At 49.0% G+C, this 115,343-nt stretch carries 93 protein-coding genes (1 of these 93 cut by a window edge); 55 read left to right on the top strand and 38 right to left on the bottom strand.

Features of this window, described 5'->3' with window-relative positions; translation table 11 throughout:
* Window positions 1–345 precede the first annotated feature (345 nt).
* From AC27N8_RS12620 to AC27N8_RS12605, 4 genes are all read left to right on the top strand, one after another.
* Window positions 346–2,034, top strand: a complete 1,689-nt coding sequence (locus AC27N8_RS12620) for an ATP-binding protein (RefSeq protein ID WP_487067488.1) — start codon at window positions 346–348, stop codon at window positions 2,032–2,034.
* A complete protein-coding gene (locus tag AC27N8_RS12615) occupies window positions 2,027–2,749 on the top strand; it encodes a response regulator (RefSeq protein WP_487067486.1) in 723 nt (240 codons plus the stop codon). Before AC27N8_RS12620 ends, AC27N8_RS12615 begins: the two co-directional genes overlap by 8 nt.
* A 300-nt stretch (window positions 2,750–3,049) precedes the next feature.
* Window positions 3,050–4,270, top strand: coding sequence for a cytochrome P450 (locus AC27N8_RS12610; RefSeq protein WP_487067484.1), 1,221 nt, complete (start codon window positions 3,050–3,052; stop codon window positions 4,268–4,270).
* Window positions 4,271–4,524: 254 nt separating this feature from the next.
* The gene (locus AC27N8_RS12605) at window positions 4,525–6,045 is read left to right on the top strand and encodes a glycosyltransferase 87 family protein (protein ID WP_487067482.1); all 1,521 of its coding nucleotides are present in this window, start codon (window positions 4,525–4,527) and stop codon (window positions 6,043–6,045) included.
* Between the two features lie 67 nt (window positions 6,046–6,112).
* On the opposite strand, the gene AC27N8_RS12600 is transcribed toward AC27N8_RS12605, so the two are convergent.
* Window positions 6,113–7,945 (bottom strand): serine/threonine protein kinase, encoded by a 1,833-nt coding sequence (locus tag AC27N8_RS12600; RefSeq protein ID WP_487067480.1) that lies wholly within the window; start codon window positions 7,943–7,945, stop codon window positions 6,113–6,115.
* 392 nt (window positions 7,946–8,337) lie between these two features.
* On the opposite strand from AC27N8_RS12600, the gene AC27N8_RS12595 reads away from it, so the two are divergent.
* From AC27N8_RS12595 to AC27N8_RS12570, 6 genes are all read left to right on the top strand, one after another.
* Window positions 8,338–9,027, top strand: a complete 690-nt coding sequence (locus AC27N8_RS12595) for an STM3941 family protein (RefSeq protein WP_487067478.1) — start codon at window positions 8,338–8,340, stop codon at window positions 9,025–9,027.
* Between the two features lie 125 nt (window positions 9,028–9,152).
* Window positions 9,153–9,743 (top strand): hypothetical protein, encoded by a 591-nt coding sequence (locus AC27N8_RS12590; RefSeq protein ID WP_487067476.1) that lies wholly within the window; start codon window positions 9,153–9,155, stop codon window positions 9,741–9,743.
* Window positions 9,744–10,034: 291 nt separating this feature from the next.
* Window positions 10,035–11,006, top strand: a complete 972-nt coding sequence (locus tag AC27N8_RS12585; protein WP_487067474.1) for a DUF4097 family beta strand repeat-containing protein — start codon at window positions 10,035–10,037, stop codon at window positions 11,004–11,006.
* A gap of 8 nt (window positions 11,007–11,014) precedes the next feature.
* Window positions 11,015–11,638 carry a hypothetical protein gene (locus tag AC27N8_RS12580; protein ID WP_487067472.1) on the top strand — a complete coding sequence of 208 codons (624 nt, stop codon included), beginning with the start codon at window positions 11,015–11,017 and terminating at the stop codon, window positions 11,636–11,638.
* Window positions 11,639–12,093: 455 nt separating this feature from the next.
* Window positions 12,094–12,954, top strand: a complete 861-nt coding sequence (locus AC27N8_RS12575) for a glycosyltransferase family 2 protein (RefSeq protein WP_487067470.1) — start codon at window positions 12,094–12,096, stop codon at window positions 12,952–12,954.
* Between the two features lie 105 nt (window positions 12,955–13,059).
* On the top strand, window positions 13,060–15,393 hold the full coding sequence (locus AC27N8_RS12570; protein ID WP_487067468.1) for an ArnT family glycosyltransferase: 2,334 nt from the start codon (window positions 13,060–13,062) through the stop codon (window positions 15,391–15,393).
* Window positions 15,394–15,616: 223 nt separating this feature from the next.
* Here AC27N8_RS12570 and AC27N8_RS12565 read toward each other — a convergent pair whose 3' ends face one another.
* Both AC27N8_RS12565 and AC27N8_RS12560 read right to left on the bottom strand, forming a co-directional pair.
* A complete protein-coding gene (locus tag AC27N8_RS12565) occupies window positions 15,617–16,261 on the bottom strand; it encodes an RNA polymerase sigma factor (RefSeq protein ID WP_487067466.1) in 645 nt (214 codons plus the stop codon).
* Between the two features lie 302 nt (window positions 16,262–16,563).
* Window positions 16,564–18,075, bottom strand: coding sequence for a carbohydrate binding domain-containing protein (locus AC27N8_RS12560; protein WP_487067464.1), 1,512 nt, complete (start codon window positions 18,073–18,075; stop codon window positions 16,564–16,566).
* Between the two features lie 323 nt (window positions 18,076–18,398).
* Between AC27N8_RS12560 and AC27N8_RS12555 the strand changes: the two genes are divergently transcribed.
* Complete coding sequence (locus AC27N8_RS12555; protein WP_487067462.1) at window positions 18,399–19,406, top strand: aldo/keto reductase; 1,008 nt, start codon at window positions 18,399–18,401, stop codon at window positions 19,404–19,406.
* A 130-nt stretch (window positions 19,407–19,536) separates the two neighbouring features.
* A complete protein-coding gene (locus AC27N8_RS12550) occupies window positions 19,537–20,547 on the top strand; it encodes a hypothetical protein (RefSeq protein WP_487067460.1) in 1,011 nt (336 codons plus the stop codon).
* Window positions 20,548–20,636: 89 nt separating this feature from the next.
* Here the strand turns inward: AC27N8_RS12550 and AC27N8_RS12545 are convergent, their stop codons facing one another.
* The 4 genes from AC27N8_RS12545 to AC27N8_RS12530 all read right to left on the bottom strand — a co-directional run bounded on the left by AC27N8_RS12545 (window position 20,637) and on the right by AC27N8_RS12530 (window position 25,909).
* Window positions 20,637–21,248, bottom strand: coding sequence for a class F sortase (locus AC27N8_RS12545; RefSeq protein WP_487067458.1), 612 nt, complete (start codon window positions 21,246–21,248; stop codon window positions 20,637–20,639).
* A gap of 60 nt (window positions 21,249–21,308) precedes the next feature.
* Window positions 21,309–22,778 (bottom strand): serine/threonine protein kinase, encoded by a 1,470-nt coding sequence (locus AC27N8_RS12540; RefSeq protein ID WP_487067456.1) that lies wholly within the window; start codon window positions 22,776–22,778, stop codon window positions 21,309–21,311.
* Window positions 22,779–22,789: 11 nt separating this feature from the next.
* Window positions 22,790–24,757, bottom strand: a complete 1,968-nt coding sequence (locus tag AC27N8_RS12535) for a L,D-transpeptidase (protein WP_487067454.1) — start codon at window positions 24,755–24,757, stop codon at window positions 22,790–22,792.
* 183 nt (window positions 24,758–24,940) lie between these two features.
* Entirely contained in the window at window positions 24,941–25,909 is a 969-nt protein-coding gene (locus AC27N8_RS12530) for a ferritin-like domain-containing protein (protein WP_487067453.1), read from the bottom strand.
* 432 nt (window positions 25,910–26,341) lie between these two features.
* Here AC27N8_RS12530 and AC27N8_RS12525 point away from each other — a divergent pair, with 432 nt between their 5' ends.
* The 7 genes from AC27N8_RS12525 (at window position 26,342) to AC27N8_RS12495 (ending at window position 33,206) form a co-directional block, all read left to right on the top strand.
* Window positions 26,342–27,238, top strand: a complete 897-nt coding sequence (locus AC27N8_RS12525) for a DUF4397 domain-containing protein (protein WP_487067451.1) — start codon at window positions 26,342–26,344, stop codon at window positions 27,236–27,238.
* Between the two features lie 2 nt (window positions 27,239–27,240).
* Window positions 27,241–27,876 (top strand): RNA polymerase sigma factor, encoded by a 636-nt coding sequence (locus tag AC27N8_RS12520; RefSeq protein ID WP_487067449.1) that lies wholly within the window; start codon window positions 27,241–27,243, stop codon window positions 27,874–27,876.
* Window positions 27,877–27,966: 90 nt separating this feature from the next.
* The gene (locus AC27N8_RS12515; RefSeq protein WP_487067447.1) at window positions 27,967–28,725 is read left to right on the top strand and encodes an anti-sigma factor; all 759 of its coding nucleotides are present in this window, start codon (window positions 27,967–27,969) and stop codon (window positions 28,723–28,725) included.
* An 820-nt stretch (window positions 28,726–29,545) separates the two neighbouring features.
* Complete coding sequence (locus AC27N8_RS12510; protein WP_487067445.1) at window positions 29,546–30,469, top strand: hypothetical protein; 924 nt, start codon at window positions 29,546–29,548, stop codon at window positions 30,467–30,469.
* Between the two features lie 68 nt (window positions 30,470–30,537).
* A complete protein-coding gene (locus AC27N8_RS12505) occupies window positions 30,538–31,176 on the top strand; it encodes a hypothetical protein (RefSeq protein ID WP_487067443.1) in 639 nt (212 codons plus the stop codon).
* A gap of 285 nt (window positions 31,177–31,461) precedes the next feature.
* Entirely contained in the window at window positions 31,462–32,106 is a 645-nt protein-coding gene (locus tag AC27N8_RS12500) for a hypothetical protein (protein ID WP_487067441.1), read from the top strand.
* 35 nt (window positions 32,107–32,141) lie between these two features.
* Window positions 32,142–33,206 carry a dipeptidase gene (locus AC27N8_RS12495; protein WP_487067439.1) on the top strand — a complete coding sequence of 355 codons (1,065 nt, stop codon included), beginning with the start codon at window positions 32,142–32,144 and terminating at the stop codon, window positions 33,204–33,206.
* A gap of 9 nt (window positions 33,207–33,215) precedes the next feature.
* Here the strand turns inward: AC27N8_RS12495 and AC27N8_RS12490 are convergent, their stop codons facing one another.
* Window positions 33,216–34,091, bottom strand: a complete 876-nt coding sequence (locus tag AC27N8_RS12490; protein ID WP_487067437.1) for a GNAT family N-acetyltransferase — start codon at window positions 34,089–34,091, stop codon at window positions 33,216–33,218.
* A gap of 155 nt (window positions 34,092–34,246) precedes the next feature.
* On the opposite strand from AC27N8_RS12490, the gene AC27N8_RS12485 reads away from it, so the two are divergent.
* The gene (locus AC27N8_RS12485) at window positions 34,247–35,125 is read left to right on the top strand and encodes a metallophosphoesterase (protein WP_487067436.1); all 879 of its coding nucleotides are present in this window, start codon (window positions 34,247–34,249) and stop codon (window positions 35,123–35,125) included.
* A 150-nt stretch (window positions 35,126–35,275) separates the two neighbouring features.
* Here AC27N8_RS12485 and AC27N8_RS12480 read toward each other — a convergent pair whose 3' ends face one another.
* Both AC27N8_RS12480 and AC27N8_RS12475 read right to left on the bottom strand, forming a co-directional pair.
* Window positions 35,276–36,142 carry a VOC family protein gene (locus AC27N8_RS12480; protein WP_487067434.1) on the bottom strand — a complete coding sequence of 289 codons (867 nt, stop codon included), beginning with the start codon at window positions 36,140–36,142 and terminating at the stop codon, window positions 35,276–35,278.
* 132 nt (window positions 36,143–36,274) lie between these two features.
* On the bottom strand, window positions 36,275–36,751 hold the full coding sequence (locus AC27N8_RS12475; RefSeq protein WP_487067432.1) for a hypothetical protein: 477 nt from the start codon (window positions 36,749–36,751) through the stop codon (window positions 36,275–36,277).
* Between the two features lie 95 nt (window positions 36,752–36,846).
* Here AC27N8_RS12475 and AC27N8_RS12470 point away from each other — a divergent pair, with 95 nt between their 5' ends.
* Complete coding sequence (locus AC27N8_RS12470) at window positions 36,847–37,611, top strand: acyl-[acyl-carrier-protein] thioesterase (RefSeq protein WP_487067430.1); 765 nt, start codon at window positions 36,847–36,849, stop codon at window positions 37,609–37,611.
* A gap of 179 nt (window positions 37,612–37,790) precedes the next feature.
* Window positions 37,791–38,657, top strand: coding sequence for a class I SAM-dependent methyltransferase (locus AC27N8_RS12465; RefSeq protein WP_487067428.1), 867 nt, complete (start codon window positions 37,791–37,793; stop codon window positions 38,655–38,657).
* Between the two features lie 84 nt (window positions 38,658–38,741).
* Here AC27N8_RS12465 and AC27N8_RS12460 read toward each other — a convergent pair whose 3' ends face one another.
* From AC27N8_RS12460 to AC27N8_RS12435, 6 genes are all read right to left on the bottom strand, one after another.
* Window positions 38,742–40,031, bottom strand: a complete 1,290-nt coding sequence (locus tag AC27N8_RS12460; RefSeq protein WP_487067426.1) for an alpha/beta fold hydrolase — start codon at window positions 40,029–40,031, stop codon at window positions 38,742–38,744.
* Window positions 40,032–40,083: 52 nt separating this feature from the next.
* Entirely contained in the window at window positions 40,084–40,683 is a 600-nt protein-coding gene (locus AC27N8_RS12455) for a TetR/AcrR family transcriptional regulator (RefSeq protein WP_487067424.1), read from the bottom strand.
* A 53-nt stretch (window positions 40,684–40,736) separates the two neighbouring features.
* A complete protein-coding gene (locus AC27N8_RS12450; RefSeq protein ID WP_487067422.1) occupies window positions 40,737–41,210 on the bottom strand; it encodes an SRPBCC family protein in 474 nt (157 codons plus the stop codon).
* A 189-nt stretch (window positions 41,211–41,399) separates the two neighbouring features.
* Entirely contained in the window at window positions 41,400–41,858 is a 459-nt protein-coding gene (locus tag AC27N8_RS12445; RefSeq protein WP_487067420.1) for an NUDIX hydrolase, read from the bottom strand.
* A 64-nt stretch (window positions 41,859–41,922) separates the two neighbouring features.
* On the bottom strand, window positions 41,923–43,395 hold the full coding sequence (locus tag AC27N8_RS12440) for a rhamnulokinase (RefSeq protein ID WP_487067418.1): 1,473 nt from the start codon (window positions 43,393–43,395) through the stop codon (window positions 41,923–41,925).
* 14 nt (window positions 43,396–43,409) lie between these two features.
* Window positions 43,410–45,491, bottom strand: coding sequence for a bifunctional aldolase/short-chain dehydrogenase (locus AC27N8_RS12435; protein WP_487067416.1), 2,082 nt, complete (start codon window positions 45,489–45,491; stop codon window positions 43,410–43,412).
* A gap of 232 nt (window positions 45,492–45,723) precedes the next feature.
* Between AC27N8_RS12435 and AC27N8_RS12430 the strand changes: the two genes are divergently transcribed.
* The gene (locus AC27N8_RS12430) at window positions 45,724–46,551 is read left to right on the top strand and encodes a DeoR/GlpR family DNA-binding transcription regulator (RefSeq protein ID WP_487067414.1); all 828 of its coding nucleotides are present in this window, start codon (window positions 45,724–45,726) and stop codon (window positions 46,549–46,551) included.
* 50 nt (window positions 46,552–46,601) lie between these two features.
* Here the strand turns inward: AC27N8_RS12430 and AC27N8_RS12425 are convergent, their stop codons facing one another.
* Complete coding sequence (locus tag AC27N8_RS12425) at window positions 46,602–47,492, bottom strand: RNA polymerase sigma-70 factor (protein WP_487067412.1); 891 nt, start codon at window positions 47,490–47,492, stop codon at window positions 46,602–46,604.
* A gap of 16 nt (window positions 47,493–47,508) precedes the next feature.
* Window positions 47,509–48,822 carry a phytoene desaturase family protein gene (locus tag AC27N8_RS12420; protein ID WP_487067410.1) on the bottom strand — a complete coding sequence of 438 codons (1,314 nt, stop codon included), beginning with the start codon at window positions 48,820–48,822 and terminating at the stop codon, window positions 47,509–47,511.
* Between the two features lie 141 nt (window positions 48,823–48,963).
* Here AC27N8_RS12420 and AC27N8_RS12415 point away from each other — a divergent pair, with 141 nt between their 5' ends.
* Window positions 48,964–49,086, top strand: coding sequence for a hypothetical protein (locus tag AC27N8_RS12415; RefSeq protein WP_487067408.1), 123 nt, complete (start codon window positions 48,964–48,966; stop codon window positions 49,084–49,086).
* A 146-nt stretch (window positions 49,087–49,232) separates the two neighbouring features.
* On the opposite strand, the gene AC27N8_RS12410 is transcribed toward AC27N8_RS12415, so the two are convergent.
* Both AC27N8_RS12410 and AC27N8_RS12405 read right to left on the bottom strand, forming a co-directional pair.
* The gene (locus AC27N8_RS12410) at window positions 49,233–49,979 is read right to left on the bottom strand and encodes a TMEM175 family protein (RefSeq protein WP_487067406.1); all 747 of its coding nucleotides are present in this window, start codon (window positions 49,977–49,979) and stop codon (window positions 49,233–49,235) included.
* A 72-nt stretch (window positions 49,980–50,051) separates the two neighbouring features.
* Window positions 50,052–51,068, bottom strand: a complete 1,017-nt coding sequence (locus AC27N8_RS12405; protein WP_487067404.1) for a LacI family DNA-binding transcriptional regulator — start codon at window positions 51,066–51,068, stop codon at window positions 50,052–50,054.
* Between the two features lie 290 nt (window positions 51,069–51,358).
* On the opposite strand from AC27N8_RS12405, the gene AC27N8_RS12400 reads away from it, so the two are divergent.
* From AC27N8_RS12400 to AC27N8_RS12360, 9 genes are all read left to right on the top strand, one after another.
* Complete coding sequence (locus AC27N8_RS12400) at window positions 51,359–52,858, top strand: sugar ABC transporter ATP-binding protein (protein WP_487067402.1); 1,500 nt, start codon at window positions 51,359–51,361, stop codon at window positions 52,856–52,858.
* Between the two features lie 3 nt (window positions 52,859–52,861).
* Window positions 52,862–53,911: an ABC transporter permease gene (locus tag AC27N8_RS12395; protein WP_487067400.1), complete on the top strand. Its 1,050-nt coding sequence runs from the start codon at window positions 52,862–52,864 to the stop codon at window positions 53,909–53,911.
* On the top strand, window positions 53,908–54,903 hold the full coding sequence (locus AC27N8_RS12390; RefSeq protein ID WP_487067398.1) for an ABC transporter permease: 996 nt from the start codon (window positions 53,908–53,910) through the stop codon (window positions 54,901–54,903). The genes AC27N8_RS12395 and AC27N8_RS12390 overlap by 4 nt, the downstream gene beginning before the upstream one ends.
* 11 nt (window positions 54,904–54,914) lie before the next feature.
* A complete protein-coding gene (rhaS, locus tag AC27N8_RS12385; protein ID WP_487067396.1) occupies window positions 54,915–55,952 on the top strand; it encodes a rhamnose ABC transporter substrate-binding protein in 1,038 nt (345 codons plus the stop codon).
* Window positions 55,953–56,107: 155 nt separating this feature from the next.
* Window positions 56,108–57,316 carry an L-rhamnose isomerase gene (rhaI, locus tag AC27N8_RS12380; protein WP_487067394.1) on the top strand — a complete coding sequence of 403 codons (1,209 nt, stop codon included), beginning with the start codon at window positions 56,108–56,110 and terminating at the stop codon, window positions 57,314–57,316.
* Between the two features lie 210 nt (window positions 57,317–57,526).
* Window positions 57,527–57,922 carry a hypothetical protein gene (locus tag AC27N8_RS12375; RefSeq protein WP_487067392.1) on the top strand — a complete coding sequence of 132 codons (396 nt, stop codon included), beginning with the start codon at window positions 57,527–57,529 and terminating at the stop codon, window positions 57,920–57,922.
* Between the two features lie 35 nt (window positions 57,923–57,957).
* Complete coding sequence (locus tag AC27N8_RS12370; protein WP_487067390.1) at window positions 57,958–58,938, top strand: heavy metal-binding domain-containing protein; 981 nt, start codon at window positions 57,958–57,960, stop codon at window positions 58,936–58,938.
* A 69-nt stretch (window positions 58,939–59,007) separates the two neighbouring features.
* Entirely contained in the window at window positions 59,008–59,832 is an 825-nt protein-coding gene (locus AC27N8_RS12365) for a heavy metal-binding domain-containing protein (RefSeq protein WP_487067388.1), read from the top strand.
* Window positions 59,833–59,952: 120 nt separating this feature from the next.
* Window positions 59,953–60,492, top strand: a complete 540-nt coding sequence (locus tag AC27N8_RS12360) for a GNAT family N-acetyltransferase (protein WP_487067386.1) — start codon at window positions 59,953–59,955, stop codon at window positions 60,490–60,492.
* Between the two features lie 61 nt (window positions 60,493–60,553).
* On the opposite strand, the gene AC27N8_RS12355 is transcribed toward AC27N8_RS12360, so the two are convergent.
* Window positions 60,554–65,572, bottom strand: coding sequence for an ATP-binding protein (locus AC27N8_RS12355; RefSeq protein ID WP_487067384.1), 5,019 nt, complete (start codon window positions 65,570–65,572; stop codon window positions 60,554–60,556).
* 253 nt (window positions 65,573–65,825) lie between these two features.
* Between AC27N8_RS12355 and AC27N8_RS12350 the strand changes: the two genes are divergently transcribed.
* The 3 genes from AC27N8_RS12350 (at window position 65,826) to AC27N8_RS12340 (ending at window position 68,970) form a co-directional block, all read left to right on the top strand.
* On the top strand, window positions 65,826–66,617 hold the full coding sequence (locus AC27N8_RS12350; RefSeq protein WP_487067382.1) for a class I SAM-dependent methyltransferase: 792 nt from the start codon (window positions 65,826–65,828) through the stop codon (window positions 66,615–66,617).
* 135 nt (window positions 66,618–66,752) lie between these two features.
* The gene (locus AC27N8_RS12345; protein ID WP_487067380.1) at window positions 66,753–67,985 is read left to right on the top strand and encodes a cytochrome P450 family protein; all 1,233 of its coding nucleotides are present in this window, start codon (window positions 66,753–66,755) and stop codon (window positions 67,983–67,985) included.
* A gap of 223 nt (window positions 67,986–68,208) precedes the next feature.
* Window positions 68,209–68,970, top strand: coding sequence for a thioredoxin-like domain-containing protein (locus AC27N8_RS12340; protein WP_487067378.1), 762 nt, complete (start codon window positions 68,209–68,211; stop codon window positions 68,968–68,970).
* Window positions 68,971–69,011: 41 nt separating this feature from the next.
* Here AC27N8_RS12340 and AC27N8_RS12335 read toward each other — a convergent pair whose 3' ends face one another.
* Together AC27N8_RS12335 and AC27N8_RS12330 are read right to left on the bottom strand one after the other, a co-directional pair.
* Complete coding sequence (locus tag AC27N8_RS12335) at window positions 69,012–70,727, bottom strand: hypothetical protein (RefSeq protein ID WP_487067376.1); 1,716 nt, start codon at window positions 70,725–70,727, stop codon at window positions 69,012–69,014.
* 116 nt (window positions 70,728–70,843) lie between these two features.
* On the bottom strand, window positions 70,844–72,439 hold the full coding sequence (locus AC27N8_RS12330) for a hypothetical protein (protein ID WP_487067374.1): 1,596 nt from the start codon (window positions 72,437–72,439) through the stop codon (window positions 70,844–70,846).
* A gap of 461 nt (window positions 72,440–72,900) precedes the next feature.
* Here AC27N8_RS12330 and pgi point away from each other — a divergent pair, with 461 nt between their 5' ends.
* The gene (gene pgi, locus AC27N8_RS12325; protein WP_487067372.1) at window positions 72,901–74,532 is read left to right on the top strand and encodes a glucose-6-phosphate isomerase; all 1,632 of its coding nucleotides are present in this window, start codon (window positions 72,901–72,903) and stop codon (window positions 74,530–74,532) included.
* Window positions 74,533–74,641: 109 nt separating this feature from the next.
* Here pgi and AC27N8_RS12320 read toward each other — a convergent pair whose 3' ends face one another.
* The gene (locus tag AC27N8_RS12320) at window positions 74,642–75,538 is read right to left on the bottom strand and encodes an aldo/keto reductase (protein ID WP_487067370.1); all 897 of its coding nucleotides are present in this window, start codon (window positions 75,536–75,538) and stop codon (window positions 74,642–74,644) included.
* A 611-nt stretch (window positions 75,539–76,149) separates the two neighbouring features.
* Between AC27N8_RS12320 and AC27N8_RS12315 the strand changes: the two genes are divergently transcribed.
* From AC27N8_RS12315 to AC27N8_RS12290, 6 genes are all read left to right on the top strand, one after another.
* The gene (locus AC27N8_RS12315; protein WP_487067368.1) at window positions 76,150–76,953 is read left to right on the top strand and encodes a sugar phosphate isomerase/epimerase family protein; all 804 of its coding nucleotides are present in this window, start codon (window positions 76,150–76,152) and stop codon (window positions 76,951–76,953) included.
* Between the two features lie 68 nt (window positions 76,954–77,021).
* Window positions 77,022–78,077, top strand: a complete 1,056-nt coding sequence (locus AC27N8_RS12310) for a Gfo/Idh/MocA family protein (RefSeq protein ID WP_487067366.1) — start codon at window positions 77,022–77,024, stop codon at window positions 78,075–78,077.
* A complete protein-coding gene (locus AC27N8_RS12305) occupies window positions 78,074–78,913 on the top strand; it encodes a sugar phosphate isomerase/epimerase family protein (RefSeq protein WP_487067364.1) in 840 nt (279 codons plus the stop codon). The genes AC27N8_RS12310 and AC27N8_RS12305 overlap by 4 nt, the downstream gene beginning before the upstream one ends.
* 127 nt (window positions 78,914–79,040) lie before the next feature.
* Window positions 79,041–79,910, top strand: a complete 870-nt coding sequence (locus AC27N8_RS12300) for an aldo/keto reductase (RefSeq protein WP_487067362.1) — start codon at window positions 79,041–79,043, stop codon at window positions 79,908–79,910.
* Between the two features lie 200 nt (window positions 79,911–80,110).
* Complete coding sequence (locus AC27N8_RS12295; protein WP_487067360.1) at window positions 80,111–81,223, top strand: Gfo/Idh/MocA family protein; 1,113 nt, start codon at window positions 80,111–80,113, stop codon at window positions 81,221–81,223.
* An 88-nt stretch (window positions 81,224–81,311) separates the two neighbouring features.
* Window positions 81,312–82,463, top strand: a complete 1,152-nt coding sequence (locus AC27N8_RS12290) for a Gfo/Idh/MocA family protein (protein ID WP_487067358.1) — start codon at window positions 81,312–81,314, stop codon at window positions 82,461–82,463.
* A gap of 79 nt (window positions 82,464–82,542) precedes the next feature.
* Here the strand turns inward: AC27N8_RS12290 and AC27N8_RS12285 are convergent, their stop codons facing one another.
* Both AC27N8_RS12285 and AC27N8_RS12280 read right to left on the bottom strand, forming a co-directional pair.
* Window positions 82,543–83,103: a GNAT family N-acetyltransferase gene (locus tag AC27N8_RS12285; protein ID WP_487067356.1), complete on the bottom strand. Its 561-nt coding sequence runs from the start codon at window positions 83,101–83,103 to the stop codon at window positions 82,543–82,545.
* A gap of 220 nt (window positions 83,104–83,323) precedes the next feature.
* Window positions 83,324–83,692 carry a SaoD/DsrE family protein gene (locus AC27N8_RS12280; RefSeq protein WP_487067354.1) on the bottom strand — a complete coding sequence of 123 codons (369 nt, stop codon included), beginning with the start codon at window positions 83,690–83,692 and terminating at the stop codon, window positions 83,324–83,326.
* A gap of 468 nt (window positions 83,693–84,160) precedes the next feature.
* Between AC27N8_RS12280 and AC27N8_RS12275 the strand changes: the two genes are divergently transcribed.
* Entirely contained in the window at window positions 84,161–84,523 is a 363-nt protein-coding gene (locus tag AC27N8_RS12275) for an HU family DNA-binding protein (RefSeq protein WP_487067352.1), read from the top strand.
* Between the two features lie 135 nt (window positions 84,524–84,658).
* On the opposite strand, the gene AC27N8_RS12270 is transcribed toward AC27N8_RS12275, so the two are convergent.
* The 6 genes from AC27N8_RS12270 to AC27N8_RS12245 form a co-directional block, all read right to left on the bottom strand.
* Window positions 84,659–85,489, bottom strand: a complete 831-nt coding sequence (locus AC27N8_RS12270) for a hypothetical protein (RefSeq protein WP_487067350.1) — start codon at window positions 85,487–85,489, stop codon at window positions 84,659–84,661.
* Window positions 85,490–85,856: 367 nt separating this feature from the next.
* Entirely contained in the window at window positions 85,857–86,813 is a 957-nt protein-coding gene (locus AC27N8_RS12265) for an RluA family pseudouridine synthase (RefSeq protein WP_487067348.1), read from the bottom strand.
* Complete coding sequence (gene lspA, locus AC27N8_RS12260; protein ID WP_487067346.1) at window positions 86,806–87,417, bottom strand: signal peptidase II; 612 nt, start codon at window positions 87,415–87,417, stop codon at window positions 86,806–86,808. Before lspA ends, AC27N8_RS12265 begins: the two co-directional genes overlap by 8 nt.
* A gap of 92 nt (window positions 87,418–87,509) precedes the next feature.
* The gene (locus AC27N8_RS12255) at window positions 87,510–87,887 is read right to left on the bottom strand and encodes a hypothetical protein (RefSeq protein WP_487067344.1); all 378 of its coding nucleotides are present in this window, start codon (window positions 87,885–87,887) and stop codon (window positions 87,510–87,512) included.
* A 43-nt stretch (window positions 87,888–87,930) separates the two neighbouring features.
* Window positions 87,931–89,856 carry a hypothetical protein gene (locus tag AC27N8_RS12250; protein ID WP_487067342.1) on the bottom strand — a complete coding sequence of 642 codons (1,926 nt, stop codon included), beginning with the start codon at window positions 89,854–89,856 and terminating at the stop codon, window positions 87,931–87,933.
* Between the two features lie 240 nt (window positions 89,857–90,096).
* A complete protein-coding gene (locus tag AC27N8_RS12245) occupies window positions 90,097–90,528 on the bottom strand; it encodes a TraR/DksA family transcriptional regulator (protein ID WP_487067340.1) in 432 nt (143 codons plus the stop codon).
* Window positions 90,529–90,896: 368 nt separating this feature from the next.
* Between AC27N8_RS12245 and glgB the strand changes: the two genes are divergently transcribed.
* Window positions 90,897–92,951, top strand: coding sequence for a 1,4-alpha-glucan branching protein GlgB (gene glgB, locus AC27N8_RS12240; protein WP_487067338.1), 2,055 nt, complete (start codon window positions 90,897–90,899; stop codon window positions 92,949–92,951).
* A 52-nt stretch (window positions 92,952–93,003) separates the two neighbouring features.
* Here the strand turns inward: glgB and AC27N8_RS12235 are convergent, their stop codons facing one another.
* A complete protein-coding gene (locus AC27N8_RS12235) occupies window positions 93,004–93,945 on the bottom strand; it encodes an LOG family protein (protein WP_487067336.1) in 942 nt (313 codons plus the stop codon).
* Window positions 93,946–94,308: 363 nt separating this feature from the next.
* Window positions 94,309–94,488 carry a hypothetical protein gene (locus AC27N8_RS12230; protein ID WP_487067334.1) on the bottom strand — a complete coding sequence of 60 codons (180 nt, stop codon included), beginning with the start codon at window positions 94,486–94,488 and terminating at the stop codon, window positions 94,309–94,311.
* Between the two features lie 72 nt (window positions 94,489–94,560).
* Here AC27N8_RS12230 and AC27N8_RS12225 point away from each other — a divergent pair, with 72 nt between their 5' ends.
* Window positions 94,561–95,043: a heme-degrading domain-containing protein gene (locus AC27N8_RS12225; RefSeq protein ID WP_487067332.1), complete on the top strand. Its 483-nt coding sequence runs from the start codon at window positions 94,561–94,563 to the stop codon at window positions 95,041–95,043.
* A gap of 120 nt (window positions 95,044–95,163) precedes the next feature.
* Here AC27N8_RS12225 and AC27N8_RS12220 read toward each other — a convergent pair whose 3' ends face one another.
* Window positions 95,164–95,487, bottom strand: a complete 324-nt coding sequence (locus AC27N8_RS12220) for a hypothetical protein (RefSeq protein ID WP_487067330.1) — start codon at window positions 95,485–95,487, stop codon at window positions 95,164–95,166.
* Window positions 95,488–95,808: 321 nt separating this feature from the next.
* Here AC27N8_RS12220 and AC27N8_RS12215 point away from each other — a divergent pair, with 321 nt between their 5' ends.
* Window positions 95,809–96,783 carry a threonine ammonia-lyase gene (locus tag AC27N8_RS12215; RefSeq protein WP_487067328.1) on the top strand — a complete coding sequence of 325 codons (975 nt, stop codon included), beginning with the start codon at window positions 95,809–95,811 and terminating at the stop codon, window positions 96,781–96,783.
* 30 nt (window positions 96,784–96,813) lie between these two features.
* Here the strand turns inward: AC27N8_RS12215 and AC27N8_RS12210 are convergent, their stop codons facing one another.
* On the bottom strand, window positions 96,814–98,049 hold the full coding sequence (locus tag AC27N8_RS12210; protein ID WP_487067326.1) for an ATP-grasp domain-containing protein: 1,236 nt from the start codon (window positions 98,047–98,049) through the stop codon (window positions 96,814–96,816).
* 409 nt (window positions 98,050–98,458) lie between these two features.
* Between AC27N8_RS12210 and AC27N8_RS12205 the strand changes: the two genes are divergently transcribed.
* The 6 genes from AC27N8_RS12205 (at window position 98,459) to AC27N8_RS12180 (ending at window position 109,640) form a co-directional block, all read left to right on the top strand.
* Window positions 98,459–99,640, top strand: a complete 1,182-nt coding sequence (locus AC27N8_RS12205; protein ID WP_487067324.1) for a S53 family peptidase — start codon at window positions 98,459–98,461, stop codon at window positions 99,638–99,640.
* Window positions 99,641–100,434: 794 nt separating this feature from the next.
* Window positions 100,435–103,065: a hypothetical protein gene (locus AC27N8_RS12200; RefSeq protein ID WP_487067322.1), complete on the top strand. Its 2,631-nt coding sequence runs from the start codon at window positions 100,435–100,437 to the stop codon at window positions 103,063–103,065.
* A gap of 9 nt (window positions 103,066–103,074) precedes the next feature.
* The gene (locus tag AC27N8_RS12195; RefSeq protein ID WP_487067320.1) at window positions 103,075–105,474 is read left to right on the top strand and encodes a protein kinase domain-containing protein; all 2,400 of its coding nucleotides are present in this window, start codon (window positions 103,075–103,077) and stop codon (window positions 105,472–105,474) included.
* A gap of 160 nt (window positions 105,475–105,634) precedes the next feature.
* Window positions 105,635–106,801: a saccharopine dehydrogenase family protein gene (locus tag AC27N8_RS12190; protein WP_487067318.1), complete on the top strand. Its 1,167-nt coding sequence runs from the start codon at window positions 105,635–105,637 to the stop codon at window positions 106,799–106,801.
* A 42-nt stretch (window positions 106,802–106,843) separates the two neighbouring features.
* Window positions 106,844–108,073, top strand: coding sequence for an ROK family transcriptional regulator (locus tag AC27N8_RS12185; RefSeq protein WP_487067316.1), 1,230 nt, complete (start codon window positions 106,844–106,846; stop codon window positions 108,071–108,073).
* A 178-nt stretch (window positions 108,074–108,251) separates the two neighbouring features.
* A complete protein-coding gene (locus tag AC27N8_RS12180) occupies window positions 108,252–109,640 on the top strand; it encodes an FAD-dependent oxidoreductase (protein WP_487067314.1) in 1,389 nt (462 codons plus the stop codon).
* A 133-nt stretch (window positions 109,641–109,773) separates the two neighbouring features.
* Here the strand turns inward: AC27N8_RS12180 and AC27N8_RS12175 are convergent, their stop codons facing one another.
* Together AC27N8_RS12175 and AC27N8_RS12170 are read right to left on the bottom strand one after the other, a co-directional pair.
* Complete coding sequence (locus AC27N8_RS12175; RefSeq protein WP_487067312.1) at window positions 109,774–111,033, bottom strand: acyltransferase family protein; 1,260 nt, start codon at window positions 111,031–111,033, stop codon at window positions 109,774–109,776.
* 208 nt (window positions 111,034–111,241) lie between these two features.
* Complete coding sequence (locus tag AC27N8_RS12170) at window positions 111,242–113,227, bottom strand: glycoside hydrolase family 31 protein (RefSeq protein WP_487067310.1); 1,986 nt, start codon at window positions 113,225–113,227, stop codon at window positions 111,242–111,244.
* A gap of 254 nt (window positions 113,228–113,481) precedes the next feature.
* On the opposite strand from AC27N8_RS12170, the gene AC27N8_RS12165 reads away from it, so the two are divergent.
* Together AC27N8_RS12165 and AC27N8_RS12160 are read left to right on the top strand one after the other, a co-directional pair.
* Window positions 113,482–114,123: a TetR/AcrR family transcriptional regulator gene (locus AC27N8_RS12165; protein ID WP_487067308.1), complete on the top strand. Its 642-nt coding sequence runs from the start codon at window positions 113,482–113,484 to the stop codon at window positions 114,121–114,123.
* Window positions 114,107–115,343, top strand: the 5' portion of a protein-coding gene (locus AC27N8_RS12160; protein WP_487067306.1) for an amino acid deaminase/aldolase. The gene runs 2 nt beyond the window's last position; the window shows 1,237 of its 1,239 coding nt (coding positions 1–1,237); it begins with the start codon at window positions 114,107–114,109; the stop codon is cut by the window's right edge — 1 of its three bases falls inside, at window position 115,343. Before AC27N8_RS12165 ends, AC27N8_RS12160 begins: the two co-directional genes overlap by 17 nt.

Genomic DNA, 115,343 nt, shown 5'->3' with positions numbered 1-115,343 from the left:
CACGTATGTGCATATTATACAGTATTTTCTACGGCCGCTTGCTTCAAATACCGTATTTATAACTATTGATCAGCCAGTATAATTCTTCTATGCACCGATAGGCATGAATAGAGGTATATGCAACCAAAAGGCTCTCGCTCTAGAGCGAAAATAATGGAGTGCACGCTGCATGCTGAATTTTCTACATCACTCAGCTGTACTTACATAATGATGAGTCATAGATACTCTATCTACATAGATCGATGACATTAACAACGTGATATTGACGAAAGTAGCTACACTTCCTATACTTCACCATAGAAATATGATCTTACGACACGCATGCATCAGGTTTAAGGAGAAGATATGAGTCAACAATTGCCACTACCATGGTTCCTGATCAAAAAGGAGCTTGATGGAAAGTGGTATATTCAAGAGAGCCTACTCGTCTGTGCCAGCATCTTTATCCTGACCTTTATCATAGCGATCCTACACATCTCCACGCATATCTCTGATAGTTTGCTGCTTTATCTCGTCCTTATTCTCACATACGCCACCCTGAGAGGTATCTATGATGCCTTGCTGGCATCATTCCTCGCCTTCTTTCTCTTCGACTTCTTATTCATTCCGCCAGCGCGTAGTTTTCAAGCATCCAAATTTGAAGATATTCTGGGACTCTTAATCTTTCTCTTCAGTGCGATTCTTACCAGTTATCTTGCCACAGCGCTACGTCATCAGATCAGAGAAGGGATACAAAAAGAGCGCAATGCGCAATTGCTCTACCAGCTAGCGCAGGCACTCAATCGGCAAGAGACATTAGAAAAACAGTTAGCCCTCTTTGCAGGCTATTTTGAAGAGGTCTTTTCCGCATTCGGGCTTCAAGAATGCCTCTTTTTACTGCCCGACGCTACCGACAACTTTATCGCCATTGCCTCGCGAGCAAGCACCAGCCAAAAAGCTTATTTACCGTTGAGTGAAGAAGGTGCCCTGCTCTGGGTCAATCAACATCATCGTAGTATCACATTATACGAACCCGGCATGGTTCGATTGCACAAACATGCAGCCCCACGCAAACTTCACGATCTGCTGACGTTCAAGAAACAACAGATCTACACATCATTCTGCACGCGCCTGATCCCATTGCAAGTTGATAACGACGTGAAAGGAATCTTGCGCCTGCGACTCTATGTAAACTCGCCAGACACCTATGAACAATTCTGGTCCGAGACGCACAATCCATCATCGGCCTCACAAGTCTTCTTCTCCACCCTGCTGGAGCACGCTATCACCGTTATTCAACAGGAACAGCTACGCCAGGAGCGGGTCCAACTTCAGATCTTCCAGCAGACCGAAAAGCTCCGCTCCGCCCTGCTCACCTCGGTCTCGCACGATCTACGGCGGCCACTCACAACGATCAAGGCTGCCACCGAGAGCCTGCTGCGCCAGACAACTACACGTAGCGAGACCGAGCAGAGCTTCCTGGATACTATCGAGCGCGAGAGCGATTGGCTGGACAGCTTGATCGAAAATCTGCTTGATATGTCGCGCATTGAAGCAGGAGCACTCCAGCCACAAACTGTCTGGTACGAGTTCGATGTGCTTGTGTATGACGTCCTATTGCGCATGCAGCCACATTTACAGCCACGCGAGATCAAAGTCGAGATGCCCGCAGAGATCCCGCTGGTCGCCATCGACGTCGTTCTGATTGATCAGGTGATCACAAACTTAATCACTAACGCCGTAAGTTACACTCCACCCGAGACCACTATCACAATTCAGGTTTTAGTTGAGGAATTTCAGCTCCTCGTACGTATAGTAGATAGAGGTTCTGGAATCCAGGAAGCGGAACACGAGCATATTTTTGAAAAGTTCTATCGTCTCAATCCAACCGTGAACGAAAACATCTCGGGGCTGGGATTAGGATTAGCAATCTGTCGTGCTATTGTAGAAGCCCATCAGGGACGTATCTGGGTTGAAACCAATCCTGACGGTGGCGCAATTTTTGCCTTCACACTTCCATATGCACCATTAGAAGGAATTTTAATCGATGAGTAAACGGAATGCCCGTATTCTAATTGTTGATGACGAACATGAAATCGTTCGTATCCTCCAAAAGAGCCTGGTTGCACAGAAATACGAGGTCCTGACAGCGTTCGATGGCAAGGAAGCCTTGCAAATCGCGGAAGAGCAGCATCCTGATCTGCTCCTCTTAGATATCAACCTCCCCAGCCTCAGCGGCATCGACGTCTGCAAACAACTGCGCGCCCGCTCTCAACTGCCATCGATCATCATCATCTCGGTACGCAACAAAGAGCGCGAAAAGGTCAAAGTGCTCGACGCCGGAGCAGATGATTATATTGCCAAACCCTTCGGCATCGATGAGGTACTGGCACGTGTGCGCGTCGCGCTACGTCATGCCGAACACCTCACCCCGGCGGAAAGTGCCGTCACATTTGCGCTCGGACCCCTCCTCGTCGACACTGCCCAACATCGTGTCCAGCTCCACGACAAAGAGATCAAACTTACACCCATCGAATACAACCTGCTGCTGATATTTTTGCGCAACCAGGGAAAAGTACTCACACAACGTATGCTCTTAAAACAGGTCTGGGGAGAAGAAGAAAGCGCCCAGGCCAACTACTTACACGTCTACATCGCCCATCTGCGCCGGAAGCTTGAGCTGGATCCCGCCCACCCACGCTTCTTCCGTACCATTTCAGGAGTAGGCTATTGCTTCGCAGACAGCCTTGAAGTTGAAGAAAACGAATAAATACATCCATACGTAATGATATATTCTCGTAGCACCTCTAGTGCAGATCCAACACGTCATGGAATAACATAGCATAGCTTGACACCATCAAGATGCTTATGCTACCATGAAAAATAAGTAGTACGCATTAAAAGTAAATACCCTCTTTTCTTACATCTCGTCTCAGCATCTCTAATTGAGAGACGAGAGAGATAAAGTAGTAAGAAAGAATAATGCTACTTCTGTAAAAACACGCTACTACAGGATCATTTAACGCTTGCACTCCACGGAGTACACTTCCACATCCACCGAGGAATAGCCATGTTAAGAAATTCACGCGCACCCGAACAGCTCTCCACGCTAGAAGATGTCCAGGAACTTTATCAATGGTTTGACCATATGCGTGCCCATCAGCCAGCCTGGTTCGATGAAAGCAGCGGCTGCTGGCACGTGTTTCGCTATAGTGATGCCTCTCGCGTCTTAACGGACTCGACAACCTTCTCGTCTGAACGTCGTCAAAATCGTATTCTCCGTCCCGAGGACTCCGGTCGCAGCCTGATTGCGATGGATCCACCCGATCACCGTCAATATCGCAACCTGGTCTCGCCATCCTTCACACCGCACGCGCTTGCGCGGCTCTCTGGACGTATCAAAGAGATTGTGCAGGACCTCCTTGATCAGGTGCGCGACAACGGCTCGATGGATATCGTAGCCGATTTCGCCTATCCACTGCCAACGATAGTGATTGCAGAGATGCTCGGTGTTCCAACCACAGATCGAGCACTTTTCAAAAAGTGGGCGGACTCGCTTCTCTCCAGACAACTCAGCGACGCAGATATCTTCAAGCCTACCGCAGACATTGAAGCCAACGTAGATGTACAGCGCACACGCCAATCTTTCCAGGAGATGAGCAGCTACTTTAAAGAGATGCTGAAAGATCGTCAATTGCATCCTCGCGAGGATATGATGACCGAGCTCCAGGCTGCGGAGATCGATGGCAAGCGCTTAGAGGTCAATGATGTCATCAGCTTCTGCGTCTTACTACTCCTGGCCGGACATATCACCACCACGAATCTGTTGCAACAGGCACTCTTTAACTTTGATCAACATCCAGAAGCCAGAGCACAGCTCCAGGCACAACCAGAACTGATGCCGAAAGCCATAGAAGAGGTCCTGCGCTATTCCTCACCGGTCTGGCGTGTCGTCCGAACCACCAAAGTAGATGTAAACATCGCTGGTACCACAATTCCAGCCGATTCAATCATCTTCTCATGGTTAGCTTCCGGCAACCGTGATAAAGAACAATTCCCCAATCCAGAACAGTTCGATATCACGCGCACCCCCAACCGGCACATCGCCTTTGGGCACGGTATCCACTTCTGCATTGGAGCTCCACTCTCACGTCTGGAAGCTGCGGTCGCTCTTCCCATGATCCTCGAACAGTTCCCTGACATGCACATCGACCACAAAGAGCCGCTTGAACTCCAGGATAGCCGTATCTTGTTCGGTTTCAAACGCTTACCCGCTATATTTACAGCGTAATATTCTGATAGATCGTTATTATTGGCAGTCAGAGAGCCAGCATCAATTAGGTCATCGCCTAATTGATGCTGGCTCTCTGCTCTTTTGCCCCCTGCTATCTCGCTCCTCATTTAAAATCTTAGATCTTTTTTACATTTCATTGATAGGTTTTTGATATTAGCACATTATAATCAATAGCTGTAGCAATAGAATGGAAAGGGATACTTTTGCTCCTGAGCTGCGCTTACTAACAACCAATATACATGGAGGTAACTATGCTTTCAAGAGAGAAAAGCATTGGCTTCAATTTACATACACTTATATATGCTGTGCTTGGTCTTTTGCTGCTAGGAGCCCTGGCATTACGGATCACATTTTATCATGTGACGACCAGCGACTATACATTTTTCATCAGCCAGTGGTATGACTACATCAAAAGTAACGGCGGCTTTGCCGCACTCAAAGACAATTTTTACAACTACAATCCACCGTATCTCTATTTCATTACGCTGATGACCTACACCCCGATACCGAAACTGATCGCCCTCAAGAGTATTTCAGTTGTCTTTGATTTCGTCTTAGCCATCTTTACCTATCTGATTATCAGCTTGAAGTATAAACGCTCCTATGCAGCATTTATAGGAGCACTCGTACTCCTCTTTGCACCAACTATTTTCATCAATAGTTCTGCCTGGGGACAGTGCGATGCCATTTATACTTCATTTTGTCTGGGCAGTCTTTACTTCCTGCTCAAAGATCGCAATGGATGGGCCTGTGCTTTCTTTGGGTTAGCCATTTCATTCAAGCTCCAGGCCATCTTCTTTTTGCCAGTCCTGCTCATTGTGCTAATCAAAAGAAAGGTCGCTTTGAAAGATCTCGCGCAATATCTTGTGCTGATACCAGCGATCTTTTTCATCCTCCTCGTCCCCACCCTGATAGCCGGACGAAGCGTCGGCAGCGTCCTCAGCGTCTACGCCGAGCAGATCTCCACAGGAGGAGGTGGCGCTGGCACAGCTACACAATTCACGACCGGCCGCACTGGTGTGACTGGAGCAGGAGAGAATAGGCAGTTCAATGGACAAGGAGGCCCTGGCGGCATTGAACTCCCCGAAGGCGCTGGACAGTTCAATGGGCAGGGAGGCCCTGGCGCGTTCGAGCGTCCCGAAGGTGTTGGACAGTTCAACGGACAGGGAGGCCCTGGTGGAGGTGGGTTCACTGGCAATGGTGGAGGTGGAGGCAACGGCTTTTCATCCTCAAAATTGACCTACAATGCGCCTAGTTTCTATCAATGGATAACAGCAGACTCAACTGGTTACTGGAAATATGCCGGTATCCTACTTGCTGGTCTGGTAGTACTGGCAGTCGGAATTCTCGTCTGGACCAGTAAAATACCACTCACATCAGAGATTATCATAAAAATCACGCTGACCCTGGCCCTGGCGATTCCATTTTTGCTGCCCGAGATGCATGATCGCTACTTCTATCTGGCCGACGTGGTCTCGATCATCTACGCGTTTTACTTTCCGCGTTCTTTCTACATCGCTATCATTGTACAACTATGCTCATTGCTCAGCTACGCGCCCTACTTCTATAATAGCGCCATCGTGGGCCTGGGACTGGTCGCCTTTGCCGTCCTCGTTGTCACAATCATTACGTTCACAAATTTAATTTTTACACTCTTCCCTGACTTTAAAGAGAAAGTGTTAAAACCAGAAGGTGATTTCGATAACGAAACCACATCCACAGCCATCAACGCCACATCATCTCAAAAACTATCCTCTGATGGAACTGTATAAATGGAAGGACACTTCTCGTTTTCAGTCTGAGTCATAACGATCAGAGTACACGCAGATATGGCAGCGGCTATTGGGGAGCCAGCTGCCATGTGCCATATCCCCCACTTGAATAATCACAACTATTATTGCGCTCACTGCAATAGGTGCCCGACATAGAGCCGTCGGCATGCACATTTCCCTGGAAGAGAAGGGGTGGATACTGGGTATAAGGAGTAACAATGAAGCGCAGTTCTCTAGCGGCATTGATCGTGCCATCGAAATCCGCCTGTCCCGACAAGCCATTGCTAAAGGTTACCGTTCCTTTGAGTGTTGTCCCTTGCTGCTGAACATTGGTGAATGTGAGATCTCCCGGAATATTCGCTGATTGGTTATAGACCGATCCAGCATACTTACTTCCCGTAACGATCGTTGGTACTGTACTGGTAGCTTTTTGACCTACCGTGGGTGATGGCCTGGCCATCTGAGTCGGCGTCACCACGACCGTCACAAGAGGAGTAGGAGTGGCTACCTGCGCGGTCTGAGTCGGATTATTCTTTTGGCTTATACCTGGATCAGGAGAGGTCGAGCCATTCATCGGCAGCATGCCAGCCAGATAGAAGATGCCCGCCGCTAAGACAAGTAATGCCATGATTGCCACCAGCAAGAGTAGCAAGCTCCGTGGACGAGAACGCTGGACACGCGCAAATGCTTTTGGGCTCTGCAAGATATCCATTTCCGCTGGCGCGACGCCCGCCGAGGAAGCAGCGTGCGACGTCTCTGACCCAACAGCAGGAGTATTAAGGATAGCGGTTGTTTCTGGAACCGTCTCTTGTACAGCGATATCTTCCGCTGATATAGAAGTTAATGGCTCTTCTGATGTCTCTGGAACTGTCTCTTGCGCAGCAATATCCCCCACTGGCACAGGAGTTAATGGTTCTTTTGATGTTTCTGGAATTGTCTCTTGCGTAGCAATATCATCTACCGGCACAGAGGCTAAGGACTCTTCTGATACTTGTTGATCAAGCATGGGCACCAGAGATGCAATCGGAGTGACCGGAAGTGCTGTCATCCGACCTGAAGCGGCATCCTGAAGAGCCTGCCAGAACTCTGGCACAGAATCGAAACGATCCTCAGCATGCATAGCCATAGCACGCTCGATCACAGCCGAGACATCAGGCGCCAACTGGGGCACCTGTTGCCTCAGGGGCTCGAGTGGATCAATGCCCTTGGTACGCAACTGGATCACACGCTGGAAAGCATCGACTGGCATCACACCGGAAAGCATCACATAGAGCGTTGCCGCCAACCCATAGATATCAGTTCCCAGATTGGTGCCAAATGTATACTGCTCTGGAGCACTGTAGTGCGGAGAGAGTCTGCGCACAGCGGTCGTGGTAGCATCCTGATTATATTCCTTCGCAATGCCAAAATCGACCAGGACCGTATCATCCTTAGAAGAGGAGACAATAATGTTGGCCGGCTTGATATCACGATGAATAATTGGTGGCTCACACTGATGAATATAAGAAACAGCGTCGACAACGGGTTCCATCAAGCGCAAAGCGTAGGCAAACGAGAAGCGTTTCTTGTGCTGATGTTGGCGCAATACGTCAAGATTCTGACCAGCCACATAATCCATGAGTAGATAGAGGCGCGAATGCTGATCCTCTTCAAAGATACTATAAAAACGTGGCAGCGCTGGATGATCCAATCGCCGCAGGAGCTCACACTCCACGATAAAATTTTTCCGCGTACGAACATCAGGATCAATAATTTCTTTCAGAGCAAAGCGATTATTCGCGACACGTTGATCGCGCACAAGATAGACCGCTCCAAATCCTCCCCTGCCCAGCAGATCCTCGATAATAAAGCGACCATGGATGATAGTTCCATTGGACAGATTTTTCTGTGTCTCTTGCACAATAACACCTCAAGTAATATGAATTCCATTTCTAATTCATCGAGCAAAAGAGCACGGAACGCCAACACGTCGACATATGACCAATCTTTGTACTCTCCTATAACACGCACAAGCCATGCTCATGGTTGAGCCACAGACACAGGCAAAGATAACCCTTTTCTTTCCCATTTCTGAATACCACTTGTTTTTCTATTTTTCTAAACGACAATTTCTTATCAAACCAAACATCATAAATGCTATCCACGCCGCTAATTTATAAAATTTTCTAACTATCATAGCTATTGACAAAATTTTCACTTTTCAAGTAAAATCCAATATATACTTTAGATGCATTTTTATGAACGCACAATATATGATCATCAGACTAAATCACAATTGATTGGAGACAAAACATGCAGGACCCTCCCTCACAACAACCACCAACGCACGCGCCAGCAGAGATCTCTCTTTTTGAGCCATCACAGAAGCATTCACTGCAAGCACAGACTTACACTCCACCAGACCCATGGACTATATCGCGCCCAGAAATCATTATTTACCCCAATCGGATACAGGCCATCGCACGCACAACTATCGCTGGAATAGTAATATTCTTCGGAACCATATTACTTATTAGTATGACATTCTTATTAATTATCTTCGGACACATTTTTCCCATCAATTATCTGATACTAATAATACTGGATCTTGTATTGATCCTCGCTATGCTTGTTTTTGGTGGCTGGGGCACCTGGAGGATAGCACATCTCTTTCTCAAGGGTGCTCCACTCCTGATCATCAATCATCAAGGGATCACCATTGGCAAAACATTCATGCTCAGCGGCTTTTTTATAGCATGGGACGAAATCGAAGCGATTTATACTGACACATTCATAAATAAATATCTTTGTATTCGCCCAAAGGATTCTAAACAGTTTTTGCAACGATTTACTCTCTTAGAGCGTATTAACAGACGTAGTAACGTCATAGTGGGAATGCCGCCGTTATTTGTCCCGCAGATCTGGCTGGAAAGACCTGTCGAAGAGATACTACAATACATACAATTTTTTTACGCATACGAATTAAATCTGAATCGTATTTGATTTTATCACCATAAGTATATTTCAGGGGCAAAAGGGTCAAAAATTCATCAACCAATTTGGTAAGAAAAAGTATTCTATATGATATTGCTACATTAGAAGAAAATATATATAAGCGGAGATGACAGATGAATACACCAAACATGCAAAATCATGAGATTGTTATCTATTCAGACAGAAAACGGCTAGCCGGATTTACAAGTATTATAGCGTTTATCTTTGTTTATCTAGTGGGTAGAGACATTTTTGATAGTTGGGCGTTTTGGAACCACGATGAAATTATTACTGGTACGTGGATTTTAGCTCTCCTATTGCCAATTGTCATACTATGGATCCTATTAGCTTGTCTCTCCAGATTGTGCCAGTATGGACCAGAACTTACGATCAACTCTCAGGGCTTTTCCTCCCCTTTTCCCTTACGCTTTCCTTTTTTTCTGCCGTTCAGGCCGAGTTTTATCCCTTGGGAAGAGATCGAGTGGATCGCTGTAGTTCAAACCGGGACGAGTACCTTGCTTTCTCTTAGTTTGAAAGATCCAGCGCATTACTGGTCTCTCTATGGAAAAGGTCCATACCGCAAATGGCGCAGAGCTTCCAGTACTGGGGCACATATCCACATCAGCTCATACTTCCTCTCTTTATCTGCTGAGGAAATTCTTCAACAAATCGAAGAACGCTACAGTTCAGAGCTCCTCAGCGATGAAATACAAATAAAAGATTGAAGGCATGATTCTAGGAATCTATAAATTTGGCCAGGATCAAGATCAAAAAAACTACCCACATACCGATCCACACAAACGTCCAAAAGTTGCGTTAGTAGTAAATGTTTTACTTTGTCTGATCTTCATAATAAGCATAATATTTTACACATATAATTATCAATATTATAATTAATCTAACAAGTTAAATCGACATGCAATCGCTTATTGAATAGCATAATACACATTTATTATCTTTATGGTTGAAATAATTAAAGTAGCCACAAAGGCAGTCTTACATGGAGGAAAGTAGACATGCAGCAGCAACCTGAGTTTGAAGACCAGGGTCGCATAACACAGAGCACACAACAACAAAATATCTATCCGCAAGAACGATCCTATTATCAGGACCCCAGACGACCAAACGAAACGTATCAAGCGTACCAGGCAGGCTATGCAGCAGCTATGCAGCAGCATCTGGAAGGTGTACAAGGACAAAAAATTTATCCTCCAGTGCGTCGGAGCAAATCGCGTAGACCACTACTCATAGTTGTAGCGATTCTATGTATCCTGATGGTTATGTACTGTGGATTTAGCTCCTTGATGTCTCATCTCAGTATGGGCAATTTTCAGACAGTTCCGTTGCAAGCACATACATTTAACGTCAGGACCATGCCAAAGATCATTCTTACCACATCAGCTAGCACCGTAATATTCCAGACAGGTACTGGGAATACGGTAAATATCACAGGATCAGTTACAGGAACATCTTCGGAAAATGATAACGGAAGGAGACCATCCGACCTCATCGGAATAGACACGCAACAGGATAGCACTACCAATACTATTACCATCAATGAGCAGGCATCCGCCGCATCGATGGATGATCAAAACATGACACTAAACATCACCCTCCCGGCCAATAGCAATATCGACGCCACGCTCAGTGCCGGCACTATTAGCATCAATGGGATCAGTGGAAGCATGAATATCAAAGCAAACTATGGAGATATCACCTTTCAAGACGGCACTCTGACAGGTACATCCTCATTCTACGAGAATAGCGGAACCATTACCTTTAATGGCTCATTAGCAAACAAGGGGGATTATACATTTGAGAATGACGGCGGTCCTATCGATCTCACAGTACCAGCCAATTCCGCCTTTATATTGGATACAAAAAACAATGTGAACAATGATTTTGGCTCTCCCAGAGTTGGAGTTAACCCCACCAGCCATTTACATCTCAGAGATGGTGCAGCAGATATCAATATCCATCACAAATAGGAATGAAGATGAAATTTACATCTCAAATCGTCATTAAATGTCCGCTTGAAAAAGTCTTTCTTTGGATGTTTCAACCACAGCCTATTGTTCAATTAGTCACATGGGATTTAGCCAAAGGTGCCAGAATAAATGGCCCTACCCCTCCACCGCCGAAATATCGCGGCGATCCGGAATTTCTGGAACGCTTCGCCAGGCACCAACGATTGATGGAGCACTCTGAAACAAAAATTGAGATAGAAAATCTTACAACCCAGACACTACAAGTTGGAACAACATTTGAGTATCGTATGAGCACGAGAAATCTTTCTCCAGAATTTTCAGAGCTTTCAGCCTGGAAACTTATGTATCCAGGCTCCATTACCATCGAAAAATCCAATCCTTTCACCTTTTTCTCATTCATGGCAAGAAGACCTTTCGTATTGGAAAAGTATTCCCGCAATGATGAGCATCGTATAACATTCCAGGCACCGCAAGAAAAGACCATTATGACTCACATCCGGTTGACCAGCACGAGGTTAATACCATCATTCATCGTATCTACACTCTTTCCTCCAGTAGCCGCTTTCAGAAAGGAAGCGGCACAACAACAACTCCTCGATCTCAAAGTGCAGATGGAAGCCAAAATTGACTAATACACAGGGTAGATAAGTAAGTATGAAATAGAGGATAAAACGTTGGATGGTTTGCATCATCCAACTTCATCTCCCTTTTAGAGGAATCTGGCAAACAGAATTGACATATTTGACGCTCACTTCTTTGATACTAATTAATCTCCTCCTCCAGAACAGCCACCACACAAAGAATTTATTATGTTTTGACACATTCTTCATAGGATCTTCATAACATGCTGCTATAGTTAGCACTAACGAGAGAGGATGGAGCGACGCGCCGCCCATCTTAATAACACTTTCGTTGCCCAAAGAAGATACAGAGCTTGAATAGAAGATATATAGCCGCATGCAAGCACCGGAGTGTACCGAATGTTGCATGAGACATCACACAATGCACGTGTTTGGGCTTTGCTCAAAGCTCGCACTGAATGATACATCTTTGGGTCTTTGTTACTTCGTCAGGAAGGCATATGGATATGCAAAACTTCATATCGCAATCACAGACCGAGCAATCGGCCCACTCTGCTGAAGAGGGAACTTCACTTGAGCATAGTCAGGGATCGTCACAGCAGCTCCCAATATTTCATACTGCCCATAGCTTATCGGTCGTCCTGCCGGCGCACAACGAAGAGCATATCATCGTGAATACCGTACAGGATGTCGTCAGTATCTTAGCAGCATGGATGGATGACTTTGAGGTAATTGTCGTCAACGATGGCAGCACAGACCAGACTGAGACTCTTGTTCATAACCTGGCAATTTCTGATCCACGCATACGCCTGATAACGCATCCAATCAATAGAGGCTATGGAGCGGCACTGGTCAGCGGTTTCGCGACCGCAAGCAAAGAGCTGACTTTCTTTATGGATGCCGATGGGCAATTTACGCTTCGGGATTTACAGGGCTTCTTTCCTTTTATCGATACCTATGATGCCGTGATTGGTTATCGCTTGCATCGTCAGGACACCTGGATTCGCAAGTTAAATGCAGCAGGATGGAAATTCGTCGTCAGGCTTATGCTAGGAGTTAATGTCCGCGATCTTGATTGCGCCTTCAAACTCTTGCACACGCAGTTTTTGCATGAGTATCCTCTGGAGACGCAGAGCGCTATGATTAACGCTGAATTGTTATATAAGTTGACACAATCAAAGCGCACCTATAAGCAAATCGGGGTGCATCACCTGCCTCGTCAGGGCGGAAAAGCCACTGGAGCTAACATCAGAGTAATTCTGCGAGCATTTCGTGACCTCTTTACCTATTCTTCGCGCTGGAAGCAAGAAATCCAGCGCAGTCCACAAACGCTCCAGACGGAAGAGCGCATCAAAGAAAGTGTCTGATATGTATCTGCATCCAGAACTGCCAGGAGTGGTGGCAAAAACAGTTCGCACTACGCGTTTCCTCTGGATGAAAACAAACAAAAGCAGAAAGTAAAAAAACGCATTATGAATATAGAAGACGCATCCGTAACAGGAAATGCCCCCCTTACGCCGCCTGTTGCGACCGTTACTGCGGATACACCAGGTAAAACTATGCTCTGGCACCGCATCGCCCTGGGCATCGTTGCCATCATTGCAGGATTTTTAAATTTTTACGAACTCAATAAAGTAGGCTACGGCAACACCTATTATGCGGCTGCCGTAAAAAGTATGCTCACCAGCTGGCATAACTTCTTCTTCGTCTCGTTCGATGCAGGAGGTTTTGTCACAGTCGACAAACCCCCATTGGCTCTATGGATTCAGGCCGCCAGTGCCAAACTCTTCGGCTTCAGCGGATTTAGTCTCCTCCTGCCCGAAGCACTGGCCGGTGTGCTCTCAGTCCTACTCATCTATTATCTCCTACGACGTGTCTTTGGTCCTGTCACAGGATTAATTGCCGCATTGATCATGGCCCTTACACCGGTCAGTGTTGCAACCAATCGAGATAATATCATCGATAGCCTGCTTGTCTTTACGGTCTTGCTAGCAGCGTGGGCGATCACAAGAGCTGTCGAAACGGGTCAGTTACGTAAATTACTCCTCTGTGCCGTCATCCTTGGATTGGCATTCAACATGAAGACACTGGAAGCCTATTTAGTTCTACCGGGATTCGGCCTGGTCTATCTTTTGGGAGCTCCTATAAGCTGGCGCAAACGCATTCTACATCTGGTGCTCGCGCTGCTAGTTCTGCTCGTCGTTTCCTTCTCATGGATCATTGTGGTCGACCTCACTCCAGCCTCCCAACGTCCTTATGTAGGCTCAAGCTCAGACAATTCTGAGCTAGGACTCACGTTCGGCTACAATGGTCTGGAGCGAGTCCTGGGTACCGCAATTGGTGGTAATCGTGGTGGAAACAACGCCGCGAGAGAAGCAAACGCCACCACGAACCCATCTTCATCTACGGAAGCCCCCACAACGCCCGGATCGTCACCCGAACAAGGAAGCAGTAACACCAACGGAGGTGGCTTCGGCGGAGGTGGCTTCGGTGGCCCTGGCGGTGGCGAAAGAGGTAGCTTCGGTGGCCCTGGCGGTGGTGGCCCTGGCGGCGGCGGATTTGCATCAAATGGAACGTCAAACGCCAGTCCATTTCGCCTCTTCTCAGTGGATATGGCGGGACAGATAAGCTGGTTGATCCCCCTGGCTTTGATCGGAATATTCGTAGCCGGTTGGCAAGCCTGGCGCCTGAGCAAATCACGCCTCCCAGGGACTCCACGCCAGCACGCAATTATCCTGTGGGGTGGATGGTTGCTGATCGTCTTTGCCTACTTTAGCATCTCAGGAGCGGAGCATTCATACTATCTCACAATGCTGGCTCCAGGAGTGGCAACGACTGCCGGCATCGGGATCGTCGCGCTCTGGAATCAGTTTCGCAGACCCGGCTGGCTTGGATGGTTATTACCAATTACGTTGATCATCACAGCATTAGCCCAGGTATATATACTCTCATCGTATCCGACCTACAGTAGTTGGATGACACCTTTGATTCTTGTTCTCAGCCTGATAGCGGTGATAGCTCTGGTAATAGCACACCTGAGGCCACGCATCAACACGCGTTTTCTGGCACATCCAGCGATTATCATTGGCGTGCTGGCGCTCCTGATCGGCCCCACAGTCTGGTCAGCCGTCACCACTCAGACGGGAGGTGGACTCGTCCCCGCCGCAGGACCATCATCGATAGGCGGCTTTGCAGCCTTCACTAATAGAGGTGCGCAACCAGCGGCTATCGCAGATCTGATAACGGATAAAAGTGGTAGTACGCAACTGCCCGGAGGCACAGCAGGGCCTGTGGGAAATGTAGGAGGCTTTGAGAGTGGAGATAAAGGGCTCGAAAAGTATCTCCTCGCCCATCAAGGCAATGCAGAGTACCTGGTCGGAATGCAAACTGCGAGCGCGGCCGCACCCTATATCCTGGACACCAACAAAGCTGTCATGGCATGGGGAGGATTCCTGGGTAGCGATCCTATTCTGACAACCAGTCAGCTCGCAACAATGGTGAAAGAGGGAAAAATACGTTACTTCATGACTTCAACTGCCACTGGTGGTAGCACGGGCGCAGGTGCGACGAATGGTATCAATACAGCCGATCTCCCAGCAGACATCCTTGAGATGTTGGAAAGTGGCGGATTCGGTCCCGGCGGCGGCGGTGGATTTGGTGGTAACAGTGAGATCTCTCAATGGATCACAACCAATTGTAGCGCTGTGCCGTCCTCGGCATATGAGACATCATCAATAAGCGGAAGCGGTTCGGCCGGAGGCTTTGGTGGAGCACAACAATTATACGATTGTGCTACGAAAAACTAAATAGCGACAACACGCGTATCCATAAGTTCGTCACTGAGCACAAACTTTTCCAAAACAGTGCTCTGCATGAAAAGCCTCCCAGGAAAGGCGTGATGCCTTTCCTGGGAGGCTTTTCATGCAAGGATCTTATTATTATACATCCATTGGAAATATTCCATGGACTTTTCTCATCTTCCTGACATCAATCTCCTTTTATAACTGCATGTAACATTTCAGCATAATCTCAATCATAACAACTATAGCTGCTCATAATATTTTCTTTTTCTAACTCTTTGCGCAAACGCATTTTAGCCCGGTTGAAATAAGTTTTCACCGTCGATTCGGGCATATCAAGCATCTGGCCTACCTCGGCAAAACGCAGATTCGTTGTATAACGTAGCACAGCGATAACTTTAAATTTCAGGGGAAGGGCCTCGATAGCCCTTTGTAAAACAGCCTCGAGTTGACTTTGTGCCACGATTTGATCCAGTGCTGGCCCTGTATCCAGTATATCGAAGATCGATTCCTCACCGCTGCCACCATTTTCAAACATCTTGCACTGTGAAAATGGTAAAGTTGTTTGATTACGCTTACTGCGTAATTCGTCAATGCATAGATTATGCGCCACACGAAATAGCCAGGGCTTTAACGTCTTATCAGTATCAATATAAGGAAGCATCCTATAGAGGCGAATAAAAACTTCCTGAGAAGTATCGCAAGCAAAGTCATAATCGTTGACGATGTGTGAAATAAAAGCCAAAAGCATCGGATTATAACGCTGCACCAACAGCTCAAATGCCCTCTGGTCTCCCGCTATTGCCCGTTGAGCTAAAACACTATCATATAACGGCAGATCCTGCGCCTGCAAAAATTTCATGTGGGAATTCATCAAATGCACTCCTTCTACTACCTACAAACAGCACCTCTTATAAATTTACCACTTTTTCCACAAGAATTCCATACTTTTCCATGGAAAATTCTGCATTTACAAAAATATAATATAATTTTAATGAAAACATGATAACTATGAGAAAGCTCTTAACATTTCCTACTACATATATCCTTCCCTGATCGCTTGTCAGAAAAAAAGAGCTCCCCATAATAATATGGGGAGCTCTTTTAGCATCAATAAAGCATCACTTCACGTTAACGCTATACTCATCAATCAACAATGGCAATGAATATCAGATGCTAGCTTAAAGAGAGATCATCGACATAAACATTGCCTTGAGCGTACCAGCCATGCACATAAATTGTGATACTGGTCTGTGAAGCACTCGTGGTAAAGGAGACGCTTAGTTTGTTATAACTACTACTGCTTGTCCAGGTACTCTGACCATTCAGGACACCAATGTATGCATACGAACCATCAACATAGGCACTCAACGTGTAAGTATGACTCGCCTTTACAGAGATTACCTGATCGCATTCGCCAGTTGCGGAACTGGTAGGTGTCACCTGTAGAGCATGTGAGCCGCTGTGAACTGGTGTTGATACTACCGCATCGCCAGAGGCACAGGTCCAGCCAGAGAGGCTTCCGGTCTCAAAACCAGGATTGCTCACCAGATTGCTCCCCGTAGGAGTTGGTGTGGTAACAGGTGTTGACGTTGGAACAGGTGTTTGCGTTGGTGTCGTCGTCTTTATAGGAGTTGGCGTTGGCGTTGGGCTAGTGGTCGTCCCACTCGTAAACGCCTTTAAAGCATTAACAAAAGCATAGGTGCTTTGAGAAAGGCCGCTACATTTATCCGTAGCGGTGGTCGAACCGGCACAACTACCATTGTCGCGTGAAACTTCCCAGAACGCAACCTCGCCAATCTTGTTCTGTTGAGCAAAGGTCAGGACCTGCTGAGCATTACTCAAGCTAAAGATCTCCCCAGCGCTATCATTCTGACCAATCATCGGCGTGATACCGACCATTGCCCACAATTGGCTGGAAGTTTTCGAAGGGAAGATTGTCTTTAATTCGGAATAGAGGCCATTGGCCGCATTAATCGATTCCTGGCCCATATTACTGTCAGCAGAACCATAATCCATAGTCATCAGATTGACGACATTAAACTTAACTCCGTGAGAGACCGCATTATTAAGCAATCCCAGACTATCGCTGAGCAATCCAGTCGTAGCCGACGGAAGAGTAAAGGAAATGGTCAATCCAGGATTAGCCGCCTGTAAGGCTGCCAACGCGGTAGCACGACGATCATAGCTCGTCGCATCGCCCTGTGCGCCACCCTCGATATCAAAATCCAGATGGAGCGCACTATACTTTGTCACGACAGCCTGATATTGAGCCTGTAAAGCGCTGGCACTGCTACACGTTTGTGCCAATTCCTGGCCCGCTTCTCCACCAAACGAAATAATTACGTCTCCACCTTGAGCACGTACATAGCTGATATCGCTATCCAGATTGGGTAAATAGATACCGGTCTGACTGAGTGGAATCGTGCCAGCCCAATCAGCATTACATCCATTGCCAGTGATGAATGCCAGCGTATAGAATTTCTGGCCTGTGCTTTGTGTCACCGCTTGCAAAGTCGGGCTGCTTAAAGTGACATCCGTATAAGGGGCAAAATACTGAGCAGGAAGAGCTGACGCCGCATGGGCATTAGATACCCTTTGCAGTAGCACTCCACCTGCCATTGCAATGAGAGCAAGGACAAGAAATCCTGCTGCGAGGAGAATGGGGAGCCGCCGAGACTTTTTCATCTAACTTCCTCCTTGAAATGCTTCGGCAAGGTTCAAATAGAGTGACATTTCTCATATAAAGCATACGCCTACATCATGAGGCCCATATCCATATACACTGATACTATTTGCTTTAGCGTGAGATCTCTGCTGAAAATGTAACATAGGCTCATATTAAAATCAAGACATCTAGACCACTATACAGGACCATTGCACTATTTTGTACCGGAACAAAAGATAGTCAAAGCAAGGACCGATGCCGATAGCGCTTCATCACTGATCAGTTACAATGCTTTTGCAAGATATCTCATTAAGGCTATAGGAAACCATTAAAAGGGGGAATTATGATTGAACATTATGAGGGACAATGGGATCGTAAGCGCTATGATATGATGCCGTATCGCGGGTGTGGACAGTCTGGACTCCTTCTCCCGGCACTCTCGTTAGGAGCACATGAAACCTACGGCAGTACGCTGGGAGAGGAGAACACACGTATCTGCCTCCATCGTGCATTTGACCTGGGCATCACCCATTTCGATCTGGCAAACAACTATGGGCATCCACCTGGCAACGCCGAGCAAGTCGTAGGAAAAATCCTTTGCGGAATGCCACGTGATGAACTCATCATCTCCACCAAAGCGGGATACCGCATGTGGCCCGGCCCTTATGGAGAATGGCTCTCCAAGAAATCACTGCTGGCCAGCCTGGACCAATCCCTCCGACGCCTGAAACTGGACTACGTAGATATCTTCTACGCGCACCGTCCTGATCCACTGACTCCTTTAGAAGAGACAATGACAGCACTTGATCAGCTTGTGCGCCAGGGCAAAGCCCTTTATATAGGAGTGAGTAACTTCTCTGGAGAACATCTTGAGCGAGCCATCCAGACCACCAAAGACCTGTCCCTGACGCCTATCACCGTCCATCAGCCACGCTATAACCTGCTTGAGAGACGATGCGAGCAGGATCTCTTTCCCTCTATCGCCGGCAATGGACTCGGCATGATCGCCTTCAGCCCACTCTCAAAAGGACTCCTATCCGACAAATATCTGGGGGAAGAGCTTCCCAGCGACTCCCGAGCCGCCGCGGCATGGGGCAAAAGACGACTCGAAGATGTGCTCAACGGAGAAAAACTCAACCAGATCCGGTATCTCAACGCGCTCGCCCTGGCACGCGGACAAACACTCGCGCAGATGGCTCTCGTCTGGAACCTGCGCCTGCCGATCGTCACAAGCATCCTGATCGGCGCATCAACCAGCCAGCAGATCGAAGAAAACGTCGCCGCCCTCAATAATCCGACCTTCACCCAGGAAGAGCTCACAGCCATCGACAGTATCACCCAATCATGCTGAAGCACCATGGTACAAAAGTCGCGTTACGATATTCATATCGAACTTCTTCGTCTCAATCATTGAAAAGACTATTCATGTTCATAGAACAGGTAAGTGCGTAGAAAGGGATAACGACTGGTAACTTCTCTTTATGGAAGAAACTACTGTCGTTTTTTCAGATATGAAAAACAAAAAGCTCATTATCTCTGGCGGTATCGCAGGCCTGTTAATCATAGGCATCCTGATATCCAGCCTGATCATTAACCAGCAACAGACACATGCCAACAATCATAGTAACAAAGTGCAGGAAGATAAGGGAACGATGCCCATCGCGACCAGAACGCCAATACCAGCCACGCCAACGGCGAAGCCTACCAGAGTGGCAACCCCAACAGCGAAACCTACCAAAGCGACAACCCCAACTCCTGACCCAACAGTAGCCCCAGCAGCTGTAGTGCCGCCTCCTACACCTACAGCCATCCCCATCACCGTTCCCACCACATCGCCCGGCCAGGCAGGTAGCACACCTTATCGTTACTTCCCGGCGGGAACAGCCATTGCCAGCATGCAAGCGCAAGCCACAGCGCTGTCCAAGGATCAGGTGAAAGCCCTGATCGTGAAGGAGATCAATGGAAGTTGGAGCATTATCCAGACAAAATTAGGCTTCAGCACCAAAGAAAAAGCCTATACCTTCTTCCTGGGGATGGCCACACGTGAGTCAACCTTAAATGCCGGCCTGGAAACCGGAGGTGGAGCATCCCACTCATATGGTCCAATCCAGGCCGCTGAGACAGCCTACGCCAATGCCAATCCGAGCTACACGCCTGAAACGGATGTCCCCGAAATGGCACAGTTTGATTTCACCGGCCAGAATTTTTACGATCCTGGCATTGCTACCTATATGGGGATTCGTCACCTGATCCACTTCTCCAACCAGGCCAAAGCAGCAGGCTTCAGCGGCTCAACCATGCTCGAACATGCCTTGATCGGATATAACACGGGTTATGTCACCACGACCGATCAAAGCCTGATCACATCCTATGCTGATGAGATCGGCTCGTTAGCCGGTTGGTATCTGAACAACGGTCATCTCTATGACGCCGTATTTACCTGGACCAGCGATCCACGCGTCAATCGTAGTGCTCCCTGGAGTTGGTATTAGCCAAAGGCTGATCCAATGATTTTCTCGCACAATCATTGGATCAGCCTTTGGTCTCCATCAATGCGTATATGCACAATAAAGCCTTCTGGCTAGCTCCGGCCCAGATCCGCAAAGACAACCATTCTGGCGGCAGTTTGTCCTTCGCTGGGAATCCAATCGCCCGCGCAAGTGATCAGATTAAGATGAGTCCCGTTTGTATTGCCAAAAATTGTCTGTAAGGGAGCTTCGCTGGCTGGATAAGCTACTCTCTTTGTCACATAAAAATGCAGTATCTGCCCCGAACCAGTTGTGATACGAATTTCTTCTCCAGTTTTCATATACTGCAAGTTCCAAAATACTGCTGGACCTCCTCCCGGTCGATCCACATGTCCGTCGATCACCGCGCTCCCAATGTCGCCTGGTCGGACACCATGATCATACCAGCCAGTACTATCCCAGGGATTTGTATGTGGTGTATCAAGATTTCCCCCTGCCAGGATACCTACTGGCTCAACGACCGCATTCACTCCGATGGCCGGGATACTAATATGAATAGGAGTTTCGATGATCGGTGCCAACGTTGGAGTGGCTTTCGCCATTGGAATAGGTTTTGGCTTCGTGCGCTGCGGCTGTATACGCGTTGATGCTGCTTGCCCACAGCCATTCAGACATAAGAGTATACATATGCCCATCAAGCAGATTGCGGCATACTGCTTTAACATAACTATCTGCACTTCCTCTCATAACAATGTATGGACGTAAAGATATATATAAAAAGCTTTTTATCGGTCAGGAGACAGGCTCCAAAGTCCATAGTTAGACACACATTGACCATCCTGATCCTGATTACAATAGTTCCCAACCAGAACGCCATCCGAACGCACAGTACCATCAAAGAAAAGGGGCGAATTCTGGCCAGAGCGCAGCACGGTCAGCAGAATATGGTTAGAAGAGTCGAGCACACCCGTAAAATTAGTCGTCATCTGCATGCCGATAAAGCGTCCACTCAAACTTTGCTGATTTTGCTCAATATCTGTCAGAGTAATGGTGTTTTTCGCCTGAGTTAACAGATTCTGCTGCGTTCCTTTATACTCTTTCGCCAGATGGGGATAATGAATTGCAGAGGTTACGGTTACGGTTAATTGCAGATGCTTTGTCGCAGTCATTACCCCCGTTTTCTTCTCAATCGTTGAACGCGGCAGCGACGTCTGCGTCATAGACCACACCACGCCGCCACCTGCAAGCAACGAAAGGATCAGCACTGCCAGTAACGAGAGCACCAGGGTCCGCCATTTCGCCTTTGGCACACGTTGACTATCCACGACAGCCGGGCGAGAAAGCTCCCCTGAATCAGGTGGTACATTTGAGAATGGTAAGACAGGTAAAGGGATAGAAGTTCCATTGAGCGCGGCCCAAAAATCCTCGATGCTTGAGAAGCGCTGCTCGTACCCAATCGCCATAGCACGCTCGATTGCTCGTGCCACATGGGGAGGAACATCTGAGGCAAGTTGATGCAGCGGCTTGAGTGCATCATCTTCCTTCGTGACAATCGAAGCGGTACGTTGCAGAGCATCAACGGGAACTGTCCCGGTCAAGAGGCAGTAGCACGTTGCGCCTAAAGAATACACATCGGTACGTGGATCAGTTCCTATATTAGCATATTGTTCAGGAGCTCCGTAGCCGGGAGTACACAGGCGTACAGCGGTTGTCGTCGCATCGACTTCATATTCTTTAGCGATACCAAAATCGATCAGGAAAGTTTGTTGGCTCTCATCTAAAACAATAATATTTGCAGGTTTGATGTCACGATGTACGACTGGAGGAGACTGATGATGCAGATAAATCGTTGCATTAACTATCGGCCTCATCAATGTGATCACCTCAGCCAGGCTGAAACGCTGTTCGGGCTGTCGCTTACGGAGAATGTCCAGGCTGACCCCTGGGATATATTCGAGTATCAAAAATCCCGGCGATTGTGGACTCTCTTCAAACACATCATAGATGCGCGGTAGCGATGGATGATCCAGTCTCTTGAGCACCGCTGCCTCGAAAGCGAAACGGATGCGTTCATGCTTATCCGTTCCACGCAACTCTTTTAGAGCAAAGCGCATCGACTGTTCGCCGGCGGCCAAACGTTGCCTATCTCGTACCAGATAAACATTGCTGGAACCTCCAACTCCCAATACCTCTTCTACCACGTAGCGATCGTGGATAACTTCGCCAGGGGCGAAGGTCGTCGCAGGCAATTGCATTCCAACACCTCTTAATAAATAACAATGACCGTCTGCCAGTTTGTATGGGTATAGACCCAGGCCATATCGCTTTGCGTCATATTAATGCACCCATGGCTACCGTCATAATTGTAGGGGGTATTCCCTGTAGTATCCTGATGAGGATACTGTGAACCAGCTCCAAAAGTTCCACGCCAGCTCGCATCGTGGAGATAATCCCCACCATAATGGTATAGAATAGCATAGCTAATCGGCGTGGGAGCAAACCAGAATGGTGATCCTTTAGGATCTTTTGAGACGAAGACTGTCGGCGACTTGCGATCCAATACCGACCAGACACCGGGAAGTGATGGTCGTAGCGGACTCCCTGTCACGACCTGAAAAGAGCGTTGCAGCTGTCCATTCTGATACAGGCGCATCGACTGTCCTGCCAGTGAGATTATGAGGACCTGCCTCCCATGTAAAGCGTAATGATCGAGTGCTTGTTTATCAGTCGCATGAGGTTGATTATAGGCAGTTTTATCCTGACTATCCGCTTCAAGTAAATGAAGATTAAACAAGGCATTTTGAGCTTCTGTCGTCACGCCATGGAAGTCCTCAAGCGAGGAGGAACCAGCCAGATCTGCATCCAGAATAGAGCCGATCCCCTGTGACATATATTCGGAGTCGGGAGCATAGGTATTTCCGTCATAAGTATCGTAATAGGGATGGGCTTTGGCCCAGGATGTCACTTCCTGATGGAAGAGCTCAACCGTATGATGAGCATCTCCATTTGCCAGATCTCCCTGCATCGAGGCTATATCGTTATCAATGCGCTGCAATATCTGTTTTCTAGACTGGGGAGTATGCGCCTTCGCCGCATCTATCCGATCTGTCTGCAAGCGCGTAAGATACGCAGTCGCATCTTTCCCATAACTTTTTAAAGTAGTAATCTGCTGTGAAAAATTTTGCAACTTTGCCTGACTGATCACTGGATAATCCTGGATAGCAACATTCATAATCTGCTGATAATGGGTTGTTAATTGACCCTGAAGCTGCTGGACTGCATTGGGAGTCGCAGCATTGGCAAAGGCATGCTGATCAACTTGATACTGTTTTTGCAATGCAATCACATTGAGATGCGCTTGATTCATGGTCATGAGCATACTTTGCATGGTCGTCAATTGCGTTGACATTGTCTCCAGAGCGTTTAATGCTGTAACAGAACGATCAGCGTCTACAGTAATAGCATGGTAATCTTTTGGATACTTCGCTGATTCTAACAGTAGTTGATCAACACTAAAGCGCTGCGTAAATGCATTACTATCTCCAAGCGGTTGCATATTCACACGGCTCACAACAACCTGGAAGCTTTGCAGAGCCTGTTGCGCCTGAGACTGCGCTTGCTGCGTCGAGGCGCTGATAACATTTGGTATAAGCTCTCGCAGTTGGGAATATTGTGCCGCCTGCACTTGATAGATGGGATCAGGTCGCAGGTAGAAACCAGGGGAGAACCATGGCAATGAGTTATCAATCTGCTGCTCCATAGCAATGACCGGCGCAAGCTCCTTATCCGCTACACCTAGCGATCGAGCATGCGCAATAAGTCCATCGACCTGTGCTTTCCTTTGCTGCGATGCTGCGATGCTACCAGGATTGTGGGTATTGGAAAACGCTTGATATCCCAATAGGAGTGCGATTAAGATCAGGCAGATAATACTGCTGACACTCAGCCAGCTTTGGGCATGGCCGTGTTGCAGTCGACGACCTTTCGTAAGCAAGATACGCTTCTGCGGTGCTGTGATCTGTGCTTTAACCTGCTCAGATTGCACATTATCAAGAGAGGGTGTAGGAACTGTCAGAGCATTAGCCTGACGCGATTTCTCTTCGGTAATGGCGACAGCACGTGTATAAAGATCATGAGCCATACGCTTATCACGCCTGACAGTAGCTCCTAAATCAGCAACGCGAATAGTAGCATCAGAGGCTTGCTCATTCGCGCTAGCAGTCTGTTTCGGCATATTCATCTTCGTCCCTTTATCGCATATCTCTTTGAGAGATCGTCTCGTTCCATGTATAATTGTGATCCACTAAACATAGTATGTGCATGCTTAAACGCAACTACCCGCATACATTTCTACAAACCTAAAAACCCTGGTTGCTCTCTTTCACGAGAGCAACCAGAAACGACTCAACAAAGGCGATCAGCCATTACCAATCACTGATGAACTGACTGAATAAGGTTTCGTCTGTTCAACGCCTGACACATTGGTACTTACGGCTTTATAGGTATAGCTATTGCCATTCTTGGGACTTAGATAGCCGGCTTTGGTGACCAATGCTGGAGCATCCGCCACCGCACCAATATTGACAGGTGTAAATGCCCAGTTGTCTGCTGGCGATAAACCAGCCAGCGAACGTCCGAGCGCACGATGCTCGGCTTCAATACAGGCGATCTGTGCAGAGATCTGTGCCAGATCTGGACGTCCCAACTGTGCAAATTCTTTGACCGCCGCCAGATAAGCAGAGTCAAAAACACCTTCAAGCTGCTGCTGTGTGGCGAAGAATGTTTTCATGTCAGTAAAAGTAGCAGCCCCGTTGGGAAAGCTAAAGGTATCGGCCAGTGACTGTCCACCATTGGCCTGCAAGAATTGCTGGTGGATCTGCTCTTCGGCCAGAGCAGCTTGAAGATAGGTCAGTGCATCCCCTTTGAGCCCCAGTTTGTCAGCATTCATCAGCCCCTGGCTATAAAAAGTAACAGCCAACTGTTCAGCTGTGCGTGCCACAGTTAAAATGGAGACAATCGGGTCCGCCGAACTTTTATAGCTACTCAGCGTGGTATTTTGCTTCTGAGTACCACTCTTCAAGTTTGCATTAGCCTGACTCCTGACCGTTCTGGCGGCGGCATTCGAAATCTCAGGCAAAAAAGCTGCCCCCAATGCTGTCGCCGCCACACCTGAAGCTGTAATAATAGCGCCTTTTTTGAAGAAGTTACGCCGTGAGGCTGGTCGAGCAAATGAAGCCATCAAATTGTCTGTTGCATCTTTCACTTTCGCATTATTGACAAACATAAATCTATCATCGATAGAAGCGTGGCAGGACCCGCAGCGCTGCGCTGGTAACACAAGTGCCTCCCCACATTGAGGACAGAAGCGTGGAAAATTCAGTGCCATGATATTTCTCCTTACATGAAACAGTGACAATTGAACGAGTTCCATCATTCATAGACAGATTAACTAATCGGGTCAACCTGACGACATGACGAATGGACACTGTCTTTTAATTAATAATTCTTATTTACAATCACAAAAGGTAACCAATACACTTGTTGAGGTCACACATCAACCAGAGATTTTTTTGTCGCGTAGTAAAAACCGGGCTTAACGTGGTTATTGAAGCTTCATTATTTCGTATCAATCACCCGTTCAAACACTACTACGTCAGCTATTTTTTTTTGGATCACATGCTGTAAAAAGTGAAAGGGACCCAGACACTTCCAAAAAAAGTCAGCATGAGATCCAATATGCATACATTCAACGTATTGGCTTATAGTAAGCAACTGCATCCCCTAAATTATTTTTTATTGCATATAGAGGAGAGAAAAAATGAGGCTCTTATTAAAGCCTATCTATCACTGCCATCAGTGCCTTCTACTAGCTATCACTCTATGTATGCTACTACTCACAGCCACTTTTGCGCAGCAGCATCCCGTACTAGCAGCGGCGGTCGATGATACCGCATATATACGTGTCATCCACGCATCTCCAGATATTGGTACCGTTGATGTGTTCGTGGATGGCAAGAAATTTCTGAGTAATTTCAAGTTCGCTACGGTCACTGATTATGTTCCGCTCCCAGCTGGTACCCACAAAGTACAATTAGCATTGATCGGCAAAGGGATTAACGCAGCGGTTCTCTCACAAGATCTGACAATCCAGGATGGCACTCCCTATACGGTTGCTGCTCTGGGAACAAAAGCAAGCGGTTTTTCGTTTTCCATCTTTGCTGATAATAATACGATTAGTGATAATGGGACAAAAGTGCGTATCTATCATCTCTCTCCAGGCACAGGAAAGGCCAGCATTAACACCCCGGATGCCACTATTGTCAATAATATCGTCTATGATAACGCCAGCTCATATGTTCCCATATCCAGTGGTACCTATACATTTACGCTCACGGCGGCAACAGGAAATATCACACTTTCATCCGATATTACGCTAAAACCCTGGACGGTTATGAGCATTTTTGCTGTCGGCATGCCACAGGGAAGTCCAAAATTTCGACTCGTCACAACGACACAGCAAGGAATACCAGGCTTGCCACAGACTGGCAGTGATCCCAACGCCTCCGCAGCAACGGCAACATCCTCTCATTGGTTGCTTGTCCTGAGCGTTTTTGGTATGCTTGCGCTTGGAATTGGTGCCACGTATACGCTCACAAGCGGAGGCACTACAAAAAGACGCATACATAATCGTGTCCCATCCACTGAAGAAGGGTAGTTATGTGGTTTTCAAAGCAGGCACATGCTGCACAACTGCCTGGATCAGATTTCGTAACGTTGCATAGGGATGAAATCACAGATGAAACAATCCTACAGGCCATCACACACGGGGCTGTATGGGCGATGGACATTCTATATGACCGTTATTCTCGTGCGCTCTATTCCTTTGCCTATCGTATCGTCATGGATCATCATATAGCAGAAGACCTGCTCCAGGAAGCATTCATGGCAGTATGGAAACGATCGACAACCTATTCAGGTCAAGCGGGAAGTGTGCGTAGCTGGCTCTTCTCAATCATGCATCATCGTGCCATTGATTACTTACGTTCCGTCAAGCGTCGCTCAGCCTTCAACGAGGTGATGCTGGAAGAGGCTGACCAGGATGAACATGTGGCCATCCCAGACATCTGGGAAGACGTCTGGCGCAACGTACAGAGCCATCAGGTAAGGGAAGCACTCATGTCACTTTCAACAGAGCAGCGTATGGTGATTGAGCTTGCTTACTTTCAAGGTTGGACACATGTAGAGATCGCCGAGGGCTGTCATATTCCTCTCGGCACAGTAAAAGCGAGGATGCGTCTAGGCTTAATGCATTTAAAGCGTTCCCTGGAAAAAATGGGTGTACATGAATCCTGAATCTATCATATACACGGAAGCAAAAAGTGGCTGGTTGACCATTTCTCACGCGGTGGATGGTATAAAAGTCGATAAGAACGGAGTAAATATATGACTTGCCAGGATTGTGAAGAGCTTCTGGGCGCCTATGCCCTTGAGGCACTCACACCGGAAGAGCGTAAAGAGGTGAAGGAACATCTTGCGCACTGTCCTCAATGCCCTCAAAAACTCCAAGAGCTGCAAGAGATTGCCAATCTGCTTCCTCTAACAGTCCCAGATGTCGAGCCTGCAGCAGATCTAAAAGCACGCTTCTTCTCACAGCTTGAGAGCGGCGACAACGCTAAAAGACAGCCTCACAAGATTCCCCTCTCTATAGAGAGACATACACAAAGTCCCCCCCCTGCTCAGCACAATCTCCGTCACACATTGGCTATCCTGGCGAGCGCCGCAGTGCTCTTATTGGCTTTATCCGGCGGCTTAATTGTCTGGAATTTATCTTTGCAACGCCAGGTGGCTGATCTTTCACAAAATGTCGTGTACACAACGTCTTATCAGATAGAGGGTACATCCGAAGCAAGCTCAGCCAGGGGTGAACTGACCTGCTATATGAAACAAGATATGTGTACATTGGTTGTTCATGGCTTACCCCAGCCAGACAACAACCATATCTATCAAGGTTGGTTATTGCGAGGAAAACAACCAACCAGCATTGGTCTACTTAATGTCCAAAATGGGATAGCAATATTAACCTTTCAAGGCTCAACGCACGGCTTTGACACCGCTGCGGTTAGTCTAGAGCCTGGACCAGGCGCAAGCAAAGATATCCCCAAAGGGCAGGTAGTTGCTGCTGGCAGTCTGGCATCTTCCTGACATGTTACTGAGTACTCAGGAAGCATATAAAGAGAGATTCTTTTTATCTACCGATAGATTATAAGGCAGATGGTGGGGAAATCTATCACACGTGTGAGTAAATGGGAAGAGTTAATATATATATAAGAAGAATTTATCATGGGACACAAAAGAAAATTTTAACATCGTTTTTAACATCAGCTTCTACTTATTTATCAATTCATTCAACATTTGTTTTATTTGTTATCACTTCATGTTATAATTTTAGGATATCAACGTCTTTATAGTTGGCACTGGATATGCTTCGTTACCAGGCAATGATTCAGGAATCCTCATCCTGACATGCAAACGCCTGAAAGGCGTCTGCGAGTTACAGCAGGTGAAAAGGATTCTTAAGTAGTTACATTGTTCCTTAACGGTGAAAACAAAAGCATTATAGACTTGTACAGTTGCCAACACGCTACTACGACGTTTTATAGATAACCAGCATTTTTACATCAGTATTCACAATAAGAAGCTTTTCGTCAATGGGGAATGAGCAATTCTTGAAGGCAAGATCATCTATCATCAGACACGTTAGTCTGAAAGAGGGAAATGTTTATTTCTGCTCCTCTATTCTTGGTAGATCTGGTCGTTTAGTGCTATAAAGGGTACATAGCAATTTCTCCATACATAGGAGAGACACTGCTAGCGTGAGAACATCATAGATCGCACATCGAGATAGGCAGGCACAATAAATATTATGCCTGCACCGACAGATCGAGTATCATTATAAGTTTATTTCTCAATGTATTCTGTCTCGATAGGCTTTTCGCGTATGCACCAACATGAAGAGGCTTTTATGGAAGACAACAGAAATTTATCTACCTCCCCAGGCTCATCAGGGGAACGTATCCAACCAATTGCACTTATCACTCAACTCATGCAAAACATGACGACCATGCATCATGTAGATGAGATATTTCTTTGGCTGGCAAACACGATGGTACGGCAACTGGACATACCTGTAGTTCAATTCTGGGCAGCCCAGAATGACTCAGCAGGCAAGTCACATAGCGTCATACGTGCTGCCGCTTGCCAAAATCCTACCTTACCACGACAAGTTCATTTAAATGCGCCAGTCGCCACAGTAATTGAGCGTCTTTTCTATGAGCGCCGAAACACTATCTCACTACCGATCGAAGGTGTCTTCTCTCCCTCGCAAACAGCACTCTTTTCCCAGTATGACCTACGTTGCTGGGCGGGTTTTCTGCTCCGAGATGAGGCATTACTTCCACCGGCCAAAAATGAACAGGGTACCGGCATCAGTTCGACACCGCTACTCCTGGTTGTGACATTTTTTACGCAAAATCCGCTCTCGGTTGATCAAGCAAGAGCCACACGTTTTACCTTAGATCAGATGTTACGTATGATTAAAAGTCGAGGATTCCTTAACAGGCCTGATTCTCCCGCCGTCGCTGCTGAAAAGATGATTTCTGATAAGAGTAGTTCCGCTACACTTGCCAAAATTATCCCTCAGCGCTCTCAAAACATCGAGAACTTTCAGGCCAGTAATCCATTTACGCAGGCCTCACCGATCACTGACAAAAATGCCCGTCGCCTTTATGCAGCGATCGGAGGCAACAAAAATGTGGCTGAACTCACAAAAATCACGCGCTTCAGTCAAAAAGAGTTGATCGATGCATTGAGTTATTTATTTGAGCAAGAAAAAATTCAATTCTACACTCCCGAGGGTGAGTCGATCAAAAGTTTTCCTTTCAGTTAAGCCACACCTAGAATTGCCTACCGAGAATCGTCATCAACACGGGCATTTCGACAGGAGGATTTCATTTTATGTCAATCAGCTCGATCAATGCGCTTGCCAACCTGACAGCCGTACCAATTGGCATTATTTGTTTGCTTATATCGATACGCGCCTATTATATTTATCACGTCTCGCAAAGCGACATGCTTCTGGTACTCTCTCTCTCCATGGCCAGTATTTCTATCGGCACATTCCTTGGTTTCGCAACAACAGTGCATGTTTGGAATACCTCATATAATGGAGAATTTGCCCGCGCTTTTGGCGCATGCAGCGGTGGACTCTTTATATTTTTAAGTTCCCTGGTCAAAACACACGAAGAAATGCAACAGCTGAAACGATGGCAGATTGTAGCTGCCATCCTATTTGTGGTTATAGCCCTCTTCACACCGCTTTATCCTGCGATCACGAACCCATGGGAGACCTTTGCCCTCAACGGCTTACGTGTCATCATCTATAGTTGTGCCTTCGTGCGTTATGCATTACTCTACACCTCCAAATCCACGCGCTTTAGCCTGCTCATGTGGATAAGTTTTCTCGTACTGGTCACCGGCTATCTCCTCAATATACCAGGAGAGTTCGAAAAAAGTCTGGCAGCCGTAACCATTGTAGCGGCGACCATACGTATCATCGCCTATATCTCTTTACTGATAGCTTATTCCATCGGTTAAGCTAGCAAACACTTTTTTATTTTGTGGTAGTGTTTTCGCCTGGAACAAAAACACTACCATGCACACGAATACACATTTTATCCCGGTAACGAGTTCCAAACAGCCTTTACCGAGTACTGGATATTCCATGAATAATTGTTTCCATGACGAATTATTTGTGTTATAATCGTCAAAACGAACGCCCCTATACTTAAAGTGGGATACAAGGGTATTTTCTCTATTTTTTCAACCAGACCTCCCCATCTGGATGTGTCGTTCAGGTACGCACAACACTGAGAGGCTCCAATGGAAAATAACAAAAACACACCGACTCCTCTCACCTTATCCGAGGAGCGGGTACAGCCAATTGTTCTGATTGCTCAGCTCACAAAATATATGTCCAAGATGCAGCACGTTGATGAGGTATTTCTCTGGCTCGCCAATGCGATGACCCATGGCCTCGATATACCAGTTGTGCAGTTTTGGGCCTCGCAACAGGATAATACAGGACAATTTCATACCGAAGTTCGGGCTATCGCCAGCCAGAATCCTTCGCTACCTCAGCACGTGCATTTAAACACGCATGTCATGGTCGTCCTCGAACGACTTTTTCAAGAGCAAAGAAGCATCACATCACTACCGATCGAAGGCAACTTTTCACCGCTTCAAACGACCCACTTTGCTCAGTATAACCTGCACTATTGGGCCAGCTTTCTGCTGCGCAACGAAGCGTTACTCCCACCATCTAAAACTGGTGGAGCATCAGGAAAAATCCCAACGCCGCTCGTGATGATTGTCACATTATTCACCCAGTTACCCCTCACGACCGACCAGGCCAGATCCACTCGTTTCACGTTGGAGCAGGCATTACGTATGACAATCAACCGCGGCTTTCTCAATGATCCTGCTTCCGCCCTTTTTGAACCCGCGCAGATGAATTCCAGTCGTTGAGAATAGAGTTAAGGATAGTTGCAGAAAGATTAATCATGACTACCAACGCTTCGTTTCCCATCCTGGATGGGCACAACGATACCTTAACCAACCTCACATCCGAGGGCAGGAACTTCTTTGATGAAAGCGAGAAAGGACATCTCGATCTACCTCGCGCCAGGCGTGGCGGCTTCGCGGGCGGCTTTTTTGCGATCTTTTCTCCCGATCCTCATCCGGAACAGTTCGGCCCCGACCATCTGATTATCAGCGCAACGGGATACGAAGTGCTTCCATATCCAGCCATTGAGCACAGCTATGCGCAGCAGTATACAATCGAGATCACTGCCAGCCTCTTTCAGCTTGAAAAGGCATCGCAAGGACACATCAAAGTTGTGCGCACTGCCGACGAGCTGGCTGACTGCCTGCAAAATGGCACCCTGGCCGCTATTTTACACTTCGAGGGAGCTGAGGCCATCGATCCTCAGCTCAATGCATTAGAGGTATTCTATCAAGCGGGATTACGTTCGCTGGGGATTGTCTGGAGCCGTCCTAACGCTTTTGCGCATGGAGTCCCCTTCAAATATCCTCATTCGCCCGACACCGGCCCGGGCCTGACACCAGCAGGACGCGATCTGGTACGTGCATGTAATCGCCTGGGTATTATGCTTGACCTCTCACACATCAATGAGCATGGATTTTATGATGTAGCCCGGCTCTCGGATGCACCGCTTGTGGTGACACATACTGCGGTGCATGCCATATGTCCATCCACGCGCAACCTTACCGATCGTCAATTAGAGACCGTCAAAGCCTCCGATGGCATGGTTGGACTCAATTTCGACGTGGCCGATCTGCGTCCAGATGCCAATAGAGATCCAAACACGCCCTTAGCCCTCATGGTACAACATATCGATTATCTCGTTGACCACCTTGGGATAGATAGAGTCGGCTTCGGCTCGGACTTTGACGGTGGTATCATTCTTCCCCAGGAGTTAGGGGATGTCTCAGGGTTACCAAATTTGATCGCGGCTTTACACGAGCATGGCTACGATGACGCTTCTCTACGAAAAATCACACACGAAAATTGGCTACGCGTCCTACGCAAAACCTTCAAAAAGTAATGTCGACGCTTAGCACATGAGTTTGTAGTAGCTATCCTTCCGGACTGATTGAAAGCCGCAGGCTTGATATAATGCCAGCGGGCCGCTATTGATAGTTTTAACATCCAGGCCGATCGGCGAGCGTCGTTCGGATAGCAACATCTCCACGCTCGCCAGAAGGATCTGCTTTCCATAGCCACGTCCACGATATGCTTCAAGCAGGCCAAAAAGAGTAATATCCACCTGCCCACTTGCACTGCCTGCCATGCGGATTGTGCCGATAGGCTTCCCCGCTAGTTCAATGAAAAAAGTGCGCCGATCAGATTTTAGAACATCCTTGGCAAGCCAATCGCGCATCTCATCTTCTGGCTCGTCAAACGCTTGTGCAGCGATAGCGGCAACCTGATCAACCTCAACAAGCTCAGCCTGACGCAATGTAAGTTCAGTATGCTTTCCAGAAGAATGCTTGATAGTACTCTCATCGAGTTGCATATGATACTCGGCAAAGTCAAATGCAGCCTCATACTTTTCAGCAAAGGCGAGTGCCGCAGGGATACTGCCATAGCATCCAAGCAACAGATGTTCATGACCATGTTGTTTGACGAGCTTACAGGCATAAGTAAGTAGCGCATTTCCGATACCACGGCGTCGATACGCTGGATGAACTAGACCGTACAACTCGACCCCAGACCAGTCGTAGATACAAACAAGACCAACAACTTTGTGGTCTATCTGATAAAGAAGGGTAGTTGCTACCCCATCCGGCGAGGATGGAAGTTCGCTGAGAATAAAGGGGAAATCGATGCCGTCAAAATGGTTGCTACGACCAATCAATTCCTGGATAGAGAAATGAGAAGTATCTGAAATGCCATTGGTAACGTGTTTCGAGTGTACCCATCTGTCCATAAACGATTTTTCCCTCTTGTGTGCTACCACAGCATGCTTTTATAGCCTCTATACCTTTAGTCAATCCTGGGACATTTAATTACTGTAGAAAAAGATTATAGCATAGCAGCCTTTCGAGAAACAGATTTTTTGCAGAGGAAAGTAGCAAAATTATTATGCATATCAATCGGAGGACACTTCTTAAAGCAGGAATAACGACGCTTGGAGTTGTAGCTTCTGGCATTGGAGCTGACCTGTATACTACACAAGTAGAACCTGGCTGGATAGAAGTTAGCTCAACTATTTTACATCTGCCGCGCCTTCAACCTGTGTTTGCAGGCTATCGTATCGTGCAGATCAGTGATATTCACGTTGATCAGACCTGGATGGATAAAGGGCGTCTGGAAGCGATTGTGGCGCTGGCAAACGAGCAAAAACCGGATCTGATCGTGATTACTGGAGATTTCGTCACACACGTACGCGCTGACACCAAAGATGTGCTTTCTACATTGGACGCGCTTCAGGCACCTGACGGCGTTTTTGGGGTCCTGGGCAATCATGATCATTGGAGCGATCCCATGGCGGTAAGCAAATACATTGCGACCTTCGGAGTTGAAGAGCTCAAAGATAGCATCGCGACCATCCAGCGCGATAAGGCATCCCTGCATCTAGTAGGGATGGACGATCTCTGGGTATCGAGCTATGAGCCTGCACCCGATCCCTGGGCACACAAAGACCGCCTAATGACAATGGTAGAGAAGTTACCAGCAGAGGGAGCCGCTATCTTACTGGTACATGAACCAGATTTTGCCGACGTTGCGGCATCCTCAGGACGCATTGACCTGCAACTTTCAGGACATTCGCATGGTGGTCAGGTACGCTTGCCAGTGGCAGGAGCATTCATCACGCCGCCATTGGGAAAAAAATATGTGTCTGGACTCTACACCACCTCAGCCATGCAGCATTACACCAGCCGCGGACTGGGTATGGTTACACCACAGATACGCTTAAATTGTCGCCCTGAGATTGCGGTCTTTATCTGTCAGCCCGTATAGCTACCTATAACTAACAAATTTTTTACATATACTGCCCAGAGAAGAAAGAAACGCGAGATAAATTGATTTACCCGCGTTTCTTTCTTCTCATGATCCGCACCGCTAAGATGCCGCCGATGTCCTTTCAAGTGATGCTCGCCACAACAAAGATCATCCAACGAAGCTGAGACGTACTCCCAATGCTTCATCTGGATCGAGCGTGATTGTCCCAGAGCCGACACTATCGTATACGAACTTGATCTCTTTACTTTCCAGGAATGAGAGTGTATGGTCTATGCCTGTGACCGAAAATCTCAAGGCATATGGACCTTCTCCCTTTTCGTCCAGCACTTGCTGAACAAGTCCGTCACCATCGGGAGCCAGCAAAGCAATCGTGCCCTTCCCGATCCCAAACGTGGCACGTCTGGCAACACGACGAGGGCAAGTATCCTGCTTGAGCAGTTCTAGTCCCAGCTGGTGCTGATAAATGTCAATGGTGCTCTCCAGATCACGCACCGCAACATCGACATGCACCCACCCTGTTGCGCCATTGGCATGTGTGCCGGGTAAATCTATTTGTAAGCGCTGCTCATCAGGTGCGTCCCATTGAATCAGAAAAGGCCACGCTCTCCCCCAGGAATTTCCACCAGGAGCCAGTGTACGCCACGAAAGTTGAGATCCATCTGGACGCTTGCGTTGCATCGGGTTGGGCAAAGGTAGCTCTGCTTCGGTTCCTTTAAAAAGCTCAGCATCGTGATCAAGGGCCGTCGTAGCGAGAGCATATCCAACCAGAGCCGCCTCTTTTCCATGCAATGTATCTAAAATGGTGGCGCCTCGACCGACGCTCCTGGCCTCTTCTTCATCGTAGACAGAAAGTAACTCAAAGTAATCCAGGCCGAAGCGGACCAGTCCGTTATGCGTCCCTCGACCAGTATGTCGTCCACCAGGCTGCGCATCAAAACCCAGATGCTGGAAGCGCTGGATCGCACTATCCAGATCGCGTACAGCAATCACGGCATGATCAAAACGTGTTGGCATAAATTTTTCCCTTTCGCGCTCAAACAACAAGATTTCTATTTTACTAAACTTCAATCAGCAAGATACTAAAATCCCTTTCTAGCAAAGGGCAAGTATTCACATGGCCACAAAACATCTGTATACAGATGAATACTAATGTAATGAAGTAAGCACTTCATTTGTTACACGCTCAAACTGATGATCCTGACTATAGCTCGGAAGTCGAAGCGTGATAGTAGTCACACCAGCCTGAATAAAAGCTTGTAGCTTATCGATACACTGCTGAGGTGTACCAAGCGCTACCCAATTTTCGAGATACACACGTGAATAATTGGTTGTATAATAGACATCCAGAAAACGCTTGCTTTCCTGATAGGCGGCCTCATAGTCTTCGTTGACGTTAATATTATAGTAAAGCGCAACTTCAAAATCGGGACCGAGTTCACGACCCTCCTCTCTAGCATACTCGCGGATCTTCGCAAGATTCTCAGCCAGGGACTCAGGAGTATTGCCAGCAGTGAGATCCAACGCAAGACAGGTATGTGACGCAATGATGCAAAGGGACGAGCCGCTTTCAAAGGCCAGCACTAAAGCCATTGGTCGGCGAAACATTGCTATAATACATACCAATCAAGACTCCGGCTAATCCTCTCAAAGCCGAAGCAGCAGATGTGGCATAATAGAAGCACAAAGCGAGGATAGATTTCTAGTTTAGAGGAAGATTTATGGCACGACAATTCCGTCACACGTATACCGTTCGTTATGACGAGGCCGATAGCTACGGCTATCTCACTCCAACAGCCTTTCTACGCTACATGCAGGATATCGCCGCTCTGGACGCCGAAGACACTCACATCGATGACACTGGCTACTGGATCACTAAGCGAACACTGGTTACCTTCCATCAGCCAATACCCCTGATGACGCGACTTGAGATCACCACCTATGGCATGGGATTTACACGCATCACCGCACAAAGAGGCTACGACGCGCGCATTGTCGGTTCAGAGAACAATAATCCAGTCATCTCAGCCCATACCACCTGGGTTTATGTAGACGCTCATGGGAAACCATCGCGCATACCGGCTCCATCCATTGAGATCTGGCGACCCGATGGTTCTACATCTCCACAACCCGACCAGCCCTGGCATCCTTTGCCTCAAAAGGCTCCTGAACACGCTGCTTATACAGTCCGCTTCTCCGATATCGACAGCCTGAGACATATGAATAACGCCGCCTACGTCGAAACTTTGGATAATACCGCATGGGATATCTATCGCCAACTCGATCTCACACCTGATAACGCAAATTTCCATATTCTCACCTACGAAATAGAATATAAAAGCAGCGCCTTACTGGGAGAACAACTGGAGATACAAACCTGGCTTGATCCACCTCCATCCTCGGGAGAGGATTTCAACCGACTTCAGATCATTACACGTGGCGATGTCGAACTGGTACGTGCTCGCTCACGCTGGCGTCTCACATGACGAACAGCACTTCTTCCTCTTAAGAGGCTCCTGGTAGGCGCTGTATCTTCATAAACGCTTACTTTGCACACGATACCTCTTGAGCAATTTTTATCCACGTATTATAATATTGATATGTATTCCTTTATTTCTACTGGAAAGTGAAAATTTCATATATAACAGCAAAGAAAGATATCACTATGTCAGAATCTAACGATGCACCACTTCAAGAAGGCAGTACCTATTTTATGGATGCCGAAAATGCAGCCGAGATGGCTCGCCTCATGACGATGGCGCAACAAATAACGGAGGATATGGGAACATTATTTCCCACACCACTTAATACCTCCTCATTGAAAGCAGTGCTTGACATAGCCTGTGGTCCTGGCCAATGGGTGCTCAACGTGGCTCGTACCTATCCCCATATCCAGGTTACGGGAGTCGATATCAGCCAACTTATGATTGCCTATGCAAAAACGGTCGCCAAAGATGTCCCCAATGCTCACTTTCAAAATATGAATGCTCAACATCCCCTCAGCTTTGCAGATTCCCTCTTCGACGTAGTCCAGGCACGACTCATCACCTCATTTATGCTCACCTCATCCTGGCCGAACTTCGTGCGTGAATGTTATCGTATCCTTAAGCCTGGCGGAACACTCTATCTTATTGAAGGCGAAAGCTTTGGCATCACGAATAGCGCCTCACTGGAACAGTACAATGCTTTGCTCGCGCTGGCAATGAGAAGAGCAGGTCATTGCTTCGCACCAGAAGGCAATATGTTCGGTATCAGTGCTCAACTGCCCCGTTTGCTTGAAAACCAGGGCTTCCAACACATTCAGCAAAGCGCCTATTCGCTCAATTTTTCGTCGGGGAGAAAAAGCAACGAGACCTGGTACACCAACTACAAAACGGCGATGAAGTTAGTGCAGCCTTTTCTGATTCAATGGGGAGTGACTACGCAAGCAAACGTTGACATTCTCTACGAACGAGCACTTCAGGACATACTCCTACCTAGTTTTTGTGGGCAGTGGTTCTATCTTGCAGCATCTGGTATCAAACCAGCCTGATACTCATTAATCTTCTTTTCTCTTCTTTGTGAGCAGGAAAAAACGGCAAAAAAGAACTCCTGAGCAGGGAAATGTTTCCTCTGCTCAGGAGTGCAAGAAGACTTGCATTTTAGCCTGGATCTCCTGATTATGTCTGCCAAACCACATCAGATGACTCTCAGCCTCAGAAATGAAGAGCTGAGCCTGAGGAATATGCTTCTCTATATAGACAGCATGTGATGAATCGACCAGGCCATCGTATTTACTGGTAATGACAAGGACAGGGGCTCTCACTCGATCCAGCTCTCCACAATGATGATGGATGTCATGAAGGAATCCTGATCCAGAACGTGAAGCTTGCAATAAGGCAAGGGCTGCTTGCTGCTGATCAGGACTCATCGCAGCGAGCACTTGATCGATTGGGAGGCTCGTGAGACCCCACATCAAACTTTTGAGCGCAGCCTGAGGTGCTACATGTCCAAACCTGCGAAAGGCTGCCCAGACCATTCCTTCCATCGCTGGATTAAAGAACAGATAAGTCAGGAAACGTATCATGCCACTGGCATATCTACCATCTGTTGCAGCATTCTGCAAAATCACCTTGCTAACGCGTTCGGGATGACGGCCAGCCAGTTGCAAAGTGGTTGGTCCACCAGCTGAGATCCCCACCACGATAACTTGATCCAGTTGAAGATGGTCAAGCAACCCAACCAGTGCATCCGCAAAGGCTTCGGCACGTTTTCCTGTAGATGAAGGGGTTTGGCCGTAACCAGGTCTGGATGGGATGATCAATTGATAGCCCTGCGCCAGAAAGAAAGCCTCATGCCCCAATGGTGAATGGCAATTCGTATGTCCTCCATTCAACACCAGCACCGCAGGCCCCTGTCCCACGCTTCGATACTCAATCAGTCCGAATTCTGTTCGTACCAGATGGCTTATGGGTTTCGCTTCTTTCCTCCCCATCGCCCAGACACCTTGATGGCGATAGGTCTGGATCATCCAGTAGACAAAACCCAGTTCGGTGAATCCCACTCCCACACGAAACAGGCTATACCAGACTGGATAAGGATTGGGAAAAATGCCAAGAAGCTGCAAACCTTCAAAGGGGATCTGAATGATCGAGCCAGTAAAGGCAATGAGTATACCCCAGAAGAGCCAGCGCCAATGGTGGAGCACTCCATACATCAGCAGGCTGAGAAAGGCGATCAAGGCACCCAGAAACAGGAGCACAGGCCAGGGGTACCGCTCGGCCGGCCCCCATCCAGGCCAGAGCGTTGTGGTATAGATCGATGGCTCGATGGCAAAAATAATCAATAAGCTCACTAAGAGCAAGCCTACATACATGATGAGTGCTTTTTCCAACAATTTAATTGGTGCCGGATGGATGATAGTCATGGCTTCTCTCCTTGCCAACAACGGCAACATTTCAAGCAACTTTCATGAATAGCTACAAGATTTTGTCGAAAAAGAGCGTTGTCAACACATCCGGCAGTTCCTCCCACTGCTCCGCAATCTCCTGATCCCCCAGCAGTTGCAGCAAGAGTAAGCCAAGCAGAGTGCCAGCAATGGCTCGTACGGTCAGTGGAATATTGATCTGGAGTTGTTCGCTCTGTCCAAACGAAAATTGTTCACCGATAGCAATAGTTGGCGCAAGTACCTCCTCATAATAGCGCTGGCGTAGTTCGCTATTAACTAAGAGTTCTGGTAGGACTGCTCGAAACACTTCCGCATTGGGCCAGAGTAAGGCCATGCGTTGCCGGAGATAAGCTCGAAAGAAAGCCTTGATATCCTGCTCATCCCCCAGCACAAACTGTTGCTCGCGTTCGGTGGTTTCGTTCAGTCGATCCAGAACAGCAAGCAAGACCTCATCTTTACTCACAAAGTATGTATAGATCGTGCCATCAGCGATACCAGCCACGCGGGCAATCTCTTTAACCGTGGCACGATGAAACCCTTTTTCGGCAAATACCTGGGTGGCTGCATCCAGGATCTGCTTGCGTCGAGCAGCTGCCACTAGTTCCTGGATGGGATCGGGGGTCTTGTCCATAGCTACAAACTCCTTTTAGAATACTTCACCGTCATGAGCATCAGAGAAAGCATTTACACATTTTTTTCAATAGCTCGTTTCATCGCATCAAGTGTGTTTTGAGCGTCGCGTGCAATTTTTCTTTTCGCGATGAGCGTGAATAATTTTGCCTTGAGGGACTTTGTTGAATAATAATGGCTAAATTCAACTTTTGTCTCATGCTCAGCAAGAGACGTCAATTTCGCTTCAACAAGATAATCCGGGAGCATGTTAGTAATCCCCATGGTATCTTCGGGTAAAGCCGTAACGATCCTTTCCATAGGAACCACTTCGATATCTTTCTCCACGCACATATTCTTCCCATCTTTGAGGTAGCACCGATAGGCCACTCCACTGCCTCTCTGACGTGTCCCTGAAACGAGCTCTACCCTCTTGACCCTCGGATGATAGACAGCGATATTCGTCAGGTCTTGATTAAATTCCCAGGCGACTTGGAGAGGTGCATGAATCACAACCTCTTGCCTTGACTGAAAAGGAGGAAATTCCATATTCTTATTCCTTTCTCAAGAGAGATGATCAAATCCTTCAGAGGTAAAGGCTTGCGTAACTTACATCGTTGTGATTGAATATCCAGTCAGATAGTTGAATGCTCATTCATTACAATGATAGGTAATTCAAGCAGATATGTCAAGTCTTGGAGAATATGATGGAGATTTTCCTCCTACAATTAGTACATCTTACATACTCTTTGAGGTAAGAACCTTCCCCAATTGAGGAAGCATGATCCCATGATCGGCGATGAGCGGGGGAATTCCGTGTGGCAGAGGTGCCCAAAAGAACTCAAAGAGTGGTAGTACTGATACAGAAGGATTGGAGGGATACAGTTCTTCATGTCGCCAGGTCGGTGAAAGCGTTCCGTGGTACTCAAGATGGTAGAAAAAACGATGATGGACCTCGTCACGTCCAAAATCAGTCATATTCCGCTCTTGTTCACCGAGAAAACAGTTCAAGGTGAGCTCTCTTAAACCAGTTTCTTCAAATGCTTCTCTTAAAACGGCCTTTTCTGGCTGCTCACTTGCTTCTACTGTTCCGGCTGGTACCTGTATTCCTGCTTCTGGAGCATCGGGGTGGCGGAAGACGAGCAAATGATGGTGAGCAGTGATGTAGGCAAAGACTTTATTTACAACCCTTCCCATCTTGAGGCGTCTCCTTTGCAGGCTGGATATTCTCTCACAATCATTTGCTCGCTAGCAAAATGATTCACGTAATGATCGTATTAAAGCGCTGAGCGGCCTCAACCCACAGGGCATGCTGCGAACGATCCGGTAAAAATGTCTGCGTAGATACATGCTGTGCCATGGCACGCACCTCTTGCAAGTTATTAAGCTCTCTCAAGCCAACCAACTGCATCAAAGCGTTGCCATAGGCAGTAGCCTCAACTGGTCCAGCAATCACAGGCATACCGAGAGCATCGGCCAGCCATTGATTCATTCGTATGTTGCGTGCTCCGCCGCCCAGAATATGGACACTTTTGAGGGTTGTGCCGGTCAGCTGACTGATCTGCTGAAACACCTCGCAATAGCGTAAGACAAGGCTCTCCATAATGCAGCGAGCAAAGGCCGCAGGTGCCTGTACCTTTCGCTGTCCATGTTCGACAAGATATTCATTGATGGCCTGGGGCATATCCTCTGGAGCGAGGAAACGTGGATCATCGGGATCGATCAAGGCTTGAAAAGCATTCACGCCATCCACATCGGCCAGCAGGGTATCATAGTCGGAGGCTTGATCATGACGCGCCCACCGCCGCTGGCATTCCTGGAGCAGCCAGAGTCCCATGACATTTTTCAAGAAGCGTGTTGTACCGAAGACACCACCCTCATTGGTACAGTTAGCAGCGAGAGCCCCAGCTGTCAGCAGAGGTTGCTGAAGCTCCACACCGACCAACGACCAGGTCCCCGAGCTAATGTAGCCCCAGTCCCCCGATGATGCAACAGGAGCCGCCGCAATCGCCGAGCCAGTATCATGTGTCGCGGGAGCGACCACTTGAGCATGGCCAAGTTCGCCACGTAACTCGGGCAAGACCTGACCAAGCACTGATCCAGCCTCAATCACTGGAGGGAGCATACTGGTTGGGATGCCCAGTTGATCAAGGAGATCAACCGCCCATTTCCCGGCTAACTGATCCCAGCATTGAGTCGTGGTCGCATTGGTCCGCTCGCCGACCAGTGATCCACTTAGCCAGCTATGCAGCAGGTCAGGGATCATCAACAGGCGCTGTGCACTTCTTAGAGCAGAGGGCTGAAAATCCTGATGCGCCTGCAACTGATAGAGCGTGTTGAAGGGCAAAAACTGTATACCAGTTCGTGCATAGAGATCTTCTCGTGCGATCAGTTGAGAAACCTGCTCCATGACGCCATCGGTGCGATGATCGCGATAATGGAAGGGTTGACCAAGCAACAAGCCCCGTTCATCGACCAGACCATAATCGACGGCCCAGCTATCGACACCGATACTATCAAGCGCGCCAGCGACGCGCCGAGCCTTTTGTAATCCGATCAGGATCTCATCCCACAAGCCGACGATGTTCCAGAAGCGGTGTCCGCGCAACAGTACCGAGCGGTTCGCAAAGCGGTGGATCTCTTCCAGATGGAGTTGATGTCCATCGAAGCGCGCCAGCATAACACGTCCACTCTCAGCGCCGAGATCGACCGCAGCCACATTGCGTGTGTGCATCGAGCTACCCTTTCTCAGCGTGTATAGGCTGCCGCGACCCCGCCATCAACATTGATAATATTGCCGGTGCTCTTGAGCGCTCGTGTCGGAGAGGCGAAGAACGCGACCGCTTCAGCGATATCCTGAGGCAAGATATTCACACCCAGGGTGGTACGCTTGCGATAGATCTCTTCCAACTGATCAGGGGCTACATTGTAGGTAGCAGCTCGCTCCTTGCGCCAGTTCCCTTCCCAGATGCGTGATCCAGCCAGGACAGCGTCTGGATTGACTGTATTCACACGAATCCCAAACTGTCCACCCTCTTCAGCCAGACAGCGCGCCAGATGAACCTCTGCCGCCTTGGCCGTCGAATAGGCAGCAGCATTCTTACCACCAACCAGCGCATTCTTACTGGCAATAAATACCAGATTACCGCCTCGGGCTTGCGCCTTCAGCACCCGGAAACCTTCGCGAGCCACCAGGAAATATCCGGTTGCCAGTACATTCCAGTTACGATTCCATTCTTGCAGAGTCGTATCGGTAATCGAAGCACTTGACGCCAGACCAGCATTATTCACCATCACATCGATACCACCAAAGGCCAGTGTCGCCTGATCAAATGCGGTCTTAACACTCTCCTCATTCGTGACATCCATCTGCACCGCGATCGCTCGTCCGACTCCATAATTCTGATTAATATACTCAGCCAGCTTCTCCACTCCTGGCAGATCGATATCGGTCGCAACGATATGAGCACCCTCTTGAGCCACGCGTCGACATGTAGCCGAGCCGATACCCCCGGCTGCGCCTGTCACGAGCACCACCTGGCGAGCAAAATCGCGCTCGGGAGGTGCTAATTTCAGCTTATATTGCTCCAATGGCCAATATTCGACCGCATAGCTCTCAGCCGCACTTAAAGAAATGAAGCCACCGCAGGCCTGTGCGCCTCGCATGACAGCGATCGCTCGATGATAAAGCTGCGCAGCCACATCGGCAAAGAGAGCATCTTTCCCGGTCGAAAACAGTCCAACGCCGGGAATCAGGATGATACGTGGATTTGGATCGATTACTGCATCAGAAGCTCGTAGAACCTGCTCAGGAGCGTTGGGATCAAGGTCCTGCTGCGCGTTCTCATCCAGGTAATGTTGATATTTTTGGACATAGGCATCAATACTGGATGGAAGCAATTCGCGCAAGCGCTCGATACCATCATCAGGTACCCAATCGACCAGTAAAGGCCAGGGCTTCGTATGCACCAGATGGTCAGGGCAGGCAGCGCCAACCGTCGTCAACCGAGGCGCATCCGCGCTACTGACAAAATCGAGAATGTCAGCGCTATCCTCGAAGTGGAGGATCTGACGCTTTTCAGAAGAGATAAGGCCACGAAGCGTGGGAGCGATCTGCGCCGCCAGAGCATGACGAGCCGCAGATTCCAGGGGCGTGACACGCTGCCCCCCAAAGACCTCTTGCCGGGCAGCCGAGATGCGTGCTTCGACAAAATCACGCGCTTTTGTAATCATCGCCAATGTAGCAGCAAAGCACTCTTCATCGGTAGCACCCCAGGTGATCAGTCCATGTTTCGCCAGAATAACCAACTTCGCAGCGGGTTTAGCACGGACAGCCAGAGCAACCTCGCGAGCCAGATCAAATCCTGGACGGCTATAGGGAATCCAGATCAGATCATCGCCAAAGCACGCACGAGCCAGCTGCTCTCCATCCTCAGCACATGCAAAATAGTTTGTAGCGTCAGCATGTGTATGATCGACATGCGTAAACGGGAGGAAGGCGTGCAATAACGATTCGATTGAAGGGCGCGGTCGACCCGGCTGATAGAAGCAATGCGATAAATATTCTACCATATCGGTATCGCTCATATGCTCACGCTCCAGCAGAGGAAGCACATCATCGAGATATAAGCCTGTAAATGATGCCTCGGTACAGGATGCTAGATCCGATCCCGAGCCTTTTACCCAGAGCACTGGCGTCACCCGACCACGAAAGTCAACTTCATCCGCCTTCGCCGATGTATTACCTCCGCCCCAATTACAGACCGTCCGATCTGCTCCCAGCTTCTGTGAACGCGCCACTAATTGATCCAGTGTAGTGCTACTTGTCATAAGATCTCACCTCTTTGTCTGAGCTGCCAGGCGATGCAGGAATGTCATTTCCTTTTGTTTCGACTTAAAACCATTCGAAATATAGTACTGTATTGAAACGATACCACGAATTGGCGAAGAAAGTCAATCGCTCCAAAAGCGTAGGTGCAGTCAAGCCTATTTCTTGACAATCGGCTTCTTTCTGTGCTACAAGTAGGCAAACCGGAACGAAAGCATTCGAAAAAGGATTGGCATGAACGAGGAACGCATAAAACAACCGGCCATCGAAACGCCACTGGTCGAGGTACCTATCTTTACGCACGAGCGGCGGCAGCAGATTGCGCAAAAGCTGGAACAGCAACAACGTGTCACGGTAGCAGAACTCGTCCAGCACTTTGCCGTTTCCGAAGTAACCATCCGCAAAGACCTGGCCTGGCTGGAAGCACAACAGATAGCCGTCCGTACGCATGGAGGAGCAATTCTCGCCTCGGCCAAAACCCATCCAGGTGAAATAGGACTCGAAGTACGAGAGATGTTGCAAACCAGTGAAAAAGAGCGCATTGGCGAGGCCGCAGCTGATTACGTCCAGAACGGCGAGACAATCGCTCTGGATGCCAGCACGACCGCGATGGCAATGGCTCCCTTCCTGGCTGCAAAGCATGAGTTAACCGTGATGACCAATGGCTTGCAAACAGCCATGGCCTTAAATAGCCTACCCAACAACATCTCTGTTTTGATCCCAGGAGGCATGCTGCGACAAAAATCATTCTCGCTCGTCGGAACGTGGGGAAAATCCATCTTGCAGAATATTCACATCAGCAAAGCCTTCGTTGGAGCTCGGGGCCTGACCATCAGCGAAGGCTTGACCGATGTGAATGGGGACGAAGTCGAGCTGAAGCGCGAAATCGTGGCCGCAGCAAAAGAGGTCATTGCAGTCATCGACTCCAGCAAATGGGAGCAAGTCGCCTTCGCTACCTTCTGTCCACTTGAGAACCTCAAACTTATCATCACAGATACCCAGGCTCCCACACAGATGGTACAACAAATACGACAACGCGGTATTGAAGTTCTACTTGTTTGAAAAGATGCAACGCCAGTCAGCTTAGACTATAAGAAATTTGTAACAGTGCCTCATTTGGGTGGCGCGATGCCTCGCAGCTTATCAGGATTAGCAACAATATCAATCTCCTGCACATACCCATCAACGATATCTAGCGTGATGATAGAGTAGGGCTGATCTTTGACATATGTGACAAGACCCGGAGCACCATTGATGTTGACAACCCGCAAAGCAAAGTTTCCCTGGACCTGACGTAGAATGCCGAACAAGAAACGCGCCACTCTGTCCGCCCCATAAATCGGATTGAGAGCCGCAAGAACTTTGCCACCGCCATCAGAATAGCTCACAATATCCTTAGCCAGGAGGGCCAGAAGGCCGTCCATATCGCCACTCGTGCAGGCAAGGACAAATTGGTGCAGAATGTTGTCCTGCTGCTCTTTGGACACCTGATACGGTGAACGACGCGCTCCCAGATGTTGCCGCGCTCGACGTACAATCTGACGACAATTATCCTCGCTCTTCTGCACCATCGCAGCGATCTCTCCATATTCGTAATCAAAGACCTGGCGCAGCAGGAATACAGCGCGTTCCAGCGGAGACAATTGCTCCAAAAGATGCAAAAAAGCCATTGAAAGCGCATCTGAGAGTTCGGCCATGCCAGTCACACTGGTCTCATCGACGGTTACCAGAGGCTCTGGAAGCCAGGTTCCGACATAGAGCTCACGCTTCGCACGTGCTGAACGCAACTGATCAATGCATAGACGCGTCACAATGGTGCTCAGATAAGCTTTGGGAGAACGCACAGCATCTGTATCACCATTATTGTTGGCTGTATACCAACGTAAAAACGCCTCCTGCACGCAATCCTCAGCATCCATGACACTACCCAACATGTTGTATGCGATCGAAAAGAGCAACGGCTTGTTCGCTTGAAACACTTCTTCCTGCTGCATGTTTTGCATCGTTGCGCACTCCTCCTTATTTGCTCATGACATACGCATCAGATCTGGCTGCCAGAGCAGTCATGATTATGTGAGCGGCGCTACTGGCGCTGGCAAAGCATGCATCCGCCAACTGACCTTCAGTTCCAACCCAGTCACCTGCAACATAAAGATTGTGTATGCCAGGAACCACTGGACCAGGTCGCCCCGCCAGACCACCCTGTTTTGCCTGAACGATAGCATTCGAGGTGATCATGTGAGGCAAGAAGTACTGTTCGACTACTTCCGAGCGCCAGCCCGGCTGTAATATATCAAGTTGCGCTTCCAGTTCCTGTCGTAAGGAAACCGCTTCAATTGTTTCACCCGGTCGCAAGTATTTCATAGTATGGATCATAGCGCCGCCTTGAGGTGCCAGTTTGGCCCAGACAGAATGCACCGAGTAATAGAGCGGGCGATCAATACCAAGCGAAAACAGATGCTGTGGCTCTGGTAAGCGACGTAAAGCCACATCCAGACAGGCAGCGTGCGATGGAATAGACTGCTCAGCCCAACAGCTTAATTGTTCATGAGCTCCATCCATAATCAGGGTCGAGGCGGTCTGTGGATCAACTGCAAGCAACACAGCCGCTGCCGGATAAGATGTCCCATTCGCCAATCGCACAATATGTCCTGTGCCAGAGACCTCAATCGCCGCCACACGGGCATGAGTCACTAGTTGTGCGCCCGCCTCCTCTGCCGCCCGCCGTAGACCATCCACCAGCGTCTGCCAACCACCATCGAGATAACGTACCTGAGCATCAAGCAGCGAAACGACCAGGCCTGCCGAGACCATCTCAGGAGCATCGGCATACGTTATCAGGCGTGTCAGAGCCAGCATAAGTTGCCGTACCGCTGGCTGTCGCACATCCCGCTCCAACCAATCATGCACACTCACATCCTGGAGTTGGGCTGATTTTATATGCTTCAAAGTACTATAAAAGCGTATGAATTCTGCTTTGGCGACAACATTTAGCAACGTTGTTCTCAAGAGAGATTTCACACCAGCAGGCAATTGATACAACTTACCATCATTTAGCACTTGAAATTTGTCAACCTCAGGTAGAAAACCGCCATAGTGTACTCCAAGCTCGCTTAGAAGCTTTTCACCTGTTCCTCCTACATAGAGGGCATGTGCTCCCAGGTTAAAAGCGTACGCGCCATGTTGCTTCGTGATAGCGCGACCGCCTGCTGTATGCGCCTTCTCAAAAACAGTCACTGCGTGACCTGCACGCGCCAGAAGAGCAGCCGCCGACAGGCCAGACAGCCCTCCACCAACGATAATCACTGACGATTGAGTAAGAGTATCCATCATTCAAAAATCTCCTTTGTTCACTATTTGGATTGTATTCCATGCAAGATTTGTACATGAGACGAGATACTCTTTCTATTTGTGACAACCTTTTGACTTTTTCACTCTATTATAGAGATAGAGAGTAAAATAGGGAGAAAGAATATGCAACCACACGAAGGGCTGGTGATGCAAGTCCTTAGTAGGAACAAAGAAGCATTTGAGAATTTGGTTGAACGCTATGAGCCAATGGCCAACCGGAAGGAAGACGATACAGACCACACATGATACATAACTGCTACACACTGATCTTTTACAGGCAATAAAAAAGCTCATGGACCCAGCCAAATAGGGATCTATCTCCCACAGAGGAAAGTGCATGAGCTAAACAACGCAACCTTTCATCTTTGATGAAAAATGGTGCTTAATCGATCCTACACGCCTTCAACATCACTTTCAATATTTTTTTTAAGAATACGAACGTAGACAATACTGATCACTGGCAAAATTAGCCAGGAATAAAAAATGTTGTCCGATGAGAAATTGGGAACCAATAAAAGCAATAAGCTCAGCAGAAAAAATGTGGGATGCAAAGCAGTGTTGAGAATGCGATAGAGAGGAGTTCTCATATCTTCATCAACAGCCACAAGTCGATGCTTTCCAAGTGCGTAGATCCACAACAACGATGAAGAATAACCACATCCCGCCAGAACAGCAGTATAGATAATGACAGCCAGAGGAAACTGTGAATTTCTCAAAAGTCCATTTGTCACAGGAAAAAATGCCACAAAGGCCAAAAAAACCAGGTTAATCACAATAAATCGATCATCGACACGTTTAACCAAATTCATCAAATGACGATGGCTACGCCAATAACTCATGAGAACAGCAAAAGTTATGACATAATACAACGTGTTTGAAAAGAAATCCGTGGATAAAATATCGCTAAATTCTTTCGCTGTACTGACGCGAGGGACTTGAATATCTAAAACGAGAAGGGTCAATGCAATCGCAAAGATGCCATCTGTTAGCAAGACAATACGATCCTCACTTGGCTTCATTAATTCCTGAATAGTATTATGTCGCTTGGATACATTGGCATCCCCACTTTTCTGTAGGTGCTCCGATGAACTGGCTTCAACGATCTCTGGGGCCTCTTGTGGCTGTTTAGATATTTCCATTCACAGGTCCTTTATAAAATAAATGAACGCTTTACGCATCCTTATCATACATGATGAGACAAGCTCGGCATTTCATCCTCGCCGGGGTGACTGCGTCGAGGCTCTGATCACCAATTCAGGCCGATACATAATCTGTTTGTGCTTATGATTTTCAGCCTCACATACCTCCTGCAAAAGGAGTTCAGCGGCCATACGCCCCAATTGATATTTGGGCTGGTGGATAGAGGTTAAGGCAGGAGAAAGGGTACTTGAAAAATCGACATCGTCATAGCCAATCAAAGCCATCTCGTCGGGAACTTTGATCCCACGTTGAATCAGTCCACGCATCACTCCGAGAGCTAACAAATCATTCGCGCAAAAAGCCGCCGTTGGTCTACGCTCTTGAGTAAGCAATGCCTCGACGCATTTCTCACCCGCGCTACTACTTTGTGCCTGAGCAGGAATATCAACAATCACATGATTGGCATCCAGGCCAGCCATAGTGATAGCACGTTGCATCCCCAGTCGTCGCTCGGCACACTGACGAATACTCAACGGACCGCTGACAAAAGCAATGGTGCGATGTCCAAGTTCGAGTAGATGACGTGTAGCCAGTTCTCCTCCCAGCACATCGTCAACGGCCACGGAGCACAATCCACGCGCACGGCTCGGCTGATCTAATAGCACGACCGCGATGCCCTGCTTGTGCAGATGTTGCAGATAGCGCACATCATTCTGCACTGGAGTAATTAAGATACCGGCGGTACGTTGTTCTTCCAACATATGCAGGTAACGGCTTTCTTTTTCAAGAGCATCATCAGAATTGCAGAGAATGATTAAATAGCCTGCTTCATTAGCCGCATCTTCAGCTCCCCGAGCGACTTCAGTAAAAAATGGATTGGCAACGTCAAGCACAATCAGGCCAATATTATGACTATGCCCGGCACGCAGTTGATGAGCTGATCCGTTGCGCACAAAGCCTAGCTCTTCAATCACTGCCAGGACGCGCTCTCGAGTGGCTTCTGCGACCACTTCGGGATGGTTAAGGACGTTTGAAACCGTTCCAAGCGATACGCCCGCACGCTCAGCCACGTCACGAATACTCGACATTGCATACTCCCTGATACTCATCAAAGATTTACACATGCCAGGATATACATATAGATGTACACATATGCATGCATTTATGGATAGATCAAATTCCACATCTCTGGTACAATGCAAAACGTTGAAATAGTCTTTTTAACATTCATATTTTGCGCTTGCACTTGACAAATTGAAGAACGTCTTTTATACTTCCTCCAAATTGAAACGTTTTAATCATACGTTTCAACAACCTCGTTCAGTATTATAACAAAGTTGTTGTAATATTTACATTATTCAATTGAGAGAAGAACGCAATGGAACGTTCCGAACCTATCGTTGAACTCAGTGGGATCGCCAAGCAGTTTGGCAGCGTGTATGCCCTGAGAAATGTGGAACTGACCCTGTATCCAGGAGAGGTCCATGCGCTCCTCGGCGAGAACGGGGCCGGCAAGAGCACGCTTGTAAAAATGCTGGCAGGCATCCATCGACCTGACGCCGGTACCTTCAAAGTACAGGGGGACGCGGTGGAGCTCCACACACCTACTCAATCCCGTGAACTTGGCATCGCCGTTGTACATCAAGAGCCAATGCTTTTCCCCGATCTTGACATTGCCGAAAACGTCTTCATGGGACGTCATCCACGTGATCGCTTCAATCGCATCGACTGGAACCTCATGTATCGCGAAGTCGATGAACTGCTCGCCTCTCTGGATGTGTCGATCAGTTCGCATACGCCAGTGCAGGGACTCTCAGTCGCGGAGAAGCAGCTCGTCGAGATCGCCAAAGCGCTTTCACTTCAGGCACGTGTGCTGGTTCTGGACGAGCCTACGGCGGCGCTCTCGGGACACGAAGTCGATGAGCTTTTTGCCATTGTCAGGCGTCTCCGCGAACGTGGTGTTGCGATCCTTTTTGTCAGCCACCGTTTGGAAGAAGTCTTTGCCATCGCCGACCGCGTCACTATTTTTCGCGATGGCACCTATATTGTCACCAAGCCTATCAACGAGATCAACACTGAAGAAATCATCAAATACATGGTCGGCCGTGAGCTATCTAATCTCTTTCCTAAAGGAGACGCCACGATCGGCGATGTGGTCCTGGACGTCAAACATCTGACGCGAGCAGGAGTTTTCAGAGATGTTAATTTTCAGCTTCATCGCGGTGAGATTCTCGGCTTCGCCGGCCTGATTGGAGCAGGACGAACAGAGATCGCACGCGTGCTCTTTGGTGTCGATAAAGCGGAGAGCGGAGAGATCTGGCTCAAAGGAAGATCGATCCAGCCACGTTCGCCACGTGTCGCCATGAAATATGGCATCGCCTACGTCCCTGAAGATCGCCATCAATACGGTCTGGTGCTGGATTTCAGCATTACCTCCAATATCACCTTGCCGATTCTGCAACAGGTCTCACGCCTGGGTATGGTCAGCGGAAGACAGGAACAGACCATAGCGGGGAACTATTCACAACAACTCAATGTGCGCTCTTCGGGGATACAACAGCTTGTCAAAGCGCTCTCCGGTGGCAATCAGCAAAAAGTCGTGCTCAGCAAGTGGCTGGCGACAAACCCAACGGTACTTATCCTCGATGAGCCAACCCGTGGCATCGACGTAGGAGCCAAAGCGGAAGTTCATCGTATTATCTCTGATCTGGCCGCCGAAGGGCTGGCGATTATATTGATCTCTAGCGAACTACCTGAAGTCCTGGCGATGGCGGATCGCGTCATGGTTATGCACGAAGGAAGTGTGACAGGTACATTCACACACGCTGAAGCCACTCAGGAGAATGTGATGTTCGCCGCAACCGGACAGGAGGGATAATAGATGAGCACCACAAGTTCTGAAGTAGAACAGGTTGACAAGCGCAAGACTGTCAGTCAGGGACGCTTGATTGGTCTGGTGAGTCGTGTGCGTGAATTAGGACTCCTGGTCGTCCTGCTATTGATTATCATCGTCGTAGGCATCCAGGTGCCACGTTTTCTCGGCATCGATAATCTCGAACAGATCCTCCTCTCGGTAGCAATTCTGGCAATTGTCGCAATTGGAGAAACGCTCGTCATCTTGACGCGCAACATCGATCTCTCGGTAGGTTCTATCGTCGGCATCTCGGCCTTTGTGACGGCTGGACTCTTCAAAGAAATTCCGGGCATCAACCTTGGATTAGCCATCCTGGCAGGTTGTCTCCTGGGTTTAATCCTGGGTATGATCAATGGCCTGTTAATCACGCTGGGGCGTGTCCCAGCGATCGTCGCCACGCTTGGTACACTCAACGTCTTTCGAGGTCTCAGCTTCGTGGTCGCGTCCACAACCACCAATCAAGTTAACGCTTCCGACGTACCCAACAATTATCTCGCACTGGCAACCACAAAAATCCTTGGTGTGCCATCATTGATTATCATCGCGATCGTCATTGCCATCATCGTCGGCTACTTTTTACATGCCTCGCGGGTTGGTCGTCAATTATACGCCATCGGCAGTAACCCGGAAGCGGCCAGCGCGATTGGTATTCGGCGTGACCTGCTCGTCTTTGGAGCCTTCGCGGTCTCAGGACTGCTTTGTGGTCTGGCTGGAGTTCTCTGGGGAGCACGCTTCGCGACCGTCGATGCTACTGCGGCCTCCGGCTTAGAGCTAGAGGTGATTGCGGCTGTCGTGGTTGGTGGTGTCAATACCTTTGGCGGCTCGGGCACCATCCTGGGTGCTATGCTCGGCGTACTGGTCCTGGGAACGTTGGATAACTCATTAAATATCCTGAAGATCTCTCAGTTCTGGTTACAAGCTATCGATGGTGCTGCGATCATCGTCGCGGTAGCGCTGGACGCATTTATCACACATTGGTTACAGCGCGCCTTGATCAACAGGAGGAAAAGAGCATGAAACAGCGTCTATCATTCTTGCTGTCATGGGAGACACTCCTGGTCATTGTACTATTCATCTGCCTGGCACTGGGAAGCATACTCTCGCCCTACTTCTTTAACAGCTTCAATTTCGCGACACTATCCAGCGATATTATGGAGCGCGCAATTATGGCGCTACCGATGACCTTAATCGTCATCGTTGGCGAGATCGATCTTTCGGTGGCCTCAACACTGGGACTCGCCAGCATCACATTGGGAGTACTCTGGGCCAGTGGACATCCAATGTGGTTCGCCATCGGAGCGGCTCTGCTGGTTGGATTGGCGGCAGGAACACTCAACGGCCTACTTGTCACCAGACTGGGACTGCCTTCGCTGGTTGTCACAGTAGGTACACTGGGACTCTATCGTGGGCTGGCGTATGTGGTTATCGGAGATCAAGCGGTCAGCAATTTTCCAGCCGATTTTACAACGCTGGGCTTTGGCTATCTGCCAGGTACACTCATCCCATGGTCTGTCCTGATCTTTGCCGTACTGGCAATCATCTTTGCCATCGTGTTGCATTTTAGTTTTCTGGGTAGACAGCTTTACGCGATCGGGAACAATAAGGAAGCTGCGCTCTTCGCCGGCATCAATGTAAAGAACATTAAATTATGGCTCTTCATCATCTCCGGTTTCATCGCGGCATTTGCGGGTATCATATTTACCGCACGCTTCTCCAACGCCCGCCCGGACAACGCGCTCGGTTTTGAGCTTGACGTGGTCACGGTAGTGTTGCTCGGTGGAGTGAATATCTATGGTGGTCGAGGAAGATTACTGGGTGTCATTTTAGCGATTTTTATCGTTGCCGTCTTACGAAACGTTTTGAACCTCTTAAATATCAGCGGAGATATTCAAAACCTTGCCATTGGTTTACTTTTAATCTTTTCTGTGCTGGGACCTAATATCGCTCAGCGCATTCAGCTTGACATGGCTCGTCGGCGTCTGGCCCCGAGCAGTACCAAACAAGCATAAAGGAGAAAACAGTGAAGAAGCTGTTTCAAACGTCACTTTTCGGACTCATCATTTTGAGCATGCTCGTACTTTCGGCCTGTGGAGGAAGCACATCCAACACCGGTAATACTGGCGGCGGTGGTAGCACCAGTAGCTCCCTCAACATCGCGTTCCTACCCAAGCAGATTAACAACAACTACTTTACTGCCGCATATACAGGTGGTCAGGAAGCATCCACCGCCTTGAAAGGCAGCGTTAAACAAGTAGGCCCATCCACCGCCAATGCCGCGCAACAAGTCCCATTCATCACCACACTCACCGAGCAGAATGTCTCGGCTATCGTCGTCTCGGCGGACGATCCAAACGCGCTGGCACCCTCATTAAAGCAAGCTATGGCTAAAGGCATCAAAGTCGTTAGCTTCGACTCAGATGTTGCTCCTGATGCTCGTCAGGTGTTCATCAATCAGGCGGACTCTGAGCAACTGGGTCGCAGCCAGATCGATCTGCTGGGCAAGCAGATTGGGAATAGCGGTCAGATTGCGATTCTTTCAGCCGCCAGTACAGCCACGAACCAGAATGCCTGGATCGGCTTCATGAAAGACGAGTTGAAAAAAGCTCCTTACTCAGGTATGCAGCTAGTCAAAGTCGCTTATGGCAACGACGATGATCAGACGAGCTTTAACCAGACGTTATCATTGCTGACAGCCTATCCTAACTTGAAAGGTATTATCTCCCCCACGACAGTGGGTATTGCAGCAGCAGCCCGTGCGCTCGAATCGGTCAACAAAGGTGGAAAAGTCGCTTTGACCGGTCTGGGTACGCCTAATCAGCTGAAAAAATACGTCAAAGACGACACCATTCAAGGCTTTGAATTATGGAACCCTGCCGATCTGGGTTATCTGGCCTACTACACGGCCGCGCTGCTCGTTCAGGGCAAAATCAAAGGCACCGTTGGAGAAACGTACACCGCTGGTAAATTAGGAAGTAAAACCATCGGAGCCGGCGGAGTCGTATTGCTTGGACCTCCCACAGTCTTCAATAAGGCGAACATCGACCAATTCGACTTCTGACCATCACCAGCACGATGTCCATCACAATGTTGACGGACATCGTGCCAGACAATCATCATCCAGTCATATGAGAGCGTTGCCGAGATGAACCCATCTTTGTAAGTATCTCATGCAAGCGATAACAAATAACTACACAAAGCGGACAAGGTGAGCACATGAGTTTAGACATCGAACAGAACTTACAAGAGCGTGGCATCTCTATCGAGACACTCATCGAAAAGATTCTGCAATTCAAGATCGAGACTCCATCCTGGGGATACGGGAATTCTGGCACACGCTTTAAAGTCTTCCCATGGCCTGGTGCAGCGCGTAATCTGCGCGAGAAACTGGACGACGCGGCCATCGTACAGAAGCTAACTGGCATCTGCCCCAGTGTCGCCATTCACATCCCCTGGGATAAAGAAGATAATTGGCAGGCTGCCAAAGACTACGCAACGCAGCTAGGTCTGCGCCTGGGAGCGGTCAATCCAAATTTCTTTCAAGAGGATGACTACCGCTTTGGTAGCCTCACTCATCCTGACGAGAAAATACGCCGGCGAGCGATCGAGCACATGCACGAATGCGCCACGATTGCACGTACAGTCGGCTCAGACACCATCAGCCTCTGGCTAGCAGACGGCACCAACTATCCCGGCCAGGACGATCTACGCGGCCGTCGTCATCGCTTAACGGAATCCCTACAAGAATTTTATCCTGCCCTGGGAAACGACCTGCGGCTGCTGATAGAATATAAATTCTTCGAGCCAGCGTTCTATCATACCGATCTGGCAGACTGGGGGATGGCCTATACGCTGGCGAGCAAGCTGGGACCACAGGCCCTGGTACTCGTCGACACTGGACATCATCCACAGGGAACGAATATCGCCCACATTGTTTCTGTGCTGCTGGATGAAGAGCGCCTGGGAGGCTTCCACTTCAATGATCGCAAGTATGCAGACGATGATCTCATCGTTGGTTCACTCAATCCATTTGAACTATTTCTCATCTTCAATGAGCTAATGGCAGCGGCCGAAGAGAAGAATCCGTTGCGCATCGATTACATGATTGATCAATCGCACAATATTGAACCAAAAGTCGAAGCCATGCTTCAATCAGTCATCAACATCCAGAGTGCACACGCCAAAGCCCTGCTCGTCGATCGCCCGCGACTGGCGGCTGCGCAGCAGGCCAGTGATACACTTGAAGCCTATCGCGTGCTACGCGACGCCTTCGATACCGATGTGAGGCCGCTTCTGGCGCTTGCTCGCACAAAAATCGGACTGGAAACCGATCCAATTGCCGCCTTCCGCAAGAGCGGATACGCAGAGAAAGTTGCTCGTGAGCGCGGCACCAGTTCAGCCGCCAGTGGCTATCCTGGAGCTTAAAATACCAGAAGCATCCCTCTTTCTAGTCTCTCCACTTTCATAGCGCTGGAGATCAGAAAGAGGGATGCTTTTTTATATCAAGATTCCCATTGCGTTTATGTTACTATTAGATGCAGAATAGAGAGAGAGGAAAATGCTAGTTGGCAATTTGCTCCCCTTGAAAAATACAATTATACATTCTCTATTTCTTATGGAAGAAAGGAGCGAAGGATGCAAGATGATATCAATGAACCTTTACAGGTAGAAATGTTTGCCGCATCGCTTCGTGCCGACATCAACGACGTAAACGCTTTTATGGAGGCTCTTGCCGCCAAACTGGCTGGTTCTTTACCCAATCAGACAGAGGTATCACGCCACAGTAGCTTTTTATCGCGTGAGCATCCTGTACGCGAGATCGTGGTGGGGCTGGGCGATTATCAGTATCGGATCATCAAAGAGCGTAAGGGACCAATCCAAACCACACGTGCCAAGGTCGTGCGTGGCATTGTACTCAAGACGGATCTGATATCTATGGATCAGTGGATCGGCGAGCTGGCCCGCAGTCTGGCTGAAGAATCAGCACGCAGCGCTCAAGCACGCAGCGCGCTCGAAAACTTTCTATTGTAAGCGCCCGGCACGAGCAACCAGAGAAGGAGGTTTTTATGCCGTTTTGGAAGCGAACCTCACCAGAGGAGAAACAACGGCGACTCCAGCAACAGCAGAAAGATGACGTGAGTCGTCAAGCGTTGGAGGCCGGAGGCTTACCCACCCGCGCCACACAGCGTCTAACCGAGGAGATGAGTGCTGGACATCCTCTCTTTACCAGTGATCTCAGTGCCAAAGAATTTCTCTTGACACGTGAACAAGGTTATCAGCCACTCAGCCAGGTAATGGGTAGCTCAATTTATCAGGTGGGATGGCAATATACGCGCCAGTACTCATGGGGCACATCGATACAGGAAATGGAGACGGTCTCTGAGGCCCATCAACATGCCGCTCAGCTCGCCCTTGGCCGCTTAGAGCAAGAGGCCACGCTACTGCGAGCCCATGGAGTGGTCGGTGTCCGCTTTACGCAACGGGACTATACCTGGGGCAGCAATCTGATCGAATATACCGCGATTGGTACAGCGATCAAACTCCCCAATACGCCCTTAGGATCTCGTCCCTTCCTGAGTGATCTTTCGGGGCAGGAGTTCTGGACACTTCTACAATCTGGCTACTATCCAGCAGGAGTCGTCACGGGCTACAGCTCGTTCTGGATCGCACTCGGCAGCCAGATGACGCAACAGCTCCGCGGATGGTGGGGCGGCGGCGGTGTCAATCAAGAGATAGGACCATTTACGCAAGGAGTCTATACAGCGCGTCATCAAGCCATGCAGAGAGCCGATAGTATGGCCAAACGCCTGGGAGCCCTTGGAGTCGTCGGCATGCATGTTGAAAACGATCGGACAGTCAGGGAATACGAAACCGATAATCCACAACGTTACTATCTGGACCTTTTCGTACATTTTTCCGTTGTTGGAACAGCAATCATCAGCGTCAAAAAAGATCACAACATCCCGAAGCCCAAGCCAACGCTCATTTTTACCGACCTGCGCCCGGGACGTTATGGACAAAACAGAGAGTTAACCTTTAAAGCGTAAGCATAATCCGTATGCATATCGCCCGCAGAGACTCTCTCTCATATAGAAGAAAGCAAGGAGTACCAATCTATGTCTCAGCAGACACCCCCACAGGGAAGTGATCTTCCAGTACACGCCCGTGAACGCCTCTCAGCCATGCGCAACGACTCCACGCACAAGGGGCTCTTCACCAGCGACCTCAGCGTCAACGAATTCCTGCTGGTACGTGAAGCTGGCTTTGATCCCGTTGGACTGGTGGTTGGAAGCTCGATTTATCACATCGGCTACCAGATGGCCAACTGGAGCCAGAACCAGGAGATGGATGTCCTGACACAAGCCATGTATCACGCCCGCGAGCTCGCCATGACCCGCATGGAAGAAGAGGCCGATGCCCTCGGTGCCGACGGAATCGTCGGAGTACGTCTTGAAGTCACCCGCCATGAATGGGGAGAATCCCTGGCTGAATTTGTCGCCATCGGAACCGCCATCCGCTCCCGTGACGGAAAACATTTCCGCAACGCACACGGCATGCCCTTCACATCCGACCTCTCCGGACAAGACTTCTGGACGCTGCTCCACTCGGGATACCGTCCCGTTGGCATGGTGATGGGCAACTGCGTCTATCACGTCTCGCGCCAGGGCCTCGGACAATGGTTTGGCCGCGTCGGACGCAATGTCGAAATGACCAATTACACCCAGGCACTCTACGACGCCCGTGAGCTCTCCATGGAACGCATGCAGTCAGAAGCCGTCAGCCTGCAAGCCCAGGGAGTCGTCGGTGCTCAGATCGTCGAGAACAGCCATGGATGGGGCTCACACATCATCGAATTCTTCGCCATCGGCACCGCCGTAGTCAGCATCGCAGATGATCATCTCATCCAGGCACCATCGCTTTCTCTCCTGCTCAACGACTAAGGGACTTAAGAAAAGTAAAGAGCGAAATTCTTGGACTAATTCAACAAAGAGATGCAGCTTGGCAACGCTCGGCTGCCTCTCTTACGTGAACATATAGATCGCACAAAAAAGGAGATTGATATGACTGAGAGGAGCAATATATTTGACCAGAGCACTGTACATATCGAGCCGTGGGGTGAGGGCGATCTTCCACTTTTGAAGAAACTGCTGGGTGATCCAGCGATGACTGAGCATCTTGGTGGTCCTGAGAGCGACGAACAGCTGATCAAACGCCAGGCCCGCTTCGAACGGCTCACAGAGTCAGGAGTTGGCCGCATGTTCAAGATTATTCATAAGACCACTGGCGAAGCAGTCGGATCAGTCGGGTACTGGGACAACACTTACCATGGAGAAGACATTTATGAGATGGGCTGGTCGGTGCTTCCCTCATTTCAGGGGCAGGGCTTCGCGAGCGCAGCGGTTAAGCAGGCTCTTGTCATCGCCCAAGCGGACGGTAAGCATCGATTTTTGCACGCCTTCCCATCCGTTGACAACCTCCCATCGAACGCCCTCTGCCGAAAGTCAGGCTTCACACTGGTTGAAAAATGCGAGATCGAGTACCCTAAAGGCGTTTTCATGCGGGTCAATAACTGGCGTCTCGATTTTTCCGTGAGCACCTAGGCTGTCACAGCACTAAGGATCTCTCCAAGAATTGTTGATCTTGCAAATTTACAACGAGTCTTTAAGGCCACCAATTTCCGATCTCCAGTATGGTCGCACTCGTTTTTAGCATCGCCTCCTCGCCTCCGACGCCAGAGACAATAGGAACCAGTTGCGTCAGGTCGACCAGCGCCTCACTACGCGTGCTCTGACTCAAGTGGCGCAGAAGGTCATGCGTAAGAGGATAAAACCAATCAGCGACACTTTCTTCCCAGACAGCATAGCCAGACTTCAATATCTGTGCCACAACAAATGTATTTCCAGTCTCGTGAAGCTCCAATCTTGCCCAATCCAGCACCTTTCCCCATTCAGTTTTAGACAGAGCCGGCAGAAGCACTTCTAACACCTGCAGCTGAGAATGACTATTGATCGATTTCAGGGCATCAAGCAACCTATCAAGTATTTGCGCTAAAAAATCATCAGTAATATTCGAGGCCAATTGGCGCAGTACCCACGCCTGCTCTTCTTCTATATGGAGTACCTTTAATGCTTCCAACAGGGCAGAAAAGGTTGATAACAGATATTTCTCAGGCAGATATGGAATGATCAAAGCCAATGTCCGCAGATGATAATTCTTGTCCCATGTAGCCTGCATCAACACCTCAGGCAGACGCTCGGGAGGCTGGGGAAGCAATGAATCGACTATCTCTACAATTTTTTCTTCGGATAAGTATGGCAATAATGCTTCGAACAACTCCAGCTGTATACTTCCCATAGGTATATCCCGCATCATTTCCAAAGCCATGTTCATCTGTTCTTCTGTCAGTTGAGGACACAAGGCACAGAGGATTTGTACAAGCATCTGCTTGTCTTTGACGCTGGGGAGCACTGCCCATATGTAGGACATATAGCTATTGGGCACCTGAGGAGCTAATGCAACAAGTAATTTTGTAATTGAAGTGGTATTATGGGTCTCCTGTACGACATCCCAAAACATCAAAAAATGCGTTGCGGCCATGCGTGGGGCCAATTTTTCCAGGATCTGGAGACGGATAATTCGATGGGACATTGTCTGTACGCGTTGCAAGAATGGTATGAAGAAGTCCTCCGGCACCTGGGGAGCAAGTACATCCAGCATATGCCAGAGCACCCAATCATTCGGCATCTCTTGTACGACCAACCAGAGCGGAACAAAATAGTCCACTGATATATGTGGAGTGAACATGCTCAAAATTCGTTGCTGATAGCCTTTATCGGAGACACTCAGGATCGCTTCCCATAACTGGGAGGTTCGCGTCTCTGTCGTCCGACCAGCCATCGCTCTCAGTATCCAGATACGCCACTCCTGATTGGAAATCCTCTGGACTGCCATCCAAAATTGCGCAAAGAAATCATCCGGTACATGCGGCGCGAGCGCTCCCAGAGCCAATACATATCCTCCCTTATCAGAGATTCTATGCACCTCCTGCCATAACAAAGGAAAGTTATCCTCCGTCGCGCAGGTCGAGAGTATATCCAGGGACTCCACAAGTCGATCCTCATCATTGATGAGAGACACCTGTGCAAATAGATCCGCCAGAACGCTTTGCGACGCATGAGGGAGAGCGATCTTTAAGATCTGGCTACGCCACTTTGCATCTGAAAGCTTCTGCACTATCTCATAAAAGTGGGTAAATGCAGCTTCGGGTAGATGTGCGGCCAATATCGCCAGAACTTGCATGCGAGTCTCTTTGTTACTTACATCCAGCGCGAGAGCCAGCGCATCATCAAAGAGATCCGGAGGGATATGCGAGGCCACTGCGATCAGCATAGCCACGCGATTGGCTTCATCCAGCATAGCTTGCACAGATTTAAGGATAGTTCGCATGCTCGCAGTCGGTAACGTCGCTGGCAGATAATGGATGCAGACAGTTAAAAACTTCACCCGTGCAGTTTCATCCTTAATGATTTGAAGCGCCTGCAACATCTCCTGAATGCGTTTCCCTTTGCTCTCCTCCGGCAACGATGAGACTAAAGCCTCTAAGACCTGTGCGCGTTTCGTTCTATCCTTCATCTCTCTCACAATATGCAGCGCCTCAGAGAGATGCACATCACGGATACGAGAAGCTATCGCAAGCAGTACAGAGACCTGATTGACTTCATTTCCCATCATGCGCGCTTCACTTATAGCTCTCCCCAGCCAATTATCGGGCAAGAGAGCGCCTAGTTTCACAAGCACATGAGCGCGATCATCCTCACTGCGCACACGCCAGGAAAAATCGAAGATCTGCGGCAACATGAATGTAAAGATACTCGCTAAAGCCGCTTCACTCAGGCGAGGGGCGATGGCCAATAACGTTTGTAGTCGATCCTCCCAGTCTGAAATTGAATGGAAGACACTGGCGATATTAAATTGGCGTCGATGCAGTTTTCCAGTGAGAGGAACCTCCAATTCCGCCATCAGCCAGACACGATACCCTTTATCTTGTATCGTGGGAATGATCTTCAATAACCTGGATAATAAGCTTTCAGAGGCATAAAGAGTGAGCTGTGCTGCCAATTCAGAGCGATAGCGCTCGTCCCAAATATCAGATATGCACCCCAGCACTTCTTCCTGGAGCACTTCCGTCAGGCGAGGTAACAACGGTATCAGTACATAGATACGATATTCCTCACTCTTCAGCGCTAAAATATGATGGAGCAAAGCCGATAACTGAGCCTCTGGCACGTACGAGACAAGCTCACGCCAAGCATCTACTTGAGACCGCTCATCGCGCAGCAAGGATATCTCTTGTAGAGCTTCTGTCCAACTCTCCTCGGACAGAAAAGGAGCCAGCATTACCAGCGCTTCAATCCGATATTCCCTATCATCGATATCACGCGACAGTTCTAATGCCTCCTGCATCACATCGAGGCGCAACGACTCAGGCAAATAGGGAACCATTTTGGCCAGCAGACGCAGACGTGAGAGACTATCCATCATCTCGCGCACCTCTGGCAGGAGGAGAGGAAGCCAGTTGGTGCGCAGATGAGCCACCAGGGCGATAAGCACCTGGGCTCGATACCTCTCTTCATGCATAGCTCCTACCAGTTGTAGCAGACGTTCATGCTGATCTTGAGAGATCGAGGAGGCTAATCCCTCAAGTGTGAGAGCACGATATTCATCTTCTTCCATCTCCTGTACCCATAGCAGAACTCGGTCAATCAGGGATGGATAGCGGGTAAGGGCGGGAGCCAGTTCAGCTAATAGGCCAGCGCGATCGGCCTCATCATCAATTGCAGGGATCAATTCCAGCACCTGCCAGAGCAGGGCTTCGGTCAGGCGGGGAGCCAGCTCGACTAAGGTATCGAGGCGAATATATTCATCTTTGATTGTCAAAACGGTCTCCAGAGCCTCCTGGAGAATATCTGAGCGCAACGACTCCTGGACGTATGGGACCAGTCCCACCAGTTCGCGTGCACGCGGTGCCAGATCAGTGATCAAGCGCAAACATGCCAGCCCTTGTGCTGGAGTCCAGATACCTGCCTTCACAGCTTCGAGCATGAGCCGAGGCGAGATGTTACTGGTGAGACTATTGACGCTTACCTGGGTCAGGAGACAGCGGATCTCTTCACTCAGATAGGCGAAACTCTCTCCATCCTCATAAGCTCTCAGATCTTCCTGCTCAGCAGCATGCCAAGCACGTTCTACATCGCCCAGAAAACCAGCGTTAGCGCGATCCAATTTTTCCCAGGCGCGTCGCCAGCCATCACTGACCAGAGAGAGCAACGTCTGAGCATCAGCCTGAGCTTGCTCCAGATGAGCTCCATAATACTGAACAATATAAGCTGAAGCACCTTCTGGCGCTAATTGCCCGGTGTTAAGAGCCTCAAGCGTCCGCTCACCCCAGAGTAGAAAGCGCTGCTCGACCTGATGGCGCTCAACATCACTCAAGCGCTCCTCAAAAAAATAGTTTCCCAGCCGGGGATGACTAAATACATAGCCTTGATGTATCCCATCGCCAGTAACAAAGCGTGCCAGTGGGGATAGATGCTGCTCAAGTGTCTCCGCACTGAAACCAGCATTATCGGCCAGCAGGCTCAACAGATCGGCTTTACTGAGCGGTCCTAGCGCACCAGCTAATATATTCAAGACGTCTTGAGCAATCGCTTCTCGCTGTGCTGCGCCATTACTCCATAACAGACGCTGATCATTCCACCAACGCTCAAAATAGCCCACCAGACCGGGACGAATAGCACGTAGATCCTCTGGACGAACTCGCATCACAGAGGTACCACGCTCCCACAGATCATCCACATAGAGACGCACCAGCAAAGGATCACCTTCACTCAGGCGATAGAGCTCAGAGACGATATCCACGCGTGTGCCCAGCGCATCCAGAGGAAAGCCCATCTGCACCAGCACGCTGGCCAGGCCCATACGATCTAGCGGATGCAACTCAAGTGCACGAGCTAACCCCTCACGCGTCCATGCCAGACGCTTCAACCAGGCCTCAACGCCCAGATCATTCGCCAGATAGCGAGCAGAGAGCACGATACGTAATCCGGAGCGAGGATCTTGTGGAAAGAGAGCAGATCCAGCTGACCAATCGGCAGCCTCATCCACACCATCCAGGACCAGAAGCAACGTCTGCCCAGCGGGCAGAGGTCGATTGATATAGTCAACGAGCAGGCCACGCCAGACATCCTCAGACATATTAGGATCGGCAGGAACCTTCTCGCCGTGCAGAGAAGCCAGCAGAGCCACAAGCGAGGGAAAGGCTACGCCAGCTAGATTTGTGCGGAAGCGGATACTGACAGGAAAATAAGCGATGGCAAAGTCACGACGAGCCAGCACCGTTTGACACCAGTGGAGTAACAAAGCAGATTTACCACGGCCAGCAGGAGCAGCCAGCAATAAGTAAGGAGCCTCCTGGGGATTATTCAGCCAGGAGTCCAACTGCTCACATTCCTTGGCACGTCCACCAAATGGTACAGGATGCTGAGGACTGCCAAGATATTCTGCCAGAAAATTTCTTACGCGCGTGACATAATCAGTAGGCAAGTCGCGCAAACCTTGTGTGAAGATAGCTGCAACTGTATTAAAATCTCGATACTCTGCATTCAGATCCTGACCATCCATACAATAAATCCTTTCGTTAGCACCTGGGATAATAGTGGAATAATTAGGTGATAAAAGCCAGCCTTTAGCGAATAGCCTTTTTACCAACCGTCCTGATCTACTTAAAGAAGCGCTTCAGGAAATGCATCTGCACAGGTAAAGAAAGGTACGCTGACATAAAAAATCAATAACATATTTTACATATTTATTCACGTATACTATTATATAATGAACAAGCAACTATCTATATATTTTGATCTAAGGAGTTATTAGCATGACAGCCTGGTCATACACTCTCCCAGACAATATTGATCAAATTAATGTTCAAGACCTGGAACATTATGCGCTCAGATCCGTCCTTCAGGGAATGTGTCTCTCACCCATTACGAAACCGCACGACATCCTCGACATAGGCTGCGGGCGCGGGCAATGGATACGAGATATGGCCATGAAATTTCCACGGGCACAAATTACTGGACTGGATCGCGCCCCACTCTCGGAGGGCGATAAACTACCCAATAATTGTCATTTCATGCAACATGATGTTCTCAAGGGCTTACCTTTTGCCAATGATACCTTCGATCTCGTCTATCAACGTCAGATGCTCTTCGTCATCCCCAGTAGTTTTTGGGTTACGCACATGAAAGAGATGGTGCGCATTACCCGTCCTGCTGGTTGGATTGAATGCATTGAAGGAGATATACGTATCTATCGTGCTGGGCCTATGACCACTAAAGCCATAGAGATCGTCAGGAAAGCTTATAGAAGACGTGGCGTGGATGCATTAAAAACCACCAGTATTTACCCTGCATTCGAGCAAGAGCGCTTAATCCATCTCACCTCATCGCCGCTTATATTACCGATTGGCATCTGGGGAGGTATCATCGGCATTATGATGGTGCGCTTCTTCAGGGAAATGGTACTGATTGTCAGATCGCGTGTTGAAAGCTACACAAATATGTCGCTTGAGGAATTTGACCAATTGGTAGTCGCGGCCCTACAGGAATGCGAAACGAACAGAAGTGGCTTCCGTTTTACTATCATTTATGGACAGAAACGCTATTAATCCGGTTAAAAACGCAGTTACGCAATTACAAAGAGCTTGACATTTCGCTCATCCAACCATAAAGTAATGAGAGCAAACTAATCATGACAGATCATCTGTTTGCCTCAAGGCCTGTTCACTATGGAGGTACTAATAATGGTGACAGAATTAAATCTCTCTTCACCGACATCCAAAGCCAATCCTTATCCCGCCTTTGCCCAGCTACGCGACGAAGATCCTGTCCATAACGCGCAGCTCTCGGATAAAATGCGAGGCTGGCTGATTACGCGCTACAACGATGTCGATTTTGTTTTGAGAGATCCACGTTTCGTGAAGGATTCACGTAATGCTCTTACACCAGAACAGATACAACAACAGTTTCCCTGGTTCAATGAGCAAACAGATGTCCATGGGCAGACGTTGCGCATCAATCGTAATATGCTCGGCTATGATCCTCCCGACCATACACGGCTGCGCACACTCGTCAACATGTCCTTCACGCCGCGACTGATTGAACAGTGGCGCGTGCGCATCCAGGAGATCGCTGATGCGTTGCTCGACAAGGTCCAGGACAAAAAACAGATCGACTTGATCGATGCATTTGCATTTCCACTTCCCATTATGGTCATTACAGAGCTCCTCGGTATACCGAACGAGGATCACATGAGATTTCGCGTCTGGTCAAATACTATCATTGAAGCTTCCGGAGACGCGAGAGAGATGGAGCACCGACGAGTTCATATCAATGAATTTCGTAGCTATCTTTTCGAGATTATTCAGGAGAAGCGCAAGCATCCTTCCAACGATCTCCTGAGTCAGCTCCTACAAGCAGAGTCAGAAGGGGACAAGCTCACAGAAGGCGAATTAGTTGCCATGGTCTCCCTCCTCTTGATCGCCGGACATGAAACAACTGTCAATCTCATCGGTAATGGAACGCTGGCGCTACTACTTCATCCAGACCAGAAAGAGAAGCTCCAACGCGATCCAACACTCATCAAATCGGCGATTGAAGAATTCTTACGCTTTCACGGTCCGTTAATGACAGCCACGCAACGCTGGGCGCGAGAAGAGGTCGAGATCGATGGCACACTGATTCGTCGTGGTGAATACGTCCTCGTCGTGCTGGCCTCAGCCAACCATGATCCTCACGTATTCGCCGAAGCCGACGAACTGGACATCACACGCCAGGATAATCGTCATCTTGCCTTTGGAAAAGGCATCCATTACTGCCTGGGAGCACCATTAGCCAGACTTGAGGGCCAGATAGCCATCAGCACATTGCTGCGCCGCATGCCTGATCTTCGCCTCAGCGTTGATCCTCAGGAGCTCATCTGGCGTCCAGGGACACTGATTATGGGATTACGCACTCTCCCGGTAAGTTTCTCATAGCAGACATAAGCCGAACACAAATAGGAGTAGCCTCTCTTCGCAGGTATCTTCAGAGAGGTTACTACGCGTAAACAAGCAGTTACACCTCCAGTATTATTGACAAGCGTCTTCATAAACGACTATATTTATTTTCATCAATACAAAGTCGAAAGAAGACAAGACTCTCACTTAAAAGATGTGCATAAGTACTATTTAGCAGCAGCGCAAAGGGCAAAGAAAGACAATGGCAAATAAAGCAAAAAGCAAGCCGAAAGACGATCCTCAGAGGTCCCTCAGTGGGAACCAGAGCAAAGCTGGAAACCAGAACAAAATTGAAAGCCAGAGCAAAGCTGGAAACCAGAGCAAAATTGAAAGCCAGAACAAAGCTGGAAACCAGAGCAAAAATCGTGTTGAGCAAAAACAGCGTCGCTATAAGGTGGAGCAAGCCAGAAAGCGTAAGAAGTCATTTATTTTATGGGGAAGTATCAGCGCAGCTATCATCATTATTGTAGTAATCGCGGTTATCTATAACACAACCCAGAGCGCTCCAGCCAGCAGTGATACTATTGCTGGAGTAGTTCAATATAGTAACCTATCGCGTAACCACGTCACGACCAAAGTTACTTATCCACAAACGCCACCGGTAGGTGGGAACCACAATCCTGTCTGGCTCAATTGCGGTATCTATGATGCCCCCGTCACGAATGAGAATGCGGTCCACGCACTCGAACATGGAGCCGTCTGGATCACCTATCAGCCAACCTTATCCAGCGACGATATCGTCACATTAAAAAATCTCGTCAAGGGTCATGCTTACGCGATACTATCGCCCTACCCCGATCTCCCATCGCCAGTAGTCGCGTCGGCCTGGGGTTATCAGCTCAAGGTCACCAAGGCAAGCGATCCTCGACTGGCAGCATTTCTCAAAAAATACGAGCAAGGACCCCAAACACCTGAGCCTGGAGCAGCCTGCACAGGTGGAACCGGGACACCAATTCAACAATAAGTTGGGCTCACAAATACCGAGCACGATAACAAACGGAGTCGCTATACGACGACTCCGTTCTTGACGGGCTGAAGAGGTTGATAGATCAAATAACTATCCACCACAAAAGTGTGGTACCTTACACCATGCAGCCTCTGCACGATAATATGCTTCAAAGTCTCGTCGCTGCTCACTGGAATGACATAGGAGGCATAAGGATCATTTTGTACCGTATCAGCATATGACTGATATTTGTTATGACCAGTGGTTAATCCATGCTTTTTGACATTATACAAAATAGTATATCCAACAATGCGTGCGTTACTGGCAAAAGCGATGCGATAATCAAACCAATAATCAGCATAGATATGCGTTATACCTTTTGCCAATAAGGAATTTACAATAACCAGCTCACGGCTCTGCTCAGCACGGGCCGTTGGAGTTTGTCCAACCGCGATCACACTGCCTGTGACAAAGATAGCCAGCAACAAGATCAAGAAACTAAAACATAACATTCGACGCGTAATTACAAGAATCACACGTATCCGAGAGATACAGCTCCCGCTATCGAGCCGTGCCACACCTTGCCACAGAGGCCAGATCAGCACTGGAAAGCCTACCCAGGTGCCAATCATATAGCGTGCGTCCACACTTGGACTGCCCAGAACCATGCGACTATGAAGATACACAAAAATAGTTGCCAGCACGCCAAACAAGAAAATCCCCTGCAAGGCAGCCAGCACGATCTGTCGATGTTCTTCGACAGACCAGGAGCGCCTGCGCCAGGGAAAGAGGAATTTTTTCAACGTAACTGCAATCAGCAAGAGCGAACTTCCCCATAATGCCAGAAAGCCCAGAGACCAGACGGTTCCAACCAGAGTACACTGGGAGATTTTATATACCTCAAAGCCCCAATACTGCAAGAAGGGATATTCCGACTGCAAACAAACCGGATTACCAGTGATAATTGGTAAGCTGATCGCAAAAGTATTTTTTATTTGCTCTTGCACAATCGCCAGAGTCAATGGCTGATGCCCCTCCTGCAAGAGCAAAACTGTAATCGTATCATGTCCAGGTACAGCTCCCAGATTATACATAACCAAAGGAACAGCCCCCAACCCAAGCCCGAGCAAAAGAGAGACAATAGTTCCCTTAAAGATCATTTCTCGCCAGCTAAACAAGAGGACCAATCCCGAAAAAGCCACCCAGACCAGAATCAGCGAATCGCTCCAGATACCGATACTTACCACCACACCCCAGAAAAAGAACTGCAAATGCCGACCAACCCGATCCCGCCACGTCCCTCTGGGAAAAGTCAAAGCCAGATGGATACCCAGCACAAGTGAAACTGTTGCGAACAATATCGTCTCTGGATAGCCCCCAATCGCCTGCAATTGCCGGGTCAGCATAGCCGTAGAACCAAATGCAAAGAGGAGCGTGATAAATAAGGCAAAGCGCTTTGTATAAAGCAGCCGGGTCAGTGCATACATACAAACAAGAAAAGCAGCGTAAAGTATCACCATACCAAAACGTAGTCCAAACAATGAAATACCAACGAACCGAAAAATAAGAGCTCCCAAATACGCCTGCAACACTCCCATATAATCCTGCCCGTAAAAGACAAGTGGATGCTCTCCATACTTCAAAATATTTATTGCCATCACCCCCATCACGCCCTCATCACTATTAGCCAACGGCCAGCTGTTATAAACAAGGTACATACGGAGGAAAATGGCGCTACACACAACAAGCAAGAGCAAAAGCACATGCATATTCATTCTTAGATAGATCTTTTTCAAAACGCCAAAAAATGCAACCTATCTTCACAAACAGGTCGCCATTTCCTTTCATACTGCTAGTGCAAGCCCCTGGACATAGATATGTAAGAGCTTCGCTAATCACTTTTCTGACCGGACCGCAAAGGTTGATACACCAGATAGTCATCAACGACAAAGGTTCGATAGCGTACTGCATTCAGCTTCTGCATCACAATATGTTTCAAGGTTTCATCGCTATCTATCGGAATAACATAGGAGGCATAAGGATCGCTACGTACAGCATCAAAATAGGGCTCATATTTATTCTGGCCCCATAATACCATATGATTGTTTTTATGGTTATATTGGATTACGCCACCAACGATATGTGCATTACTCGCAAAAATAATGCGATATGTAAACCAATAATCAGCATAGAGATGGGTTACACCTTTGGCCAATAACGTGTTAGCGATATTTTGCTCGCGCATTTGCTCATAATGAGCCGTAGATGCTTGTCTGACAGTAAGCACGCTCCCAGTGACAAAGATAGTCAGCAACAAACATAGAAAGCTAAAGCATAACGCCCGGCGAAGAACTATAAGAATCTCAAACATCCTTGAGACGTGCCGTTCAAAATCGATACGCGCTACGCCTTGCCATAGCGGCCAAACAAGTGCAGGCATACCCACCCAGACGCCGATCAGATAGCGTGCATCGGCACTCGGTGCCGTCAAGACACTGCTACTATGCACATAGACGAGAATATTGACCATCATGCCGAGCAAGAGGATACCTCGCAAACTGGTCAGGATCATCTGCTGCCGTTCGTCGACTGACCAGGAGCGTCCACGCAAAGGAAATACTAATTTCTTCAGCGCCAGCAACACCATAAGTAACGCACTCCCCCACAAAGCCAGAAAACCAGTGGACCAGATAGCTCCGAGACGAGTACACCGCGTAAACCAGAACGTCTCAAAACCCCAATATTGCAAAAAGGGATATTCGGACTTCAAGCATACGGGATTACCACTGATCATGGGAAGACTTATGGTAAAAGTATTTTTTATCTGTTCTCTCAAGATTGCCAGCTTGAATGGTAAATGCCCTTGCTGACTCAACAGGACGCTGATCGTATCATGTCCAGCCGCCGCTCCTAAATTATAGAGAATCAGAGGTACACCTCCAAGCAGAAGGCCAAGCAAAAGAGAGATCACAGCACCTTTAAAAAGTAACTCCCGCCAGTTAAATAAAAGCACCACCCCCGAAAAAGCTACCCAGACCAGGATCAGTGAATCGCTCCAGATACCGATACTCACCGCTATTCCCCAGAGGAAAAACATGAGATGTCGAGCGGTACGATCTCGCCGCGTCCCTTTTGGAGAAGTCAGAGCCAAACGTGCGCCAAGCGCCAACGAGAGAGTAGCAAATAAAATAGTCTCGGGATAGCCTCCAATCGTCAGCAACTGCCGCGTCAACATCGCCGTAGAGCCAAACGCAAAGAGGAGCGTGATAAATAAGGCAAAGTGCTTCGTATAGAGTTGCCGTATCAACGCATAGAGGCAACATAAAAAAGCGGCATAGAGCACAACCATACCCAGACGTAATCCGAACAAGGAATTTCCTAAAAATTGAAAAAAAAATGCCCCCAGATAGGCTTGCAGCACTCCCATATAATCTTGACTGTAAAATACTACTGGATGCTCTCCATATTTCAAAATATTTATCGCCATCACCCCCATCACACCCTCATCACTATTGTCAAGTGGCCAGCTATGATAGGCAAGATAGAGACGTAACAATATAGCAACACAAAACACCAGCAAGAGTAGCAGTATATGTGAATTTACTCTCCAATATAGTCTTTTCAAAACACTCAATAAAGGCAACCTACCAGAAACAAGAGGTTACCTATCCCTTTCATAATAACATGAAACAAAAAACAGATCGCTTAATTTTTTCAGAGCGAGTATTTCTCGATTATGATTATAAGGCAATGCTTATCAATAGCACACACAAGCACACACATATAGCCAGAATAGATAACTTTTCCGCCCACTCGGGAATTGTGCTCCAAAGAAGCACGCTTTCTACCATGGAGCGAAGACCGAAAACGCTGCATATGAAAGAGTGATATACTTTCAAGGGTTAGTTATTTCACGGCCCAAAGTTAAGTTGAAGAGGAGACTAAAACGTGTCAACAAGCTTGACAGCACAACCCTCATGGAGGGCACTCGAAGAACATTATCAAAAGGCTCGTGACCTTCATCTGCGTACACTCTTTGCGGAAGATCCCAAACGTGGTGAGCGTTTTACGCTTGAAGCAGAAGGTTTGTATCTAGACTATTCTAAAAATCGTATTACCGATGAGACACTCAAACTTCTGCTCGATCTGGCTGAAGCAGTCGGCCTGCGTCAACGCATAGATGCGATGTTTGGTGGCGACAAAATCAACGTCACAGAACAACGGGCAGTGCTCCATACCGCCTTACGAGCCCCCAAAGATGCCACGATCCTTGTCGACGGCAAGAACGTCGTGCCAGAAGTCCACGAGGTCCTGGATAAGATGGCTGGCTTTGCCAATCGCATACGTAGTGGCGATTGGAAGGGATACACAGGCAAACGTATCCGCAACATCATCAACATAGGTATCGGCGGATCTGATCTTGGTCCCTATATGGCCTATGATGCCTTGCGCTATTATAGCGATCGCGATCTGACGCTGCGCTTTGTGTCCAACGTCGATGGGACCGACTTCGCCGAAGCGGTCCACGATCTTGATCCAGAAGAGACACTTTTCATCATCGTCTCAAAGACCTTTGTCACATTGGAGACTCTGACCAATGCTCGTTCGGCTCGCGACTGGAGCTTGAAAACGTTGAAAGACGATCAGGCGGTCGCCAAACATTTTGTCGCCGTCTCGACAAACGAAGAGGAAGTCGCCAAATTTGGCATCGATACCGCCAACATGTTTGGTTTCTGGGACTGGGTCGGCGGGCGTTATTCCTTTGATTCGGCGGTTGGACTCTCGCTGATGGTCGCCATTGGACCAGACAATTTCCATGATATGCTGGCTGGCTTCCACTCTATGGATGAGCACTTCCGTACCGCTCCTTTTGAACAGAACCTCCCGGTCCTCCTCGGACTGATCGGTGTCTGGTACAACAATTTCTTCGGTGCAGAGACGGTCGCTATTCTTCCTTACGATCAGTATCTGGATCGCCTGAGCGCCTACTTCCAGCAATTGGATATGGAAAGCGATGGCAAACACGTCGATCTCGAAGGAAATATTGTCAACTATCAGACTGGACCAATCATCTGGGGTCAACCTGGAACCAACGGTCAGCACGCCTTCTATCAGCTCATTCATCAGGGAACAAAGCTCATCCCATGCGACTTTATCGGCTTCTGCCAGACGCTCAATCCGGTAAAACCTCATCATGATCTGCTGATGGCAAACTTCTTTGCACAAACCGAGGCCCTCGCATTCGGTAAGACATCTGAAGAGGTCAAAGCTGATGGCGTACCTGACTTCCAGGTAGCACACCGCACCTTTGAAGGAAACCATCCGACCAACACCATCCTGGGCACGCGCCTGACCCCCAACATCCTGGGCAAGATCATCGCGCTCTACGAGCACAAAGTCTTCGTGCAGGGAACCATCTGGAACATTAATTCCTTTGATCAATGGGGCGTAGAGCTGGGCAAAGTCCTGGCCAACCGCATCATCCCAGAGCTGGAGAGCGCTGAGGAGCCCAAACTCGCTCATGATAGCTCCACCAATACACTGATTGAGCGCTATCGCCATTTGCGCAAAGCTGAATAGCTTTATCCGGCTCATCAACGCAACGAAAAACGCTCCTCTTGTTTTAGAAAAGTAAGAGGAGCGTTTTTCGTTGATCTGCACTCAGTGTGCCCGAAGACTCGAGGAGAGGCTAGTTATGCCCTTGATTGATCGCCTGAAACTCTTCTGGAGTTAGTTTGATCGTGGCCCCGACCACGTTCTCTTCAAGATGCTTCACTGAAGAGGTGCCCGGTATGGGCAGAATATTGGGTGAACGATGCAGCAGCCAGGCGATGGTAATCTGGCTGGGTTGGACATTGTGCCGTTGAGCGGCCTGATCAACAGGGCCACCAGGACGCGCCAGATCTCCGGCGGCCAGAGGTCCCCAGGGAATAAAACCGATCCCCTGTTGCGCACAGATATCGATCAGTTCATCCGACTGCTCAGGAGTCATATGCTCAGACTCATGATTGGACAGATTATAGCGGTTCTGGACGGTGACAATTGGCACGATCTTCTGCGCACGTGCCAGCTCATCGATAGTCACATTCGAGACACCCACATGACGAATCTTACCTTCAGCCTGCATTTTCGCGATCTCGCCAATCGAATCCTCTAACGGCACATTAGGATCGGGACGATGGAACTGATAGATATCGATACGATCCAGGCGTAAGCGACGCAAACTTGCTTCCAGAGCTTCGCGCAGGTGCGCCGGACGGCCATCCATCGGCCAGACACCCGGACCAGTACGCAGCAAGCCACCTTTCGTGGTAATCACCAGATCCTTGGGATAAGGATAGAGTGCTTCTGCAATCAATTCTTCACTCACCGCAGGCCCATAGGAGTCAGCGGTATCAATGAAGTTGATGCCCAGATCAAGAGCACGATGCAAGACAGCAATAGCCTCCTGCTTATCTTTTGGCGGTCCCCAGATACCATCGCCGGTAATGCGCATCGCACCGTACCCCAGACGATAAACCTGTAAGTCTCCTCCAATTGTGAATGTACCACTCTCCGTTGCTGGTCGATTTTGTGTATTTTGCATACCTATACCCTTCTATACTAGAACTATAGCATTGTGCCTCATACCATTGAGGTATATGAGTGGAGAAGTCAGTAAGGCGCGTATACTCAACGTGCTTCAACTGGCAGAGTCCCTGGGACACAAAGAAGCTTTCTCATTAAGTTTACTTCATTCGCGCCCAAAAAGTGTCATGAAGAGATAACGATCCACAGTCATCAACACTTCCTAAATGGAACATATAGCACCAATTCTAGAAAAATTTCAACTCATCTGAGCTCGCAAAAAATGCAGTCGTCCAAATCCCATCTTTTTTCGCTGCAAATTGTGGACTAATTTTCTATTAGAAGCTCACAAAATATAGGCAAATCTTCCATCAGATTCATGACGACCAAATGATCTTTCCCCTCTCCACAAAATGCCATTCGATGAGTACGACATCAAAAAATCTTGTCGATACAAAAAGTAGGACGCCTTTGGTGTCACAAGGCACTTTCACAGCAACATACGTAAAAGTATGTTATGCTTCCCTTATCGCACAAAGCAAATGGGCAAGGACTTACATGCTGAGTGCTACCTCCACACCTGCTCGTTTGATACGATTGCTCGTAGCTACAAACAAAGAGGTTTTCATTATGAAATTTGGTATCTGCACATCTTTTCGCAAGGCACAGGAGCTCAAAGAGGTCAACTTCGATTATCTCGAAGAGAGTGTACAGCGTTTCCTCATTCCAGAACGACCGCAAGAGGATTTTGCAGACAATCTGCGCGCAGCACGTCAGTTACCCCTTCCCCTGGAAGCCGTGAATTCGCTCCTGCCATCCGATCTGCTGCTCGTTGCGACTCCTGATCGACCAGTCGATAGCGTACGTCTCAAGAACTATATGAAGACAACGCTCCAACGTGCCGATCAGGCCGGGATACGCATCATCGTTTTTGGCAGCGGAAACGCACGTGCCTGTCCTCCAGGCTACGACAAAGCAGCCGCCGCGCAACAGATCCAGGAACATCTGACCACCTGGAGCCATTGGGCGGCGCGTTATGGCATCCAGATCGTCCTTGAGCCACTGCGCTATGAAGAGACCAATCTCTTCAACACTGTGGCCGAAAGCGGAGCGATGATCTCACAGATCGCAGACTCGGGTGCACGACTGCTCGCCGACATCTATCACATGGCCTGCAATCAGGAAGAGCCAGCCTCCATACTTCCCTACACAGCACTACTCGAACATGTCCACGTGGCGGAAAAGCAGGATCGTGCGGCACCGGGCCATTATGGTGAGGATCTACGGCCATACCTCGCCGCATTACAGCAAGCAAGATACGATCAGCGTATCTCCATTGAATGCAACTGGACCGACTTTGAGAACGAAGTTCATCCAGCCATCGAAGAGCTCAAAACGCAATGGTCTGAAGCAAAATCCCTGTCCATGCGCTAATAGTAGTATTTTGACTGGATAGTGACCGGTCACAGTGAAGAGATTAGAAAATAGAGGAGATCATTTCAATGACTGAGAGACTACGCTTTGGGATTGTTGGCTGCGGAGTAATTGGGCCAACGCATGCCGAGGCCATTACCAGCCTCCCCAATGCTGAGTTGGTAGCTGTAGCCGACATTATTCCGGAGAAGGCACAGCAACTCGCTGATCAATATCATACACGGGCCTATAGCGATCTACAAGCGATGCTGGACACCGAACAGCTTGATGTGGTTGATGTATGCACGCCAAGTGGTCTGCACGGTGTACAGGCCTGCCAGATCATGCAGGCGGGCAGTCATGTGATCGTTGAGAAGCCAATGGAGATCAATCACGATCGTATTGAGCAGATGCTTCAGATACAGCGAGAGACCAATCGCAAGCTGGCAGTGATCAGCCAGCATCGTTTCGACGCGGCCTCACAGCAACTACATCAGCTCATCGAACAAAAAGCCTTTGGCAGACTTGTCATGGGAAATACCGCCATACCCTGGTGGCGTTCGCAGAAATACTACGACAGCGGAGCCTGGCGCGGTACCCGGGCACTCGACGGCGGTGGAGTCCTGATGAATCAATCCATTCATTCCATCGACGTGCTGCAATGGCTGATGGGACGCGTCAAAAGCATCCAGGCCTACACAGACACGCTGGTTCACAAGATGGAGACAGAGGATGCAGCGGTCGCCATCCTGCGCTTTGAGAACGGAGCTCTGGGAACGATTGCAGCGACCACTGGAGCATATCCTGGAGTGACAACGCGCATCGAGATCTTTGGCGACAAAGGATCGGCCGTGATCGAAAACGATCGCCTGGGATACTTACATCTTGCCAGTGACGATACGGAGGAGGCAGGTCCTTACGGCGGAGCTCAGAAAAAAGAGCTACTCACACCCACGCCAGCCACTGCCAGTAATCCAGCCGCGTTACAATCGATCACACATGCCCTCCAGATAGAAGACATGATCAAAGCGATCCAGGAGAACGGTACACCACTCGTTGACGGGCATGCGGCCCGCCATCCAGTCGAGATCATCCTGGGTATCTATGAATCCGCCCAAACGGGCCATGAGGTAAAGCTATCATGATACGTTTATCGGCCTTTGCAGACGAAATCTCGCCTGATCTCAATGAGCAGATCGAGGTCTTACAGAGCGAACATATCCATGCAATCGACTTGCGCTCAGCCTGGAAAGTTAATGTGATTGATCTTTCGCAGCGACAGATCGAAGAGATCAAACAGACACTCAAAGCGGCAAAGATCGAGGTGGCAGCGATCGGATCACCAATTGGAAAAGTGCCCATTGATAGTTCCTTTGAGGAGCATCTCCAACGCTTTGAGCGTGCCATCGCGGTCGCACATGCATTAGAGACAAACTATATTCGCATCTTTTCGTTTTATGCCCCCGTGCAGGAGGAGGCTGGCTCAACAAATCCGGCGGCCTATCGAGACGAGGTGATGAGCCATCTACAAGAGATGACCAACAGAGCTCAGGCAGCAGGGATCATCCTGCTCCACGAGAACGAAAAAGCTATTTATGGCGATATTATCGAGCGCAACGTCGATCTCTTCCAGACGATCAACAATCCGCACTTGCGCTCGGTCTTCGATCCGGCTAACTATCTGCAATGTGATCAGAGACCTTACCCTGATGCCTATGAAGCAACTAAACCCTGGCTGGAGTACGTACATATCAAAGATGTCCGCCCTGACGGCACGATGACCGTCGCAGGCGCTGGAGCGGCTCACTGGCCTGAGATCTTACAGCGTCTCCGTCAGGACAACTACGACGGCTTTTTAGCGCTTGAACCTCATCTTGCCTCCGCCGAACAATATCAAGGTTTCAGTGGTCCAGATCTCTTCCGTCAGGCCTCTCAAGCGCTCCAGGGACTACTCCGCAGCATGAACTGGTCCTATGAGTGATTGCTCCTATCACTGTCATGTGCTACTCTGTGAGTAGCCATGGCATTGCTCATCTTTCTGAGCACTAGACAAACCACAGCAACGTAGGATAGAGTAGAAGAAAATCCATCAAAGAGGAGATAATTGCATGCATAATTTCCATCAACTTCCTGCCGCTGCCAGTGGGACGATTGCTATTGGAGGCAATTGTAAAGTCCATCGTATGGGCTTCGGGGCAATGCGTTTAACCGGTGAGGGGGTCTGGGGACCACCAACGAATAAGCAAGAATGTCTGGCAGTCCTGCGTCGTGCCGTCGAATTAGGAGTCAACTTCATTGATACGGCCGACTGCTATGGCCCTAACGTCAGCGAAGAAATCATCGCGGAAGCCTTATATCCCTATCCCAAATATTTAATCCTCGCCACCAAGGGTGGGCTTGAACATCCAGATCCACACACGTGGATACCCAATGGACGTCCAGAACATCTGCGTGAAGCGCTCGAAGGGAGCCTACGGCGCCTCAAAGTTGAGCGTATTGAACTCTACCAGCTTCATCGTATCGACCCCGACGTTCCGCTTGAGGACTCTATCGGTGAAATTGCACGCTTACGCAGTGAAGGAAAAATTCATCACATCGGTATTTCTAACGTCGACGCCGCCCAGCTCGCCCGAGCGCGCAGGATTGCTCCCATTGTCACCGTCCTCAATCGCCTCAATCCCACAGATCCGGCCTCCGAAAAACTCATCGACTACTGCGAACACGAAGGCATTGCCTACATCCACTGGGCACCATTAGGAAAAGACACACTAAGTTCATCCACCACACTCAATGAGATTGCGCAAAAGCACAACGCGACTCCCAGCCAGATTGTGCTGGCATGGTTACTCAGACGTTCAGGCATCATCCTACCCATTCCAGGCACATCCTCAGTCAAACACCTGGAAGAGAACGTTGCAGGAGCCACGATTCCATTAACTATCGAAGAATTTAAAGCCTTGCGCAGCACGCAGCACTAGCTGATCACTCTCTGAAGGAGACATTTACGGCAGCACTGCCTGTAAACACATCCTCCAGAGCAGCGCCAGGCTAGCGAGAAGAAAACCTTTTCTGTCGATGTATGAAAACTTTTTGTAGACATGATATGATGTCTATGTGAATTTTCAGAGGATGCACTAGCGTAATTGTGTCCACACATAGAGAGAAGAGGAGTCTCTTTTTGAATAAAAAAGCAAAAATTAATGTTGGGATTATCGGATGCGGGATTATTAGTTCTATCTACTTAGAAGCTCCCAGTAAATTTGATATTTTAAATTTCGCGGCTTGCTCTGATATTGATATGGACCGAGCACGTGCTCAAGCGCAGCGGTATAACGTCCCTAAAGCATGTACAGTTGAAGAACTACTAGCAGATCCCGATATCGATGTGATACTCAATCTCACCATCCCCAAAGCGCATGTAGAGGTGGGTCTGGCGGCTATTGAACAAGGGAAATCCACCTATAGTGAGAAACCGCTAGGCATCAACCGGGAGCAGGGCAAAACCTTGCTGGATGCCGCTCAGGCGAAAAATCTGCGTGTTGGATGTGCTCCCGATACTTTCCTGGGAGGCGGCATCCAGACCTGTATCAAAATCATCAACGACGGTTTGATTGGTGAGCCAGTAGCCTCAACCGCGTTTATGCTTGGTCATGGCCCTGAAAGCTGGCATGGCGATCCAGACTTCTACTATCAGCCCGGAGCTGGTCCAATGTTTGATATGGGTCCTTATTATCTAACGGCCCTCATCGCCATGCTTGGACCCGTACGCCGCGTCACCGGCTCCACGCGCATCAGCTTCCCCGAGCGCACCATCACCAGCCAGCCCAAATATGGGACCAAGATCAAGGTGAACACGCCAACCCATATTGCAGGCATCATGGACTTCGCCAGCGGAGCGATGGGGACAATCATCACCAGCTTTGACGTCTGGTCGCATCAGTTGCCACGTATTGAAATATACGGGACGGAAGGCACGCTCGTCGTCCCCGATCCCAATACCTTTGGCGGCCCGGTCCTCATCCGCAAAGCGCAGGACAAAGAATGGCAAGATGTTCCATTGACCCATGCCTACACCGAAAACAGTCGTGGTATCGGCCTGGCAGACATGGTTCATGGCATCATATCCGGTCGTGTCCATCGCGCCAACGGCAACCTGGCTTATCATGTATTGGATATTATGCAGGCATTCAATGATTCCTCAGAACAAGGTAAACATATCGAGCTCAGCAGCACCTGTGAGCGTCCAGCGCCCTTACATCCAGGCAAACACGACTGGAATGCAGAGAGCTAGCAGCTTGTGTGGCAGAGTATTGTAGTAAACATGTCTCCTCTATGACAGAGGAGACATAGAGATCAGAGACAATTAGGAGAGCAAGGTCATGAGTAGAGACGTAGCCAATCGAAGATTACGTGCTGGCATCGTAGGCGGAGGCAGAGGTTCATTCATCGGCGCAGTGCATCGCGTCGCAGCCGAGCTTGATGGTCAGGCAGAAGTCATTGCAGGAGCCATGTCAACCGATCCTCAACGTGCCGAGGAATCGGCCAAAGACTGGTTTCTTGAGCGCTTCTACACGAGCTACGAAGAGATGGCAGAGAAAGAGGCCAGCCGCCCCGATGGCATCGACTTCGTGATCGTCGCCACACCGAACCATATGCACTATCCCGTCGTCAAGACCTTCCTACAACACGGCATCCACGTCGTCTCTGACAAACCGATGTCATTTAGTCTTGAGGAGGCCAAAGAAGAGGTTGAATTAGTTGAGCGCGGCAATCTTATCTTTGCGCTCACTCACAACTACACCGGCTATCCCATGGTCCGTCAGGCCCGTGATCTGGTCCGTAGCGGAGCCCTGGGAGAGATACGCAAGGTTATGGTTGAATACATCCAGGACTGGCTGATGGACCCACAGGAAGAGAGTGGCAACAAACAGGCGGTCTGGCGTACCGATCCAAGCAAGTCTGGCATCGCTGGATGTGTGGGAGATATCGGTACACATGGCGAAAATCTGCTTGAGTACATCACTGGATTGAAAATTGCTTCTCTAAGCGCCGATCTGAGTACATTCGTAGCTGGCCGCCAGCTCGATGATGATGCCAACATGTTGCTACGCATGGAAAATGGCGCCAAGGGACTCCTCACCTGCTCACAGATCGCGGCTGGAGAAGAAAACAACCTGACAATCCGTATCTATGGCACCAAAGCCGGCCTGGAATGGCATCAAATGGAGCCTAATACCCTGCTCTTCAAGCAGCCAGGGCAACCGGCCCAGATCCATCGCACGAATGCGCCATATACAAGCGAAAGTTCCCGCTACGCCACACGCATCCCGGCGGGACATCCAGAAGGCTTTTTTGAAGCCTTTGCCACCATCTACAAGCAAGTCATCGCCGACATTCGTCGCGTCGAGACGGGCGGGAAGGCCGTAGGAGGATATCCCACCGTTCATGATGGCCTGCGTGGTATGCTCTTCATCACCAAAGCAGTCGAAAGCTCGCAGAAAGGTGCCACCTGGGTCGACATGACCCTATAACGCATAAGACTTATGCATCCCCGCGCCGAGGAGAGAGGTAACAAACATGTATCTTTCTCCTCCCTGCACATAGATCTTTCTATTGAGGTTTCCACTCTTGCTCAAGTAAGCCATAAATAGCATGATCAACATAATGATCATGCAGCCATTCATTATGGCGAATCACCCCTTCAAGCGTAAAACCCAGGCGCTCCGCCACACCTCGACTGCTTTTATTCTCTGTAGCGCAATGGATTTCCACTTTATTCAGTTGATATTCTCTGAAAGAATAAGAAATCAAGGCAGTACACGCTCCATGCATAAAACCCTTGCCCTGCATCTCCGCGTCAAGCCAGTATCCAATCTCCGCCTTACGGTTCTCCCAATTAACCGTATGTAAGCCGATCGAGCCGACAATATGACCCTGATACCAGATACCCAGCAAACATCCTTGATGATGATCAAACTGCCGCCGCCTGAATTGGATAAATTCCAGATCTTTTGAGAGAGAATTTTCCTCATCAACCCATTTCATCCAATGGCGCAGATATGACCTATTACGCTCGATCAAAGCAAAATATTCGTTGACATGCCATGGCTCCAGTAAATGTAACTGGATATCCTTATTGATGGGGAGAGACAAAGCGCTCTTCTTGCCCATTTTGCCTCCATATCACGCGATAGTACATAGCTCATGCCGATTATAGCATATGTTCATCTGCCCTAATCTTCTCAATCGATGATAAGATGAGTAGCATATCATTCAAAGAACGCTTCAAGTCATCAAGACCTGAAGCGTTCTTAAAAAAATCCTTATCTTTACACACGTAGCAGGCATTATGATATTAACCATAACATCTGGATGAGTGTAACGAAGCGATTTATAATGTAATCACCTGATCAGGAGGATTCGTTCCAAGAGCGGCATAGAGGTCTGGAAAACAACCAACCACGACGCCATCGACCGTATCCACAGGTTCGTATTTGCCATCACCTACCGACCGCGCCAGGCCGCGCTCGCTGGCGCATTGGTCACAAAGCATCAATAAAATGTTTTGCTCTTTAGCGATGCTGCTCAGTCGCTCGCCCAATGGATCACCTTTACGTAGCGCGTACGTATTATCATCAAAGAAAAACATTCCAACGACTTCGGCACCGTGGCGATGTGCCTCTAACTGGGGCAGAATCATTTTTCCCAATTTATAACTGACGTTATGCCCGGATGAGCTAAAAATATATGCAACTTTCATTTTTTATCCCTCTCTATATAACGTGATCTCTTTCCATTCAGATAGCTACTGTGCGGTGACACAGTCATAACCACGACTATAGCTCTTACGCCAGTCTGTGGATATCTGATGGCCGATCCTAAATTCAATTCCATCGTTAAGGATAGCATATTTCAAACACCTTTCACCACATCGATGCTATAAACTGATCACATTTTCAACCCGGCAAATTGTTCCAGAGTCACATACAAGCCCATAGCCTATCAGCAATAAATTAAGAGCAAGAACCTCCCATGACAATCCAAATAGCTAGTATTTGGTGGCACTCTGTATAGTGAAAGTGGAAGACAGCAGTACGCCATTGCGCAAGCCCAACAACTATCCAAAGGAAAAGGGCCTGACAATAGCACACAAGCGCTCAGGCGCATTAACGTTATAAGCAGACGCATTATTTCGTTCTGCCAAACAATTTTGAGGAGTGATATTGCAATGAAAGCTAGTTCAACTGATAGAGAACACGTCGTGGTTGGCAAAGACGAACTGATTCATCAGATCGCCGCCAAAGCTGGATTGAACCTGAAAGAGACAAACAAGGTCATTGATGCTTTTACAGAGGTCGTGCGCGAAGGTGTCGCCAAAGGCTACGAGGTCCGTTTGATGGGTTTTGGCACCTGGAATCTGCGCGATGTCGCCCCACGTCGTGTCAAATCCATTCGAGGTGGCAAACAGATCACCATTCCAGCCCGCAAACGTGTAGGTTTCTCAGTTGGAGCCGTCCTCTCGCAGGCTGCGCTGGATGCTTCAGCGGGACACAAAAAGCCCGAGGCACAACACAGCGGAGCAAGCCGTTAACAACGTCTGAGAACGTCCTTTCTATCAAATCAGAGGTAAAAATATTTTCTCGTCAGAGAAAGAATACCCTGACAAAATCAAGATAGAAGGGGCGTTTTTTACTGTCCGAAGGCATCCCCTCTATATCCCCTCCTCCTACTCGATCCCTAAGCGCTGGAGCGCTTGTTCAATTTCAGCTTGCTCGGCTGGCAATGACGGACGATAACTCTTCCCATCATTGATATAAACCGTATGTTGGCTCTGGAAATTAATCACCATATCGAGTTTTTTATCCTTGTTAAGATCGGCAAAGGTCAGCGTCACAGGCACAAGATCGTCATTTTTCCCATAAAATTGAGGTCCAGCAAAATCTCTGGACTGCGTGGCATCGCCACCAGGGAACTCGATAACCTCGATGCTGCGATTAAGATTGATAGCAATGAAATGGCTTGGTGTGCCAGTCTGATCATTATTATGTCCAACTCGGACATCGGCCTGAAATGTCCGGGGACGCCCATAGTGGATATCATCCACCCATGTCCTGGCCCAGCCAGCAAACAGGCTCAGCGCAATCCCCAGGATCAGAGTGACAGTCATACCCAGGAGGATATAGAAAATGACAGGGCGAAATTGTCTATGTGGTTTGCTCTGTGACGGTTGCAGTAACTTCGATCTTGACTTCGTTCTGGTCAATCTATGCAGCGTCCCACCCATCCGAGATAGAGGAAACTGTAATCCTGGCCGATCTGCAATCACCCGTGTCGCATTCTTCCACGCATCCAGATGAGATTGGACATCGGGCTCCTCTTTCGCAAGAGCAACCTCTGCCTCTACCTTACGAAGTACACGTGAAGCACGCGCCACGGGAGGAGTTTCAGCAGCAGTAACGAACGATTTGCTTTTCGGATGCTCAGAACTTCCGTCGATCGGACGATAACGCAGGATACTCTTAGGAGCAATCTTATCGGTAGAGTCTAAAACCGGCATTGCATGCTTTCTCCTCTCTCAACAAATGAGGATACCTCTTTTTCTCCGTGAAGAAATTTGGCCTGAACAGATGAAATCTCGTTGCCCAGGATTAGAGAATAAAACAGCTCGATTAGAACTTATGTTCTAATTTTATACGAACAGAACGTCTCTGTCAAGCGGAATAACCCATCAGGCTGAAAGATATACAAAGCAATGCAATGAAGAGAAACGCGCCACGGATGGTATCAAAAGAAAAGCATTTTGCTTAAAAGCTGGTTGTTAGCTCCAAGCGGTAGAAGATGTGTCTTGCAACAAATCTGCTCATAGTATACCATGGAGGCGCGTAGAATTCCATAGAAGAAAGTAGAAAAGTAATCAGAAATCTCTACAGGTCTTGTGGATGATCCAGGATGCTTTGAAGGTCCGATGGCAATGGAGCTTCCAGTTCAATTACCTCTCCGGTGGTCGGATGCTTGAAACGTAACTGAAAGGCATGCAAGAATTGGCGCTTCAAGGTGATACCGTACCTGATCCGCCCCGTCCCATAGACAGCGTCTCCAACCACAGGATGCCCAATGGCTTTCAGATGCACACGAATCTGATGGGTTCGACCGGTCTCCAATTGAAGCAACAAGAGCGTGTGATGCCCATAGCGCTCACGTACTTTGAAGTGTGTAATCGCGTCGCGGCTGTCCACCGAGGTAATGGTCATATGTTGTCGATTGCGGGGGTCGCGTCCAATAGGAGCATCAATACTACCGCGCTCCTGCGTGACGATGCCCTCAACCAGTGCGAGATAGCGCTTCTCGATCTCGTGTGCCTTCATCTGATCGATAAGTTTTACTTGCGTATGCAGGTTCTTTGCGACTATCAGGAGTCCCGAAGTATCACGATCCAGGCGATGGACAATCCCCGGTCGCAGATCCTCCTGGCGGCTCTGGAGCTCTGGATAGCGGGCTAGCAAGGCATTCACCAGCGTATCTTCGTAGTGTCCTGGAGCCGGATGCACAACCATGCCCGCCGCTTTATTGATCACTAAAAAATCTTCGTCTTCATAGACAATATCCAGAGGGAGCTCATGAGGTTTCACATTCTTCACAGCCGAAGACGGCACAAAATTAAGAATCTGCACCTCATCAGCCAGACGCAAAGCGTAGCCAGGCTTGCTGGCAGGTTTCATATTAATCAGGATTGACCCGTCAGCGATCAATTGTTGCATCGCCGTACGCGAAAGCCCCTCCACCTGAGAGGAAAGAAAGCGATCGAGGCGTATCCCGACAGACTCATCATCAATCACCCATAGCGCTGTGGGAGGTGAAAGCGTTTGGTTCTCGTTATCCATTATGCTCCGTTGTGGCTCTAAAATTATTTTCGAGTCCTGAAGAATCTTGCGACTCTTGCGACTCTTCTACTGAATCGTGCTGCTCCTTGCTGGATTCGGGTTGCTTCAATCCTCCAATCAGGACCATCAAAAAGAGCAGAACCACCCCAACAGAGATACAGGCATCCGCAACATTGAAGATTGCAAAGTAATAGTTGACCTGAGGGATGCGGAAAGAAACAAAATCAACCACATAGCCACCGTGAGCAATGCGATCAATCAGATTTCCAAACGCTCCACCAAGGATGAGTCCAAAAACGAGCTTGTACGCCAGCGAACCAGTATTTATCATACGAGCATACAGGAAACATACAATTATGATAGCCACAGCAATCAATATCGCTAACACGATCGAGCCATTAGGTCCCGTCAACATACTAAAGGCCGCGCCAGAATTGTGGACATATTGAAAGGCAAAATATTGTCCCAAAAATGGGAATGGAGCTTCGCTCCCGACAGCCATAGTCTGCACCACCCATGACTTCGTCCATTGATCGCAGGCAATCACGATAATCACCAGACACAATGTGAAGATATCGTAGAGACGCGCATGTTTACGAGGCACGATTCCTTTTCCTTCTTTCCTTGACAGTTCATCTGCCGTCAGCCAGCATCACCTATTGTATCACATGTGCCAACCGCTCCTTTAGGTAGCATCTAGGTAGCATCACGCTCGCTTTTGGAGATCGAGGAAATTTCCACCTGATAATGTTCTTCTTGATCGTCAGCAACGACCGGTCTGGCTTCAGACTCATCGTCCTCAGGCGAACCCTCCTGCATCGTGATATACGCAATCAGCGTGCCACTGGCAAACAGAAGCAGGGACAATGAACCAACCGGGATGGCCAATGCAGCAAAAAGTATAAGAAGAACAAAGATATACGTAGTGCCACTGATATATGCAAAAGAATTAGACGAAACGCTATAAAAAAGATAGCCAAACAAAAAGAGACCTAAAATAATGACAATCCAGGCAGCCACAATACACGCCTTGCCGATGGCCTGTAGGCGCATGTATACCCGCACAATATCCATTTGTGATACACTCCTAAAAAAGTTACAGCTATCATAGCTGTAGCTATGATAACGGTATAAATACAAAATTAGAGAACAGCGTTGTCTCAGAGGAAAGATGTGATTCAGGTAAGATCGAGAGCTCAATATGATCGATCGTGGTAGAGATATTCCGGGTCGAATACACAAGTACACCATCGAGCTGGAAGAGCTGTACATGACCATCTGAGGAGGTTTGCAGCGTATAGGTTGGTCTTGAGCGGACATGTCCTGACGCCTCTTGCAACCTGGCACCAGCATCATTATAACGGATCACAGACCAATCACCATCTTTATTGACAAAAAAAGCATCTCCAGCATTTTGATCATCCACCCGTATAGTCAGGCCGGAACTGCTCGTATGCGCACGCTCAGGATCGACCTGGACCTGGACCTTGTAGCGACCAGGGAAATTACCATCCAACCAATAAAATGGGATACGTCCGATGAACGTTTCTGAAGCACTCTGAGTCGCAGCCAGACCGGTCGTCAGACATTGCAGAGTCACATGCCCGGCAGCCTCAGACAGTGGTTGCCACTGTCCCTTGCCAGGATCACAAGCGAATCCTGGCTGAGCCGCTGCGTAGGTAGTCGGAGTACCGTGGACCGCCTGAGCTGTGGCGCTCATGTTATCTCGCGATGAGATTTGCGCCGCCGCCGCCAGAGGTTCATAGGTAAACTGGGAATAGAGAGCGCGCGGGGTAGTTGATGCTCCCATATCGCCCATGCCAAACGAGACGCCATAGCTCTTTGCATACAATGGATCTATAATCGTCGAGACGAGTTGACCATCGATAGAAAAACTCATCAGAGAGCCACTACTTTCAGCGGTCAGAGTATAGCGCTGCGCGGGCTTAACAAACCCTTTGGAGAAACGCATATCGACCGCCTCAGTCGTATTATTATAGCGCAGCACCTGCCACTCACCATCGACGCCCACCTGAATCACATCGTTACCATAACCAATACTTTTATTGCTCATATCCGAGCCACTCTGATCGCGAATCCCCAATTGAAAGATAGCGGACGGACTGGCATTGACAACAGCCACAGTAATCTGTGTCTTGAAGTGCTGAGGCAATGGGAGCCCCTTGCTGGCAAAAAGCAAGTTGGCAAAGGCGGCATAGTGATTCATATGGGCAACGACAAGACCATTCTTCTGGCACGTAGTGATGGTGGAATTATCAACAATCACCTGTGGGGTCGCAGTAGGTGCCATCACAGTCTTATAGTATTCAGGAATCTCCCAATCAGCCGGGCCGCTATCACACGCGGCCCCTGGCACAGCCGCCGCATAAGGATGATCGAGCCAGGTAGAACTTTTCGTATCAGTAGAGCTTTGCGTATCCGCCTTCGTATTACTGAGAGAGGAGAGTTGAAAGAAGTAGTAGGTCAAAAAACTCACACATAAGAGAAAAGCCAGTGGCCAGCACAGCCGCAAAAAAGCAGGCAGATGACGTCGTTGCCGCACTTTATTACTAACTACTGGAGGTTCAAAAGGCTCGTACTCGCGCAACCATGGATGAACCATCATTGAGCGCTGCATCACTGTCGCCAGTTCGCGCTCTGAGACAAGCTGGAGATGATGGCGAATAAACGTCACCAGCGCTTTCGCGCTCTGTGTGGGTGATTCTGTAATATAGAAAGGTTCAGTAGCCCAGGCGGCGCGAGGCAATGCCATAGGCTCATCTAGCACCGGGATCATAAAGCGAGGATTCCTGCGCATTGCAGTCACAATAGCGGGGGTGGAGCGCCAGACATCAGGATGCAAAACCACCACACATACCGCAACATCATCCGCCTGGGAAGCCAATCCCACCGTGGTAGCAATCATCACAGTCAGCCCCTGGGCACGCATCGCCTGCACCAGTTCAATCGCCCGTGCATCATCGGCCGCCACAGCTACAAGCACACGTCGCCTCAAGAACGACGGCTGCATCTCATACCCCATACAAATCAATCTCCCCACGCACTAAATATCAGCGAATCGATAGGTATTCATTGTAGATGAGACGTTGATGCACGTCAAGGCAATTTTGCATTATGGCACATTTGCGTAGAGGATTACTCATTTCTTCGTATGAGGGGAGTAGAATCGTTGACCATATCGCACAAACAACACGGTCAACGAATGGCTACATACAGAGAAGAGAAGCCGCAATGCAATAGGAAACGACTTGTCCGCAACCACTCAGGAAAAGCGCGTACCGTCATTATCAGTGGATATGGCATCTGCTTCGCTATTGGCACGCTGGTCTAACGCTTCCTGGTCTTGAATACAGAGGGCTGCCCAGGGGATAGCTTCCAGGCGCTTTTCCGGAATCAGCACGCCATCGACCGTACAATAGCCATAGGTGCCATCCTCAATACGCTTGAGGGCCGCGTTTACCTGATCTAGCAGAGATTGCTCTGTGGCCACAATTGATTGCTCCTGAGCCATCTCCTGAGCATCTACGGCATCATCTTCGGTATCCTGATACGTATATTCAAAGTCATTGTCATCTTTCGCATTGGCGGGATCGTTCAGTTCTGTCTGCCCTTGCGGAAGAGCATGGATACTGGACTCTAGCTCCTGGCGTTTCGCTTCCAGGCGCTCCTTCATTTTCTTGAGATCAATTGACATACTTCAGCGTATCCTTTCTTCATTTATCCAATCAAGCACCCAATATGGTAGCGGAACCTATAATCAGGCGGCTTATATACGACGTGCAGATAACTACTTACGCAGAAATGGTATCACATCAGCTCGCTATCCGATAAGTATACGTACGGTATAAGTATTCAGCCTCACATTTCCATTCTACGCCCGGAGCCGCATCTGGCATCAAGGTATAAAACACCAGCAGCAACGAATTGTCCACCGTAAGAAATTTTTAGAGACCTTTCCTGCTATAATAGACAGAGGAGACAGACAAAAAGCGCTTGATTTATTGTATATACGCTGTCAACGATGCATACATAGCAATTACATCCAAGAACGGGGATAGTTTTATGTCAGGACCACATCTGCCACAGCAATCAGGGGGTGAAGAGCATCACTCCACGCAGATACAGTCAGAAAATGCTGCAAATGCGTCTATATTTAGTGAATTTGATCTCTACCTGTTCGGTCAGGGCCGACACTATCTGCTCTACGACAAGATGGGAGCCCATCCACACAGCGTAAACGGGATCAAAGGCATCAATTTCGCGGTCTGGGCTCCTGGTGCACGCATGGTGTCGGTGATCGGCGATTTTAATGGATGGAATCGCGGCTCCAACCCGATGCACAAACGGCATCAAGATCTGGGCGTCTGGGAATGCTTTATCCCTCATCTCGAGTTGGGGATGCGCTATAAATATGCGATCTACTCGCGCCACAATAATTACACCGTTGATAAAATCGATCCCTATGGCTTCGCCTTTGAATTACGCCCCAACAACGCCTCCATTATCGCCGATATCCATCAGCACGAGTGGCAAGACGCCGATTGGATCAAGCAACGACCCGGACTGCATGAACTAAACCAGCCGCTCTCAATCTACGAAGTCCATCTCGGCTCCTGGCGTCAGGTGCCCGAGCGACATCGGGAAGGCGCGGTAGAGGAAGATCGCTTTATGACCTATCGCGAGCTGGCTCCCGCGCTGGCCGATTATGTCAAAAAGCTCGGCTTTACCCATATCGAGCTGATGCCGATCACCGAGTTTCCCTTTGATGGCTCCTGGGGCTATCAGGTTACAGGCTACTACGCTCCCACCAGCCGCTTCGGCACACCCGAAGATTTTCAATATTTTGTTGACTATCTCCATCAGGCGGGCATCGGTGTGCTGCTCGATTGGGTACCTGCTCATTTCCCCAAGGATGGTCATGCCCTGAGCTATTTCGATGGAACACATCTCTATGAATATGCAGATCCGCGCAAGGGTGAACATAAACAATGGGGCACATATGTTTTTGATTATGGCCGCAGCGAGGTGCGTAACTTCTTGATTGCCAGCGCGATCTTCTGGCTACGCGAGTATCACATCGATGGGCTACGCGTTGATGCGGTCGCCTCGATGCTCTATCTTGATTATCTACGCGAAGCAGGAGAATCGGTCACCAATCAATACGGTGGACGAGAACATCTTGAAGCGGTCGCCTTTCTGCGTCAATTCAACGAAGCCGTCTATGCAGAGATGCCAGGAACAATCACCCTGGCAGAAGAATCCACCTCGTGGCCGCTCGTCACGCGTCCAACCTATGTCGGCGGACTCGGCTTTACCCATAAGTGGAACATGGGCTGGATGCATGATATGTTAGACTATATGAAGATCGATCCGATTCATCGCCGCTACTATCAGAACAACCTCACCTTCTCAATTATGTATGCTTACTCAGAAAACTTTGTCCTGCCACTCTCTCACGATGAGGTTGTACATATCAAAGGATCGTTGATCAGGAAGATGCCAGGCGATCTATGGCAGAAGTTCGCCAATCTACGAGCATTCTATGGCTTTATGTGGGGACATCCAGGCAAGAAGCTGCTCTTCATGGGCGGCGAATTTGGACAATGGAGCGAATGGAACTTCACGGAAAGTCTCGATTGGCATTTACTTAGCGAGCCCAGCGATCCGCATCATCGTCAGCTACACAACTTCGTTGGCAAGCTCAACACGCTCTATCAAGCCGAGCCAGCCCTGAGTGCTCTGGATAACGATTACGCCGGTTTCTCCTGGATTGATGCTCATGATACCGATAACAGTGTCGTCTCATTTCAGCGCCGCAGCCTCAACGAGGATGATACATTGCTTTTTATCAGCAACTTCACGCCAGTGCCACACTATGGCTATCGCTTAGGTGTGCCTAAAACGGGTGTTTACTACGAATTGCTCAATAGTGACCACGAGCTTTATGGAGGCAGTGGGCTGATTAACAGTAATGAAATGCCCAGTGGACCTATCCCCTGGCATCAGCATCAGCATTCAATCTTGTTGACGCTTCCGCCGCTGGGGACAGTGATACTCAAACGTCAGGCAGGCAGCATTGGCACAGAAGATACACTCACAGAAGACAGCGCAGAATAGAAAGATCTCCTCAGGCATCAGATAAAATGGCTAACGCATTATCGTAGCCATTCTATCTGATCGATGTTTCTCGTCCGGGATCAACCTTCTCTAGCTGGCGATTACGCTGATAAGAATCACAGACCAGTTGACAGATCTCCTGAGGATCGTCTGAGACGCGCAAAAGATCAAGATCCTTCGTCGAGATATTTTCGACCGCCAGCATCGTCTCGCGCAGCCACTGCATTAATCCGTTCCAATATTGAGATCCATAGAGGATGACAGGAAAATTACTGACCTTTGTGGTCTGTATCAAAGTCAACGCCTCAAACAGCTCATCCATCGTACCGAAGCCACCCGGGAAGATGATGAAGGCACAAGAATACTTAACAAACAGGGTTTTGCGTACAAAGAAGTAACGAAAATCGAGCGAGATATCCAGGTACTTATTTGAATCCTGTTCAAAGGGCAACTCGATATTACAGCCAATCGAGAGGTTCCCTCCCTCTTGAGCACCCTTATTGGCGGCCTCCATAATGCCTGGTCCACCGCCTGTAATCACGCCAAAACCCGCCTCGGCTAACAGACGTGCGGTCTCGGTAGCGGCTGCGTAGTAGGGATTATCAGACCTGGTGCGAGCGGAGCCGAAGATGGCTATAGATGGTGGAATATGCGCAAGCACGTCAAAACCGTTGACGAATTCGCTCATAATACGAAAGACGCGCCACGGATCGGTCATGGTAAAATCAAAGTTCAGAGCGCGCTCAAAGGCATGATTTTCTTCCATGATACGCTCATCGGGGATCGGATCATTGGGGCTCACAAGCGGTTGTGTGGGGCGACTTAGCAGCCTTTCATCATCTGTGACGGCATTCCCTTTATGTCGAAGAGCTTGATAGCGCTCTCTGGCTGTCTGATCATGATGAACATTGGTTCCATTTTTACTTGATTGATTGCTGATACCATTTTTACTTTGACGATTATTCGACCCATTCTTCCTCTGATTGTTACTCAAATCAATTTCTCCTGATGATTATTTAGCCTATTAGGGTTATTGGTTCCACATCTCGTATTACAAAATTTCTTGAGCGACAGATTAATTTTTACCTCATAGGACATGTCCAGTATAACACGATACCACACGTACAGCTATTAAATTTTGTAAATAACTCGTAAACGATTGTTAAATGAACAAGCATCGCTGGCCACTCCATTATTCTCATTCATATGCATCCAAAGGCAAAAGACATCACAACGCTATGCGCTTCAAAAGAGAGGGAGATAGGCCAGACAAATGTGCTATACTCAAACATAATATCGATCATCACTGCATAAGACAACCACCGTAACTCGCGTCTAATACTGTGAACTGAAGGAATCATCTCCCAGAGAGATCAAGCCAGCAGACGTAGCGGCGCGGCTCCGCCGTGCTGTCTGTAGCTCGTATGATTCGGCATGGGGAACGTCTCTCAATGAAACCCCCATAGGCAACGTGGTCGTACGAGTCACAGACAGCACGGCGGAGCCGCGCCGCTACGTTGGTGAGCGTTGACACCATGGGCGAGGGATTTTCCCGTCACAGTATTGTGACGCGAGTATAAGATGCTATTACACAGAATGGATTTATAATATGAATGATGAACAAACACTTCTGCAAGAACTCCTTCTACAAGAAGAAGAGCTCCAATTCAACAATTTCACGAATGAGATAGCGCTTGAAGTTGGTCTGGCGCTTCTACAAGCTGCTCGAACAAAGAGCAAAGCTGTCGCCATTGATATCACGCGCAACGGATTACAACTCTTCCATTTTGCCATGGAGGGTACATCCATCGACAATGGTGAGTGGATTCGCCGCAAGAATAATGTGGTTCAGCGCTTCGGACACAGTTCTTATTACGTGGGGCGTTCTCTCCATGTCGCTGGACTTACCATGGAGGAAAAATATCTACTCTCCTCACAAGAATATGCCGCTCACGGCGGAGCATTTCCGCTGATGATCCGAGGAGTGGGTGTTGTGGGTACAGTGGCTGTTTCTGGACTCCCTCAAGAAGAGGATCACGCCTTAGTGGTAGCCGTACTCCGAGAATTTATGAAACGTGAAACACACGCTTGATGCAAGCGCTCAATCGTTATGAAAAACCTGACTGGCATCTGTCCAGAGCCTGAACGCCATCACACACATCTTCGACCATGGCGCAGCACGAACAATTCTAACAGACGCCAGTGAGTGGAGCTACTGAATAAACTCAATCGTAATACGTGGCAAGCGCAATTGCGCCGATGAATGTCCCCAAAGGCGTATTGCCTGCGCCACAATTTCGTTATCGCGTGGTGACTGTAATCCCTCTCGCTGGAGGGGACGCCGGGTCATAATCTGGATACGCCAGGTACCATTAATGCGCTTGAGACTAGTCGGCACGGTCGCACGTATGAGAGACGCTACGCGTGGCGACTGCCGATTCACAATCAAAACAATATCAGCCCAATTTTCAAGCATCACGGAAACGAATTGCTCAGCGAATTCATCATAACGCACATGTTGTTGCTTTTGCTCCACAAAAGCCTCCTCGTTTCTCTCAAAAAAACCCGATATCAGACAGCGTTTTACAGTATAGCACATTCATTCCCACAAGGTAAGTAGATATTTATCCACCAATTCTAAAATCGCTAACGGCCCTCGTTCGAGCAGAGAATCATCAGAAACCCATGAAAATAAATTACCGTATATTATATATATAATCTATTCCAGGCAAGATAGCAAGGATGGGTTTATGAAATCATAATTATGGATATTCTTTCATTTATGGTATGGTATATATCTGTACCACAGCATAGCCGGTCGCTCAAAGTATTACTATAAGAAAAATGGAGTTTTACAATGCTTCCTATTTACGTTTCGGCTCCTGAGCTTACAAGTACATATCTGGAACACGTCTGGGCATCCCTGACACCTTCCCTACGACCAACATTCTTACTACCAGCACCACGCCTCTCGGCTGAATTAGGCTGTACCATTACGATTGCCAGCGAGACATTTCAGCATACAGGTAGTTTTAAATTTCGTGCGGCTTATAATCTACTTTCCAGCATTCCGCACCAGCACATTGTGGCAGCCTCATCAGGCAACTTCGGTCAGGCAGTCGCCTACGCCAGTCAGTTGCTAGGCAAAACCTGTACCATCGTGATGCCTGAGACTTCGGCCCAGGTAAAGATTGCGGCGGTACGCTCCTATGGAGGGGTTGCTGATCTGATTAATGTCCATCGCATCAGTCGTCTGGACCGCGTCCAAGAACTACTGGCCGCAGCGCCAGAAGCCTTCGGAGCTCCTGCCTATGACGATTATCGCGTGGTTGCGGGCAATTCGACGCTGGGCCACGAGATTCTGACGGCCGATAACTTCGATACGATCGTGGTTCCAATCGGCGGTGGTGGCCTGAGTTCTGGGATTGTAGTGGCACGTGATCATATGGGAGCCGACACAGAAATTATTGGAGCTGAGCCTCAGCCAGGTAATGACGCCGCTCGTTCGTTTCGCAGTGGTCAATTGCTCGCCAATGAGTCTGAGCCTGCAACGATTGCGGATGGTGCTCGCACGATTAGTCTGGGCCAGATTAATTGGGAGATCCTCCAGCAGGGTCTCAGCGATATCGTTGAGGTGCCTGATAAGCACACACTGGATGCGCTACGCCATTATTATCTCTACAACAATCTGAAGGTCGAACCAACAGGAGCCTTGTCGCTAGGAGCTCTGCTCAGTAGCCCGGAACGCTTCAGGGGCAAGCGCGTATGCTGCATTGTAAGCGGTGGCAATGTCGACCCGACAGTCTATGCACAGGCTATCACGACAGTATAAGAACGATCCAGCTACGCATACACGTCCGCGCTAGAACGAACGAGCGCTCATATTGAGCATCGGGATTTCTCGCCGAATATCGAAGTGCAAACAGCGATGCGCCTGACGGATGGCCTCTTCCACTTCCGCAGGTTCATCGCCACGGGCAAAGATAAAACCAAGATAGCTGGCACCCTCTGGCAATGGGACGAGCTTGTTATTGAGTGGAGCAGTAATTTCAACGCCTGTAATCAGAGGAACTACCTCGGCTTCGTGGATACCAGAGACACCTTTTAAGAAACCCGCCCTGGGAATAGGGATCATCATGACGCCCGCGGCACGCTCTTCACGTTCAAAAGAGGACACTTCTTCTCCGATAGCATGACGCAAGATCAGTTCTTCCAAACACATCCCGGAACCGAACTCCAGAATTGTTGAACACAGACCACCAATGGAACGACCAGCAATCTCCAACATCCACGGCCCCTGCTCATTGATACGCAGTTCCGCATGCACCGGCCCTGTCCGCAAGCCCAGAGCTGCCGCCGCAGTAGAAACACAATCCGCGATGGCTTGCTGCGTCTCAGCTGTAAGGCGCGATGGAGTAACATAGATCGTCTCCTCAAAAAAAGGACCATCGAGAGGATCTGGCTTATCAAACAGAGTCAGTACCTGCAAAGTACCAGCCGTCAAAAGACCTTCAAGCGCCACTTCAAAGCCCGGAATAAAATCTTCGACCAGAATCGAAGTCTCATATTCTAGAGCACCCTCATCAAGCAGCATCTGCTTCAAACGCGCAAAGGCGTCTCCAAACTCGTCGGGATTATTCGCTCGTATCACTCCACGGCTACCAGAAAGCCGTCGTGGCTTCAAGACACAGGGATAGGTAATCTGAGAAGCTATCCACTCAGGATCTTCATGCAGGCCAAAGTTGCGAAAAATAGGACAGGCAGCTCCACCCGCCGACATCAAGCGGCGCATCAACAATTTATCGCGTGCGGCCTCACTGGCTTGAGGAGAATTATGCGCCAGTCCTAAAGCGGCATTAGCGTATGCAGCGAGCTCAGTTGCACTATCATCCACGGAAAGAACGGCCACAAAAGGCTGCTCATGTGCATATTCAAGAATACTCTGCACCGATTTCTGTATATCCGAAAAGTCCAGTCCCAAAGGCACATGCCAATAGTTAGCAAGCTTATCTGGTAGATCCAGGCCGACCACAGGATTTAGTTGCAGACGCTGTGCGGCGTGCACAAAAGCTCCCGCCCGATACGTGGCTGGAGACATCAATAAGAGGATTCCTGGCCTATTTTTTTCGGCACTTATATTTTCAGCACGCATACAAATATAATTTGTCCTTTCCTTATAGATAGCATTTTATCATCCGCGTCCATCGCCTGAAAAGGCTCATTCTCACTCACGCCACATCACGCACAACGATACAGTATAGAACTCGATCGCCACATAAATAATTCCAAAGATTTCGTCAGTGACCAACCATAAATAAACGCGCCATCCATATGTGCCCTCCACGAGCAAAGAGCAAATAGTAATCATAAAATCGTTGCAGTATAATAGCATATTTTACATCGAAATATAACGCTTTTTACTCTCAATACAATTAATTATAGGGTAGAGCCTGCTTTATGCTATTTTATTTAAGCAAGAAGATACCTCACGTATAAAAGGATAATATATGATGATGCGAAAGACGATTGTGATCTTCCTTACATGCCTGCTGGCGTTGTTAGTACAGGGATCTACATATCCTGGCCAAGTTCAGGCAGCTTCGAAAGGAGCCTCGACAACACAAAGAGAACCCAGGCATGCTTGCGCTCTTCACACCATGCCAAACACAGCAAACTGTGGAGCAATTGTCGTGGGACCAATAAGTCCACCGAGCCTCCATGGGCACGCCTCACCTCCTGGTGGAACAACGCCCTATCGACCACAAGACATTAGAACGGCTTATAACCTACCTGCCAGTGGTCCAGCGGGACAATACATCGCCATCGTCGCTGCTTATGATGATCCCAATGCTGTATCCGATGTGGCTTTTTATCGCTCATACTTTGGTTTGAGCAGTTGCCCAACGACAAATGGCTGTTTCATCAAAATCAATCAGACAGGAGGAACGAGCCCCTTGCCTGTTGCCAACACAGGCTGGGCACAGGAGATTTCTCTCGACCTCGATATGGTCAGTGGAGTCTGTCAGACCTGCAAGATCATTCTCGTCGAGGCCAACTCAAACAGCCTTACTGATCTCGGCATAGCCACAAACACAGCTGTCAATCTAGGCTCCAAAGCTGTCAACAATAGCTATGGATCAAGTGTTGAATACGCAGGCGAAGCTCAAAGCTGTAGCACCTATTACAATCATCCCAAAGTCGCCATCACAGCCAGTTCGGGAGATAACGCCGGCGTTGTCCAGGTGCCAGCAGTCTGTCCCAACGTAATTGCCGTCGGAGGCACATCCCTACAGGCGAATGGTACCGAGGCCCCCTGGGCCAGTGCTGGTGGCGGATGTAGTACCATGATCGGCAAACCGCTCTACCAGAATTATGTCAATACCGGCTGTGCCATGCGAGCAGTAGCGGACATTTCCGCCGTCGCCGATCCCAACACCGGAGTGTATGTCTACGATACCTATAATGGTACCGGCTGGTATCAAATAGGAGGTACAAGTGCATCTTCACCCATCATCGCCGCCATCTACGGACTAGCCGGTAACGCCAACACCATGGTCAACCCACAACAATCGCTCGGATTAAAGATCATAAGTGGAAACTGTACCATTAATCATATTCCAGTCGGCAGTGTCAGCGCTTATGCCTACAAAGTAGGTCTGGGCACTCCCAACGGTTTAAGCTGCTTTTAAAAGTAGCATCGCCATCCGCTTGATCTCGAAACGCTTGTAAGAGATCAAGCAACATTGATCGTTATTTTTTGGTATGTGCTTCGCGTCAAGGACAGCGTCTTTCCTTGCATTTCTCCTACTAGCATGAAATAATTGCTCACATGAGATATATTTATGTTCTATAGCTTCGTTTTCCATGCCAGTAGCCAGCACTTTTTAGCGTTCTGATGGTTTTAACAGATAAAGGTCGAGCCACAAATTATTGGCTAAAGCCTCCTGTGAGAGATGCTCACAGCGATATTACTGCCTACTTGTAGGAGATTAGGGCTATGCAATCAGGAGCATGTAGCTTTCAGTGACGCTCACGTATAGCGATACGTCCTATAACAAGGAGGCAGTGCATGTATTGGCACAGATGCGTGTATGGATCATCCTTTCTTACGACACGCGGAACGAATTAAAGTTGATTTAACGACAAATAAGACGTATAATCTTTTACCTGGAATTATCTCATCTGACATAATTGCCAATCCAGTCAAGAATCCACCTGGGAGCCTGAATAGGTGCTTAAATGACGATTACCGAATTCTGATCGTATACCAGGAATAGGTTTATAATAAATACTATCTTTTATTCTGCACACTGATTTCTCTGGTATTCGATGAACATCTACCAATTAAAGCCCTTATTGTTAATAAATCTACGTTTATTTTAGATAAGCAGACGTGTTCATCTCTTTCCAGAAAGGATCAGTATATTGTACAATGAACGCCATAGGCGAGAAACGCATTTTTATGGCATAGAGGGATGGAATTATGAGACAGGGTAACGGCACGGATTTGCTGGGAATGAATGACCCTCGGAGTGCAACTATTGGTGTCATCTATGTTTCTCCCGTCGATGATCGCAAGAGCGTGCTTGCAGCCATCTTGACACAAGAAAACTTGAATCGTCAACACATAGTTGTTGTGTTGCCGAACCCAAATAATGCATTTCAACGTCCACAAGACTTTGATGACTTAAAAAGTGTCCAGCGGAAACGCAAATTACAGGGAGAGATCATTTTCATCGCCCCCAACGGTCCTGGCCCATCCGAGTTTGCGCGCCAGCGCCGCTTTCCTGTATATGCGACGCCGGAGGAATATACACAAGCCCTACGCGATGGCGAGGAAGAACAATTTTCTGAGCCTGAGCCTGAACAAGTTCCGGAGAAGAGAAGCCGCTTCTTTGGTGGTCGTGCAAAGACGGCAGGAGCCGCTGCCGCAGGAGCGGTAGCCGGTGCTGCCGCAGCGCGTCAGGAGCCCCCTGAGATATCCGACGAACCGCAATCCACCATGATCTTTCCGGGCTTCAAAGGATCTAATCAGCCGCCAGACAGACAATCAAGGCAAGCCCCACCACCAGCGACGCCGCGCGTCCCCAACACACCCAACCGCAGCACGCTCGACGACGATGATGACCTGGGAGATGAGCCCGTCACGCCTCCAGCCAGAAATCCAAACATTGCAGGAGCAGCAGCATTGGGTGCAGGAGCAGGTATGGCTGCGGAGGGCTTCAGACGCTCATCTTCAGCAACCCCATCAGGCAATCTCGATGACGATGATGACATAGAAAAAATCCCCACCCGTGGACAGGCAGATACTACAGCACGCACTCCACGCAACTCAAACTCCCTGGCGGAAAATTCCAATGCCGCACAGAACAGCGGAACGCCAGGAGGACCAGGAATTATCGATTTACAACCAGTGCCGCCGAAAGGGAGTGGTCGCAATCCAGGCACCGGCCCAACCAAAGTCAACGAGCCGCCGCTATCCACACCCATACCCGAAGATCTTGATGCAGACGACGACGATTTCGTGCCACCACCACCAACGCATGGGGCTCGCAGACGCCGTACAGGCAGCATGGCCACGGGTGCAGCCGGAGTCGCGGGAACAGGCGCATTTGCTGCCATCGGAGCTGGATCATCTAATACAGGACCACACGCCATCAGCTCTGGACCAGGAAACACGCTGGCGGGACCAATGAATCCAATCCAGTATCCACCCAGTCGCAACGTGCCACCCCAACGTGCTGACAGAACAGGACGCCGACGCCCCGGTAGAAGATTAGTCATCCTATTGCTACTGCTTCTCCTGATGTTCGTGCTTGTCACCTGCATTATGGCCTATATCAACCCGGCGGTTATCCCATTGGGTATCGGCAAACAGATCGCCCAGGTTATCCCAGCGAGCAACACAACCAATCCGGCCACCATCACCATCACACCGAAGAATCAGGTTGTCAGCGATACGTATGTCATTCAGGCCGTGACCACAACGCCCAAAGCTGACTTGTTACAGGTTAGCCTGAAAACCTTAACGGCCACACCTGAGCCACAAACCAAGACAGTCACCGGGACAGGCCATACACAAACCAGTCCAGTTGCAGCCACAGGGAATCTAACATTCACCAATGGTGCATCGGTATCTAAAACATTAGCTGCAAATATCGCTATCATTGTTCCTAATAGCAGTGTAACCTATACACCAGATAAACAAGTAGTTATACCTGCAACTGATCCAGTACAAGGAACTATTGGTAAAATCACTGTTAGGGCTCATGCAAATACTGCTGGTACCGCTGGAAATATGAAAGCCGATACATTATTCGGCACATCATGTTGTATTGGTGGTGATATTATAACTGTTACTAATGGAACCTTCTCAGGTGGACAAGATTCACAGAATTACACGTTCATTCAACAAAGTGATGTTGATGCAGTCGTCAATCCTCTGATCACGACACTCAAGCAGGAGGCCAAAACGCAATTCAATAAGCAACTCACCTCTAATGAGAGTCTGGCAGAAGATCCAACCTGCCCACCACCTACGGTCAATGATGATCCAGGAGCAATCGGAGATCAAGGACACTCGATCACGTCGATGCAGGTAACGGTCTCGGCTAACTGCACAGGGATCGCCTACGATCGCGATGGCGCTCAGAAGATAGCCCAGCAGCGACTCCAAAAGAACGCTGACACCAATCCAGGCAAAGGCTACGCGCTCTCAGGCCCGGTCACTTCGAAGATCATCAAAGTCACTCCGCAGTCACAGGGAGCTGTATCGCTTCAGGTGCAAGCGCAGGGAACATGGGATTATCAAGTCAGTGAGGCGCAAAAAACCGCATTGATCAAACAATTAGCTGGCAAGACAGTCGCCGCCGCCAAAGCATTGCTGACAACCCAGCCGGGTTTTAAGGATGCTACCATAAAGTACGATGGGAACAACACGACCTTGCCAACTGATCTCAACCAGATTAAAATTGATGTCCTGGCCGTTTCAGGAAGCAACAATGGTTCTCCAACGCCAGCGAGTAGTACACCTACTCCTGGCAGCAATCCTGTGGCGACCCCGACATCAACGGCTGGGCGAGGGATCATCCCAACCGAAACATTGAAAGGATAAATGCGCGTAATGCTGTCTCTTGAGGGTAAGCAGCTCGGGAACTATGATATTATTCGGCGCATTCGCGTTGGAGGTATGGGAGCCGTCTACGAGGGACGTCAGCGGACGGCTTTTGATCGCCGGGTGGCTATTAAGGTGATTCTCGGCGATTATGCCTCCGATCCTGATATGCGGAGGCGTTTCGCTCGCGAGGCTAAAACGGTCGCTCGCTTACACCATCCGCATATCCTGGCACTGATCGAATTCGGCGATGAGCAAGGCATCCTCTATCTGGTGATGCCTTTCATCGATGGCGGAACGCTGACCAGCTATCTACGCCACAATCTCCCGAGCATAGGGGAAGTCGCAGCTCTCTACGAGCAGATACTCGATGCGGTGGAATGCGCCCATGATCACGGGCTGATTCATCGTGATATAAAATCATCGAATGTCCTCTTAGAACTGCGACGCAATACTCCTCCGTATGCCTACCTGGCTGACTTTGGATTGGTACGCACGGTCAAGCAGAACACATCCAGCCAGATAGGCAAGCCTATCCCTCTAGAGCAGGTCCCCGGCACGCCTCATTACATGGCTCCGGAGCAGACACTGGGTATCGTGACGCCTCTTACCGACATCTATGCGCTCGGCGTCTTACTTTTCCAGATGCTCACAGGCGCGCTGCCCTATAATGATCCAGACGACGTACGCGTCATACAGATGCATCTTCAGGCCCCGATTCCTTCGGCCTGCCAGCAAGATGCATCGATTCCCACAGAGCTCGATGACGTTGTCAGAAAAGCTATGGCCAAGCGCCCTGAAGATCGCTTCCGCACAGTTGCAGAATTGCGCAAAGCCTTTTTTCAGGCGCTGGAGGATCCCCTGGGTGCCTTGCCAGTCACAGAAGACGTCCCACCGACAACGCCAGCCAGAGCCACCAGGCCCATCGAGCCAGAAGAGATCTCACTCATCATTCTCGATCAGACCGAACAGCTTCCAGGCAAGAACAAAAAGACCATCGCGCTCAACGGACGACCACTCGATCCCCCCAAACCAATTATCATGCATCAGAGGCCACGGGGAGCCGAGGCGGCGCCACCGGTTGCCATACATGAGAAGCGCGAACGCGTCGAGCGGCTGGATCGTTCTGAACTGCAAGAAAAAGCTGAGCGCTTTTATGCGCCCGAAAGTCCACGTTCTCGATCAGGAATCACTGAAGAGCCGATCGTCTCTCATCCGAGACGGCGCAAACGCTTTCTCTTTCCCTTCATCGCCACACTCGTGCCGCTCTTCCTGATTGTCCTATTGATAGCGCCACGATTTTTTAATCTCAACATCCTCCCGGCAGGTCTCAGCCTCCCAGGAGCCACATCGAACGCCATCATCCACATCACGCCCAAAACCAGCCTGATACAAAACTCCTTTGTGCTGACCGCCTCTCCGCAAACCAAAACGACGAATCTGGATGCACACACCATCCCTGATCGACTCATCTCCAATGATGCCGAGAGTAGTACCAATATCACCACCACAGGCATGAATCAGACGCAAGGAACACAGGCACAAGGCTTCGTTCAATTCACTAACAAAACAGATCAACCAATTACAGTCACAACTGATGTAGTTCTCGTTGCAACCAATCAAATTCAAATCAAGCTGACGCAAACCGCAATCATACCAGGAAAACACGGCAATAACACACAATCGATTAATGTGCCTGCAGTGGCCGTAGTGGCAGGACAAGCAGGGAATATCGCAGTCAACGCCATCTTTGGCTTATGTTGCAGCAACAACCTCTACGTCAGCAACCCAAACGCATTCACAGGTGGCTCCGATGGCGAGTCGACACATTTCTTCTCGCAGGCAGACTTCGATACCGCTCAAACCAACCTCGTCAATAAGCTAGATAAACAGCTCAACACCCAGATGCAACAAAAAATCCAGGCGGGCGAGGTCATGGTGGGCAAGCCGACCTACAGGATAGTGAACATAACCACCAGCAAGCACGTCAATGAGATAGCCAACACGGTCCAGATGAACATCAAAGTAGAAGCAAGTGTGCCAGTTTACCAGAAGAGCGTCGCAACCAACGCAGCCACCACACTACTGAACCTCTATGCGCAGAAAAAACTGGGCAACGACTATCAGCCGCAGGGAAAATCAGTCACCACAGGCGACCCCAGCATCACCCCCGGCAAAGGAGGAGTTATCTTCCTCACCTTCACGGCCAAAGGCACCTGGGAATATAACTTCAGTGACATACAGATAAACAATCTACGCACACCCATCAAAGGAGCCTCAAGCAACGTCGCCAAAACCTATCTTGAATCCCAGCCAGGCGTAGCCAGCGTCAGCATACAACTCCCCTTTGGCACCGATCAGATCCCCACCTCGATCGACAACATAAAAATCGTACTCCCACCCAAGTAGGGCCGTAACCCGCCTACGGCGTGAGCAAGCGAATTGATCGCGACATAGCAATACGAGTTATTGGATACAAAGATCCATAACCAATGTGTACGTTGGATACTTTGTTGATATAATAGCAATAATCACATATGCATTAATGCTCCGAGCAAGAGGAAAATTTATGAAGATTATTGTCTTAGGTGGCGGTGGCGCAATGGGTCGCATCACAGCGCGTGCTTTGACAGATTATACAGATATTGAACAGATCATTGTGGCGGATTATCATCTGGCACGAGCGCAAGAGGTCGCCTCAGCGCTTGCATCCTCCAACGTCTCAGCCTGTCAGATTGATGTGACTGACGAACCACAGCTACGCGCACTTCTGCGCGGATCTGATGTGGCTTTGAATGCCGCCGATTATATTTTCAATCTTCCAGTGATGCGTGCCTGTATCGCCGAGCGCGTCCACTACGCCGATCTAGGAGGACTCTTTCATGTCTCGCGCCAGCAACTGGAGTTGCATACTGAAGCGGAGCGAGCTGGCATCACAGCGATTCTGGGTATCGGGGGCACGCCAGGTATCACCAATCTTCTTGCACGAGCGGCAGTCGATCAACTCGATCGTGTCACAAGCATCAAAGTGCAGCTAGGCTGTAGCGATAGTACTCCATCGACGGCCCCACTGGTCGCGCCCTATTCGATCCGCACGATCCTTGATGAATTCACCAAAGAGCCACAGGTCTATCAAGACGGCACGTGGATCGCTCAACGTCCACTCTCAGGTCAGGAAGAATTGCAGTTTCCAGAGCCGGTCGGACGCGCCACAGCCATCTACTCACTGCACTCGGAATGCGCCACCTTCCCTGAGTCATTTCGGGACAAAGGCATTCAGGAAGTCTCCTTCAAGATCGCCTTTCCGGGCGACTTTGTCAGCAAGCTAACCTTTCTGGTCGAATTAGGCTTCGGCAGTGCCAAACTGATCGACGTGAGAGGAGTCCAGGTTTCGCCACGCGAGGTGCTGGCACGGCTACTTGAGATGGCGCCGCGTGAGGTAATCGAGCCACGAGATTGTGATGTCCTACGCGTTGTAGTCAGTGGAAGCAACAATCAAGCACAGGCAACTGAGATCACCAATCAGATCATCGTCTTACCCTACCAACGCTGGGGTATCAGTGCAGGTGAGTTGGATACTGGTGTACCACTCGCCATCGCTGGACATATGTTGGGCACCGGAGCCATTACACAACGTGGCGCTATAGGACCAGAATTATGTGTACCAGTCACGGAATTTCTCCAGGAGCTCACACATTACAATATGTATATAACATCTACCCATAAAATTCTATAGCATTTATTTTATAAAGAAGAAAACCAGGAAACGAGTAAAGAGATGTCGAGCACACTGATAGCAGGAGCAACCACCAATCCAGAAAATCAACCAGGCACCCCTCAAACACTCCGTGCGATGAACGAACGTATCTTATTGGAATACTTAAGACACCACGGTCCGCGCTCAAGGGCGCAGTTGGCACGCGAGACAGGATTATCAAAACCAACCGTCTCGCAAGCCTTAGCCAACCTTGAGAGGACTGGACTGGCCCGCCCCATCGGACAGATCGGCTCCAAGCGAGGTGGGCGTCAGGCGATCCTCTATGAATTTGATCCGACCGCCGGCTACGTCGTCGGGATCGACATTGGTCGTGCCTGGGTCCGTATCGCCATCGCAGATCTTACAGGAAGCATCATCAAGCGCAGCGACGCCACCAATTATGCCCAAAGCGCCGAAGAGCTGGTCGCCATCGCCACCAATCTGGCCCATGACACCGTCGCAGAAGCCGGCTTCAACTGGTCACAGATCCTTCACACCGTTATAGGCACGCCAGGAGTACTCAATCCCTCGGAAGAGAGCCTGCACTTCGCCTCAAACCTCCCTGACTGGGATAAAGTGGGACTTGTAGACCTGTTGCGTCAGTCCCTGGGATCGACTATCACGGTAGATAACGATGCCAACCTGGCAGCCATCGGTGAACGCACCTTTGGTTGTGGTAGGACCATCGACACATTCGTCTTCCTGATGATCGGCACAGGCATCGGCATGGGTATCGTCATCAACGGCACGCTTTATCGAGGAGCATATGGAGCCGCCGGAGAGATTGGTTTTCTCCCATTACTCCAATTATCCGACCAGACGAGTCCCAGTCCGAGAGGAATACTTGAAGAAGCCGCCGCCGCCGAAAGCATCGCTCGAAGCGCCATCGCGCTGGGAATGCCCACCCCACTCACTGCCAAGCAGGTCTTTGAAGCCGCGCACGAAGGCAATCCAATCGCACTGGCAGTCGTCGAACAAGAGGGATACAAACTGGCACTGGCTGTAGCCACCGTCGCAGCCGTCCTTGATCCAGAAATCGTCGTCCTTGGAGGAGGAGTAGGCAGCAACGTTGACCTCCTCAGAGAGCCCATTGAGCGACGACTGAGCGAAATCACGCCTATTCAAGCGCACATCGTCGGTAGCGAACTGGGCGAGGATGGCGTATTGCTAGGAGCTATCGCCACTGCCTTACCGATAGCCCGAAATCTCGTCTTTAAACAACATTCACAGGAAAAACACCTGCAAGATTAATGTTTTCGTTCTTGCCATACGCTTTCTCATATCATTGTTCACAGGTATCGTTATTTTGGAGCAATAGGTCAAAGTATATTGGCAGGGGATGAAGTGATATACTGCGATATTGAGGAGAGAAATTCTCTCCTTCCCATGTCATGCATAAGTTGATAAATATAGAGGGAAGCTTTAGGTGATGGAAAAACAACAATTCGATATACTCATCATTGGATTTGGAAAAGGTGGTAAGACGCTTGCCAATTTTCTGGGTCATAAAGGTATGAAGGTGGCGGTAGTGGAAAAATCAAAGGAGATGTATGGTGGTACATGTATCAATATCGCTTGTATTCCAACAAAATCGCTCGAACTATCTGCTGAACATGCGGCCAGACACCATCCAGCCACGTTTGAAGAGAAAGAGTCTTTTTACCTTGATGCAATTGAGGAGAAGCAGAGACTTGTCACCTTCCTGCGTCAAAAAAATTTTGCTATGCTCGATACGAATCCCAATGTCCGTGTGATTGATGGCCTGGCCAGCTTTGTTGCCCCACACGAGGTTCAGGTAACATTAAGTGATACGCAGGAAGTGATACGTATTCAAGCTGAGAATATTATGATCAGTACAGGCACAAGACCCTACGTTCCACATATATCTGGTATAGATCAGAGCAAGCGTGTCTATACCAGTACCACATTGATGGAGCTAAAACACCTGCCACGTCATCTACTCATTATCGGTAGTGGGTACGTTGGATTAGAGTTTGCTTCGATCTACCGTGCCTTCGGCTCGGAGGTAACAGTCCTGGAACAGCAAGGAGTCTTTCTTCATGGGCAGGATCGGGATATAGCTGCCGAGGTCCAAAAGACCATGGAATCTCAAGGAATACAGTTTCACTTCAATGCACATATCCAGCATATTTACGATCAGGCAGAGCACACTGCTATTCAGTATATAGATGCAAGCGGGACACGTCAGGAGTTGCAAGGTGATGCTGTGTTGGTAGCGGTCGGACGTTCACCCGTTACAGAGCAGCTTGCATTAGAAAAAGCTGGTGTTGTAGTCAATGAGCGTGGTTTCGTTAAAGTGGATGAGTATCTACGAACCAATGTCCCAAATATCTGGGCACTTGGCGACATTAATAGGGGTCCACAATTTACCTATATCTCTTTGGATGACTATCGTATTGTGCGAGACCAGTTATATGGGGATAGCCAGCGTTCTACGCACACGCGTCAGTACGTACCATATTCGGTCTTTCTCTATCCAGTTCTCTCAAGCATCGGGCTCTCTGAAGAGGAGGCATTGCGACAAGGCTATGAGATTAAAATAGGCAAAGTACCAGCGTCGGTCTCTACGCGTGCTCAGATGGCTCGTGAGACTGATGGTCTGTTGAAGGCTGTCGTCGATGCTCGTACCAATAAAATCCTTGGTTGTATAATCTATTGTATCGATTCTAATGAGATAATTAATACAGTACAGATGGCGATGCATGCAAATATGGATTATCAAGTATTGAGTGATACCATCTTTACACATCCCAGCGTCTCTGAAGTACTCAACGATCTTTTTAGTCAGGTTAAATAGGTAACCCAACCTTCTCAAGCACATAACGGCACGCTCTCATCAGTAGCCCCGTGCAGCACTAATCCCGCCGGGGCTTTTTCCATTGAACGCCGTAAGTGACTCCGTGAAGGATGTAATTGAATTCAATGCAGCGCTACTTAGCGCCAAGGTATCGTTTCTCGAACATACTGCCCAGCTTCATACCAGGCTTTTCGACCCATCGATAGAAGAGATAGCAGAAGGGAATAGTAAGCAGAACGACATCAGCGAGGAAGAAACCGTAGACAACGTAGCCTGGCACACGATGCAAGAGATAGGGCACGAAAAATGAGCTGTACAAGAAAATGAAGGGCAGATGCCAGATATACATCCCATACGACAGTTGTCCCAGCCAGCGCATCGGGCTCCATTCAAAGAAACGCTTCACAGGTCCTGCCCCAAAGAGCAGAGCCAGCATACAAAGACCAAATCCCAGTGCATACGGTAATTCGCTCAACCATAGATGAGCGCCAATATATGGCTTGAGCGGATGTAACAAGAATGTCATTGGCCATTCCACAGCAAAGATAAGCATCACCACGCCAAGAGCAAATACCCATCGACTATAGCGCTGCAACGCACGCGCAAGCACATGCTGAGGAAGATGCTGAGCCAGAACATAGAAAACTGAGATCATCATACCGATCGCGAAATCTTCCAGAAATTTCCCGTCGCGACCATACACAAAAAACAGCAAGATACGCTGCCAGGCAGATACTGGATGAGCCTCACGATCCAACCAGATTACCTGTGATCCCCAGAGCTTCGTCACCACGCCCCAGACTATCATGCCCAACAGGCAGAGCATCAAGACAGTCAGACGCTGACGGAGAGAGCCACGCGGTACCAACCAGCGGAAACCAAGAGCGAGCAGAGGCAAAAGCACATAAAATTGCCATTCCACAGCCAGCGTCCAGAATGGTCCATTGATCATTTCATAGCTACTCTTTGCAGCATCCATCAAGAAGGTCACAAAGAGCAGCAACTGTGGCCAGTAGTTCACCTGTAAAAACTCACGATGGACAATCAAGATAAGCAGGATTAACGAAATATAATATCCAGGCCAGATCCGAAAAATACGTCGCACATAAAAACGCTTGATCGAAGGCCAGGGTGTATCAAATAAAAGCGACCGGGCATAGCTTCGAAACAATAAAAAACCTGATAGAATAAAGAAAAGTGTCACACCATATGAACCAGACAATAGCAGAGCAGCAAAATAATTACCAACTCCTCGCTGAGTCCAAACCTGTTCTGCCTTCGTCAAATTATTAATATGAAATAAAATCACGCATAAGCAAGCAAAAGCTCTCACCCCATCCAGCACAGCGATCGTCTCTTTTGGTTTTTCATTTGGTAATGAGGATTGCAACATCTTCCTCCATTTTCTTTCCATACATACATATATGCTTTCATTTCAATAATCATTCTCTGAGATAAGACGATACTTCTACTTCTAGAGGAACAAAAAACCGTGAAATAGCCCAGAATGACCAAATAGACAAAGCCAAAAGCGACCCGGGAAAGAGATCTTCCCGGGCCGCTTTTTATGGATGATGATTGCACAATGTACTTGCTTATCCCTAGCGCATCGGCAGCTCGGCACCAGCTCGTAAGTAGACGGGAATACGCTCGAGGGGAGCAGCGGCGCTAATACGCTGACCGCCCTCCAATATCTCGCCGCTCCAGGCATCTGTCCAGGAGGTGCCAGCGGGCAGATAGACTTCACGGCTACGTGCACCTTCAAATAAGATGGGGGCGACAAGCACATCTGGACCAAAGAGATACTGGTCATCGACAAGCGCAGCGACCTCATCAGCAGGAAAATCGAAGAACAGAGGACGCATAGGAGGGAGTCCTTTTTCGTGGGCCAACTGCATCTGTTGAGCTATATAAGGACGCAGGCGTTCGCGTAAGGAGAGTAGATCCTTGATGATCGCATAAGCTTCATCACCGAACGACCAGACCTCATTATCGGCTCCGCTATTAAGCATCTCTTCTGCCGATTCAGACTGTTGACGATAGCCATGCAGGCGGAAAAGCGGACAGAAGACACTATACTGGAACCAGCGCACGACAAGTTCGCGGAAATAAGGGGACGCAATATCCGCGCCATAGAAACCGCCGATATCGGTTGTCCACCAGGGGATGCCGCTGAGAGCCATATTCAAGCCTGCTCGAACCTGAGTTTGCAGAATCTCAAAAGTGCTATTGATATCTCCCGACCAGATAGCCGCACCGTAGCGCTGGCTGCCGGCCCAACCCGAGCGGCAAAGGTTAACGACTGCTCTCTCTCCAGCCTCCTGAATGTGTTCGTAGAAGCCCTTTTCATGCAGCAGCGGATAGGCATTGCCGACCGCTAATCCTGTACCGATATGGAAGCGAACATTATCGACATCCATAGGAAACATCTCCGGTTCGCAAGCATCAAGCCAGTAGGACTTAATCCCATACTCATAATAGTGCTCGCGTACCTGATCCCAGATAAACTCGCGTGCCTCGGGATTAGTCGAGTCATAGTAGTAGACACCAACCGGGCCTTCAGGACGATTATCCTGGAACGTCATCAAAGTTGACATCCCCCGCTCTGTCCGCAGCAATAATCCGCGCTCAAGCATGGGAGCAAAGTTTTCACTCAATGCGTTGACGGTCGGCCAGACTGAAACCATCAATTCGACGTTCATCTCCTTCAGTTCGCGTACCATGGCCATGGGATCAGGCCAGGCTACGGGATCAAAGCGCCAGTCGCCTTGCAGTGACCAGTGGAAAAAGTCGATCACGATCACCGATAGCGGCAGACCGCGTCGCTGGTATTCACGAGCGACCGACATCAGCTCATCCTGAGTGCGATAACGCAGCTTGCTTTGCCAGAAACCGGTTGCCCAGGCGGGGATTTCTGGAGCGTGTCCGGTAGCATCGGCATAATGTTCCATAATAGCGGCAGGAGTAGCACCAGCAGTGATCCAGTAATCAAGTTGGGGCGTCGATTCAGCGACCCAGCGGGTCTCATTTGTGCCCAATTCGACGCGTCCAATGGCCGGATTGTGCCATAGAAAACCATAGCCACGGCTGGAAAAAAGAAACGGGATCGAGACCTCACTGTTACGCTGGATCAGATCAACCGTACTCCCTTTTTGGTCTAGCAAGCCATGCTGATGTTGTCCCAGACCATACAGCCGCTCACCCGCGTAGGCATTAAAGTGCGTCTCCAGATGGTAAAGGTCGCCGTGTGTCGATTTAAAAAAGCGTGATGGAATACGGCTGGAATGGAATGGCTGCTTCTCCGCCAGCAGTTCAACTCCGCTCTCGGTGTTAAGATAACGTATTCGTCCAGACGCAGCTACATGTGCCGTAATAGCTCCATTCACCACAGTCGCTTCATTGTCGCCGATCGTGATCTGGGCATGGATCTCCTCAGAGGGAATCAGGACACTAAACAGATCATCGCGGATACCTTCGCTCACCGAAGCACGCACGCGTAGACTATCTCGTCCCCATGCTTCTATCCGCACCGTCTCGTGATTTTGTTCCCATATCAACATAGAATTCTGCTGTCGAAAACCTTGCATGACAATATACCTCTCACGCACCAATGTGTGGTCGCTTGCGCTACTCGCGGCGCCCTATAACTATATGCTCACAACGCTACTTTGCTTTGATAATCGAAGCGCTTCCTTCGTAAAAGTATAGATTGCGAAAACTAAACTGTCAAGGAGCCAAACAGGCAAGCACTTGACTTTTACTTCATCAATAGGTACGCTTATTATTCAAGCGATTGAATAACTTTTCTGTCGATCGAGTCGATCAATCAGAAGGGGAATTTGTGATTACGTCAGATACTATCAGTACGCGCCGGTCCAATATTATTGAGGCGGCCATCCGTGTCCTCGCACGTGATGGAATCGCTGAAACAACAACACGCAAAATCGCGACCGAGGCTCATGTCAATCAAGCTATGCTACGCTACTATTTCGGTAGTAAAGATGATCTTCTCTTTGCTGTGCTTCAAGCTATGATGCAACTCACGAGAGAGATTGTCCTCTCTGTCACCAACCCTCAGGCCACGTTACACGAGACAATCAAGCATAGCCTCACCGCATTCTGGCTGCACGTCGAAGCGGAGCCAGAACTACAAATCATCCAATATGAACTGACGCTCTACGCATTACGCCATCCTACCTCTGCCTGGCTGGCCAAAGAGCAATATGACGGATATTGTTCAGTCGTCGAAACGCTCTTCCGAGAAGCCTCAGACGCCCTACAGCAGCCGGAGACGCTTTCGTTTGCGGCGCTCGCCCGCTTTGTGATTGGGGGTCTGGATGGACTGATTCTGCAATACATCAGTGATCGCAATCGCGATCGAGCCAGACAGGATCTTACTCGTCTCATTGAGACAGTCATCGGCTTGACCGATGGTGTTATGCACAGTTTTCAGAAGGAGCAAAGCCATGAAAACATCAGCTGAGCCATCCTCTCCCCCGGTCGCAGAGATAGGCCCTCAACGCGACTATGCTTATTACAAGCAGGCGCTGGCGGGACAAAGCATGCCGTTTGCCTATCTTGATCTTGATCTTCTGGACCAGAATATTCGCCTGATCGCATCTCGGACAGGGGGAAAACGCATCAGGATAGCCTCCAAATCCGTGCGTAGCGTCGCCGTTTTGAAACGTATCTTTGCGGCTGACGATTGCTTTCAGGGTATCATGTGTTTTACAGCACAGGAGGCCATCTATCTTTACGCGCAAGGTTTCAATGATCTCTTGATCGGATATCCTACCTGGCAGGAGCAGGACATCACAGCGATCGCACAAGCGACTGCCAACGGGGCACATATTACACTCATGCTCGATAGCGTCGAACATGTCACGCACATCGAGTCCATAGCCAGTCGTCATCAGATACAACTCCCTGTCTGCCTCGATCTCGATATGGCCTTGAACTTCCCCAAACTTCACTTTGGCGTCTGGAGAAGTGCCGTCCGCACCCCGGAACAGGCGCGTCCCATCATCGAAAGCATCATAGCAGCGCCGCACGTCATACTCGACGGCATCATGGGCTACGAAGCTCAGGTGGCTGGCCTGGGCGATAACTATCCCAACGGAGCCCCAAGGAACAATGTGATACGCCTTCTCAAGCAACGTGCGATACGCGAGGTAGCACAGCGGCGAGCGGCGATCATCGACCTGATCCAGAGCTATGGCTTACCGCTCCGCTTCGTCAACGGCGGTGGCACGGGGAGCCTCCACACCACCCGTAAGGAGTCGGGAGTAACGGAGATTACGGTCGGCTCCGGCTTCTATGCGCCTGGTCTCTTCGACAACTATCGGGATTTTCGTTATCAGCCAGCGGCTGGCTTTGCAGTCGAGATTGTGCGTCAGCCAGGTCCTACAATATACACCTGCCTGGGCGGTGGATATGTAGCGTCAGGACCACTAAGCGGCGATAAACATCCCAAGCCATATCTGCCCACGGGAGCCCGGCTGATGCCATTGGAAGGTCCCGGCGAAGTCCAGACGCCAATCTTTTATACAGGTCCCATCAAGCTAGCGCTGGGAGATCCCATCTTTCTGCGTCACAGCAAAGCGGGAGAACTCTGTGAACGCTTTGAACATTTACTTTGCGTCTCTCATGGCGAAGTTGTCGACAAAATGACAACCTATCGCGGTGATGGACATTGCTTCCTCT

The organism is Dictyobacter sp. Z7_2 (assembly GCF_057551105.1).
Note: the sequence above shows the minus strand (reverse complement) of the source record. Positions and strands in the feature narration are given on the sequence as shown.

Excerpts from the sequence above, each read along its gene's own strand:
- AC27N8_RS12185 (WP_487067316.1), top strand. The coding sequence starts at position 106,844 with ATGTCGAGCACACTGATAGCAGGAGCAACCACCAATCCAGAAAATCAA.
- AC27N8_RS12555 (WP_487067462.1), top strand. The coding sequence starts at position 18,399 with ATGATTGAACATTATGAGGGACAATGGGATCGTAAGCGCTATGATATG.
- AC27N8_RS12410 (WP_487067406.1), bottom strand. The coding sequence starts at position 49,979 with ATGGAAATATCTAAACAGCCACAAGAGGCCCCAGAGATCGTTGAAGCC.
- AC27N8_RS12200 (WP_487067322.1), top strand. The coding sequence starts at position 100,435 with ATGAGACAGGGTAACGGCACGGATTTGCTGGGAATGAATGACCCTCGG.
- AC27N8_RS12575 (WP_487067470.1), top strand. The coding sequence starts at position 12,094 with ATGCAAAACTTCATATCGCAATCACAGACCGAGCAATCGGCCCACTCT.
- AC27N8_RS12175 (WP_487067312.1), bottom strand. The coding sequence starts at position 111,033 with ATGTTGCAATCCTCATTACCAAATGAAAAACCAAAAGAGACGATCGCT.
- AC27N8_RS12215 (WP_487067328.1), top strand. The coding sequence starts at position 95,809 with ATGCTTCCTATTTACGTTTCGGCTCCTGAGCTTACAAGTACATATCTG.
- AC27N8_RS12595 (WP_487067478.1), top strand. The coding sequence starts at position 8,338 with ATGCAGGACCCTCCCTCACAACAACCACCAACGCACGCGCCAGCAGAG.
- AC27N8_RS12420 (WP_487067410.1), bottom strand. The coding sequence starts at position 48,822 with ATGATGGATACTCTTACTCAATCGTCAGTGATTATCGTTGGTGGAGGG.
- AC27N8_RS12370 (WP_487067390.1), top strand. The coding sequence starts at position 57,958 with ATGCCGTTTTGGAAGCGAACCTCACCAGAGGAGAAACAACGGCGACTC.
- AC27N8_RS12570 (WP_487067468.1), top strand. The coding sequence starts at position 13,060 with ATGAATATAGAAGACGCATCCGTAACAGGAAATGCCCCCCTTACGCCG.
- AC27N8_RS12395 (WP_487067400.1), top strand. The coding sequence starts at position 52,862 with ATGAGCACCACAAGTTCTGAAGTAGAACAGGTTGACAAGCGCAAGACT.
- AC27N8_RS12615 (WP_487067486.1), top strand. The coding sequence starts at position 2,027 with ATGAGTAAACGGAATGCCCGTATTCTAATTGTTGATGACGAACATGAA.
- AC27N8_RS12445 (WP_487067420.1), bottom strand. The coding sequence starts at position 41,858 with ATGGGAAGGGTTGTAAATAAAGTCTTTGCCTACATCACTGCTCACCAT.
- AC27N8_RS12485 (WP_487067436.1), top strand. The coding sequence starts at position 34,247 with ATGCATATCAATCGGAGGACACTTCTTAAAGCAGGAATAACGACGCTT.
- AC27N8_RS12270 (WP_487067350.1), bottom strand. The coding sequence starts at position 85,489 with ATGCCGGTTTTAGACTCTACCGATAAGATTGCTCCTAAGAGTATCCTG.
- AC27N8_RS12465 (WP_487067428.1), top strand. The coding sequence starts at position 37,791 with ATGTCAGAATCTAACGATGCACCACTTCAAGAAGGCAGTACCTATTTT.
- AC27N8_RS12180 (WP_487067314.1), top strand. The coding sequence starts at position 108,252 with ATGGAAAAACAACAATTCGATATACTCATCATTGGATTTGGAAAAGGT.
- AC27N8_RS12310 (WP_487067366.1), top strand. The coding sequence starts at position 77,022 with ATGACTGAGAGACTACGCTTTGGGATTGTTGGCTGCGGAGTAATTGGG.
- AC27N8_RS12315 (WP_487067368.1), top strand. The coding sequence starts at position 76,150 with ATGAAATTTGGTATCTGCACATCTTTTCGCAAGGCACAGGAGCTCAAA.
- AC27N8_RS12605 (WP_487067482.1), top strand. The coding sequence starts at position 4,525 with ATGCTTTCAAGAGAGAAAAGCATTGGCTTCAATTTACATACACTTATA.
- AC27N8_RS12525 (WP_487067451.1), top strand. The coding sequence starts at position 26,342 with ATGAGGCTCTTATTAAAGCCTATCTATCACTGCCATCAGTGCCTTCTA.
- AC27N8_RS12415 (WP_487067408.1), top strand. The coding sequence starts at position 48,964 with ATGCAACCACACGAAGGGCTGGTGATGCAAGTCCTTAGTAGGAACAAA.
- AC27N8_RS12275 (WP_487067352.1), top strand. The coding sequence starts at position 84,161 with ATGAAAGCTAGTTCAACTGATAGAGAACACGTCGTGGTTGGCAAAGAC.
- AC27N8_RS12300 (WP_487067362.1), top strand. The coding sequence starts at position 79,041 with ATGCATAATTTCCATCAACTTCCTGCCGCTGCCAGTGGGACGATTGCT.
- AC27N8_RS12205 (WP_487067324.1), top strand. The coding sequence starts at position 98,459 with ATGATGATGCGAAAGACGATTGTGATCTTCCTTACATGCCTGCTGGCG.
- AC27N8_RS12515 (WP_487067447.1), top strand. The coding sequence starts at position 27,967 with ATGACTTGCCAGGATTGTGAAGAGCTTCTGGGCGCCTATGCCCTTGAG.
- AC27N8_RS12540 (WP_487067456.1), bottom strand. The coding sequence starts at position 22,778 with ATGCAATTGCCTGCGACGACCTTCGCCCCTGGCGAAGTTATCCACGAT.
- AC27N8_RS12495 (WP_487067439.1), top strand. The coding sequence starts at position 32,142 with ATGACTACCAACGCTTCGTTTCCCATCCTGGATGGGCACAACGATACC.
- AC27N8_RS12450 (WP_487067422.1), bottom strand. The coding sequence starts at position 41,210 with ATGGAATTTCCTCCTTTTCAGTCAAGGCAAGAGGTTGTGATTCATGCA.
- AC27N8_RS12190 (WP_487067318.1), top strand. The coding sequence starts at position 105,635 with ATGAAGATTATTGTCTTAGGTGGCGGTGGCGCAATGGGTCGCATCACA.
- AC27N8_RS12580 (WP_487067472.1), top strand. The coding sequence starts at position 11,015 with ATGAAATTTACATCTCAAATCGTCATTAAATGTCCGCTTGAAAAAGTC.
- AC27N8_RS12400 (WP_487067402.1), top strand. The coding sequence starts at position 51,359 with ATGGAACGTTCCGAACCTATCGTTGAACTCAGTGGGATCGCCAAGCAG.
- AC27N8_RS12350 (WP_487067382.1), top strand. The coding sequence starts at position 65,826 with ATGACAGCCTGGTCATACACTCTCCCAGACAATATTGATCAAATTAAT.
- AC27N8_RS12390 (WP_487067398.1), top strand. The coding sequence starts at position 53,908 with ATGAAACAGCGTCTATCATTCTTGCTGTCATGGGAGACACTCCTGGTC.
- AC27N8_RS12320 (WP_487067370.1), bottom strand. The coding sequence starts at position 75,538 with ATGCAAAATACACAAAATCGACCAGCAACGGAGAGTGGTACATTCACA.
- AC27N8_RS12520 (WP_487067449.1), top strand. The coding sequence starts at position 27,241 with ATGTGGTTTTCAAAGCAGGCACATGCTGCACAACTGCCTGGATCAGAT.
- AC27N8_RS12170 (WP_487067310.1), bottom strand. The coding sequence starts at position 113,227 with ATGCAAGGTTTTCGACAGCAGAATTCTATGTTGATATGGGAACAAAAT.
- AC27N8_RS12335 (WP_487067376.1), bottom strand. The coding sequence starts at position 70,727 with ATGAATATGCATGTGCTTTTGCTCTTGCTTGTTGTGTGTAGCGCCATT.
- AC27N8_RS12500 (WP_487067441.1), top strand. The coding sequence starts at position 31,462 with ATGGAAAATAACAAAAACACACCGACTCCTCTCACCTTATCCGAGGAG.
- AC27N8_RS12355 (WP_487067384.1), bottom strand. The coding sequence starts at position 65,572 with ATGGATGGTCAGGATCTGAATGCAGAGTATCGAGATTTTAATACAGTT.
- AC27N8_RS12280 (WP_487067354.1), bottom strand. The coding sequence starts at position 83,692 with ATGAAAGTTGCATATATTTTTAGCTCATCCGGGCATAACGTCAGTTAT.
- AC27N8_RS12470 (WP_487067430.1), top strand. The coding sequence starts at position 36,847 with ATGGCACGACAATTCCGTCACACGTATACCGTTCGTTATGACGAGGCC.
- AC27N8_RS12505 (WP_487067443.1), top strand. The coding sequence starts at position 30,538 with ATGTCAATCAGCTCGATCAATGCGCTTGCCAACCTGACAGCCGTACCA.
- AC27N8_RS12225 (WP_487067332.1), top strand. The coding sequence starts at position 94,561 with ATGAATGATGAACAAACACTTCTGCAAGAACTCCTTCTACAAGAAGAA.
- AC27N8_RS12535 (WP_487067454.1), bottom strand. The coding sequence starts at position 24,757 with ATGCCGAAACAGACTGCTAGCGCGAATGAGCAAGCCTCTGATGCTACT.
- AC27N8_RS12460 (WP_487067426.1), bottom strand. The coding sequence starts at position 40,031 with ATGACTATCATCCATCCGGCACCAATTAAATTGTTGGAAAAAGCACTC.
- AC27N8_RS12510 (WP_487067445.1), top strand. The coding sequence starts at position 29,546 with ATGGAAGACAACAGAAATTTATCTACCTCCCCAGGCTCATCAGGGGAA.
- AC27N8_RS12545 (WP_487067458.1), bottom strand. The coding sequence starts at position 21,248 with ATGTTAAAGCAGTATGCCGCAATCTGCTTGATGGGCATATGTATACTC.
- AC27N8_RS12290 (WP_487067358.1), top strand. The coding sequence starts at position 81,312 with ATGAGTAGAGACGTAGCCAATCGAAGATTACGTGCTGGCATCGTAGGC.
- AC27N8_RS12490 (WP_487067437.1), bottom strand. The coding sequence starts at position 34,091 with ATGGACAGATGGGTACACTCGAAACACGTTACCAATGGCATTTCAGAT.
- AC27N8_RS12530 (WP_487067453.1), bottom strand. The coding sequence starts at position 25,909 with ATGGCACTGAATTTTCCACGCTTCTGTCCTCAATGTGGGGAGGCACTT.
- AC27N8_RS12590 (WP_487067476.1), top strand. The coding sequence starts at position 9,153 with ATGAATACACCAAACATGCAAAATCATGAGATTGTTATCTATTCAGAC.
- AC27N8_RS12565 (WP_487067466.1), bottom strand. The coding sequence starts at position 16,261 with ATGAATTCCCACATGAAATTTTTGCAGGCGCAGGATCTGCCGTTATAT.
- AC27N8_RS12360 (WP_487067386.1), top strand. The coding sequence starts at position 59,953 with ATGACTGAGAGGAGCAATATATTTGACCAGAGCACTGTACATATCGAG.
- AC27N8_RS12375 (WP_487067392.1), top strand. The coding sequence starts at position 57,527 with ATGCAAGATGATATCAATGAACCTTTACAGGTAGAAATGTTTGCCGCA.
- AC27N8_RS12440 (WP_487067418.1), bottom strand. The coding sequence starts at position 43,395 with ATGCACACACGCAATGTGGCTGCGGTCGATCTCGGCGCTGAGAGTGGA.
- AC27N8_RS12340 (WP_487067378.1), top strand. The coding sequence starts at position 68,209 with ATGGCAAATAAAGCAAAAAGCAAGCCGAAAGACGATCCTCAGAGGTCC.
- AC27N8_RS12430 (WP_487067414.1), top strand. The coding sequence starts at position 45,724 with ATGAACGAGGAACGCATAAAACAACCGGCCATCGAAACGCCACTGGTC.
- AC27N8_RS12285 (WP_487067356.1), bottom strand. The coding sequence starts at position 83,103 with ATGGGCAAGAAGAGCGCTTTGTCTCTCCCCATCAATAAGGATATCCAG.
- AC27N8_RS12245 (WP_487067340.1), bottom strand. The coding sequence starts at position 90,528 with ATGTCAATTGATCTCAAGAAAATGAAGGAGCGCCTGGAAGCGAAACGC.
- AC27N8_RS12365 (WP_487067388.1), top strand. The coding sequence starts at position 59,008 with ATGTCTCAGCAGACACCCCCACAGGGAAGTGATCTTCCAGTACACGCC.
- AC27N8_RS12345 (WP_487067380.1), top strand. The coding sequence starts at position 66,753 with ATGGTGACAGAATTAAATCTCTCTTCACCGACATCCAAAGCCAATCCT.
- AC27N8_RS12550 (WP_487067460.1), top strand. The coding sequence starts at position 19,537 with ATGGAAGAAACTACTGTCGTTTTTTCAGATATGAAAAACAAAAAGCTC.
- AC27N8_RS12610 (WP_487067484.1), top strand. The coding sequence starts at position 3,050 with ATGTTAAGAAATTCACGCGCACCCGAACAGCTCTCCACGCTAGAAGAT.
- AC27N8_RS12480 (WP_487067434.1), bottom strand. The coding sequence starts at position 36,142 with ATGCCAACACGTTTTGATCATGCCGTGATTGCTGTACGCGATCTGGAT.
- AC27N8_RS12425 (WP_487067412.1), bottom strand. The coding sequence starts at position 47,492 with ATGCAAAACATGCAGCAGGAAGAAGTGTTTCAAGCGAACAAGCCGTTG.
- AC27N8_RS12265 (WP_487067348.1), bottom strand. The coding sequence starts at position 86,813 with ATGGATAACGAGAACCAAACGCTTTCACCTCCCACAGCGCTATGGGTG.
- AC27N8_RS12305 (WP_487067364.1), top strand. The coding sequence starts at position 78,074 with ATGATACGTTTATCGGCCTTTGCAGACGAAATCTCGCCTGATCTCAAT.
- glgB (WP_487067338.1), top strand. The coding sequence starts at position 90,897 with ATGTCAGGACCACATCTGCCACAGCAATCAGGGGGTGAAGAGCATCAC.
- AC27N8_RS12230 (WP_487067334.1), bottom strand. The coding sequence starts at position 94,488 with ATGGTGTCAACGCTCACCAACGTAGCGGCGCGGCTCCGCCGTGCTGTC.
- rhaI (WP_487067394.1), top strand. The coding sequence starts at position 56,108 with ATGAGTTTAGACATCGAACAGAACTTACAAGAGCGTGGCATCTCTATC.
- AC27N8_RS12195 (WP_487067320.1), top strand. The coding sequence starts at position 103,075 with ATGCTGTCTCTTGAGGGTAAGCAGCTCGGGAACTATGATATTATTCGG.
- AC27N8_RS12405 (WP_487067404.1), bottom strand. The coding sequence starts at position 51,068 with ATGTCGAGTATTCGTGACGTGGCTGAGCGTGCGGGCGTATCGCTTGGA.
- AC27N8_RS12560 (WP_487067464.1), bottom strand. The coding sequence starts at position 18,075 with ATGAAAAAGTCTCGGCGGCTCCCCATTCTCCTCGCAGCAGGATTTCTT.
- AC27N8_RS12210 (WP_487067326.1), bottom strand. The coding sequence starts at position 98,049 with ATGTCTCCAGCCACGTATCGGGCGGGAGCTTTTGTGCACGCCGCACAG.
- AC27N8_RS12330 (WP_487067374.1), bottom strand. The coding sequence starts at position 72,439 with ATGGCGATAAATATTTTGAAATATGGAGAGCATCCAGTAGTATTTTAC.
- AC27N8_RS12435 (WP_487067416.1), bottom strand. The coding sequence starts at position 45,491 with ATGACAAGTAGCACTACACTGGATCAATTAGTGGCGCGTTCACAGAAG.
- AC27N8_RS12620 (WP_487067488.1), top strand. The coding sequence starts at position 346 with ATGAGTCAACAATTGCCACTACCATGGTTCCTGATCAAAAAGGAGCTT.
- AC27N8_RS12250 (WP_487067342.1), bottom strand. The coding sequence starts at position 89,856 with ATGGGGTATGAGATGCAGCCGTCGTTCTTGAGGCGACGTGTGCTTGTA.
- AC27N8_RS12455 (WP_487067424.1), bottom strand. The coding sequence starts at position 40,683 with ATGGACAAGACCCCCGATCCCATCCAGGAACTAGTGGCAGCTGCTCGA.
- AC27N8_RS12255 (WP_487067344.1), bottom strand. The coding sequence starts at position 87,887 with ATGGATATTGTGCGGGTATACATGCGCCTACAGGCCATCGGCAAGGCG.
- AC27N8_RS12585 (WP_487067474.1), top strand. The coding sequence starts at position 10,035 with ATGCAGCAGCAACCTGAGTTTGAAGACCAGGGTCGCATAACACAGAGC.